The sequence below is a fragment of the Natrialba taiwanensis DSM 12281 genome, from assembly GCF_000337595.1.
GTDB lineage: Archaea > Halobacteriota > Halobacteria > Halobacteriales > Natrialbaceae > Natrialba > Natrialba taiwanensis.
Window position 1 is genome coordinate 169,515 of sequence record NZ_AOIL01000012.1, and the last position, 112,173, is coordinate 281,687.

General features: G+C 63.4%; 112 protein-coding genes and 3 pseudogenes. 62 read left to right on the top strand and 53 right to left on the bottom strand.

Features of this window, described 5'->3' with window-relative positions; genetic code table 11:
* Window positions 1-93 precede the first annotated feature (93 nt).
* Both C484_RS03120 and C484_RS03125 read right to left on the bottom strand, forming a co-directional pair.
* The gene (locus C484_RS03120) at window positions 94-672 is read right to left on the bottom strand and encodes an adenylyltransferase/cytidyltransferase family protein (RefSeq protein ID WP_006824514.1); all 579 of its coding nucleotides are present in this window, start codon (window positions 670-672) and stop codon (window positions 94-96) included.
* A gap of 101 nt (window positions 673-773) precedes the next feature.
* A complete protein-coding gene (locus C484_RS03125) occupies window positions 774-1,268 on the bottom strand; it encodes a Mov34/MPN/PAD-1 family protein (protein ID WP_006824515.1) in 495 nt (164 codons plus the stop codon).
* A 244-nt stretch (window positions 1,269-1,512) separates the two neighbouring features.
* Here C484_RS03125 and C484_RS03130 point away from each other — a divergent pair.
* Window positions 1,513-3,431: pseudogene (locus C484_RS03130) on the top strand (DHH family phosphoesterase).
* Window positions 3,432-3,527: 96 nt separating this feature from the next.
* Here C484_RS03130 and C484_RS24540 read toward each other — a convergent pair.
* The 6 genes from C484_RS24540 to C484_RS03155 all read right to left on the bottom strand — a co-directional run bounded on the left by C484_RS24540 (window position 3,528) and on the right by C484_RS03155 (window position 8,560).
* Complete coding sequence (locus C484_RS24540) at window positions 3,528-3,656, bottom strand: hypothetical protein (RefSeq protein WP_006666354.1); 129 nt, start codon at window positions 3,654-3,656, stop codon at window positions 3,528-3,530.
* Window positions 3,657-3,809: 153 nt separating this feature from the next.
* Window positions 3,810-4,133: a hypothetical protein gene (locus tag C484_RS03135; protein ID WP_006824516.1), complete on the bottom strand. Its 324-nt coding sequence runs from the start codon at window positions 4,131-4,133 to the stop codon at window positions 3,810-3,812.
* Between the two features lie 147 nt (window positions 4,134-4,280).
* A complete protein-coding gene (locus C484_RS03140) occupies window positions 4,281-5,015 on the bottom strand; it encodes a tRNA-dihydrouridine synthase (protein ID WP_006824517.1) in 735 nt (244 codons plus the stop codon).
* Between the two features lie 6 nt (window positions 5,016-5,021).
* The gene (gene cofD, locus C484_RS03145; RefSeq protein ID WP_006824518.1) at window positions 5,022-6,014 is read right to left on the bottom strand and encodes a 2-phospho-L-lactate transferase; all 993 of its coding nucleotides are present in this window, start codon (window positions 6,012-6,014) and stop codon (window positions 5,022-5,024) included.
* A gap of 93 nt (window positions 6,015-6,107) precedes the next feature.
* Window positions 6,108-6,911, bottom strand: a complete 804-nt coding sequence (locus tag C484_RS03150) for an aldo/keto reductase (RefSeq protein ID WP_006824519.1) — start codon at window positions 6,909-6,911, stop codon at window positions 6,108-6,110.
* A gap of 95 nt (window positions 6,912-7,006) precedes the next feature.
* Window positions 7,007-8,560, bottom strand: coding sequence for a hypothetical protein (locus tag C484_RS03155; RefSeq protein WP_006824520.1), 1,554 nt, complete (start codon window positions 8,558-8,560; stop codon window positions 7,007-7,009).
* A 191-nt stretch (window positions 8,561-8,751) separates the two neighbouring features.
* Here C484_RS03155 and ligA point away from each other — a divergent pair, with 191 nt between their 5' ends.
* The 10 genes from ligA (at window position 8,752) to C484_RS03210 (ending at window position 16,672) form a co-directional block, all read left to right on the top strand.
* Window positions 8,752-10,482: an ATP-dependent DNA ligase LigA gene (gene ligA / locus C484_RS03160; RefSeq protein WP_006824521.1), complete on the top strand. Its 1,731-nt coding sequence runs from the start codon at window positions 8,752-8,754 to the stop codon at window positions 10,480-10,482.
* Between the two features lie 185 nt (window positions 10,483-10,667).
* Window positions 10,668-11,807 (top strand): histidinol-phosphate transaminase, encoded by a 1,140-nt coding sequence (gene hisC / locus C484_RS03165; RefSeq protein ID WP_006824522.1) that lies wholly within the window; start codon window positions 10,668-10,670, stop codon window positions 11,805-11,807.
* A complete protein-coding gene (locus C484_RS03170) occupies window positions 11,804-12,337 on the top strand; it encodes an adenylate kinase family protein (RefSeq protein WP_006824523.1) in 534 nt (177 codons plus the stop codon). Before hisC ends, C484_RS03170 begins: the two co-directional genes overlap by 4 nt.
* Complete coding sequence (locus tag C484_RS03175) at window positions 12,334-12,945, top strand: CDP-alcohol phosphatidyltransferase family protein (protein ID WP_006824524.1); 612 nt, start codon at window positions 12,334-12,336, stop codon at window positions 12,943-12,945. The genes C484_RS03170 and C484_RS03175 overlap by 4 nt, the downstream gene beginning before the upstream one ends.
* A gap of 131 nt (window positions 12,946-13,076) precedes the next feature.
* Complete coding sequence (locus C484_RS21970) at window positions 13,077-13,622, top strand: multiprotein bridging factor aMBF1 (RefSeq protein ID WP_083867278.1); 546 nt, start codon at window positions 13,077-13,079, stop codon at window positions 13,620-13,622.
* Between the two features lie 157 nt (window positions 13,623-13,779).
* Window positions 13,780-14,424 (top strand): triose-phosphate isomerase, encoded by a 645-nt coding sequence (gene tpiA, locus C484_RS03190; RefSeq protein ID WP_006824527.1) that lies wholly within the window; start codon window positions 13,780-13,782, stop codon window positions 14,422-14,424.
* A gap of 63 nt (window positions 14,425-14,487) precedes the next feature.
* Window positions 14,488-14,898, top strand: a complete 411-nt coding sequence (locus tag C484_RS03195; RefSeq protein ID WP_006824528.1) for a hypothetical protein — start codon at window positions 14,488-14,490, stop codon at window positions 14,896-14,898.
* Between the two features lie 91 nt (window positions 14,899-14,989).
* Window positions 14,990-15,589, top strand: coding sequence for a toll/interleukin-1 receptor domain-containing protein (locus C484_RS03200; protein WP_006824529.1), 600 nt, complete (start codon window positions 14,990-14,992; stop codon window positions 15,587-15,589).
* Window positions 15,590-15,692: 103 nt separating this feature from the next.
* Window positions 15,693-16,109 carry a DUF3054 domain-containing protein gene (locus tag C484_RS03205; RefSeq protein ID WP_006824530.1) on the top strand — a complete coding sequence of 139 codons (417 nt, stop codon included), beginning with the start codon at window positions 15,693-15,695 and terminating at the stop codon, window positions 16,107-16,109.
* A 347-nt stretch (window positions 16,110-16,456) separates the two neighbouring features.
* The gene (locus C484_RS03210; protein WP_006824531.1) at window positions 16,457-16,672 is read left to right on the top strand and encodes a hypothetical protein; all 216 of its coding nucleotides are present in this window, start codon (window positions 16,457-16,459) and stop codon (window positions 16,670-16,672) included.
* 136 nt (window positions 16,673-16,808) lie between these two features.
* On the opposite strand, the gene C484_RS03215 is transcribed toward C484_RS03210, so the two are convergent.
* Together C484_RS03215 and C484_RS03220 are read right to left on the bottom strand one after the other, a co-directional pair.
* The gene (locus C484_RS03215; protein WP_006824532.1) at window positions 16,809-18,311 is read right to left on the bottom strand and encodes a zinc ribbon domain-containing protein; all 1,503 of its coding nucleotides are present in this window, start codon (window positions 18,309-18,311) and stop codon (window positions 16,809-16,811) included.
* The gene (locus C484_RS03220) at window positions 18,308-19,489 is read right to left on the bottom strand and encodes a thiolase domain-containing protein (RefSeq protein WP_006824533.1); all 1,182 of its coding nucleotides are present in this window, start codon (window positions 19,487-19,489) and stop codon (window positions 18,308-18,310) included. The genes C484_RS03215 and C484_RS03220 overlap by 4 nt, the downstream gene beginning before the upstream one ends.
* 262 nt (window positions 19,490-19,751) lie before the next feature.
* Between C484_RS03220 and C484_RS03225 the strand changes: the two genes are divergently transcribed.
* Window positions 19,752-20,756 carry a DHH family phosphoesterase gene (locus C484_RS03225; protein ID WP_049915009.1) on the top strand — a complete coding sequence of 335 codons (1,005 nt, stop codon included), beginning with the start codon at window positions 19,752-19,754 and terminating at the stop codon, window positions 20,754-20,756.
* A gap of 20 nt (window positions 20,757-20,776) precedes the next feature.
* On the opposite strand, the gene C484_RS03230 is transcribed toward C484_RS03225, so the two are convergent.
* Window positions 20,777-21,259, bottom strand: coding sequence for an Hsp20/alpha crystallin family protein (locus tag C484_RS03230; protein ID WP_006824535.1), 483 nt, complete (start codon window positions 21,257-21,259; stop codon window positions 20,777-20,779).
* A gap of 154 nt (window positions 21,260-21,413) precedes the next feature.
* On the opposite strand from C484_RS03230, the gene C484_RS03235 reads away from it, so the two are divergent.
* From C484_RS03235 to C484_RS03255, 5 genes are all read left to right on the top strand, one after another.
* Window positions 21,414-22,091, top strand: a complete 678-nt coding sequence (locus C484_RS03235) for a type 1 glutamine amidotransferase domain-containing protein (RefSeq protein ID WP_006824536.1) — start codon at window positions 21,414-21,416, stop codon at window positions 22,089-22,091.
* Between the two features lie 115 nt (window positions 22,092-22,206).
* Window positions 22,207-23,097, top strand: coding sequence for a succinylglutamate desuccinylase/aspartoacylase family protein (locus C484_RS03240; protein ID WP_049914993.1), 891 nt, complete (start codon window positions 22,207-22,209; stop codon window positions 23,095-23,097).
* Window positions 23,094-23,492 (top strand): hypothetical protein, encoded by a 399-nt coding sequence (locus tag C484_RS03245; protein ID WP_006824538.1) that lies wholly within the window; start codon window positions 23,094-23,096, stop codon window positions 23,490-23,492. The genes C484_RS03240 and C484_RS03245 overlap by 4 nt, the downstream gene beginning before the upstream one ends.
* Window positions 23,493-23,600: 108 nt before the next feature.
* Complete coding sequence (locus C484_RS03250; protein WP_006824539.1) at window positions 23,601-23,822, top strand: hypothetical protein; 222 nt, start codon at window positions 23,601-23,603, stop codon at window positions 23,820-23,822.
* Window positions 23,823-24,069: 247 nt separating this feature from the next.
* Window positions 24,070-24,522, top strand: coding sequence for an RNA-binding protein (locus C484_RS03255; RefSeq protein ID WP_006824540.1), 453 nt, complete (start codon window positions 24,070-24,072; stop codon window positions 24,520-24,522).
* Window positions 24,523-24,536: 14 nt separating this feature from the next.
* Here the strand turns inward: C484_RS03255 and C484_RS03260 are convergent, their stop codons facing one another.
* A complete protein-coding gene (locus C484_RS03260) occupies window positions 24,537-24,923 on the bottom strand; it encodes a MaoC/PaaZ C-terminal domain-containing protein (protein WP_006824541.1) in 387 nt (128 codons plus the stop codon).
* Between the two features lie 167 nt (window positions 24,924-25,090).
* Here C484_RS03260 and C484_RS03265 point away from each other — a divergent pair, with 167 nt between their 5' ends.
* Together C484_RS03265 and C484_RS03270 are read left to right on the top strand one after the other, a co-directional pair.
* Window positions 25,091-25,921: a hypothetical protein gene (locus C484_RS03265; RefSeq protein ID WP_006824542.1), complete on the top strand. Its 831-nt coding sequence runs from the start codon at window positions 25,091-25,093 to the stop codon at window positions 25,919-25,921.
* Between the two features lie 189 nt (window positions 25,922-26,110).
* The gene (locus tag C484_RS03270; RefSeq protein ID WP_006824543.1) at window positions 26,111-26,740 is read left to right on the top strand and encodes a helix-turn-helix domain-containing protein; all 630 of its coding nucleotides are present in this window, start codon (window positions 26,111-26,113) and stop codon (window positions 26,738-26,740) included.
* Window positions 26,741-27,055: 315 nt separating this feature from the next.
* On the opposite strand, the gene C484_RS03275 is transcribed toward C484_RS03270, so the two are convergent.
* Window positions 27,056-27,325: a hypothetical protein gene (locus tag C484_RS03275; RefSeq protein WP_006824544.1), complete on the bottom strand. Its 270-nt coding sequence runs from the start codon at window positions 27,323-27,325 to the stop codon at window positions 27,056-27,058.
* 599 nt (window positions 27,326-27,924) lie between these two features.
* Between C484_RS03275 and C484_RS03280 the strand changes: the two genes are divergently transcribed.
* On the top strand, window positions 27,925-28,503 hold the full coding sequence (locus tag C484_RS03280; RefSeq protein WP_006824545.1) for an LURP-one-related/scramblase family protein: 579 nt from the start codon (window positions 27,925-27,927) through the stop codon (window positions 28,501-28,503).
* A 377-nt stretch (window positions 28,504-28,880) separates the two neighbouring features.
* Entirely contained in the window at window positions 28,881-30,833 is a 1,953-nt protein-coding gene (gene dnaK, locus C484_RS03285) for a molecular chaperone DnaK (RefSeq protein WP_006824546.1), read from the top strand.
* Window positions 30,834-31,099: 266 nt separating this feature from the next.
* On the opposite strand, the gene C484_RS03290 is transcribed toward dnaK, so the two are convergent.
* A complete protein-coding gene (locus tag C484_RS03290) occupies window positions 31,100-31,885 on the bottom strand; it encodes an SDR family NAD(P)-dependent oxidoreductase (protein WP_006824547.1) in 786 nt (261 codons plus the stop codon).
* A gap of 225 nt (window positions 31,886-32,110) precedes the next feature.
* Here C484_RS03290 and dnaJ point away from each other — a divergent pair, with 225 nt between their 5' ends.
* The 5 genes from dnaJ (at window position 32,111) to C484_RS03315 (ending at window position 35,716) form a co-directional block, all read left to right on the top strand.
* On the top strand, window positions 32,111-33,283 hold the full coding sequence (gene dnaJ, locus C484_RS03295) for a molecular chaperone DnaJ (RefSeq protein ID WP_006824549.1): 1,173 nt from the start codon (window positions 32,111-32,113) through the stop codon (window positions 33,281-33,283).
* 70 nt (window positions 33,284-33,353) lie between these two features.
* Entirely contained in the window at window positions 33,354-34,118 is a 765-nt protein-coding gene (locus tag C484_RS03300; RefSeq protein WP_006824550.1) for a hypothetical protein, read from the top strand.
* 75 nt (window positions 34,119-34,193) lie between these two features.
* Window positions 34,194-34,763 (top strand): NAD(P)/FAD-dependent oxidoreductase, encoded by a 570-nt coding sequence (locus C484_RS03305; protein ID WP_006824551.1) that lies wholly within the window; start codon window positions 34,194-34,196, stop codon window positions 34,761-34,763.
* Window positions 34,764-34,838: 75 nt separating this feature from the next.
* The gene (locus C484_RS03310; protein ID WP_006824552.1) at window positions 34,839-35,348 is read left to right on the top strand and encodes a YciE/YciF ferroxidase family protein; all 510 of its coding nucleotides are present in this window, start codon (window positions 34,839-34,841) and stop codon (window positions 35,346-35,348) included.
* An 86-nt stretch (window positions 35,349-35,434) separates the two neighbouring features.
* Window positions 35,435-35,716 carry a ubiquitin-like small modifier protein 1 gene (locus tag C484_RS03315; RefSeq protein WP_049915010.1) on the top strand — a complete coding sequence of 94 codons (282 nt, stop codon included), beginning with the start codon at window positions 35,435-35,437 and terminating at the stop codon, window positions 35,714-35,716.
* 29 nt (window positions 35,717-35,745) lie between these two features.
* Here C484_RS03315 and C484_RS03320 read toward each other — a convergent pair whose 3' ends face one another.
* On the bottom strand, window positions 35,746-37,428 hold the full coding sequence (locus C484_RS03320) for an aldehyde ferredoxin oxidoreductase C-terminal domain-containing protein (protein WP_006824554.1): 1,683 nt from the start codon (window positions 37,426-37,428) through the stop codon (window positions 35,746-35,748).
* 169 nt (window positions 37,429-37,597) lie between these two features.
* Entirely contained in the window at window positions 37,598-37,945 is a 348-nt protein-coding gene (locus C484_RS22805) for a hypothetical protein (RefSeq protein ID WP_152422651.1), read from the bottom strand.
* Between the two features lie 400 nt (window positions 37,946-38,345).
* Here C484_RS22805 and C484_RS03325 point away from each other — a divergent pair, with 400 nt between their 5' ends.
* Window positions 38,346-39,284: a hypothetical protein gene (locus C484_RS03325; protein WP_006824556.1), complete on the top strand. Its 939-nt coding sequence runs from the start codon at window positions 38,346-38,348 to the stop codon at window positions 39,282-39,284.
* Between the two features lie 36 nt (window positions 39,285-39,320).
* Here C484_RS03325 and C484_RS03330 read toward each other — a convergent pair whose 3' ends face one another.
* From C484_RS03330 to C484_RS03345, 4 genes are all read right to left on the bottom strand, one after another.
* Window positions 39,321-39,632 carry an AzlD family protein gene (locus tag C484_RS03330; protein ID WP_006824557.1) on the bottom strand — a complete coding sequence of 104 codons (312 nt, stop codon included), beginning with the start codon at window positions 39,630-39,632 and terminating at the stop codon, window positions 39,321-39,323.
* On the bottom strand, window positions 39,622-40,356 hold the full coding sequence (locus tag C484_RS03335; protein ID WP_006824558.1) for an AzlC family ABC transporter permease: 735 nt from the start codon (window positions 40,354-40,356) through the stop codon (window positions 39,622-39,624). Before C484_RS03335 ends, C484_RS03330 begins: the two co-directional genes overlap by 11 nt.
* Window positions 40,357-40,472: 116 nt before the next feature.
* On the bottom strand, window positions 40,473-40,823 hold the full coding sequence (locus C484_RS03340) for a DUF7347 domain-containing protein (RefSeq protein ID WP_006824559.1): 351 nt from the start codon (window positions 40,821-40,823) through the stop codon (window positions 40,473-40,475).
* A gap of 76 nt (window positions 40,824-40,899) precedes the next feature.
* Entirely contained in the window at window positions 40,900-42,897 is a 1,998-nt protein-coding gene (locus C484_RS03345; RefSeq protein ID WP_049915011.1) for a S9 family peptidase, read from the bottom strand.
* Between the two features lie 114 nt (window positions 42,898-43,011).
* Between C484_RS03345 and C484_RS03350 the strand changes: the two genes are divergently transcribed.
* Window positions 43,012-43,659 (top strand): GNAT family N-acetyltransferase, encoded by a 648-nt coding sequence (locus C484_RS03350; RefSeq protein ID WP_006824561.1) that lies wholly within the window; start codon window positions 43,012-43,014, stop codon window positions 43,657-43,659.
* Here C484_RS03350 and C484_RS03355 read toward each other — a convergent pair whose 3' ends face one another.
* Window positions 43,660-43,884: a hypothetical protein gene (locus C484_RS03355; RefSeq protein WP_006666396.1), complete on the bottom strand. Its 225-nt coding sequence runs from the start codon at window positions 43,882-43,884 to the stop codon at window positions 43,660-43,662.
* A 218-nt stretch (window positions 43,885-44,102) separates the two neighbouring features.
* On the opposite strand from C484_RS03355, the gene C484_RS03360 reads away from it, so the two are divergent.
* The 5 genes from C484_RS03360 (at window position 44,103) to mce (ending at window position 49,708) form a co-directional block, all read left to right on the top strand.
* Window positions 44,103-44,384, top strand: coding sequence for a hypothetical protein (locus C484_RS03360; protein ID WP_006824562.1), 282 nt, complete (start codon window positions 44,103-44,105; stop codon window positions 44,382-44,384).
* The gene (locus C484_RS03365) at window positions 44,371-44,550 is read left to right on the top strand and encodes a hypothetical protein (protein WP_049914994.1); all 180 of its coding nucleotides are present in this window, start codon (window positions 44,371-44,373) and stop codon (window positions 44,548-44,550) included. Before C484_RS03360 ends, C484_RS03365 begins: the two co-directional genes overlap by 14 nt.
* The gene (locus tag C484_RS03370; RefSeq protein WP_006824563.1) at window positions 44,550-46,232 is read left to right on the top strand and encodes an acyl-CoA mutase large subunit family protein; all 1,683 of its coding nucleotides are present in this window, start codon (window positions 44,550-44,552) and stop codon (window positions 46,230-46,232) included. Before C484_RS03365 ends, C484_RS03370 begins: the two co-directional genes overlap by 1 nt.
* A gap of 170 nt (window positions 46,233-46,402) precedes the next feature.
* Window positions 46,403-48,994, top strand: a complete 2,592-nt coding sequence (locus C484_RS03375; protein ID WP_006824564.1) for a PQQ-dependent sugar dehydrogenase — start codon at window positions 46,403-46,405, stop codon at window positions 48,992-48,994.
* Between the two features lie 330 nt (window positions 48,995-49,324).
* Entirely contained in the window at window positions 49,325-49,708 is a 384-nt protein-coding gene (gene mce, locus C484_RS03380) for a methylmalonyl-CoA epimerase (RefSeq protein ID WP_006824565.1), read from the top strand.
* Window positions 49,709-49,795: 87 nt separating this feature from the next.
* Here mce and C484_RS03385 read toward each other — a convergent pair whose 3' ends face one another.
* Complete coding sequence (locus tag C484_RS03385) at window positions 49,796-49,990, bottom strand: cold-shock protein (protein ID WP_006108691.1); 195 nt, start codon at window positions 49,988-49,990, stop codon at window positions 49,796-49,798.
* A gap of 483 nt (window positions 49,991-50,473) precedes the next feature.
* On the opposite strand from C484_RS03385, the gene C484_RS03390 reads away from it, so the two are divergent.
* Together C484_RS03390 and C484_RS03395 are read left to right on the top strand one after the other, a co-directional pair.
* A complete protein-coding gene (locus tag C484_RS03390) occupies window positions 50,474-52,306 on the top strand; it encodes a PGF-CTERM sorting domain-containing protein (RefSeq protein ID WP_006824566.1) in 1,833 nt (610 codons plus the stop codon).
* Window positions 52,307-52,474: 168 nt separating this feature from the next.
* A complete protein-coding gene (locus C484_RS03395; RefSeq protein WP_049915012.1) occupies window positions 52,475-52,777 on the top strand; it encodes a zinc ribbon domain-containing protein in 303 nt (100 codons plus the stop codon).
* Between the two features lie 20 nt (window positions 52,778-52,797).
* On the opposite strand, the gene C484_RS03400 is transcribed toward C484_RS03395, so the two are convergent.
* Window positions 52,798-53,451: a ferredoxin--NADP reductase gene (locus C484_RS03400; protein WP_006824568.1), complete on the bottom strand. Its 654-nt coding sequence runs from the start codon at window positions 53,449-53,451 to the stop codon at window positions 52,798-52,800.
* Between the two features lie 153 nt (window positions 53,452-53,604).
* Here C484_RS03400 and C484_RS03405 point away from each other — a divergent pair, with 153 nt between their 5' ends.
* From C484_RS03405 to C484_RS03415, 3 genes are all read left to right on the top strand, one after another.
* Window positions 53,605-55,362, top strand: a complete 1,758-nt coding sequence (locus C484_RS03405; RefSeq protein WP_006824569.1) for a 2-oxoacid:acceptor oxidoreductase subunit alpha — start codon at window positions 53,605-53,607, stop codon at window positions 55,360-55,362.
* Window positions 55,359-56,231, top strand: coding sequence for a 2-oxoacid:ferredoxin oxidoreductase subunit beta (locus C484_RS03410; RefSeq protein ID WP_006824570.1), 873 nt, complete (start codon window positions 55,359-55,361; stop codon window positions 56,229-56,231). The genes C484_RS03405 and C484_RS03410 overlap by 4 nt, the downstream gene beginning before the upstream one ends.
* Before the next feature lie 159 nt (window positions 56,232-56,390).
* Window positions 56,391-56,894 carry a GNAT family N-acetyltransferase gene (locus tag C484_RS03415; protein WP_006824571.1) on the top strand — a complete coding sequence of 168 codons (504 nt, stop codon included), beginning with the start codon at window positions 56,391-56,393 and terminating at the stop codon, window positions 56,892-56,894.
* Between the two features lie 21 nt (window positions 56,895-56,915).
* Here the strand turns inward: C484_RS03415 and C484_RS03420 are convergent, their stop codons facing one another.
* Window positions 56,916-57,626, bottom strand: coding sequence for a DUF6517 family protein (locus C484_RS03420; protein WP_006824572.1), 711 nt, complete (start codon window positions 57,624-57,626; stop codon window positions 56,916-56,918).
* A gap of 190 nt (window positions 57,627-57,816) precedes the next feature.
* On the opposite strand from C484_RS03420, the gene C484_RS03425 reads away from it, so the two are divergent.
* Window positions 57,817-58,938 (top strand): pyridoxal phosphate-dependent aminotransferase, encoded by a 1,122-nt coding sequence (locus C484_RS03425; RefSeq protein ID WP_006824573.1) that lies wholly within the window; start codon window positions 57,817-57,819, stop codon window positions 58,936-58,938.
* Window positions 58,939-58,963: 25 nt separating this feature from the next.
* Here the strand turns inward: C484_RS03425 and C484_RS03430 are convergent, their stop codons facing one another.
* Window positions 58,964-59,971 (bottom strand): TIGR04024 family LLM class F420-dependent oxidoreductase, encoded by a 1,008-nt coding sequence (locus C484_RS03430; protein ID WP_006824574.1) that lies wholly within the window; start codon window positions 59,969-59,971, stop codon window positions 58,964-58,966.
* Window positions 59,972-60,204: 233 nt separating this feature from the next.
* Here C484_RS03430 and C484_RS03435 point away from each other — a divergent pair, with 233 nt between their 5' ends.
* Window positions 60,205-61,605 carry an FAD-binding oxidoreductase gene (locus C484_RS03435; protein ID WP_006824575.1) on the top strand — a complete coding sequence of 467 codons (1,401 nt, stop codon included), beginning with the start codon at window positions 60,205-60,207 and terminating at the stop codon, window positions 61,603-61,605.
* A 43-nt stretch (window positions 61,606-61,648) separates the two neighbouring features.
* Here C484_RS03435 and C484_RS03440 read toward each other — a convergent pair whose 3' ends face one another.
* The 3 genes from C484_RS03440 to C484_RS03450 form a co-directional block, all read right to left on the bottom strand.
* The gene (locus C484_RS03440) at window positions 61,649-62,413 is read right to left on the bottom strand and encodes an SDR family NAD(P)-dependent oxidoreductase (protein ID WP_006824576.1); all 765 of its coding nucleotides are present in this window, start codon (window positions 62,411-62,413) and stop codon (window positions 61,649-61,651) included.
* 229 nt (window positions 62,414-62,642) lie between these two features.
* Window positions 62,643-63,617: a DUF7551 domain-containing protein gene (locus C484_RS03445; protein ID WP_006824577.1), complete on the bottom strand. Its 975-nt coding sequence runs from the start codon at window positions 63,615-63,617 to the stop codon at window positions 62,643-62,645.
* 117 nt (window positions 63,618-63,734) lie between these two features.
* Window positions 63,735-64,862, bottom strand: a complete 1,128-nt coding sequence (locus C484_RS03450; RefSeq protein WP_006824578.1) for an ABC transporter substrate-binding protein — start codon at window positions 64,860-64,862, stop codon at window positions 63,735-63,737.
* Window positions 64,863-65,406: 544 nt separating this feature from the next.
* Here C484_RS03450 and C484_RS03455 point away from each other — a divergent pair.
* Together C484_RS03455 and C484_RS23340 are read left to right on the top strand one after the other, a co-directional pair.
* Window positions 65,407-66,822 (top strand): glycoside hydrolase family 32 protein, encoded by a 1,416-nt coding sequence (locus C484_RS03455; protein WP_006824579.1) that lies wholly within the window; start codon window positions 65,407-65,409, stop codon window positions 66,820-66,822.
* A 186-nt stretch (window positions 66,823-67,008) separates the two neighbouring features.
* Complete coding sequence (locus C484_RS23340; RefSeq protein WP_160164217.1) at window positions 67,009-67,164, top strand: hypothetical protein; 156 nt, start codon at window positions 67,009-67,011, stop codon at window positions 67,162-67,164.
* A 101-nt stretch (window positions 67,165-67,265) separates the two neighbouring features.
* On the opposite strand, the gene C484_RS03460 is transcribed toward C484_RS23340, so the two are convergent.
* Window positions 67,266-68,957, bottom strand: coding sequence for a thiamine pyrophosphate-binding protein (locus C484_RS03460; protein WP_006824580.1), 1,692 nt, complete (start codon window positions 68,955-68,957; stop codon window positions 67,266-67,268).
* 164 nt (window positions 68,958-69,121) lie between these two features.
* Between C484_RS03460 and C484_RS03465 the strand changes: the two genes are divergently transcribed.
* Window positions 69,122-69,982 (top strand): UbiA family prenyltransferase, encoded by an 861-nt coding sequence (locus tag C484_RS03465; RefSeq protein ID WP_006824581.1) that lies wholly within the window; start codon window positions 69,122-69,124, stop codon window positions 69,980-69,982.
* 21 nt (window positions 69,983-70,003) lie between these two features.
* Here C484_RS03465 and C484_RS03470 read toward each other — a convergent pair whose 3' ends face one another.
* Complete coding sequence (locus C484_RS03470; RefSeq protein WP_006824582.1) at window positions 70,004-71,185, bottom strand: redox-regulated ATPase YchF; 1,182 nt, start codon at window positions 71,183-71,185, stop codon at window positions 70,004-70,006.
* Between the two features lie 202 nt (window positions 71,186-71,387).
* Here C484_RS03470 and C484_RS03475 point away from each other — a divergent pair, with 202 nt between their 5' ends.
* Complete coding sequence (locus tag C484_RS03475) at window positions 71,388-71,798, top strand: DUF2267 domain-containing protein (protein WP_006824583.1); 411 nt, start codon at window positions 71,388-71,390, stop codon at window positions 71,796-71,798.
* Window positions 71,799-71,975: 177 nt separating this feature from the next.
* Window positions 71,976-72,470: a hypothetical protein gene (locus tag C484_RS03480; protein ID WP_006824584.1), complete on the top strand. Its 495-nt coding sequence runs from the start codon at window positions 71,976-71,978 to the stop codon at window positions 72,468-72,470.
* Between the two features lie 423 nt (window positions 72,471-72,893).
* Here C484_RS03480 and C484_RS03485 read toward each other — a convergent pair whose 3' ends face one another.
* Together C484_RS03485 and C484_RS22810 are read right to left on the bottom strand one after the other, a co-directional pair.
* Window positions 72,894-75,179, bottom strand: a complete 2,286-nt coding sequence (locus C484_RS03485; RefSeq protein ID WP_006824585.1) for a catalase — start codon at window positions 75,177-75,179, stop codon at window positions 72,894-72,896.
* A gap of 128 nt (window positions 75,180-75,307) precedes the next feature.
* Window positions 75,308-75,655, bottom strand: coding sequence for a hypothetical protein (locus tag C484_RS22810; RefSeq protein WP_152422652.1), 348 nt, complete (start codon window positions 75,653-75,655; stop codon window positions 75,308-75,310).
* Between the two features lie 511 nt (window positions 75,656-76,166).
* Here C484_RS22810 and C484_RS03495 point away from each other — a divergent pair.
* The gene (locus tag C484_RS03495) at window positions 76,167-76,523 is read left to right on the top strand and encodes a VOC family protein (protein ID WP_006824586.1); all 357 of its coding nucleotides are present in this window, start codon (window positions 76,167-76,169) and stop codon (window positions 76,521-76,523) included.
* 209 nt (window positions 76,524-76,732) lie between these two features.
* On the opposite strand, the gene C484_RS24870 is transcribed toward C484_RS03495, so the two are convergent.
* From C484_RS24870 to C484_RS22815, 3 genes and pseudogenes are all read right to left on the bottom strand, one after another.
* Window positions 76,733-76,948 (bottom strand): zinc ribbon domain-containing protein, encoded by a 216-nt coding sequence (locus C484_RS24870; RefSeq protein WP_394295295.1) that lies wholly within the window; start codon window positions 76,946-76,948, stop codon window positions 76,733-76,735.
* Window positions 76,848-77,216: pseudogene (locus C484_RS24875) on the bottom strand (helix-turn-helix domain-containing protein); the annotation flags it as partial. The gene C484_RS24870 and the pseudogene C484_RS24875, both read right to left, overlap by 101 nt.
* Before the next feature lie 3 nt (window positions 77,217-77,219).
* Complete coding sequence (locus tag C484_RS22815; protein WP_006824588.1) at window positions 77,220-77,369, bottom strand: DUF2080 family transposase-associated protein; 150 nt, start codon at window positions 77,367-77,369, stop codon at window positions 77,220-77,222.
* Between the two features lie 433 nt (window positions 77,370-77,802).
* Between C484_RS22815 and C484_RS03505 the strand changes: the two are divergent.
* Window positions 77,803-78,339: pseudogene (locus C484_RS03505) on the top strand (YhjD/YihY/BrkB family envelope integrity protein); the annotation flags it as partial.
* Between the two features lie 27 nt (window positions 78,340-78,366).
* Here C484_RS03505 and C484_RS03510 read toward each other — a convergent pair.
* Window positions 78,367-79,020, bottom strand: a complete 654-nt coding sequence (locus C484_RS03510; RefSeq protein WP_006824590.1) for an ERCC4 domain-containing protein — start codon at window positions 79,018-79,020, stop codon at window positions 78,367-78,369.
* Between the two features lie 152 nt (window positions 79,021-79,172).
* Here C484_RS03510 and C484_RS03515 point away from each other — a divergent pair, with 152 nt between their 5' ends.
* The 3 genes from C484_RS03515 to C484_RS03520 all read left to right on the top strand — a co-directional run bounded on the left by C484_RS03515 (window position 79,173) and on the right by C484_RS03520 (window position 83,646).
* A complete protein-coding gene (locus tag C484_RS03515) occupies window positions 79,173-82,421 on the top strand; it encodes a bacterio-opsin activator domain-containing protein (RefSeq protein ID WP_049914997.1) in 3,249 nt (1,082 codons plus the stop codon).
* 106 nt (window positions 82,422-82,527) lie between these two features.
* Complete coding sequence (locus C484_RS22820) at window positions 82,528-82,668, top strand: rubrerythrin-like domain-containing protein (RefSeq protein WP_006666264.1); 141 nt, start codon at window positions 82,528-82,530, stop codon at window positions 82,666-82,668.
* A gap of 309 nt (window positions 82,669-82,977) precedes the next feature.
* Window positions 82,978-83,646: a class I SAM-dependent methyltransferase gene (locus C484_RS03520; protein WP_006824592.1), complete on the top strand. Its 669-nt coding sequence runs from the start codon at window positions 82,978-82,980 to the stop codon at window positions 83,644-83,646.
* A 64-nt stretch (window positions 83,647-83,710) separates the two neighbouring features.
* Here the strand turns inward: C484_RS03520 and C484_RS23540 are convergent, their stop codons facing one another.
* On the bottom strand, window positions 83,711-83,872 hold the full coding sequence (locus C484_RS23540; protein ID WP_006824593.1) for a hypothetical protein: 162 nt from the start codon (window positions 83,870-83,872) through the stop codon (window positions 83,711-83,713).
* Window positions 83,873-84,000: 128 nt separating this feature from the next.
* Here C484_RS23540 and C484_RS03525 point away from each other — a divergent pair, with 128 nt between their 5' ends.
* Window positions 84,001-86,805 (top strand): ATP-dependent helicase, encoded by a 2,805-nt coding sequence (locus C484_RS03525; RefSeq protein WP_006824594.1) that lies wholly within the window; start codon window positions 84,001-84,003, stop codon window positions 86,803-86,805.
* Between the two features lie 439 nt (window positions 86,806-87,244).
* A complete protein-coding gene (locus tag C484_RS03530; protein ID WP_006824595.1) occupies window positions 87,245-88,114 on the top strand; it encodes an amidohydrolase family protein in 870 nt (289 codons plus the stop codon).
* Between the two features lie 276 nt (window positions 88,115-88,390).
* On the opposite strand, the gene C484_RS03535 is transcribed toward C484_RS03530, so the two are convergent.
* Complete coding sequence (locus tag C484_RS03535) at window positions 88,391-89,158, bottom strand: IclR family transcriptional regulator (protein WP_006824596.1); 768 nt, start codon at window positions 89,156-89,158, stop codon at window positions 88,391-88,393.
* A 171-nt stretch (window positions 89,159-89,329) separates the two neighbouring features.
* Window positions 89,330-91,321 (bottom strand): oxidoreductase, encoded by a 1,992-nt coding sequence (locus C484_RS03540; RefSeq protein WP_006824597.1) that lies wholly within the window; start codon window positions 91,319-91,321, stop codon window positions 89,330-89,332.
* Window positions 91,322-91,563: 242 nt separating this feature from the next.
* On the opposite strand from C484_RS03540, the gene C484_RS23345 reads away from it, so the two are divergent.
* Genes C484_RS23345 through C484_RS03545 form a run of 3 tightly spaced genes read left to right on the top strand, consistent with a single transcriptional unit; the run spans window position 91,564 to window position 93,511 of the window.
* Complete coding sequence (locus C484_RS23345) at window positions 91,564-91,725, top strand: hypothetical protein (RefSeq protein ID WP_160164218.1); 162 nt, start codon at window positions 91,564-91,566, stop codon at window positions 91,723-91,725.
* Window positions 91,722-91,889, top strand: coding sequence for a hypothetical protein (locus C484_RS23350; RefSeq protein WP_160164219.1), 168 nt, complete (start codon window positions 91,722-91,724; stop codon window positions 91,887-91,889). The genes C484_RS23345 and C484_RS23350 overlap by 4 nt, the downstream gene beginning before the upstream one ends.
* On the top strand, window positions 91,889-93,511 hold the full coding sequence (locus C484_RS03545; RefSeq protein ID WP_006824598.1) for a sodium:solute symporter family transporter: 1,623 nt from the start codon (window positions 91,889-91,891) through the stop codon (window positions 93,509-93,511). The genes C484_RS23350 and C484_RS03545 overlap by 1 nt, the downstream gene beginning before the upstream one ends.
* Window positions 93,512-93,564: 53 nt before the next feature.
* Here C484_RS03545 and C484_RS03550 read toward each other — a convergent pair whose 3' ends face one another.
* The 3 genes from C484_RS03550 to C484_RS03560 all read right to left on the bottom strand — a co-directional run bounded on the left by C484_RS03550 (window position 93,565) and on the right by C484_RS03560 (window position 95,549).
* On the bottom strand, window positions 93,565-94,152 hold the full coding sequence (locus C484_RS03550; RefSeq protein WP_006824599.1) for an HD domain-containing protein: 588 nt from the start codon (window positions 94,150-94,152) through the stop codon (window positions 93,565-93,567).
* Between the two features lie 3 nt (window positions 94,153-94,155).
* Window positions 94,156-94,947 (bottom strand): EthD domain-containing protein, encoded by a 792-nt coding sequence (locus tag C484_RS03555; protein WP_006824600.1) that lies wholly within the window; start codon window positions 94,945-94,947, stop codon window positions 94,156-94,158.
* A 110-nt stretch (window positions 94,948-95,057) separates the two neighbouring features.
* Window positions 95,058-95,549, bottom strand: a complete 492-nt coding sequence (locus C484_RS03560; RefSeq protein WP_006824601.1) for a VOC family protein — start codon at window positions 95,547-95,549, stop codon at window positions 95,058-95,060.
* Between the two features lie 116 nt (window positions 95,550-95,665).
* Between C484_RS03560 and C484_RS03565 the strand changes: the two genes are divergently transcribed.
* The 4 genes from C484_RS03565 (at window position 95,666) to C484_RS03580 (ending at window position 99,689) form a co-directional block, all read left to right on the top strand.
* Window positions 95,666-95,869, top strand: a complete 204-nt coding sequence (locus C484_RS03565) for a hypothetical protein (protein WP_006824602.1) — start codon at window positions 95,666-95,668, stop codon at window positions 95,867-95,869.
* Window positions 95,866-97,572: a thiamine pyrophosphate-binding protein gene (locus C484_RS03570; RefSeq protein ID WP_006824603.1), complete on the top strand. Its 1,707-nt coding sequence runs from the start codon at window positions 95,866-95,868 to the stop codon at window positions 97,570-97,572. Before C484_RS03565 ends, C484_RS03570 begins: the two co-directional genes overlap by 4 nt.
* Window positions 97,573-97,638: 66 nt before the next feature.
* Window positions 97,639-98,604, top strand: a complete 966-nt coding sequence (locus tag C484_RS03575) for an NAD-dependent epimerase/dehydratase family protein (RefSeq protein ID WP_006824604.1) — start codon at window positions 97,639-97,641, stop codon at window positions 98,602-98,604.
* Between the two features lie 77 nt (window positions 98,605-98,681).
* Window positions 98,682-99,689 carry an LLM class flavin-dependent oxidoreductase gene (locus C484_RS03580; RefSeq protein WP_006824605.1) on the top strand — a complete coding sequence of 336 codons (1,008 nt, stop codon included), beginning with the start codon at window positions 98,682-98,684 and terminating at the stop codon, window positions 99,687-99,689.
* Between the two features lie 18 nt (window positions 99,690-99,707).
* Here C484_RS03580 and C484_RS03585 read toward each other — a convergent pair whose 3' ends face one another.
* From C484_RS03585 to paaA, 7 genes are all read right to left on the bottom strand, one after another.
* Window positions 99,708-100,094, bottom strand: a complete 387-nt coding sequence (locus C484_RS03585) for a PaaI family thioesterase (RefSeq protein WP_006824606.1) — start codon at window positions 100,092-100,094, stop codon at window positions 99,708-99,710.
* Window positions 100,095-100,156: 62 nt separating this feature from the next.
* The gene (gene paaK / locus C484_RS03590; RefSeq protein WP_006824607.1) at window positions 100,157-101,437 is read right to left on the bottom strand and encodes a phenylacetate--CoA ligase PaaK; all 1,281 of its coding nucleotides are present in this window, start codon (window positions 101,435-101,437) and stop codon (window positions 100,157-100,159) included.
* 87 nt (window positions 101,438-101,524) lie between these two features.
* Window positions 101,525-101,692, bottom strand: coding sequence for a 1,2-phenylacetyl-CoA epoxidase subunit PaaE (paaE, locus tag C484_RS23545; RefSeq protein WP_006824608.1), 168 nt, complete (start codon window positions 101,690-101,692; stop codon window positions 101,525-101,527).
* The gene (gene paaD / locus C484_RS03595) at window positions 101,689-102,174 is read right to left on the bottom strand and encodes a 1,2-phenylacetyl-CoA epoxidase subunit PaaD (RefSeq protein WP_006824609.1); all 486 of its coding nucleotides are present in this window, start codon (window positions 102,172-102,174) and stop codon (window positions 101,689-101,691) included. The genes paaE and paaD overlap by 4 nt, the downstream gene beginning before the upstream one ends.
* A gap of 19 nt (window positions 102,175-102,193) precedes the next feature.
* Entirely contained in the window at window positions 102,194-103,111 is a 918-nt protein-coding gene (gene paaC / locus C484_RS03600) for a 1,2-phenylacetyl-CoA epoxidase subunit PaaC (protein WP_006824610.1), read from the bottom strand.
* Entirely contained in the window at window positions 103,111-103,428 is a 318-nt protein-coding gene (gene paaB, locus C484_RS03605) for a 1,2-phenylacetyl-CoA epoxidase subunit PaaB (RefSeq protein WP_006824611.1), read from the bottom strand. The genes paaC and paaB overlap by 1 nt, the downstream gene beginning before the upstream one ends.
* Window positions 103,429-103,430: 2 nt before the next feature.
* Window positions 103,431-104,372, bottom strand: coding sequence for a 1,2-phenylacetyl-CoA epoxidase subunit PaaA (gene paaA, locus C484_RS03610; RefSeq protein WP_006824612.1), 942 nt, complete (start codon window positions 104,370-104,372; stop codon window positions 103,431-103,433).
* Window positions 104,373-104,467: 95 nt separating this feature from the next.
* Here paaA and C484_RS03615 point away from each other — a divergent pair, with 95 nt between their 5' ends.
* Window positions 104,468-105,106 (top strand): helix-turn-helix domain-containing protein, encoded by a 639-nt coding sequence (locus tag C484_RS03615; RefSeq protein WP_006824613.1) that lies wholly within the window; start codon window positions 104,468-104,470, stop codon window positions 105,104-105,106.
* A gap of 50 nt (window positions 105,107-105,156) precedes the next feature.
* Window positions 105,157-105,588: a PaaI family thioesterase gene (locus C484_RS03620; protein WP_006824614.1), complete on the top strand. Its 432-nt coding sequence runs from the start codon at window positions 105,157-105,159 to the stop codon at window positions 105,586-105,588.
* Between the two features lie 57 nt (window positions 105,589-105,645).
* Here C484_RS03620 and C484_RS03625 read toward each other — a convergent pair whose 3' ends face one another.
* The 4 genes from C484_RS03625 to C484_RS03640 form a co-directional block, all read right to left on the bottom strand.
* Window positions 105,646-106,365: an ABC transporter ATP-binding protein gene (locus C484_RS03625; protein ID WP_006824615.1), complete on the bottom strand. Its 720-nt coding sequence runs from the start codon at window positions 106,363-106,365 to the stop codon at window positions 105,646-105,648.
* On the bottom strand, window positions 106,362-107,198 hold the full coding sequence (locus C484_RS03630; RefSeq protein ID WP_006824616.1) for an ABC transporter ATP-binding protein: 837 nt from the start codon (window positions 107,196-107,198) through the stop codon (window positions 106,362-106,364). Before C484_RS03630 ends, C484_RS03625 begins: the two co-directional genes overlap by 4 nt.
* Window positions 107,198-109,204 carry an ABC transporter permease gene (locus tag C484_RS03635; RefSeq protein WP_006824617.1) on the bottom strand — a complete coding sequence of 669 codons (2,007 nt, stop codon included), beginning with the start codon at window positions 109,202-109,204 and terminating at the stop codon, window positions 107,198-107,200. The genes C484_RS03630 and C484_RS03635 overlap by 1 nt, the downstream gene beginning before the upstream one ends.
* A 71-nt stretch (window positions 109,205-109,275) precedes the next feature.
* Window positions 109,276-110,544 (bottom strand): ABC transporter substrate-binding protein, encoded by a 1,269-nt coding sequence (locus tag C484_RS03640; RefSeq protein WP_006824618.1) that lies wholly within the window; start codon window positions 110,542-110,544, stop codon window positions 109,276-109,278.
* 248 nt (window positions 110,545-110,792) lie between these two features.
* Between C484_RS03640 and paaK (C484_RS03645) the strand changes: the two genes are divergently transcribed.
* Window positions 110,793-112,079, top strand: coding sequence for a phenylacetate--CoA ligase PaaK (gene paaK / locus C484_RS03645; RefSeq protein ID WP_049914998.1), 1,287 nt, complete (start codon window positions 110,793-110,795; stop codon window positions 112,077-112,079).
* The last annotated feature ends 94 nt before the right edge of the window (window positions 112,080-112,173 follow it).

The window sequence follows — 112,173 nt, forward strand, 5'->3', positions numbered from 1 at the left end:
CGTTGTGCACTGCCACCGCGGCCGCCTGCTCTCAGCGAGCAGCGATCGGGCGGGTGACTGACTGCTGACTGCTTACGGCTGACTGCTTACCGCTTACCCGCGACGGTCGAGAATTCGCTCGATAATCAGCCGCGTCGAAAGGAGTTCATCCTCGTGGGCGGGGTCGCGCCCGCTCGCACGCTCGACCGTACAGTCGATATTCCGCCGGTCGAGTTCAGCCTGGATCGCCGCCGGGTCGTGGTGTTGGTCGTGGCCGAGGACGATGACGTCCGGGTTGATCCGTTCGATCGGGACGAAGATGTCTTCTTCGTGCCCGAGGAGGGCCTCGTCGACGGGTTCGAGTGCGTCGACGACATCGCGTCGCTGGGCCGCCGAGCAGATCGGCGCTTCCTTGTGATCGACGTTTGCCTTGCGGGCGACGATCACGTACAGTTCCTCGCCCATCGCGGCGGCCTCTTCGAGATAGTGGACGTGACCCGGATGGAGAATATCGAAGGTGCCCTGGGCGATGACCGTTCGAAAACTCGTCTCTGTGTTCGAGCGGCTGTTTCTGTCGGTGTCTCGGTTCGTGTTCGTTCCCCCATCCGTATCCGTACCCCCGTCCGCGTCTGCGTCCGTATCCGATCGTGAATGTGCTCGCCGCTCGTCCGACTGAGATGCTGAGTCTGTCATACGTCCGTAGCTTGCTCGGCTCGTTGCCGTTTGTCGTGCGTGGTCTGTCGCGGTCGTCCGCCGTCGTTTCGTCGGTGCTCGTCGCCTTCAGCCATCGGCTGTCACCGGAGTTCCTCGTCGATATCCGCCTGCGTGAAATCGAAGAAGTCCTCGGTCTCGGGCAAGTCGACGTCGATCACGTTCAGGGTCGTTCGCTTCCCCTGCGAGTCGAACGCCTTCCAGTCGTGTTGGCGGTACGGCGCGCCGATAATGATGTGGACGCTGCCGCGACCGAAGGTCTGTAGATCCGCACTGCTCGGGCTGATAACGCCGTTCGGGTGGGAGTGAACGCTTCCGAGTGACTTCACGTCGTTCGGAATTTGGCTCGTCTTGACCGTCGCGCTCACGCTGTTGGATTCGGTCCCCGGCACCACGAGAACGTCCGTGATGACGAGTCCGTCCTGCTCCAGTCCCAGTCGCTCCGCCTCGGTTCCTCGCAGAAATCCCATATACTCGTTCGGATGGGACGCCTCCGAAGACTCCATGGCGAACTCGAGGGTTTCCTCGGCGATACCGAGGATCTCGTTCGAGCGAAACAGCGCGTCGAGCAGCCCCATATCACCTCCTGCGGCCTTGCGGTTGCTAAACGTTCCGATGCAGCGGCTCCTCCCGATTCCAGTACGATCCGTTCCCACACCACACCCCGAAGACCGTCCGGCAGTCACTCGCCGGCGTTGTTACTACTCGCTACAACCGATAGAACCCGATGAACGTCGTCTTCTGCGGCCCTGCGGGCAGTCCGAGACTGTCGTCGCTGCTTGACAAGGGTTATACGCGGCCATCACTAACCCGACATTCAAGATGACACGTGAGGCCGCCGGGGTCCCCGGCGACGACGACGGGGATTCCGTCGTCTACGATCTCGATGCTGACTGTACCGCAGACGATGTCGAACGAAACCAGCCCTATCTCGCCGAAATTAACGGCATTGTCGACTATGGCGTCTTCGTTGATCTCTCCGAAAGCGTCTCCGGACTCGTCCACGAGTCCGTTCTCGAAGGCACCTACGCCGTCGGCGACGAACTCGTCGTCGAACTCGAAACCGTCCGGGATAACGGCGATATCGCCTTCGAACCCGCCGACATCGATGTCGAGGGTGACGAGTATACCGTCGAAGGTATCTCTCACGACTACACGCTGACCGGAACCAACCGCCTCGAGAGTTCGATCGGCGAACAGATCCACGTCGAGGGCGAGGTCGTGCAGGTCAAACAGACCGGCGGCCCGACCATCTTCCACATCACCGACGAGTTCGGCGTCGTCCCCTGTGCGGCATTCGAAGAGGCCGGCGTTCGCGCCTATCCGCAGGTCGAAGTCGGCGACGTGGTCCGCGTTACGGGGACGCCCGAACACCGCGAGGGATCGGTCCAGATCGAAGTCGACGGGCTCTCGAAACTCGAGGGGGAAATCGCCGAGGAAGCCCGCGAGCGACTCGATACCGCACTCGAAGAGCGCGCCAAGCCACACGATGTCGACTCGCTGATCGACTGGCCCGCGTTCGAAAAGCTGCGACCGAACCTGGAGGAGGTCGCAACGTTGCTTCGCCGGACGGTACTCGAGGGCCGCCCGATCCGCGTGCGCCACCACGCAGACGGCGACGGGATGTGTGCTGCCGTCCCCGTTCAGATCGCACTCGAGCGGTTCATCGCCGACGTTCACGAGGACGAAAACGCGCCCCAGCACCTCATAAAGCGTCTGCCCGCGAAGGCCCCGTTCTACGAGATGGAAGACGCCACGCGGGACTTGAACTTCGCGCTCGAAGACCGCGAAAAACACGGCCAGCAGCTCCGCTGCTCCTGATGCTCGACAACGGCTCGACGGCCGAGGACGTGCCGGCCTACGAGGCGCTGACCCACTACGACATTCCGATCGTCGCGATTGATCACCACCACCCCGATCCCGACGCTGTCGGCGACCTCCTCGACGCCCACGTCAACCCCTACCTCCACGACGAGGACTACCGGATCACGACGGGCATGCTCTGTGTCGAACTCGCCCGGATGATCTACCCGGACATCACGGACGAACTCCGCCACGTCCCCGCCGTCGCCGGTCTCTCGGACCGCTCGAAGGCCGACGCGATGGACGACTACATCGAACTCGCTGCCGACGAAGGCTACGACGAGGATCGGCTGCAGGACGTCAGCGAAGCCCTCGACTACGCCGCCTTCTGGCTGCGCTATAACTCCGGCGACCAACTGATTCAGGACCTGCTCCAGATCGACAGCGACGACGAGGAACGCCACCGCGAACTCATCTCGTTCTTCGCCAACCGCGCCCGCGAAGAAGTCGACGAACAACTCGACGCCGCCATGCCCCACCTCGAACACGAGGACCTGGACAACGGTGCTCACCTCTACCGGATCGACGTCGAAAACTACGCCCACCGCTTTACCTATCCCGCACCGGGCAAGACCACCGGCGAAATTCACGACCGCAAGATCGAGGAAACCGGCGACCCCGTCATCACGGTCGGCTACGGCCCCGACTTTGCCGTCCTGCGCTCCGACGGCGTCCGCCTCGACATCCCGCAGATGGTCTCTGAACTCGAAGACGAAGTACCGGGCGGCGGCGTCTCCGGCGGCGGCCACCTCGTCGTCGGCTCGATCAAGTTCGTCAAAGGCAAACGCGAGGACGTCATCGACGCGCTGGTCGAGAAGATGGAAGAGGCAGAGATCGACGAGGCGCTCTCGAGCGCAGCGCCGATCGACGACGACTAACTCCGGTCATCCGGCGCGCCGATTTGCGCCTGCAGCTTGCCGTTGAAGAACTCGTTCCAGAATAGCGGTCGTAAAACGCGGATTTCTCTCTTTCTCTCAGTCCGATCCGTGACGGGGCGTGAACCCGCAGTCTACACACTCGAAGGAGTCGTAGCTGACCGCGAGTTCACCGGCGCAGGATGGACAGCGGTACGTCGTGTCGGTATCGCGTTGGGTGATTGCCATGGTTGGAGTCGAGGGATCAGCACCAATAAGCGCACCTATTATGGAGACTGAAGTATCCAGTGACATTAAAACACATACGTCATTCGGTATCGAGCGGACTGTCGGACGGTCCCACTGGTGGATCGAGTTCGCAAGCCGGGACGCGCCGAGTCTCTAGAACTGGTACCGTCGCTCGTCGTCCATCGTCGGATACTGGTCCGCGCCGGTCATCTCGTCGAAGGTCATCCCAGAGAGGTACTCGTCGTACGTGACATCGAAGCCCGAACGGAGGTGGAAATCGAGCGATTCGGTCTCGACGCTCGACTGAAAGAGCATGTGGATCGCGCGCCGAACGAGTTCGTCCGTTTCGTCGGGTTCGAGCGCCGTTTCGAGCATCGCGAGTTCGTTTCGGGTTTCGCGGTCGAGCGAGACGGTGAGATCGTCGTCGAACTCGCTGTAGGAGTCTTGCATTGCCGCGGAGAGGTCGTCGAGGCTCATAGCGGGTGGAGGTGTGCCCGCTGGAAAATCTTTTCGTGGTGTCGTCGGCAGCGAGTCGGCAGCGAGTCGGTAAGAGTCAATGGAAGTCGAGATCGGGTTGGAATCCGGAATCGGGGCTGGAATCGCCGTCGGCAGACGAACTCGAGTTCACTCGCCGAGCCGTCGCGTTGCAGCATCGTGAACGCGTTCGAGCACGACAGGGTTGTCGCTCGGCCGGCCGACGCTTACCGCGTCGGCCCCGTACTCGGCGTACTCGCGTACGGTTTCGTCGTCGCGGACGCCGTTGTTGGCGATGACGAACAGGTCCGTCGCGGCGGTGATATCGCCGATGACCGACTCGGTGTCCATCGCGTCGACGTGGACGAACGAGGCCCCTGCACGCTCGAGTTCACGAGCGAGTGCCGGCAGTTCGACGCCGGGAACCTCCGCGCGGACTTTCGTGCCGACGGTGACACCGGTGGCTGCGGCCGCCTCGACGTAGCCGGTGAGTCGCTCGCGGTCGGCCAGTAACGTCTCGCCGCAGCCGACGGCGCAGAGTTCGTCCTGTCTGCAGTGGGCGTTGATCTCCAGGAAGGCGTCGTGGCCGTCACAGATGCGAGCCGCCTCGACGATCGGGTCCGGCGTCGCACTGCGGACGTTGAACGCGGGCTGGATCGGTGCGTCCGCGAGGTCCCCGAGTTCGCGGTCGATGAAGGCGAGCGGATCGTCCGGGATGAACTCGGTGCGGTCGCGGGCGACGAGTTCTCGCGCCGCTGCTCTGGCGTCTGCGTCGAGGGCGATGCCACCGAGGAACGCGGCCCCGGCGTATTCGGAGCCGGCGCGTGCCCAGTCGGCGTTCGATTCGCCGCTGAGGCTGGCGAGTGCGAGCGGAGGCGTGAACATCGTGACTCAACTGACGATGTCGATCGCTTCGGCGACCGCACGGATAACTCGTCTGGCATCCGCTTGGGAGTCGATTCGGATGTCCGTCTGAATCGTCGGGCGGTCGAACTCGGCGTCGTCGTCCGTGTCGATCACGTACGCGTCGGCGAACGGATAGGCGGTCGCGAGTCCCGACGTGCTCGGCTCCGCGTTGACCGCCTGCATCAACTCGCCGGCCGGCCCGGAGAAGGCGTCGTCGCCGAGGAACGGGGAGACGACGACGACCGTCGTCTGGGCGAGTGCCTCCGCAAACCCGGGCAGCGCGAGCATCGGCCCGATACTCGTTACCGGATTCGACGGGCCGATAACGACGGTATCGTCGAGCGCCTCGAGCACGCCCGGCGCTGGCTCTGCCGTGGACGAGCCGCGGAACTCGACGGTATCGACGGACGGCTCGCCCCGACGGCCGACCCAGTACTCCTGGAAGTGCATCATTCCCTCCGGCGTGTGGATAAGACTCGCAACGGGGTCGTTACTCATCGGCAGGAGGTCGACGTCAAGTCCGAACGCGTCGGCGAGTCGCGCGGTCGCCTCGCTCAGCGTCTGCCCTTGATCGAGGAGACTCGTCCGCGTGATGTGGACGGCTCGGTCCCTGTCGCCGATCGTCATGAACTCGGCGACCCCGGAAAAGCGCCGCCAGTTCGCGAGTTCACGGCCGGCGGTCTGTTTTTCCGTCGGAAGATACTGCGGTCCCTCGGGAAGGTCGGCGGCCGAGGCGATGTCCATCAGCGCCGAATTGGTTCGATGCGTGTCGTCGTCGATGCCCCACCATCGCTCCCGATCGAGAATCCCACCGCCCTGAAAGAGCAACGTATCGACGTCCGGCGAGACGAACAGTCCGCCGAGTTCGATGTCGTCGCCCGTGTTGGCGACGATCGTCGTCTCCTCCGGTGAGAACGCGACGCCGGCACCGTCTAACAATTTCGGCGTTCCGGTGCCCCCGGAGAGGAAGGTAACCATATCCCAGACTCTCGCCTGTGAGTACTTAATCACTTGTGGCCACGGCCGTGGTACCATTGCTCACGGACCGTGCCGACGACGCGGCGAAGACGGCTATCGATTCCAGGGCGCTTCGTCGGAATCGACCACCCGCTCACCGCGATCGAGTTCGTTGATCTCGCTGAACTCGTCCTCGCTGAGATCGATCTCGCGCGCCGCGTAGTTCTCGCGGATGTGGTCGCCGGTCGCTTTTGGGATCGGGACGACGCCGTCGCGCTGGCAGTGCCAGGCGAGCGAGATCTGGATCGGATCGGAATCGTGGGCGGCTGCGATCTCCTGGAGCGTCTCGCTCTCGGCGAGTTCGCCGCGGGCGATCGGGCAGTACGCGACCGTCTGTATCTCTCGTTCCCGAGCGATTGAGACGAGTTCGTCCTGCTGGAGCCACGGGTGGAGTTCGATCTGGTGGGCGAGAAGCGGCGACTCGAGGGTGTCGACGGCTTCGCGGAGGAGATCCGGGGTAAAGTTGCTCACGCCGACGTGGCGGGTCAGTCCCTGTGTTCGGGCCTCGTCGAACGCCGGCAGGGTGTCTTCCGGGTCGTAGGCACCGGTCGGCCAGTGAACGTACAGCAGGTCGACGGTATCGACGCCGAGGCGGTCGAGGCTCTCGCGGGTCGTCTCGAGAACGTCGTCGCCGGCCAGGTTCGAGGGGTGGACCTTCGTCGCGAGGAAGAGCTCGTCGCGGTCGACATCGGTTTGCTCGAGGGCGCGACCGACGGCCCGTTCGTTGTCGTACATCTGAGCGGTGTCGACGTGTCTGTAGCCCGTTTCGAGCGCCGTGAGGACGGCGTCGGTACAGCTCTCGCCGTCGTGGCCGGACGTGCCGAACCCCGGCTGTGGAAGTCGTGTGGGTGGTGACATGTTCGACCGTACGCCGAGGTCGTACTCGGGCGTGGGGGAACCGGCAAATGGGAACGGGAACGAGAACGAGAACGGGACGGGAACGAAAACGAGCGTTAGTCGCCGATCCAGTCCGCGAAACTGCCGTCGAGAAGCGTCTCGCGCTGCCGGTCGACGTACCGCCGTTGCATCGTTTCGATCGCCGTCTCGAGATCCGCACCGTCCGCAACCGCCGCGCGAACCTGCTCGCGTTTCCACCGTGCCGGCGTCACCCGCTGACGGACGCGCCGGCGCAGCGGGTAGAGGTACTTCGCCGCCTGCTCGTCGGTCAGTCCACGGGTGGTCAGGCCGTCCTCGGCATGTGCGAGCAGGTCGTCGTAGAGCGCCAGCGTGTCCGTCGTTTCCTTGCCGTCGTTCGTGATCCAGACCAGCTCCGCATCGAGTCCGTCGCGCATCGCGGCGTAGAAGTTCTCGCGGGCGGTCTGCCAGTCGAGTTCGTGGACGGGGTGCTCGAGTTGGACCAGACTCTCGAGCAGGCCGGCGAAGGCGGCCAGGAAAGAAATGGAGTCTCGAACCGTCGGCTGGGCGGGAATCGGCCTGAACTCGATGCGCGCGTTCGCGGCCGAGCGCGTCGGGCCGCCGAAGACGGGGCGCACCCAGCGCCAGTAGGTGCCGTGCTTGCGCCGGAAGTGGGGGAACTGGTCGTCGAAGCGCTCGCCGGCCTCGACGGGCATGGGGACCATCGTGTCGTCGCTGGCAACCCGGTCGATCGCCTCGTCGACCGATTCGAGATCGTGTGGGAATCGAACCTTCCCCTCGCCCGTGTTCGGGTCGTTCAACACGGTCTCGAAGACGCTAATGCGGTGTTCCCTCCAGCCGTCTTCGAGGATGTCCGCGGCGGTCGCCCCGTCGTCGTAGAGATCCGCGGGGAAAAAGGGCGAGTTCACGCCGAGCGCGAGCAGCGGGCCGGCGGTTCGGACGGCGTAGTTGAAGTACGCGGGGAGGTCGGGCGCGTGGGGGACCTGGTAGTGGGGCTGGATCGACGTGATGAGGCTCTCGGGCATGACCGTATCGGCCCGCAGCGAGACGTGCGGCGCGTCGATACGCATGCCGGCCGCGTCGGCTCGATCCGTGTTGGCCATCGCGTGGTAGCGCGCGGAGTCACTCATGTTCGTCGCTGCACGGATCGACTGCGCGTTGCCGTCCACACTATCGACGGTGCGCTCGACGCTGTCGGTGAGGTACGTCGTCGCATCCTCGCCTTCCGGCGGAATCGTCCAGAGGCCGTCGCTGACCAGCCGCATCCGATCGGACTTGGTCACCTTCAGCGCCGTCTGCAAGCGTGCTTTGACCTCGGACTCCTGAGCGGCGAGTCCGTGGACGTTCAACGGCTGTGGACTGGTCGTCATCTCGGCGTTGTGGAGTCCGAGTTCTTTCTCGAAGCCGATGAGTTCGAGCAGGCGACGGGGCACCCGCCGCAGCGCGCAGTCGTCGTCCTTGATCGCGTAGAACTCGTACTCGAGGCCGACGATCGCCTGGGGGTTGTCGAAGACGCCGTCCTCGACTTCCTCCTTGATCACCTCGGCGTCGGCTTCGGCTCGCTCGCGAAAGCCGTCGGCGTCGACCGACAACACGTCCGCGACCCGCGCCGCGAGGTCCGCTGTTGGCATACCTCCCTGTGCGAGCGCGACCGGTTTAAAGGTCGTCCTCGACCCTGCACGCTCGGGTGGCTGTCGTGACCGCTCGGGGGCCGAGACCACGGCGGATACGTTTGAACGCTATCCGCTAGCAAGTCGAGATTGTCACCGGTAGTCGACCGGTCTCAGAACCGTTTTAGGCACCCCGGCGATAGACACCGCCGATGGAGTTCGCCACGTTCGCCGACCGTGTCGCCGCGATCGACGCCGAATCCGCGGACCTCGAAATCGTCGCCCACGTTCGCGATCTGTTTGCAGACGCCGGCGACGACCTCCCCGTCGTCGCTCGATTCGTCCAAGGCCGCGTCTTTCCCGCCTGGGATTCGACCACGCTCGACATCGGTCCGAACACCTGCTACGAGGCCATCGCCCGCGCGGCGGGGACGAACGTCGACGCGGACGACGTGGAGAAGCGCCTCGCAGAGCGCGGCGAAATCGGCGACGTGGCGGCGAGTTACGATTTCGGCGGCCAGCAGGGACTGGGCGCGTTCACCGGCGGCGGTGGCGATAGCACCGGCAGCAGCGGCGGCGACCTCACCGTCCGCGAAGTCGACGACACGCTCACTGAACTCGCGGCCGCCGAGGGCGCGGGCAGCCAGGACCGAAAGGTCGACCTCCTCTTCGGGCTGTTCAACCGTTGTTCGAGTTCAGAAGCGCGCTACCTCGCCCGCCTCGTCCTCTCGGAGATGCGCATCGGCGTCGGCGAGGGAACGGTCCGGGATGCGATCGCCGAAGCCTTCGACGCCCCCGAGGACCGCGTCGAACGCGCCCTGCAGGTTTCGAACGATTACGGACAGGTCGCGCAAGTTGCCTGCGACGAGGGCGTGTCGGGGCTGGACGAGATCGAACTCGAACTCGGCCGGCCGGTTCAGGCGATGCTCGCCCAGGCGGGGACCGTCACGGACGCCCTCGAGGAGTGGGACGAGGCCGGCGTCGAGTGGAAGTACGACGGGGCTCGCATCCAGTTACACCACGATCCGGACGGCCAGACGCGCGTCTTCTCGCGGAACATGGAGGAAGTGACCGACGCGCTGCCGGAGGTCGTCGAGTTCGCCGCGGAAACGCTCGACGAGCCAGTCATCCTGGACGGCGAAGTGGTTGCGATCGACGAGGACGAGAATCCGCTGCCGTTTCAGGAGGTGCTCAAGCGCTTCCGGCGCAAGCACGACGTGGCGAAGGCTCGCGAGGACGTGTCGGTCCGTCCGGTCTTCTTCGATTGTCTCCACGCTGGGGGTACCGACCTGCTCGAAGCGCCGCTGACGAGCAGACACGAGCGTCTCGAGTTGGTGCTCGCCGCTGGGCCGGGTCAGCCTCAGGACCGGGATCAAGACCAGAACCAGGACCAAGATTCCGCCGAGATCGACGGCCTCTCGCTGCTGTGGCTCACCGACGATCCGGACGAGATCGAGGCTATCGACGCCGACGCGCTCACAGCCGGCCACGAGGGGATCATGCTCAAGAACCCCGAGTCGGCGTACTCGCCGGGCCGGCGCGGAAAGAACTGGCGAAAACGCAAGCCCGACGTGGAAACCCTCGACTGCGTCGTCACCGGCGCGGAGTGGGGCGAGGGTCGCCGGGCGACCTTCCTCGGCACGTTCGAACTCTCCGTGCGCGACGGCGACGACCTCGAGACGGTCGGGAAGGTCGCAACCGGAATCACGGACGAGAAACTGGAAGAGCTGACCGAACTACTCGACCCCCACATCGCCGCCGAGGAGGGGCAGAACGTTGAACTCGAACCCGCGGTCGTCTTCGAGGTCGGCTACGAGGAGATCCAGGCGTCGCCGACGTACTCATCGGGCTACGCGCTTCGCTTCCCGCGATTTGTGGGCGTTCGGTACGACAAGGATCCCGAGGGGGCGGACACGCTCGAGCGGCTCCGGAACCTGCAGTAGGCCGTCAGGACACCGTCTCGAGCGGCTTGCGTTCGTCGTTTTCCGCGAGTTCAATTTCCCGAATCGTGTTCTACGACTATCGAATAAGTACGACTGTCGCGTGTGAACGCTAGTCACTACCGTTCCGTGCGAGACCGTCGACACAGGTGAGCACCCTTAAGAGCCACGACGAACAGGATTCGCGTATGCAACCGCGCGACCTGTCCGATCACGTCGCCTACGAGGCGGGTCGAGGCATCGAGGAGGTCGCCCGTGAACTCGGGCGCGACCCCTCGGAGTTCGTCAAACTCGCCTCGAACGAGAACCCGCTCGGGCCCTCGCCGGCGGCCGCCGAGGCCATCCGCGAGGCTGCCTCGAACGTCAGTTCGTACCCGAAGTCCGCCCACACCGACCTTACCGACGCCGTCGCCGACCGCTGGGGCGTCTCCTCCGCCCAGGTCTGGCTGGCAAACGGCGGCGACGGCGCGCTCGATTACCTCTCGCGGGCCATGCTCGAGCCCGGCGACGACGTCCTCGTCCCGACGCCCGGCTTCGCCTACTACGGGATGAGCGCGCGATTCCACCACGGTGACGTCCGCGAGTACGCGCTCGACCGTGAAGACGAGTTCACCCAGACCGCAGACACCGTCCTCGACGAATACGAGGGCGAGCGCATCGTCTACCTCACCAGTCCGCACAACCCGTCGGGGTCGACGATCGAACTCGCGGAGATCGAGCGTCTCGCCGACGAAACCGACGCGGAGACGCTCGTCGTCGTCGACGAAGCCTACGGCGAGTTCGCCGAGACCGACAGCGCCCTCTCGCTCGTCGAGGGGCGGAACGGCTTCGACGCTCGCGACGATATCGCCGTCTTACGGACGTTCTCGAAGGCCTACGGCCTCGCCGGGCTTCGCCTCGGCTACGCCGTCGTTCCCGAGGAATGGGCCGACGCCTACGCCCGCGTGAACACCCCCTTCGCCGCGAGTGAACTCGCCTGTCGGGCTGGCCTTGCCGCCCTCGAAGACGGCGACCACGTCGAGCAAACCGTCGAGACGGTCCGCAAGTCCCGCGCCGCCATGCGCGAGGAAATCGACGCACACGTCTGGGAGAGCGCGGGGAACTTCGTCCTCGTCGACGTGGGTGACGCGACCGCAGTCGCCGACGCGATGCAAGAGCGCGGCGTCATCGTTCGCGATTGTACGAGTTTTGGCCTCCCGGAGTGCATCCGCATCACCTGCGGTACCGAGGCCGAAACCGAGCGCGCGATCGAGACGGTTTCCGACGTCCGTGCCGACTTGGACCTCGAACACGAGTCCGACCGCGAACGAGAGGTGGCCGACACGTGAGAATCGCGATCACCGGCACGCCGGGAACGGGGAAAACGACAGCGACCCAACTGCTCAAATCCCGACTCGGCGAGCCCGTAGAAGCGTTCGAACTCGTCCACCTCAATCAGGTACTCGAGGACGAGGGTCTCTACACCGAGGTCGACGCCAATCGAGAGAGCAAGGTCGCAGACCTCGACGCGCTAGCGGAGTGGCTCGCAGCGCGCGAGGGGAATCGTATCGTCGAATCCCACCTCGCACACCACTTCGACGCCGACCGCGTCGCCGTCCTCCGGTGTGCGCCTACTGAACTCGAGACGCGCCTGCGCGAGCGCGGGGAAACCGACGCCAAGGCTCGCGAGAACGCAGAGAGCGAAGCACTGGACGTGATTCTCTCGGAAGCCGTCGACGAACACGGTCTCGAGTCGGTCTACGAAATCGATACGACCGACCAAGCACCCGAGGCGGTCGCGAACGAACTCGTGGCCGTCGTAACCGGCGACCGGGAGCCAAGTGCCGGAGACGTTGACTTCATGGGGTATCTGACATGACACTCGATAGATTCAGACCGTACGTCTCGCGATTTCTGGACCCGTTCGTCACCGGCTTCGACCGCGTCGGTATGACTCCCAATGGGGTGAGCGTCCTCGCGTTCGGCATGGCCGTCCTGGCCGCTGGCGCGTTCTTCCTCGGCGGGCGGGCGGACCCGGTCTGGTATCTCGTCGCTGCGGTTCTCGTCTTCGTCAACGGCTGGCTCGACATCGTCGACGGCGCACTCGCCCGCGAACAGGAGGTCGCCTCCGCGGGCGGCGACCTGCTTGATCACGTCCTCGACCGCTACGCCGACATCGTCATCATCGGCGGTCTCGCGGCCGGCATCGGTAACTACCTGCTCGGCTTCCTCGCCGTCACGGGCGTCGTCATGACCTCCTACCTCGGGACCCAGGCCCAAGCCGTCGGCCTCGACCGCGTCTACGGCGGCCTCGTCGGCCGCGCCGACCGCCTCGCGATCATCGGCATCGTCGGCGTCCTCGCGTTCCCCGTTTCGGGTGACCTCGGCGGGCTGACGCTGGTCGGCTGGCTGCTGGTCTTCCTCGCCGTCGTCGGCCACCTGACCGCTCTCCAGCGGTTCTTTTACTCCTGGTCTGCGCTGGATTGAGCTCGGTTTCAGGCATCCGGATTTCGGAGACAGGCGTTTCGTGACGGGGAGTTCGGTTCCAACGAGACCGTTCTTCTCTGCGACAGGGCCGCGCCGCATGGTTTATGACTCGCCGGAATATAGGTTCACTCATGGTTCAGTGCGAGATGTGTGGCGCCGAGACGTCGTCTCCGAAGACCATCAAGGTCGAGGGCGCGAAGTTAGACGTGTGCGCGGACTGTACCGACTTCGGAACCGAGGTCAAACAGCCCTCGAGTTCGAACACGTCCACTAAGTACTCGACTGGGTCGTCCTCGAGTTCAGATGGCCAATCCGGTGGGTCGGCCTCGAGTGGGACGAGTTCGTCGTCCTCATCCTCGAGTTCACAGCGCCGGTCGGACATGTTCGACGACATGGATGAACTCGCGCCGGATTATGATGATCTCGTTCGCTCGGCCCGCGAGGAGCAGGGCCTCAGCCAGTCTGATCTGGCGAACGAACTCAACGAGAAGTCGAGTCTCATCCACAAGATCGAGCGGGGTGATACATTGCCGAGCGATCGCGTCCAGTCGAAACTCGAGCGTTTCCTCGAAATCAATCTGAGCGCGGAGGGTGGGTCGAGCGAGGACTCCGAGTGGTCCGGTGGCTCTTCCTCGGGCAGTTACACGCTCGGTGATGTCGTCAAGCGGAAGGATTGAGGACGGATCGCGGATAACAGATAGCGGATGCCGAATCGCAGCGAGAGCAGGACAGTGAGAGACCGAGTCGGTTACAACCCGCCGTCGACCGCGAGTATTGCCGCGAGTCGGTCGTCGACTCGCAAGCTATTTCTTTCGCGGGACGGGCCTCTCTGCTATGTTCGTCCTCGTCAACCTGAAGACGTATCCGTGTGATCCGGTCGCCGTTGCGGAGGCCGTCCGCGACGTAAACGAGACAACTGACGCTCGCCTGGCCGTTGCGCCCCAGGCAGCCCACCTCGAACGCGTCGCCGAGACCGGCGTCGAGACGTGGGCGCAGCACGTCGATCCGATCGACTACGGGAGCAACACGGGACACGCGCTCGCCGAGTCCGTCGCCGAGGCGGGCGCGGTCGGGACGCTGATCAACCACTCCGAGCAGCGCCTGAAACTTGCAGATATCGACGGCTCCGTTCAGGCAGCACGGCGGGCCGACCTGGAAACCGTCGTCTGCGCGAACAACCCGGCCCAGATCGGTGCTGCGGCGGCGCTCGGCCCCGACGCCGTCGCCGTCGAACCCCCCGAACTCATCGGCACCGGCACGCCGGTCAGTCAGGCCGATCCCGACGTCGTCGAGGACGCCGTCAACGCCGCGGCCGGCGTCGATTCCGAGGTATCCGTGCTCTGCGGTGCCGGCATCAGCACCGGCGACGACGTGGTCGCCGCGGGTGAACTCGGTGCCGAAGGCGTCCTGCTCGCAAGCGGCGTCGCGAAGGCAGACGATCCGACGGCGGCGCTCGAAGCGCTCGTCGACCCGCTCTAACGCGACCCGACGCGAAGCCGACCAGCCCGACGACTTTTCTCTCGCCGTGCCGATGACTCGCATATGACCGACCAGCGACCCGTCGGTGTCGCACTCGAGAACCGGCTCATGAGCCACGGCATCTACGTCACCGCGTTCGAAACGGCGGGAAGCGACGGAAACACGACGGCCGAAACGGCGGATGCAGCTATCGACGATGGCACGCGAATCGAACTCGAATACGAGACCGTCTCGGAAGTCCCTGGGATCACGAGCGACGAAGTTGGAGCCGTCCTCCGAACGTTGCTCGCGATCGCCGACGAACGCGAGTGGCAACCCGGTCGACTTGAGGTCACCTCGCTGACGCCCGAGGGCGACCGCCGTGGCACCTGGCACGTCGAGCGCGAGTGGTTCGACCGCCTTTCGACGGACCTCTCGCAGGTCGAGTTCTCCCAGCACGTTCTCGAGACGGTTACCCAGGAGGCCCTCGATTGATTTGAAATCCTGATAGTAATGAATGAGTGAGAGTCAGCCTGAGTAGATACGTTAATAATGATTCACACACCAAGGTACTGACGACCGCTGTATGTCCGGAGAACAGGTATTCGTCTCGCACGCTCCCGATGACCTCGAGCTCGTCCAGGACCTGTTCTCGACGGTCAAGAACTTTCCGTTCGGCGTCCACATCGCCTTAGAAGAGATCGAATCCGGCCGCTCGCGGGCGCGCCTCGAGGGGCGACTCGCCAACAGCGACGTGGTCGTTGCCGTGTTGACCGAGCGGGCGGCGACCAGCCAGTGGATCAATCAAGAGACCGGCTACGCGCTCGCAAAGGGCATTCCCGTCCTCCCGCTGTACGACAGCGAGGAGAATCGCGGCGGCTTCATCACCGACGTCGAGGGCGTCGCGATCGACCGCGAGAATCCGTCGGTGACCATCTTCAACCTGCTCTGTCGGCTCCGCAGTGAACTCGCGCCGCTTAGTGCGCTCTCGGTACCGAACTGGTACGTCCGATTCCCGTGTACGGTTTCGAACTGCGACCACCCGGTGACACTCGAGATCGAACGCAGCCAGACGAAACTCTGGAAACTCCACCAGCACGGCCAAACGCTCTCGACGACCTGTGAAAACTGCGGGTCACAGTATTATTTCGATCCGGGAACGATCGGGTACCTTCGTCGGGAGTGAGCAAACCGAAGGGTTTGCGATGGTCGGCGAGTCCGCTACTCGAAGCGAGTGAAATGGCGGGAGAATCGGGACACCAATAGTGGTTCAGGTCCGATGAGCACGTATGGATACCGCAGTCCGGGTTGATGATCAGGGAGTGACCGTCGACCGCGAGACAATCGCGATTGCAGTTGTCGATGTCATCCTGCTCACGGGACTGATCATGTTTGGGCAGTCTCACCACGGGTCACTCGGCGGCCCACTCGCAACGCTCGAACGCGTCGCACCGTTTTTGATCGGCTGGTTTGCGATGGCGTTGCTGGCAGGTCTCTACACGAGAGTCGCGACTCGATCGCTCGTCGAGACAATTCGGATCACGGCGCTGACGTGGATCGCAGCGGCGAACATCGGGCTTGCGCTTCGTTCCTCGCCCTATTTCGAGGGTGGGTTCCACTGGACGTTCAGCTTCGTAATCACCGGCTTCGGACTGCTCGCACTGGTCAGCTGGCGGTTCGGGTACATCGCCATGCGCCGAAGCTGAGCTTCCCTTTGGCTCGCCTGCGCCGAGTTCTATCTCGTGGATCGAACGATTGCACACAGCGATGGCGATACAGAAGATACGCGAGGTGGTTGTGCATCTGCTTTCAACGGTGACAGCTAGAAACACAGTTTCTGAGAGAGGAATGTGGTGCTCGATATCCACCGCTACGCGATTCTACGCCTAGTTATATCATATATATCCCTATGTATTTAATGAAGGAGATTGGTCCATAAGCAATCCATAAGTTATACAAACCCAATGCGGTGAATATGGATTAGAAATCAGTTCAATATCAAGCGATTATGGGAAACACTTATATACTTATTTCGCGTACTATAGAACAGATTATGACTGGATACTACGACCTTGTTCTTGGCCTCATCCCAGTCGCATTGCTCGGGATCACTGCAGCCCTAACGGCCGTTGGCCTTTCGTTGATCGCTGCCGTTCCTATCGGCGCGTTCGCCGCGATGGCGATCATCGGCCACGCAATGTTCATCAATACGCCTGCCGATGTTTCGGACGAAGCGAGATCCGCAAAGCCGCCGCTCAACGCGGACTAGTCGTCCCTTTCCAGTCACCCTCGTTTTAGCTTAGCCCGAGTTCGTCGTTGTCGGGGCTCTGTCCTCTCAAGTGAAGGTGCACGCTGGGTCGAAAACGATGCACTGCCGAGTGCGCGACGAGTCGTGGCGTTGACCGCTATGGCATTTGCGGTCGGATCTTGAACCCATATCGCGTCACCCCTTCCTGGGTGTAGATACGGCGGATCGTCGTCTCGACGCGATCACCAACAGCGAAGGCATCGGGTGCAGCGTCGGTACCCATTGCAGGAACGCTGACTGTGCGAGGAGTGGCTGTATCCGCGTTCGTGTTTGCGTCTGCGTTTTCGTTTCTGTTGCCGTCTCCGTCTCTGTCGCGGTCGTCCGTCGCTGCGTCGAGTGCAACGATCGCCGCTGCGTAGTCGCCGCTCCGGGATTGGTGTGGGGCGAACTCCGGTGGTGCGCCACCATGCGAAATCGTCGTGACGGCTTCGACGGTCCCCGTTCCGGCGAGTTCAACTGGCTCGGCGGCGTCGAGTGTCCCGCAGCCGTCACAGGCACCCGCTGGTGGGAACGAGAGCGCACCACAGTCGGGACAGCGGCCGGCTTCGAGGCGGTACCGCTGGGGGATCGAACGCTGCCAGGAGGGGACGCTGACGTACGCGCCGCCGCCCGATGGCGGGCCGGTCGTGACGACGCCGCGCTGGCGCAAGTATTCGGCGTACGAGAGGGTGGCGTCACCGTCGAGGTCGATTCGCGCTGGCACGTCCCCGGCGGTCTCGAGCGCGAACGCGTCAGCCCCGGCTCCGCTGCCGTAGGAGACGGCGAGGATCGACTTGGTGCCGGCGGCGAGTGCAGCGGCGAGCGAGGCGGGGACGCTCGCGGCACCGAGATCGCCGAGTTCGTGAACGGTCGCAGCGGCCCGGATAGCGTCGGTGTCGACGCCCGCTGCACCGGCGGCGCGGTAGGGGAGTTTGCCGTCCGGTGCCTGGACCACCGCTACGTCGGGGTCCCGCTCGTGCTCGAGTTCGGCGACGGCACCGCCGATCGTTTGGGTGAACGCCCGGCGGTCGTATTGCGTGACACCGAGCCCCTGCTTCTCGTCGTCGCCGGTGTTTCGGAAGCGCGTTCCGGGATAGGGATGGGCGAACTCGGCGCGGTCGGTGATGTGGGCGGGGCCGTCGGGTTCGAGGACGAGCGCCGCGGCACCCGCGCCGGCGGCGTGGTCGAGTTCGCTGTCCGGGTGGCCAATCGGGGCGTCGGCGGTGACGACGAGGGCGGTCGCCCCGGAACCGGCCTCAATCGCGTCCATGCCGGCCCAGATCGCGCGCGTTCCGGCCCGCGTGCTGCCCGTGAAGACGTGGCGGGTGGCCGACTCGGAGACGGCGAGCATCGCGCCGAGACGGGCGGTCAGGTCCGCCTCGGCGACGGGCGGAGTCGAGGTGGCGAACGCGAGCCAGTCGACATCCGTGCCCTCGAGTTCAACCGCCTCGAGTGCGCGGGTTGCGGCCTCGGAGCCCATCGTCAGGGCGTCCTCGTCGGCGGCGGGGACGGCCTTTTCGGAGATGCCGGCGGCCCGGAAGTGGCCCCAGGCCTCCTCAAAGGCCGCGGCGGAGATCCGGAATCGAGGGGTGTACGCGCCGACGGCGGTGATGGCGGTCATCGGGCGCTCACCTCCTGTTGCCTCTCAAATACGTGAACGACGGCAGCACCGCCGCTGCCGCCGACGTTGTGCGTGAGTCCGCGCGTCGGGGTTTCGACCTGTCGCTCGCCGGCCGTCCCGGAGAGCTGTTTGAACGCCTCGACGACCTGTCCTGCACCGGTCGCGCCGATGGGGTGACCCTTGGACTTGAGGCCGCCGGAGGTGTTGACCGGGAGGTCGCCGCCGAGTTCGGTCGCGCCGGACTCGATGAGGTCGCCGGCCTCGCCGGGTTCGCAAAAGCCGAGATCCTCGTAGGCGAGCAGTTCGGCGATGGCAAAACAGTCGTGGACCTCCGCGAAGTCGAGGTCAGCGGGATCGATGTCGGCCATCTCGTAGGCCGTCTTGGCGGCGCGCCGGCTCGCGGGGACGCCGGTGTAGGTGTCGCGCTGGAACAGTCCCACGCTGTCGCTGCCCGCGCCGACGCCGGCGACGCGGATCGGATCGTCGGTGTAGTCGTCGACGACGTCCTCGCTGACGATCAGAGCGCAAGCCGCGCCGTCGGAGGTCGGACAGCAGTGATAGAGATTGAGTGGGTCCGCGACGACTGGGGCGGACTGGGCGTCCTCAAGCGAGCACTCGAATCCGAGTTGGGCGTGGGGATTCTTCGCGCCGTTTGCGTGGTTCTTGACGGCGATCCGCGAGAGCTGTTCACGGGTGGTGCCGTACTCGTTCATGTGGGCGCTTGCCATCTGGGCGTAGACGCCGGAAAAGGTGGTTCCCGAGAGGCGTTCCCATTCGGTTTCGCCGGAGACGCCGAGCCAGTACTTCGTCGCATCTGAACTCATGTCGGTCATGACCTCGAAGCCGCCCGCGAGGGCGACATCTGCCATGCCGGATTTGACCGCTTGGACGGCCTGGCGGACCGCAAAACCGCTCGCCGCACAGGCGTTTTCAACTCGCGTACAGGGGACGCCGTCGAGACCGACGTGTTCAGTTACGGCGGGCCCCGAGAGCCCGAGTTGCCGCCCGCCGACACCGAGCGTGCCGATGAAGGCCTCGTCGATTTCGTCCGCGTCGAACTCGTCTGGAACGCTGTCTACGGCCGCGTCGAACGCCGTTCGAAACAGTGAGCGGTAGCTCTCCTCGGGAAAGGCCCCGTAGGCCGACTGTCCCGCACCGACGAGATAGGCGTCTCGCATACACGAGAACGGTCGGCCCGGTATGAAATAGATTTCGTCAACTGTTCGCACGCGCTGTACCGAGCCGTTGCTCGTCTCGGCCCCGCACGTAGGCCGGGCGTTCTCGAGTCGGATCTGCCTACTCGAGCGCGGCGTTTTCGTACGGTCTCCGTACCCGCAGGCGACGCCGGTCAACGGCGAGTTTCGACGCGACGGCGTCGGCACGGTCCCCGTTACCGTCACTGGGTTCAAACCACTGTTTCCCGTAGGACGAGTTCAGCCTATGTCCCGTGCGGCTGACCTCGTTTCGGTGCTCGAGTCGACCTCGTCGCTCGCGATCGTCTGTCACGACAATCCGGACCCAGACTGTCTGGCCAGCGCTATCGCACTCGAGGCGATCGCCGAGGAGCACGACGTTGACGAGGTGATCATCGCGTATGGCGGGGAAATTTCACACCAGCAGAACCGGGCGTTCGTCAATATGCTCGCCGTCGACGTGCAACCGATCGAGGAACTCGACAGCGATATTGACGAGTTCACAACCATCGCGTTCGTCGATCACACCGTTCCGGGGAGCAACACGGCGCTCGACCCGGACATCGAACCCGACATCGTCGTCGACCACCACCCCGGAGAGTCGGTCGAAGCACCCTTCGTCGACGTGCGAACCGAATACGGCGCGACGGCCACGATCTTCGTCGAATACCTCGACAGCCTCGATATCGATCTGACCAGTCGCCTCGCCTCGGCGCTGCTCTTTGCGGTCCACCGCGAACGCCTCGACTTCGTCCGCGACCCGACCCGCCGCGAGTACGAGGCCGCACTCACCGTCTATCCCGACGCTGAACTCGACGTGCTCGAACAGCTCTACGGCAGCGCGTTCTCGCCGGGGACGCTCGACGCGATCGGCCGAGCGATTGCGACCCGTGATCGCCGTGGCTCCTCGATGATCGCCAGCGTCGGCAAGACCACCGAGACCGATGCGCTCCCGCAGGCGGCGGACTACCTTCTCAATCTCGAGGGCGTCGACACCGTCCTCGTCTACGGTATCGTCGGCGACGCGATTCGGATCAGCGGCCGGTCGATCGATCCGCGGATCAACATGGGCGAGACGCTCACCGAGGGCTTCGGTGAACTCGGCTCGGTCGGCGGGCATCACGACATGGCCGGCGGCCACATCGGACTCGGTATCTTCGCCGACGAGCAGGGCGACGCGGACGAACTCCTCGCGTTCGTCAGCGGACGGATCGCCCAGCGGTTCTTCGACGCGTTGAACCTGGACGAGTAGTCACCATCGACGTGATCGACTCACTGGATGTCGATCCGGTGTGACTCACTGTCCGGGTCGCGTTTGGGAAGTTCTACCGTCAGGATTCCGTTGTTGACCGTCGCATCGGCGTTCTCGGCGTCGACCGGTTCCGGAAGCGATACCTGTCGACTGAACGACTGGACCTCGCGCTCGCGGCGAATGTAGACATCGCCGCCCTCGTCTCCCTCATCACTCTCCTCGTCTTCCGTCGCCCGCTTTCGCTCTCCTTGAATGGACAGCGTCTCTCCCGAAAGGCGGATGTCGAGGTCATCGGTTTCGTAGCCGGGCACGTCGACGGTGACGACGAAGGCATCACCCTCGTCGGTCATGTCGAGACTCGTCGCTGAGCTCCCCATCGAAAGGTCGAACCGGCTTCGATCCTCCATCCCCGACTCCCACGAGCGTGCGGCCGTCTCGAGTTGGCGATTGAGTCTATCGAGCAGTTCATCGATGCCGTCGAAGGGACTTGGTCTGTCTGCCATAGTCGCATTCAGCTACGTTCTCAGCGGCGAAAAAAGCCACTTCAGGATCGATTGAGGGTTTTATATGCTAACATGTATCATAGTGTCCGTGTCGGTACCGGCAGTATCATTGGCAGGGATGGAGGTTTTGAGTCTTCCGACCCTACCGTGACCGATGACACGCGCACTGTTCGTCGTTAGCGAGGAAGGTTACTGGGGAGAGGAGTGTGTCGAGCCGCTCGAAACGCTCTCGAACGCCGGGATCGAGATTACAGTCGCCACGCCATCCGGCAGTCCGCCGGAAATCGACGACCGCTCGCTCGACCCCGACGAGGTCGGCGAGGAAACCGCCGAACACGTCCGCGATGTCCACGAGAACGACGAACGGCTCAACGACCCGATCCCGACGGCGCAGGCCGACGCCGCCAACTACGACACCGTCGTCTTCCCCGGGGGCCACGGAACCGAATGGGACGTCAACCAGGACAGCGATGCCCGTCGACTGCTCCGAAACACCATCGACGGCGACGGCAAAGCACTCGTCGTCTGCCACGCCCTCGGCCTGCTCGCGTTCGCCCGCGACGGCGACGGCGAGTTCATCGTCGACGGCCGCGACGTGACCGGTTTCCCGAACGAGTGGGAAGCGAACATCGTCGACGAGAACGATCTGATGCCCAGCGGGCGCAAACTCCCCTACTGGGTCGAAGACGAAGTTATCGCCGCCGGTGGCAACTGGGACGCCGAACTCGATCAAGACACGAGCGTCACCGTCGACGGCGACCTGCTCACCGCCCGCGGTCCCGGCTCTTCGAGTGCGGCAGCCGAGACGCTGCTGAGTGAACTCGAACGCTGATTTCGGGTAACTGGGTGGATCTCACGGCCGACTAGTTGGCTCCTTTTGATTGTGGGTTTGACACTGAGATCGCCAATGAGAAGGGGCTTTAGGTAGTATCTATTTCGTCCATACGATGAGGCGTCGGCGCGCTCTGGCCGCCGTCACTGCACTCGCAGGCACAGCGACTGCTGGGCTCGCGAGTTCACAGACGGGAAACGATCGCCTACTCTCCGTGGCGCGCACTCCCGGAGAGGGGGGCGAGGCCAGCACGAGCACGGAACGGCTGCTCCCCGGGACGGTTCACGAAACACCGCTGTATGCGATCGAGAGCCACCGAGACGGGCCGACAGCGATGGTGTTCGGCGGTATCCACGGGGATGAGCGAAGCGGCATTCGAGTCGCCCATGAGGTCGCTGACTGGCACCCCGACGCGGGAACGATCGTCGTCGTCCCCGAAACCAACCGCGTCGCCGTCGAAAACGACACTCGAAGGGGAACCAGTGGCGATCTCAATCGCCAGTTTCCCGGCGACGAGTCGCCGACGACATCACTCGCAGCCGGCATCTGGGATGCCGTCGAACGGTACGACCCGGATGTCGTCCTCGACTTGCACCGCTCGCTGGGTATCTATGGCCTCCATCGAGAGTACGTTGGCCAGGTCGTCTTTCACTCGGCCGCCGCCCGTGGCAAGTCACTCGTCGATGCGCTCAACGACGACGCCGTCCCGTGGTACCTGCCGTTCCACCGGTTTACCGCCCAGGAAAGCACCGCCGGCGGTCCGTTACTCTTCCAGAAGGCCGCCCACGAACTCGACGCCGCCACCTACCTCTTTGAAACCACCGAGTTCCTCCTCGACCAGGAAACCAGAACCCAGCAAGCACGGCTCGTTACAGCACACGTCCTCGCATTACACGGCTTACTCGAGTTCGAGCAGGCTCCAGCGAACTCGACCCCGTCGAACACGCAAGCGAAGACGGCCACGGACTCGACTGAGACGAGTTCGGAAACGAGGGCCGACTCATGACCGCTTCGCCCGACCCGAACGCAGAGCCCGTCCCACACCCACAGGAGAGGGAGCTGCGTACAAGCCCCCTCTTGCTCGTCCGACGAGCCCTTACCAGTCCCGTCACGATCGCGACCTACATCCTGCTCGTCGTCCCGTTCGCCCTCGGCTGGCTCAAGACTGAACTCTTCTCACCGCTTGCGCTGCCGGGCTACGTGCTCTACAGCGTCGGCACTGCAATCGGTAACGCCCTCGCTCCCCGATTCGAGTTCTGGGTGTACTGGATTCCGTTCCTCGGAAGCTGTTACGGCCTCGCAGTCAGTGTCGGAGCCGGATGCGAGTGGCTGCGTGTTCGGTCGGCCAGGTCCGAGACGGAGGGGACGGAGTCAGCGGACGAACAACGCCGCCGGCTGTGAGGACGCTTTCGCGGCGGCCGCCTCGAGATCGCCACCAGATCACTGGCACGACCGAGCTATCGTGACGCGAATCAGTCCCTTTTTACGCGGTGGCGGGGAACTGCGACTATGAGCTTCGAGGAAGACGACAGGGTCGTCCTGAACGACAAGCACAGCGAGTTCGACGGTGACACCGGCACCATCACCCAGACGATGGAGTCGATGTTCGGCGACGTAACCTACACCGTGAGCTTCGAGGACGGCCAGGAGACGGGGATTCCGGAGGACGATCTGGAGGCGGCTGCTGAGGAGGACGCAGACGACGACACAGACGCAGACACCGACAACTAACGCGATACACGGGCAGCATCTGCCTCTCGACGCTCGGCACACGACTGCCTCTCTTGTCGGGTGTAGCCGCTGGCCGTGTGAATACCTCCTTCACGCGCTGTCCCGTTTTGTCACCGACACCGAACCGACGCTGACGGCGATACCGAGACTGCCACTGCGATCGGCACCGACATCGAGATCGAGCTCGACTCTGAGGCCCACACTCACACCGAGACCGACGCCGACACCCGCACCCACACCGACACCGATGCCACAGATCCCGCTTCACTACGTCGACATCCGAACGTTCTGCTACGCCACCGAAGACGAAAAGCGCGTCGAGCAAGCCCTGCGTACCTTCCTCCCCGAGGAGTTCGAAATCGACCGCGCCGAAACCGAGGGCCACTACGGCGACCGCATTCTCGTCCTCTCGGCCCGCGTCGAAAACGCCGACGACGTTCGCCACGTCCTCTCGCAACTCACCGAACTCGAGTCGTTCGACACCCTGCTCGACGAACTCGACGACCGCGTGACCGAAAACACCGAACTCTTCGTGCGCCTGGACAAACAGGCCGCCTTCGAAGGAACCGTCCGCGTCGGCGACGGCATCATGTTCCGGGCGAAGGTCGAAGCCTACCCGGCGAAGAAAGAACAGGCTCTGGAGAACGCACGAGACGTTCTCGAACGACTGCGCAACGAGTCGTCGGAGACCGAGGAATAACGTCCTGTTCGGTGTCAGGCGTCCTTCCAAATAAGCCCCTCAATCGTCGCCCGCAACACGGTCTCACCGCCCTCGTTCTCGCAGTCGACGGCTGACGTGAACTCGTAGCGGTCGTCTCGCTCTCCCACCGTGTCGTACGTCGACCGACACGTGATATGTTCCCCGGTGTAGACCGGCCGGATGAACTCGATCTCCATCGTCCGCGCCAGCACCTCGTTGTCGCCGCCCAACTTCGTCGGCATGGTCGCCGTCAACAACCCCTGGACCATCACCCGACCGTCCTCATTCGCATCGATGTGACGGGGCTGCGCGTCCCCGGAGAGTTCGGCAAACTGCTTGACATCAGCTACCGTGAACGTCCGCTCGAACGTTCGCGTCTCCCCTTCGACTGGTGGGTTCATGCAACCGGACAGTACCGGTTGTGTCGTCGTAACGATAGCGGTCGCTGAACTCGTCGGTCCGCGGCAGTCGTAACGCACTCGTCGGTCGAGTCGTCGGATCGCAACCGCCACTGAGGAACCCAACATGTTGGTGAAGCAGCTAAGCGATCGACGCCCGTCGATTCCGTATGAACGGGAGCGACGACGTGTCTGTTACCACCGGATACGGATCGTCCGTACACAGACTGACAGCGCTACCGCGGGACCTCCGCGGTAGGAATCCGATCCTGTTCTGGACTGCCACCGGGAACGCCGTCCTGGGTCTGTGTTTTCTCGTCGGGCTCGCGGTAGATCCCAGCATCGTCAACGGGGAGTCCGCGTGGCTCAAACCCACGAAGTTTGCCGTCTCGATCTGCCTGTTTACCGCGACCCTCGCCTGGCTTACACCGCACCTGACGGTTTCGCGGCGATTCCGTCGATCGAGTTCATGGGCCATCGCGGGTGCGCTGGGCATCGAAATCGTCGCAATCGCCGGCCAGGCCGCTCGTGGCACCCGGTCGCATTTCAACTACGCGACGACGGTTGACACGGCCATCTACGTGACGATGGGCGCGGTGATCGTCGCGATGACGTTGCTGGTCGCGTGGCTGTTCGTTCGCGCGACGCGAAACGGGTTCGACGTTCATCCGGCGTTCGCGCTGGGGATTACACTCGGCGGCGGGCTGTTCGTCGTCGGCGTATTCGAGGGGCAAGTGATGGGCGTGTTGAATACGAACTCCGTCGGTAGCGGCTACACGTTGCCGGCGGTCGGCTGGACGCTCGTCGGGGACTTTCGGGTGGCACACTTCGCTGGCCTCCACGCGTTGCAGGTGCTTCCGCTAGCAGGCTACGTGTCGGCACGCGCCGAACAACAGGGCCGGATCACCGCACCCCGAAAGGTGGTCTGGCTCGTCGGCAGCCTATATGCGGGCCTCCTGCTCGTGGCGTTCGTGCTCGCGCTCGTACCGCTGGTTGCATGACGGGGTGGCTACCCGATGACTTCGAGGGCCGTCGAACGTGCGGAGGACCGGAAACGGAACCGCAACCGGACACTGATATCGATCGGGCGATACCGATCAGTCACGGCACCGTCCCGGGACGCTCCGCGCACCGCGGGAACAATATCACACGATGACGCAAGACAGACCGGCTCACGGTGGCGACCGTGGATGATTAGCGCGACGTTTCGGATTCGGCTCTCGGAAACCCTCTGGGTAGCCCAACTCTCCAGCGCGTTCCCGCAGGCGACGTTCAGGCTCCTCTCGGGATACCGGACCGAAGAGCGGGCGCTGGAACTCGGCGAAACGATCACCGACCGACCGGCGGCCGTCGTCACGGCGATGGCCGAACATCCCTCGATAGAGATCTCCGAACTGCTGGAATCAGACGCGCGACGCGCGCTCGTCAAATACGAGACGACCGACACCGCCCTGTACGAGTTCGTCGAGCGGTCGTCGCTCACGATCGAGTTCCCGATCACCGTCCAAGACGGCTGGTACGAGTTCGATCTCACGGGGACGCGTCAGGAACTGGACCGCGTGCAGAGGATACTCGAGGGCGGACCCTACGAGTACGAACTCCTCTCGTTGATTCAGTCGCCGGACGCGGACCGCTTGTTGACGACGCGCCAGCGAGAGGTGATCGAAACGGCGATTCGGATGGGGTATTTCGATATTCCGCGGACGTGCACCCTCGCGGCAGTGGCGGATGAACTCGGGATCGACAAGTCGACGGCGAGTACGATTTTGCGGCGGGGTGAGGCGCGGATTATCAAGTCCTTCATCAGCGGTCCAGACTGACGGGACCGGTTGAGGGGGCGCTACAGCACACCGCTCGGCGGGTATTCAGCGGGAGCGTAGCGCCCGTCGATTATCGGGATTCGCCGCGACAGTTTCAGTACCAAGTGCTGGCGGCGGTGAATTTGACTCCGGAGTTCACCCGAGCGTCGCGTTTGCGGGCCGAGTTGTGGCGGTGGTGATGGTGGTTGTGGTGGGTGTCGGTGTGGGTTCGATGACTGCGGTGGTGAGAGTGATGGTGGTCTCGCACACCGGCCGACAACTCGGCTGGCCGCCGCGACCCGAGTGTAGGTAAACTCGGTTGGCGGTGGCCGTGGCTTACTCGCCGTCGGAATTCGAATCGGACCGGTTGGGGTCCGGCGGGGCGACGCGACAGCCGCAGGGGCCGGCGGCGGCTTCGCCGGGGCCGATCATGGTTCGCTGTGCGATCGGCGTCCCACAGCGGGGACAGCGGGGGAGGCTGACGGTCTCCGGCTCGCCCGTCGTCTCGGTGCCGTTGCTAGCCGTGTCGGGTGCAGTGCCGTTGTCACCCACGTCGCTCGCGGTGCCGTCGCTAGCCGCATCGCTCGCGTCCGCGTCGTCGGTCATACCGACCGGCACCCCGATTTGCCCGCCCGGTTGACAGAACGCGTTGCTACTGGTCGACTCCGTCGATGCGTCAATCGTGCGGGATGTTTATATCCCGTGAGAATGTACGCAAACATGGCTGCAAGCTAACCGCTTGGAAGCCACGTCTCGGATGGTGGCTCATCCGGGACATTTTCATGTCCGTTGTGGCTTCCGTCCTAATTGTTGATTGGTAGTGACTTATATCTACCGCTGGGCGGCGGGAAGGAGCGTTCGTCCGCGAGAGAACTCGTGTCGCTCTGGGCCGAAAATCGCCGTTCGTACTAACGGCAGAGGACGCAGGGACGGTGTAGCCGTCTCGTGACCGGGTCCACGGACCGAAGCCGACAGCGAAATCAGTGAACTTCGCGCTTGTCGGGTGCATCGCCGCGCCGGTCGAATCGGTCGCCTGGTTGAAGGCGATCCGATACGTGCGAGTCACTATTGCTCGAAACAGCCGGACGGAATGCGAGTTCAGCAATAGTAGCTACCAGAGGCTGTCGAGGGAGGCGGGACGTGGACGTGAAAACGGAGTTGCAACTGGTGGATTTAAGTCAGTATTAGAGAATGCTTGAAAACCAATGACGCTGCCGAAGGACTACGATATCGCTGGGATCGACCTTGTGGACGATTCCTATACTGTCGAACAGAGCCTCGTCCGGAACAAATACAAAGCCGTTGATGCCGCCGGTAACACCGTTCTCAAAGGCAAACAGAAGATGTTCAAAATGAAAGAGGAGTTCCCCTTCACGGACGGTGACGGAAACGATGTCTTCACCGTGAAGGCTGGCGGTATCATCGACGTTGCCGGTGACTACCTTCTCACGGATGCACAGACGGGTGAGGACCTGGTCGTCCTGGATAACGACTTCTCCATTTTTCAGGACACCTGGACGATCCGCGACGGCGATACCGACTCCAAACTCGCTGAAATCAATTCCCGCGGCGCACTGGTCACGCTGGCCCGCGGCCTCCCCTTCGGTGCACTCATTCCGCACAAGTACGAAATCACCGATGCCAACGGCGATCACGTCGGCTCTATCCACGGTCAGTTCTCATTTCGAGATCGATACGAAATCACGCTCGATGACGTTAGTACCGTTCCGAAAGAGCCGATCATGGCCGCTGCGATGGTTATCGACGCGATCCAGGGCAACTAGCTGTCGTACCGTTTCGGTTGCGGCCGCGTTCCTTCTCTCTCGTGAGAACGTACCCAATCGTGGCTGCAAACCCCATCAGCTTGGAAGCTACGTCTCGGCTGTCTCAACAGCCGGGACACTGTACGCTGGTTTAGCGGCTTCCGTTCTACTTATTGGACGGTAGCAACTCAGATCTACCGCTGAATAACTAGACGGACGACAATTCCACGTCTCACCGATTGATAACACAATATCGGCCACCAGGCTTATCCGCTTCCATTCGTACTCGTCTGCGAAATCGCCCGACTGAACAGTGACAACGGCGTGTCCAGAATTTTATTCGGCTCACGAGTCTGGCTAGTAACGCTTAAAACAAAGTGCGCACAATACCCTCCACAATGGCGAGCAACAAGATTCTCGGAATCGACCTCGGTACGACGAACAGCGCGTTCGCCGTCATGGAAGGCGGCGATCCGGAGATCATCGTCAACGCCGAAGGCGAACGGACGACCCCCTCCGTCGTCGCGTTCACCGACGACGACGAGCGGCTCGTTGGCAAACCCGCGAAGAACCAGGCGATCCAGAACCCCGAAAAGACGATCGCCTCGATCAAGCGCCACATCGGCGACGACGATTACACCGTCGATATCGAGGGCGAAGAGTACACTCCCGAGGAGATTTCGGCCATGATCCTCCAGAAGATCAAACGCGACGCCGAAGAGTACCTCGGCGACGACGTCGAGAAGGCCGTCATCACCGTCCCCGCGTACTTCTCCGACCGCCAGCGCCAGGCGACCAAGGACGCCGGCGAAATCGCCGGCTTCGACGTCGAGCGCATCATCAACGAGCCCACCGCCGCCTCGATGGCCTACGGGCTCGAAGACGACGCCGACCAGACCGTTCTCGTCTACGACCTCGGTGGCGGGACCTTCGACGTTTCCATTCTCGACCTCGGCGGCGGCGTCTACGAAGTCGTCGCAACGAACGGGGACAACGACCTCGGCGGCGACGACTGGGACGAAGCCATCATCGACTACCTCGCCGACGAGTTCGAGGGCGACCACGGCATCGACCTCCGCGAGGACCGCCAGGCCCTCCAGCGGCTCAAGGACGCCGCCGAGGAAGCCAAGATCGAACTCAGCAGTCGGAAAGAGACGGAGATCAACCTGCCCTTTATCACGGCCACCGACGACGGCCCGATCCACCTCGAAGAATCGCTCACGCGCGCGAAGTTCGAATCCCTGACCCAGGACCTCATCGAGCGCACCGTCGAGCCGACCGAGCAGGCGCTCGAAGACGCCGGCTACGAGAAAGACGACATCGACGAAGTCCTCCTCGTCGGCGGCTCCACGCGGATGCCCCAGGTCGCCGAGAAGGTCGAAGAACTCGCCGGCCAGGAACCGCAGAAGAACGTCAACCCCGACGAAGCCGTCGCGCTCGGCGCGGCCATCCAGGGCGGCGTCCTCGGCGGCGAGGTCGACGACATCGTCCTGCTGGACGTGACGCCGCTCTCGCTGGGTATCGAAGTCAAGGGTGGTCTCTTCGAACGCCTCATCGAGAAGAACACGACCATCCCGACCGAGGAGTCGAAGATCTTCACCACCGCCGCGGACAACCAGACCACGGTCCAGGTCCGGGTCTTCCAGGGCGAACGCGAACTCGCGGAGAAGAACGAACTGCTCGGCGAGTTCCACCTGACCGGTATCCCACCGGCACCCGCGGGAACGCCGCAGATCGAGGTCACCTTCAGTATCGACGAAAACGGTATCGTCAACGTCTCTGCCGAGGACAAGGGCAGCGGCGAAACCGAGGAGATCACCATCGAGGGCGGCGCTGGCCTCTCCGACGCCGAAATCGACGAGATGCAGCAGGAAGCCGAAAAGCACGCCGAAGAAGACGAGAAGAAGCGCCAGCGCATCGAGGCGCGGAACACGGCCGAAGCGACGATTCAGCGCGCCGAAACCCTCCTCGAAGAGAACGAGGAGGCGGTCGACGACGGCCTGCGCGGCGACATCGAGGCGGCTATCGAAGAACTCGAGGCGACGATCGACGACGACGAGGCGACGGCCGAGGACATCGAGGCCGCAACCGAAGAACTGAGCACCGAACTGCAGGAGATTGGCAAGCAGATGTATCAGGAAGCCGGCGCAGGTGGAGCCGGTGGCGCTGGCGGCGCTGGCGGTGCCGGCGCAGCGGGCGGTGCTGGTGCAGCTGGTGCCGGCGGCATGGGTGGCATGGGCGGCGGCCCCAACCCAGGCCCGAGTGGCACTGCCGGCGGTGACGACGAAGAGTTCGTCGACGCCGACTTCGAGGACGTTGACTTCGAAGTCGAGGACGAAGACGACGAGTAACGGTCTCTAACTGCGATTGCGAGCGGTTTTCTTCGTTTTACTCTAGCGGCGCGATTGAATCCAACGCGGCTGTCACGGGAGCCGAAATGAACTCTGCTGTTCCCGATCCGCCGACAGCGCCGGCGTTGACAGTGACGTGAACTCGGGATCGGGAGTAACGGACCTTTTTCTCCCTATTTCACCCACTTCCTGCCGCGTTCTCCCGCTTTTGATCGGTAAACGCGCCGCTCGATTCCCGGGATTCGGCGGGGCGGAAGCGGCGGTTTTCAGTTGTCTTTGCAACCCCAGCCGAATGCCGTCCAGCCGCCATCAGCGGTGAGCACTTCGCCGGTCACGAACGTCTCGTCGGAGGCGAGGAACTCAACGCAGTTTGCGACCTCGTCCGGCGTCCCGAACCGGTCGAGCGGCGTCCGATCCCTGATATCCTGTTGGTCGAATCCGGTATCGTCCTGGGCTTGTTCGACCATCTCGGTCATGATATATCCCGGTGCGAGAGCGTTCACGTGGATATCGTGTTCCGCCCATTCGACGGCGAGACACCGGGTGAGGTTGTTCACACCGCCTTTCGTCGTATTGTAGGGCGTTCGATCCTGTTGTCCCATCTGGCCCATCATGCTCGAAATATTGACGATGTGGCCGCCGTCTCCCTGGTCGATCATTTGGGTGCCCGCTGCCTGTGCACAGAAGAAGACGCCCGTGAGATTCACGTCGACGACCCGCTGCCAATCCGCGGCCGACATCTCCTCTGCAGGACCGCGGATGTTGATCCCCGCGTTGTTTACCAGCACGTCGAGACGACCGAACCGGTCGACGGTTTCGTCGATCAGATTTTCGACGGACGACTTCTCGCTCACGTCGACTTCGACCGCGTGAGCCGTGCCGTCGTAGTCGTTCTCCTCGAACTCGTCGACAACCTGTTTACAATCCGCAAGCGACCGCGAGCAGATAACGACGTTATCGCCGGTTTCCGCGAACCGTTCTGCAATTCGCTGTCCGAGTCCTCTCGTCGAACCCGTTACGATCACCGTTCGTGTCTCCGATTGGGGAGCCATACTATCGCTGATGGCCCGACCTATCCACTTACGTATTGTGTCTTGTGATCGTGACTATCCAGACAGGAAAGAGTCAGCGGCGGATCGTCTCCCAGCACGGAGTGTCCCGAGTTCAGCCGCCAGGTGTCCGATCGGGTGACGAGTGTACTGGAGACAAGCCACGGGCGATCGTTTTCGGGGAACGGTCGTTTCAAGTGGCTCAACCGAGTATCGGTGGAACAACGAATGAGCGAGGACTTCTACGACGTACTCGGTGTGAGTCCAGACGCGGACACCGAGGAGATCAAACAGGCGTACCGGAAGAAGGCCACGGAGTACCATCCGGACGTCAGCGACGACCCGGACGCCGAGGAGAAGTTCAAGAAAATCCAGAAGGCAAAGCAGGTCCTGACCGACGAGGAAAAGCGCCAGGCCTACGATCGCATGGGCCACGACCGCTACGAACAGGCCGAGAAACACGGCTTCGATGCCAGCGAGGGCGGCATGGGTGGCGGTATGGGCGGCGGCCCGTTCGGCGGCATGGGCGGTGGCGGCATGGGTGGCGGCGGTCTCGGCGACATCTTCGAGCAGGTCTTCGGGGGCGGCGGCCGCGGCGGCGGTCGGGGTCGCCGTCGGCCCCAGAAGGGCCGCGATCTGCGCACCGAACTCGATATCGAACTCGAGGAGGCCTTCGAGGGCATCGAGAAGCAGTTCTCCGTCGAGCGCCCCGAGGAGTGCGATGACTGCGGCGGGGAGGGCCATCCGCCGGACGCCGAGTCCCGGACTTGCCCGGAATGTCAGGGTCGCGGGCAGGTGACGCAGGTTCAGCAGACGCCGCTCGGCCGCGTCCAGCAGACGACGACCTGCCCGCAGTGTGAGGGCGAGGGGACCCTCTACTCGGAGAGCTGTGACGCCTGTCGCGGCGAGGGCTACGTCCGCAACGAGGCGACGCTCACTGTCGAGGTGCCGGCGGGCATTCAGGAGGGCCAGACGCTCCGGATGGAGGGCGAAGGTGCACCCAGTCCTGACGGCGGCCCACACGGCGACCTGCTGATCGACGTTGCGATCCGCGAGCACGACGAGTTCGAGCGCGACGGGGACGACCTGCGCTACCGGCTGCCGATTTCGTTCCCGCAGGCGACCTTCGGCGACACGATCGAGGTGCCGACGCTCGACGGGGCCGTCGAGTTCGACGTGCCGCGGGGGACCCAGAGCGGGGAGACGTTCCGGATACAGGGCAAGGGGATGCCGCGACTGCGGCGGCGCGGGCAGGGCGATCTCTACGTGAAGGTGCAAGTCGTCACGCCGGACTCGCTCAACGAGGAGCAACGCGAGGCCCTGGAGGCGTTTGCCGAGGCGGGCGGCGACGAAATCGAGGTCAACGAAGGCTTCTTCGAGCGGATCAAGCGCGCGTTCTGAGCGACGACTCGGCGCTCGCTCGGCCGCTCGTTTCGGCGCGCTTTTTTCATCGCGGGACCCAGTGCCGGGTATGACCGAGCGTGTCGCGACAGTCGACGAGTTGTTCGGCAGGGACCGCCGCGGTGACCGAACGGTCCTCGTCGACGGAACGGGCCGCGAGTTCGACGCACACTGGCTGTGTACGACGACCTGGAAGGCCGGCAACTTCCTGCGACACGCGGGCGTTCACGAGGGGACGACCGTCGGCGTCGTCGGCAGCGGCCCGCTCGCCCTACTCGCGTGTTTCGGGACGACGCTGCTCGGCGGCAAGACGCACTTCGAACCGCCGGCCGACCTCGGCGACGCGGACGACCTGCAGGCGCTGGTCGCACCCGTCGACGATATAGAGGCAGGACGCTACGACCTGCCGCGGGGAACCGGCAAACTCGGATACGGCGACGAGCCGACCACACCGGGTGTCAGGCACTTCGATGCCGGCCTTTGGAGCGAGAATCCGTCGTTTCCGCCGCAGATGCTCGATCCAGACACGGCGCTACTGACCGACGGCGAGCAGACGGTGAGCCACGCGAGTGCACTCGAGACTGCGCGGGCGGTCATCGACGAGTTCGAACTCGAGGCCGGCAAGCGCGTCGTCGTCCGCGAGTCGCTCGCCGACCCGCGAGTCGCGGTCGCGGGCGTTCTCGCACCGCTGCTCGCGAAGGCCGTGGTCGTCCTTCCGGCAGACGGGGACCCGCCCGAATTGGCCCCTGCGGACGAGCGTGGGGCGATCGCCGTCTCACGGACGACACGACCGGAACGCATACAAGTCGATCCGGCTACGATATCGCTCTTGTAACGCGTCACACCGCGGCGCGAACGCATAATAATTCGGACAAAATCATTTAACTGCACGTTCGTCTATACGTGACGTATGGCAGATGTTGCTATCGTCGGCGGGGGTCCCGCCGGCCTAAGCGCCGCCCTTTTCACTGCAAAGAACGGTCTCGAGACGGTCGTTTTCGACATTGACGAGACCTGGATGCACAAGGCCCACCTGTTCAACTACCTCGGCGTCCGCAGTCTCAGCGGGGACGAGTTCCTCGAAATCGCCCGCGGACAGGTCGAGGACCGCGGCGGTTCGATCAACGGCGATGAACCGGTCGTCGGCATCGAACGGACGGACGAGAGCTTCCACATCGAAACCGAGGCCGACGAGTACGAGGCGACCTACGTCGTGCTCGCGACCGGAGCCGACCGATCGCTCGCGGAAGAACTCGATCTCGCGTTCGACGACGAGGACACGGTCGACGTGGATCTCGACATGGAAACGAGCGTCGACGACCTGTACGCGACGGGTGCGATGGTACGCGCCGAAGAGTGGCAAGCCGTGATCGCGGCCGGCGACGGTGGCTCGGCGGCGCTCGACATCCTCAGCAAGGAAAAAGGAGAACACTTCCACGACTTCGATACGCCCGCCGACGTGCCGTCGCTCAGCGAGTGAGCGGCCGCTACCGCCACTCCACGGCCTGCACGTTCGGGCCCCGCGACTAATTCCCTGCTCGGTGGACGAACGCACATGGAGTTCACCGACTTCGAGGACGTGTTCGTCCACAAACTCGCCCAGCAGTACTACATCGAACAGGAACTCGTCGGCACGCTCGACGAGATGGCGATCAACACGACCAACGACCGGCTGAGCGACGGGTTCGCCGATCACCGCGACGAAACCCGAACCCAGGTCGGGCGGATCGAAGACGTGTTCGTGGCCCTCGATCGGCCCGCAGAGGCCAGAGACGCACCCGTCCTCGACGCGCTCGAGGAGGAGCGAACCGAACTCGAACAGGCCATCACGGACGACGACCTGCTGAATATGGTCTACCTGAACGCGGGGATGATGACCGAACGCATCGAGATGAGCGCCTACGAAGGGTTGTCGATGATGGCGGATCGACTCGAGTACGACAGGGCGGTCACCGCCCCGCTCGAATCGAACTACGACGAGGAGAAATCGGCCTACCGCGAACTCGACACGATGGCGACGGCCTCGGAACTGAAATCGCTGTGGGATCGGCTGACCCCGTCGTAACCGATCGGATCGAACCGCCGTTTCTCGCCGCAGGCCCCTGCCGGTCGACCCGTCGACTACAAGAGACCGCGCGCCAAACTCCCCGTGTGCAACTCGAGTGCGTCTTCTTCGGCCCGTTCCGCGACGCCGTCGGCACGAAAACCGTCCACTACGAGACGACCGCCGAAACCGTCGGCGACCTCCTTCGCGAACTCGAAGCCGACGTTCCAGAACTCGACGGTGAACTCGTCGCCGCCGACGACTCGGAACTCGCGGGCGATACCGTCGTGACGCTCGACAAGCGAAATGTCATGCATATCGACGGACTGGCGACGCGAGTTCAAGAGGGCGACGTGATCCGACTCGTGCCGTCCGTGTACGGCGGTTGACCGGCAAGCGTCGAGCGGCACGTGGCGAGTCAGTCCGCCGATGGAACGGCCGAACCGGCCGCAACTACGGCTCGGTCCGCAACCGTTCCGTCGTGATTCCAGCCACGAGCGTCGTAATACTCCGTGAGTGCGTTCTCGAAATCCGGAATCTCGTATGGAAGTCGATCGTCGTCGCGGTCGAGACCGCGCCGGTTGTTGAAGTGCCGTTCGCGTTCGACCGTTCGCGCGCCGATGTCGAGAAGCGTCGCGTAGTCGGCGTCGAACAACGCTTCGAGCCGGTCCTCGGTGACGTAGTCGCCCCCGAACGCGCAGATAATTCCCGTATCGCGGAACACGTTGTGATTCTCCAAGGTGACGAGCGTCTCGGCCTTGCCGAGCGTCCCCTCGGGATCGAGTTCACCGCTGTACTCGAGGCCCAGCATGCCGGCGTACATGTGATCCGCGCCGCGGTTGGCGACGGCGTAGGAGAGCCCCTGACCGTGCAGGACGCGCCCGTCGTGGGCGGCGAACTCCATGCCCTTCACGGTGTAATCGTCGACGCCGAGGTCGTCGTGACAGCGGGCGACCCCCTCCGCGAGCAGATCGCCGATGCCCTCCCGGTGGGCGATCCGTTCCGTGATCTCCCGCGCGAGTTCCGCGTTGCCGAACTCATCCTCGCCGGCGAGGTAGGCCGCGACGGTGACGCCCGCGGAGATGGTGTCCATCCCGAGGGTATCACACAGGTCGTTTGCCTGCATCACGTCGACGATGTCGCCCACGCCCTGCAGCGAACCGAACGAATACACGGTCTCGAACTCCGGGCCTTCCGTCTCGACGCCCCGGTCCTCGTCCCGCGTCGGGAGTTTGCAGGCGTAGGCGCAGGCCGAGCACGCGCCCTTCTTGTCCTTCTTTTCCTCGACCGCGTCGCCGCCAATACGGTCTGCGTTCTCGAACTCGTAGTCCTCGAAGTACCGCGTGGGCAGGGAGAAGTTGTCGTTGATGAACTCCGTGCTGCCGGTCGTCCCCTGGCGGCGCATCAGGTCGTCCGATTGGGCGGCCTCGCGGTGGACATCTGTCGTCGGGGAGTTCGGGATGTCAACCTCGACGGTGGCCTTCGCGTCACCCTCGAAGGTGACACACTTGACGTTCTTCGAACCCAGGACGGCACCGAGTCCGCCGCGACCGAAGGCCCGCGAGTCGAAGGTCATCACCGACGCGAAGCGAACGAGGTTCTCGCCCGCGGGGCCGATCGCGATGCAGTGCTCGGGACCGAGACCGTGGTGCTCGTTCATGTAGTCCGAGGTCTCGGGCACCGTCGCGCCCGCGAGTTCAGGTACTGGCTCGAACTCGACGCCCGAATCGGTGACGTGGACGGCGAGCAGCTCGTCGCTCTTCCCGGTGAGTTCGAGGACGCTGATGGCCGTGTCGACGAAGTTCCGCGAGAGGTAGCCACCGGCGTTGGTCGAGACGAGGCCGTCGGTCAGCGGCGAGAGGCCGGTCATGTTCATGCGGCCGGTAAAGGACATCCGGGACTGCTGGAGCGGACCGGTCGAGAGGTAAGCGCGGTTTTCGGGGCCAAACGGGTCCGCATCGAACGGAATGCGTTCGTGGGCGAGGGCGGTCGCCGTCGCCCGCCCGCCGACGGTGTCGGCGAGCAGGTCCTCGATGGACGTCTCGGTGGCCGTTCGCTCGCCGACATCGACGGTGAGCAGCGGGCCGTTCGCGTGGAGCATGGCGAACAATTATCGGTGTACAACCTTAGCTGTAAGCCACCGAATTGGTTCGAGTATCTACCCTGACAGGTTATGGCTGCTACCGGAACGCCAGGATACCGGGAACCCAGCCGCGAATATGTAATAATCCTCCTGTTTGTTGCTTTAAATATGACTGTGCCACAACACATCAAATGGTGTCACAACTGTCTGATACAAAAATCTCAGTGCGATCCGCTTCTCGAATATCAATATGAACCTGACCACAATCAGTATCAATACTGTTCGAAAAGTCAAATTCCTCGAGTGAGGATCCAGAAATACCGTATTCGATTCTATACGCCCCCGGTTCTGAAGGGAGATCCTCTTCTATGACAAAAGAAGGAACAGTAACAGCATCGTCAGAATTTGGCTCTATTCGCATAGATTCGTCATAGACTGTGGATTCACTCTCGAAGATTTGTATCTCAAAGGATACCGCTGAAGATGAGAAGTTTCCAATAGCAACCCTAGCGAGTCTTGCCTCTCGGTTATTCATCACGCATCCCGAAGTAATAGGTATCAGACACAGACTAGCGAGTGCTGTTCGTCGCTTCATCTACTGTACAATCATATGTTTGGATATAAATTATTTACTCGTGTCAAGAGTGGTCAGTGCGACGCTCGGCTATAGTAGCCACTGACAGTCAATGTACACTCAATCGCACGACAGCTTTGTGGTCGGTGTGTGAACAGTTTCAGTGGTTACTATAACCGATTTCGCTACTGTTCGGACAAAGATATCATCAGTCGATATAAAAATCGAATGTCTACAGCGACCATACGATCCAGCGTTCACCCTCTCACGTTTGTCTCCTATCGAGTGCACGAGCGACACAACACACCCCGGCGCAGCTGCCTGCCCCCGCTTTTTGGTCCCCGCGAGTGGAGGTCGCGATATGAACGACGAGCGCTGGACCGCCCTCAGAACTCAGTGTGAAACGCTCGACCCCGGCACTGAACTCGAGACACCGGTCTCGGACCGTCGGTTCAGCGTCGTCCGAACCGCCGGTGATCGGATCGCCGTCCGCTTCGAGGACAGCGGCGAGGAACGCCCGCTCTGGCGCGACCAGCTCGACGTGTTCATCGACCAACTTGCAAACACCCAGGTCGCCGTCGCCGACCTCCAGCCGAGCGTCGAACCCTACGCCGTCATCGTCACGCTCGCCCCCGAGTTCACCGTCGCGGACGACGCGATCGTCTCCGATCCCGAGGACGCCGTCGCCGGCGAGAGCCCGTTTCTGGTCTCCGCGGTCGAGGCGCGAACCCAGCCCGAACGCGTGCACGACGACGCGCTGTTGCTCGCCGCGGTGCTCGATGAACTCGACGATATCGACGACGCGGCCGATCCCTCGTCGCTCGAGACGGACCCACTGACAGACCTGTACGTCCTCTCCTCGGACGTGCAACGAGGCACGGATCGGCTCCGCGGATCGGCGCGGGACGCATTGCTCGACAGACTGGGGCCGGATCAGGAGCTTCACGGCCGGTACGGGACCGTTCGCCGAACAGTTCGCGAGCGCCGGCGGCCGCTGGACGAGGAGACGGTGTTCGATGCCCTCGACGAGTACGAGATCCCGCGCGAGTGGATCCTCGGGATCGATCCGGAGAAACTCGACGTGGTCCTCTCGGTGACCGATCTCACCGCCGAGGAGGTCTACGAGACTCGCGAGAGCGTCTATGTGCAGAAAACGAACGTCGACGAGGACGAAAAGTACTCGCGGCTCCAGGGGCTCATCGATCAGGTCGCCGCACTCGAGGGCGAGGAAGGCGAGTCCATTCGCGAGGAGTTAGACGAGATCGAAACGCGACTCGAGGCCGCGCTCGCGAGCGACTGAGGTGGATCGTAGCGAGCGGCCGGCGGTCGGGGAGGCTCACACGCCGCGGAAGAGAAGGACGGCCGCCACGCCGGAGACGAGTGCGAGAAGCACGTTTTCGGTCCGCCAGGCGACGAGAAGCGCCACCGCGCCAGCACCCCACTCGGGCGGGCCAGCACGGGCCAACTCGGGACCGACGATCGAAACGATGATCGCGCCGGGGAGCACCGCGAGGCCGGCTTCGGCGTACTCCGGTACCTCGATGCGACTAAGCAGCCACAAGCCGCCCGCTTTCGTGATGTAGGTCACGGCGCTCATCCCGAGAATGACCGCGACGACGGATGGCGTGAGGTGCAATTCAGGCAGCAACCCGGACCACCTCCGCGAAACACCCGGCGAGCCCGCCGAGTAGAATGTACCACCGGCCCGGCAGGACGGACGCGGCCCCGATTGCAACGCCGAACGCAGCCACCCAGGGGAGAAGCCGTGATCGTCCATCCCACAACTCGACCGCGATCGCGATGAAAACCGCCGTGAGTGCGAAATCGAGCCCGTATCGGGCGGGGTCGCCGATAGCCGCACCGGAAACCGCACCGACGACCGTCGCGCTGATCCAGAAGATCCAGATCGCCAATCCGCTGCCGAGGAGGAACGCACCCCGCCGACTTCCGGATCTGAACTCTCCCATCGTCAACGCCCAGTTCTCGTCGGCGGTAAAGAACACGCTTCCGTAGGATTGCAGCGGTGACAACCGACTAAACCACGGTTGGAGTGCCGCCCCCATTAAGACGTATCGGAGGTTCACGATGAACGTCGTGGCGACAATGGTGCCGACGGGGATCGGATGCGCCCAGAGTTCGATCGCGATCAGCTGTGCGGCCCCCGCGAGGACAGTCGCACTCATGAACGCGGCCTCCGCGACGGTTACCCCCGCTTGAGCGGCCAACACGCCGAAGGCGATTCCGTATCCGGCGACGCTGAGCGCGATCGGGATACACTCGATAAACCCCTCGCGAACCCCCGTCATCGAGAAGTGCATCGTCCGATCAGCGCGTTCACTTTCAGTTGGCGAGTCGGACGTCTCAGTACTCATCGAACCACATCCACGAACCGTCGGTCCTGTGATACTTGATCGAAGCTGGCATACTCTCGTCCAGCGTCGAAACCCACCTAAAGACTCGGAGAACTCGAGCTCTCCCGGCAGAACGGCTAATCCCGCAGGGCCTGCGCTTCGATGATGTCTCGGATCAGTGTTTCGCCGCGCTGGCTCAGGGAATACGTTCCGTTGTCGCTATAGAGTAACCCGAACCCGTCCAACCGCCGGAGGTGATAGTTAAATTTCCCCTTGTCCTCGATCGATGCCGATTCCCGAAGCGTCGTGTACGAGATCGGCTCCGACCGGTTGTACAACACGGTGAGAATTTCCAGTCGAATCGTGTTTGAGAGGACTGCTAACGCATCGGTGACGGTTTCGAGCTCGTTCGTTTCCAGCGAGCGCTCGGCGATCGGCGGTTCGTGAGCGGCGTGGTTCTCTGAACAGAGCCAGTGCGGAATCGCCATACTCGATCGATCAGGCCCTGTGAGTATAAACCTCATTACGGCTTCCCGAAGGAACACATTGCTTCGTCAGCCGCCGTTACCTCGCTTCGCCGACTCGCCGCTCGAGAAAGTCCGCGAGCAGTTCGAACGTCCGAAGCTGCTGGCGCTGGTCGGTCGAGGCGTGGCCTTCCTCACCGAGTTCGCGATACTCGATGCTGCCGGCGGGGCTGGTCTCGTAACCCAGCGACTCGAGTTCGTCGCGGAACAGTCGGGCCTGCGAGACGGGGACCCGGCTGTCGTTGACGCCGTGGACCATCAGGAGCGGAGCCGCGAGGTTGTCGGCGTGGGTGATCGGCGAGCGCTCCTCGTACAGGTCGGGATTCTCCGCGGGCGTGCCGAGGTACTTCTCCATGAGTTCGGTGCGATAGTGGGGCATCGTCGTCTCGTACTGCTCCTCGAGATCGGTCAGCCCGATCCAGGCGATGGCCGCGTCGTACAGGTCGGGATACTGGACCGCTTGCCAGTACGCCGAGTACCCCCCGTAGGACCCGCCGAAGACGACGACGCGGTCGGGATCGAGCCACTCCCGCGTTTCGAGGACGTGCTCCGCGGCCGTCGCCACGTCGCCCTGTTCGGCCCCGCCCCAGTCGTCGAGCAGGTGCTCGACGAACTCGCGGCCGCGGCCGGTCGAGCCGCGGTAATTGACCTGTAACACCGAAAAGCCCTGTTGGACCAGCACCTGGGTGTAGAGATTAAAGGATTTCTCGTCGCGGGCCCGCGGCCCACCGTGGGGATTGACGACGAGCGGCGACGGTCGCTCCCCGGAGTCGTACAGCAGGGCTCCGATTTCGAGTTCGGTCGTCGGTTCGTGGTCGACTGCCGCGGCGGGTGTCTCGGGGACGCCGTCGGATCGGACCGTGATGTACTCCGCGTCGGCGAACTCGTCGGGAGCGAACGGGCCGTATTCGGCTTCGAGAAGCGTCTCGAACATGTCCGTTTCGAGGTCGTAGGCGAGCAGTTCCGGTCGGCTGGTCGGGCTGGTGTGCTGGAGCAGGAGCCGATTCTCGTCGATGCTCACGCCGCGTCGGCCGGGGTGGCCGACAGTCGTCACGCCCGCGGGCACGTCGAGTTCGCGGCCGTCGCCGCTTGCCACGTCGTAGACGACGGGGACCGTCTGCGCGTCGCGGGTGCGAAGGGCGAGAAATCGGTCGTCGGGGAGAAACGCCACTGCGGACTCCTCGAATTCGCCGTCGCCGTACCAGGTGACTGTGGCGTCGCCGTCGGTATCGATGTCTGTTCCGGCATCGGCACCGACACCGACACCGGCACCGGCACTGGTGTCCTCGAACGTCACAATCCCGGCTCGTCCGAGGTCCGGCGTGTTGTCGATGACGAGCAGGTGAGTCGAGTTCCCGTCCGGGTCTCCGCGTTCGGTTCCGTCCTCGCCGCCGTTACCGTGACCGTCCCCGCCACTGCTCCACGCGACCGGAAACGACTCCGCGCCCACCTCGCCGAGGTCCAGGTTTCGCGGCTCGGAGCCATCGGCGTTTGCGACGTACACGTCAAGATTGTCGAAGTCGTCCGTCTCGTTGGTCGCGTACGCGATTCGGTCGTCACTCGGCGAGAACAACGGATTTCTGGCGGCTCGTTCGTAGTCGGTGAGCTTGCTGAACTCGTCGGCGGGACGGTCGTAGCGGTAGACGTTCATTTGGCCGTCCTTGTTCGTGTTGACCAGGAGCGTCTCGCCGTCAGCACTGACATCTTGCAGCGTCGCCTGGCCGTCGAGTTCAACGACGGACTCGACCGTCCCGTCACGGCTGAGTGCGTAGATATCGTTTTGCTCGTCGCCGCCGTCGTCGCGGTGGAAGAACACGCGGTCACCGTCGGCGTCCCAGCGGAGAAACCAGCGGGCGTTGCGCGGGACGTCGCCGTCTGACCACCGTTCGTATTCGCCGGTTTCGGTGTCGAGGACGTGGAGTTCGTTGCATCCGGTGGTGTCATAGTAGAACGCGACATCGCGGCCGTCCGGGGAGAGGGTCGGGTGGGCGATCGTCGGAAGTGATGCCAGGGCTTCGAGCGGGTCCGTCTCGTCCATGTTCTTCGTGTGCATGTACCGTTCTAGTTGCTTAATTGTTAGCAATCGAACTGGTGATCGAGACGGGGGCAGACCCCACAAACCCTTTTGGCCATCAGTGCCGTACGTCGAATCATGTACGTGCGGGACGCGAAAAACAGGGAAGAGGTCTGGCTGCTCGATCATATCGAGTCGATGGGGCTCGACGACACGGCGTTCCGCTCGCGCGACTACGTTGTCGCCGTGGACGAAGAGTCCGGGGAAAAGGCCGGGTTCGGCCGGATACGAATCCACAAGGATCACAGCGGGACCGATACAGGCGAGAGCGACGACGGTGACGGTAACGAGACTGGGGCGGCCCGAGAGGAGCCTGCCGAAGTCTGCGAACTGACCAGCATCGGCGTGCTCGAGTCCTGGCGCGGGCAGGGCGTCGGCGCTCACGTCATCGAACGACTGATCGAGTACGCCAGCGACGAGGGGTTCGAAACGGTCTACTCGCTGACCGGCGAGAGCGCCTACTTGGCCCAGTTCAGCTTTCGGCGAATCGAAGAGTCGCAACTCCCGGCGGTCCTGCAGGAGCGCCTCTCGGAGAAACGCGACCGAACCGATCCTGATGCCGTCGCACTCGCTATCGATGTCGACCAATTCCGGATGCCGGACCGCCTTCGAGAGGCGTTCAAACGTGCACCAGAAGGCCGGTCGACGGCCTCGGACGACGACTCCGCTGAGGACTTCGGGATCGATCCTGACTCGGCGACCTACAAGTACGATACCGGACGGTAGTCACGGCTGTCGATCGAACCCGTGGCGGAACGCAACCCATGCGATCGCGCTCACGCCGAGAATCGGCGGCAGAATCACGAACCCCCACAGTGGATCGAGTCCCCACCAGATCAGGATGACGAGATAGAAGAGTCCGATCAGGAGAAACGGAAGCACGTACAGCGCCGCTCGACGCCGATTACGCGGTTCATCGGTTGTCGACTGTGGCGGAAGCGACGACCCCATACCGGTGATTCAGTCACGGAAGGCAAAAACGGATGTGGCGATCATATTGAAAGTCACGAATTCAAATAGGGCCGAGAGCGAGGACTCTGAGACGGGCGTAATACGACACCGATCTGAGTGCCACACGGCGGTGGGTGCAGATACTGAAACGGGCACGAAAACGGATATCCGCGCAGAAAGCAATACAAACACAGACGCAGAGATGGACAGGGATACCCATGGATACTGACGATACGACCCGCGTCTGGCTCGTCGAACGCACCTACTCGGACGACGAACTCAACCTCATCATCCTGGTGTACGCCACGACGGACGGACGCCACTACCACCGTCGAGAACGCGCGCTTCCGAGTTTTACGGGACCGGCTCGCGAGACGAAAGCCGGACTCGCAGTGACGGCCGACGAGCTCGGAACGGTCGATGACCACTCAACGCGAGAGCGCTACGCCGCCGAAGCCACACGTGTCGCCGAAGAACACGACCCCGATGACGCTATTTAGGACCGATCTCGTTCGCAACGGCGAGCACTCCGATCCGACTGGCTGTCGAGACGCGCAGTCGAACGAACTCGATCAACGACGGCCGCGCCCGGTCGGCTCGCTATTCGATGGCAAACAAGGCGCGTTCATCAACCTTCAAGCCCTGCCCGGTCGACGGTATTCATAATGTTCGATCCCGACGAACTCGAGGAGATCCGCGCCGGACGGGACGACTGGCAGGAGACGGAGGTCGACCCGATCCTCGACCGATTCGGTGAACGCCAGGAGACGTTCACGACGGATACGGGCGGTCAGGAGGTCGATCGCCTCTATACGCCCGCCGACGTGGCCGACCTCGATTACCAGGACGATCTCGGCTATCCGGGCGAGCCACCCTATACACGCGGCGTCTACTCGACCGGCTATCGTGGCCGACTGTGGACCATGCGCCAGTACGCCGGCTTCTCGACGCCGGCGGACACCAATGAACGCTATCACTACCTGCTCGATCAGGGCCAGACCGGGCTCTCGATGGCCTTCGACCTCCCGACGCAGATGGGCTACGACTCCGACGCGGACATGGCCGCCGGCGAGGTCGGGAAGGCCGGCGTTGCCATCGACTCACTCGCGGACATGGAGACCGTCTTCGACGGCATCCCGCTGGACGAAGTCTCGACCTCGATGACTATCAACGCGCCCGCGTCCGTCCTGCTCGCGATGTACATCGCCGTCGGCGACCAGCAGGGCGTCGACCGCGAGGAGCTTCGGGGCACCATCCAGAACGACCTCCTCAAGGAGTACATCGCCCGCAACACCTACATCTACCCGCCCGAACCCTCGATGCGGATCATCACGGATATCTTCGAGTTCTGCGCCGAGGAAACGCCGAAGTTCAACACCATCTCCATTTCGGGCTACCACATCCGCGAGGCCGGATCGACGGCCGCCCAAGAACTCGCCTTCACCCTGGGGAACGGCATCGAGTACGTCGAGGCGGCGATCGAGGCCGGTCTGGACGTCGACGAGTTCGCGCCGCAGCTCTCTTTCTTCTTCAACGGGCACAACAACATCTTCGAGGAGGTAGCGAAGTTCCGCGCCGCCCGCCGAATGTGGCACGACATCATGGACGAGCGCTTCGACGCGCAGAACCCCAAATCGAAGCAGCTCAAGTTCCACACCCAGACGGCGGGCTCGATGCTGACGGCCCAGCAGATCGAAAACAACGTCGTCCGGGTGGCCTACCAGGCCCTCGCCGCGGTGCTCGGCGGGACCCAGAGTCTGCACACCAACGGCAAGGACGAGGCGCTGGCGCTGCCGACCGAGGAGTCCGTCCGGACCGCGCTACGCACCCAGCAGATCCTCGCCCACGAGTCGGGTGCGGCAGATACCATCGACCCGCTCGCGGGCAGCTACTACGTCGAATCGCTGACCGACGACGTCGAGGAATCGGCCTACGAGATTCTGGACGAAGTCGACAGCCGCGGCGGGATGTTAGATGCCGTTGAACAGCAGTGGGTCCAGCGCCAGATCCAGGACACCGCCTTCGACCGCCAGAAGGAAATCGAGGACAACGAGCGGATCATCGTCGGCGTCAACGAGTTCGAGGTCGACGAAGACCCCGAGATGGACGTCCAGGAGGTCACCGAAGAGGACGAACGACGACAGATCGACAACGTCGAGTCCGTCCGCGAGGATCGGGACGGGGAAACCGTCGACGCGGCGCTCGAATCCCTGCGCGAGGCCGCACGAGACGGAGACAACCTCATGCCGTACATCATCGAGGCGGTGAAGGCGTACGCGACGGTCGGCGAAATCTGTAACGTCCTCCGTGACGAGTTCGGGGAATATCAACCCGGCAGTGCGGTGTAGGCAGAAGCCGCTATTAGGCGGGAGTAATCCCCGTTTAGGTATCGTCGTCTCCCCGCCGCGCTCGAACGTGAGCGCCGCGTTTCGGAGCCAATACGCGATTGACCCGCAAATTCGAAGGAACGGTCGCTGTTGTTTATCCAATCACCAGCCGACGCGGTGGTGAGTGCACAATGAGCAAGCACGAGCACGAACGCGATTCTGAACCGACGGGCGAGGATATCGACGAGTACGAGTACGATTCCGACTATCACCGATCGGACGGCACCGCCTGGTTGCCCACACGACGGCGGATGCTGCAGGCGACCGCCGCCGCAGGCGGTCTCACCGCCGTCAGTTCGCTCGGGCTCGCCCAAGACGGCGAGACGATCGAACTCGGCGGCGAGACGAGCGGCTGGCAGGGCGTCGCTCCCAGCGATATCGAGGGCGAAACGAACCCCACGCTCGAACTCGAGGCGGGAACGACCTACGAACTCACGTGGGAGAATTTGGACGGCCTGGCGCATAACGTCGTCATCGTCGACGGCGACGGCGGTGAACTCGAGCGAACTGAACTCATGAGCGAGGAGGGCGAGACGCAGACACTCGAGTTCGAGGCGACGAGCGAGATGGCGGAGTACTACTGCGAACCCCACGCGGCGACGATGCGCGGGGAGATTTCTGTCGGCGAGGACGGTGGGGCCGACGACGGAACGGAGGAGGAGACGGACGCCGAACCGTTCTTCCAGCCCGGGGCGGAGATCGGCCTGCAGACGATCGGCGAGGGGATGACGGCACCGACGGACTTCGCCGCCGTCGAGGGCGAGGACCGATACTTCGTCGCCGACCAGACGGGTGAACTCTGGGTCATCGACGGCGAGGGAGTGCAGGACGAGCCGTTCATCGACGTGAGCGACCGCCTCGTTGAACTCGGGACGTTCGAGGGGAGTTACGCGGACCCGGATCAGGACTACGACGAGCGGGGACTGCTCGGCGTCGAGTTGCATCCGGAGTTCACCGATAACGGACGATTCTTCCTGCACTACAGCGCGCCGCCGAACGACGAGACGCCCGAGGGCTGGAGCCACGTCGAAGTCGTGGCCGAGTTCCAGGCGAACGACGATCTGACGCAGGGGGAACCGGATTCCGAACGAGTGCTGATGGAGTTCCAGAAGCCCCAGTACAACCACGACGCCGGGCCGATGGCGTTCGGGCCGGACGGTTGCCTGTACGTGCCGATGGGCGACGGCGGCGGGGCGAACGACGATATGGAGGGCCACGTCGAGGACTGGTACGACGAGAACGCCGGCGGGAACGGACAGGACGTGAGTGAGAACCTCCTCGGCGGGATACATCGGATCGACGTCAATAGCGGAGCGATGGAGACCGGTGATACCGGTGCCGATACCGATAGCGAGGAAGGCGTCGGTACCGACGACGAGATGGCCGCCGACACCGAGTCGGACTCCGAGGTCGGCAACGAAACCGATACCGAGACGAGCAACGCCGAAGCTGAGAACGAGACAGAAGCAAAGACCGAGACAGATACGGACACTGACGCAGGAACGGAGACCGAGGAGACGGAAACCGAGACCGAGACTGATACCGATACCGACACCGACCCCGGAACCGGCGACAAACCGTACGGCATTCCGGAGGACAACCCCCTCGTCGACGAGGAAGAGGGCCTCGACGAGTACTACGCGTGGGGCTTCCGAAACCCGTTCGGCATCTCGTTCGACAGCGAGGGGCGACTGTTCGCCTCCGACGCCGGACAGGACCTCTACGAGGAGGCAAACATCGTCGAATCCGGCGGCAACTACGGCTGGAACGTCAAGGAGGGAACACACTGTTTCAGCACGGACACGCCGAGCGATCCGCCGGAGGACTGTCCCGACACGGCCACCGACGAAGCGCCGTACAACGGGCAGGAACTCCAGGACCCGATCGTCGAGTATCCCCACGTCTACGACGGCGAGATGGTCGGGATCACGATCATCGGCGGCCACGTCTACGAGAGCAGCCAGATCGAGGATCTCCAGGGCAAGTACATCTTCGGCGACTGGACCGCCGACCCGTCGCGCCAGGAACCCGCCGGTCGACTGCTCGCGGCGACCGATCCCGACGGCACGACGGGCGGCGACGATGAGACCGGTGATGAGACGACCGACGACGACACGACCGACACCGGCACCGAATCCGCAGACGACACCACGGACACGACGGACACTGCGGACAATACGACCGAATCGGCCGACACGACCGGCAACGAAACCGCCGACAACACCACCGCAGAGAACGGAACCGACGAGATGGCCGACTCCAACGAGACGGCCACTGACGATACTGAGAACGGAACGACTGACGACACCGCTGACAACGGGGCCGCTGACGACGGGACCACCGACAACGGGACCACCGATGACCAGGCAGTTCCGCGCGACGAACTCTGGGAGATGGAAGAACTCCAGGTCTCGGGCACCGACGACGGCTCGTTCCCCTACTTCGTCCGCCAATTCGGCCAGGACTCCGACGGCAACGTCTACGTCCTCGCGAACCGGGAGGGCGTCCCAGAAGGCGACACCGGCGTCGTCATGGAGTTCGTCGCACCCGACGAGGGCGAAGAACTCTCGATGCCGGATACCGAGGACGCGGAGGAACAGGAAACGGACGAAGAAGCGACCGAAGACACGCAGGATGAACCCGTCGAAGAGGGCGAAAACGGCAACGAAACCACCGAGAACGAGTCCACCGAAACCGACGGCAACGAAACGATCGAGGAGTAACGCAAGTCGGAACCGCTAGCCGCTCGCGAATCGAACACCTTCAAAAGAAAGTTTTTGACCGCGCGACAGGTTGTAGGCCGCTCCGCGTTCGAAGTCCCGCTGAACGATTCGCTCCCAGAAAACTCGAATTGACGCGGCTGTAGGCGGTCGCTAGAGTGCAATCGTCCCGGTAACTGTCAGGGCGTTTCACGTCCACCTCGGAAGCGATCCCCTACAGACGTGCAACCGAGCGACGATCGGCCGCGGTGCGATCTAACGGCCATCGCAATCCCCCTCGTGAGACCTGCAGCAACCCTTCGATATTTGCCGTTGCCCGAACACACCTCTGCCATGCACTTCGACCACGCCGGCATCGCCACCGAGAACGCAACTGAACTCGCCGACCGCTACGCCGCTCTGTTCGGCCTCGAAATCGCGCACGAGGAGACGTTCGACGGCATGCACGTCGTCTTTCTCGATTGTGGAAACGGCTACCTTGAACTCCTCGAACCGACCGACGAGGGCACTATCGCCCAATACATCGAATCGAACGGTGCCGGCATCCACCACCTCGCCCTCGCAACCGACGACATCGACGACGCACTCGACACCGTCCGCACCCACGACGTCACTCTCGTCGACGAGGAGCCGCGCCCCGGTGCCTGGGGCCACACCGTCGCGTTCTTGCACCCGGCGGATACCGGCGGGATTCTGATTGAACTCGTCGAGCACTGAACGACGTAGCCACCGCTCAGCCTCAGCGTTGGCACTCCCTACTCCGTAGCGTTCCGCGTAAAATACGAAATTGACTCGTCGGCCGCGTTACAGTCGGGTGACGTTCGTCGCCCGCGGGCCCTTGTCTGCCTGTTCGATGTCGAACTCGAGTTCTGTACCTTCTTCGAGGTCTGGACCGCCAACGTCCTCCATGTGGAAGAATACGTCGTCGTCCGCGTCCTCAGTTTCGATGAAGCCGTAGCCGCCAGTGTCGTTGAAGAAATCGACAGTTCCTTTCGCCATTGCTTTTCAAGAGAGGAGAGTCACACAGATAAGGGTTCCGTAAGGGCCCGCCTACAGGAGTGATACCCGATCGCGGCTGACCGTGGCTGAACTCGTCGTAGACACCATCACCAGCCGTTACCCGTCTGCTGAACGTATGTTTACACCGAGAATGAGATCTGGTACCGCTGCCCGTGATACGCGAAATCCCGCCGGCCCTGAGGAATCCGTCGCTGACTGATCCGGTCGGCTGTAACGATTCCCTCCGCGACCGCGAACCGTCCTGCGGTTGCGCCGCAAATGACTTCCAGCAGTCCGTATGAACCGACCGGCTCGTCGAGTTCAGCCCGCGGTTACGGACCGGGAGTGACAGGTGTGGCACTCACCTTCTTCGCATGTCAATAGTATCCCGAAAGTCACATATAGGGTAGAGATTAAATTACTAAGACGATGGGTAGGAAACTCACTAGCGGTCAGTCTTTTCGAAGTATCGTGGCAGTCGTCATGGCTGTCGTACTGATTACGTCTGGGTGTGTCGGTACCGCTCTGGCGGATACGGGCGGTGACGAGGCCGATCCGGCCGACGAGGTGTTCATCAACGACGACGGTGACGCCGTGCTCGTCTACAACGAAACGACCGACGAGGACGAAGCCACCGGCGAGTACGGACTCGACGTGAGTGAGTCGGTCGCGTACGCGCTCATCACCGATGACATGGAGGAGGACATCTCCGGGGCGTTCTCGATGGCGCTCGACGACGGCGGCGTCGATTCGTCCGGCTCGCTCACCACCGATCGCCCGGCCGCCATCGACGACTTCTCGATGGATGTCACCGGCGAGCAGACCGCCGAAACCAACGAGTTCGACGCGACACTCGATCTGGCACTCGACACCACCGAAGCCCCGATGGCCAGCGTCGTTCAGTCGGCCTCCTCGTCCGGAGAGGTCGTCTCGAGCGCCGACGAGTTCGCCACCCGCGGCGACTTCGATGTCGAACACGGCATGCCCATGACCGGTCCCGAAACCGGACTCGACCTCGAGATTACGGACAGCGACGACGGCTACACGATCGCGGTGAACCAGCAGCAGAACGTCCCCGCGTTCGAAACAGACGAGATGCGAACGAAAGAGAACGCCGCAGCATCGCTTCAGTCCCAGTTTGACGAGGTCACGCAAGATACCGGCGGCGACGCAACGGTCACCATCGACGAACACGAGTTCACCGAAAACGACGATGGAAGCGGCCACCTCGATATGGCATACACCGTCGAACTCGAGAACGTAACGGACGGGCTCGAACAGACCATCGCAGACGAACTCGCGAGCGATTCCGAACTCGATCTCGACCAGAGCGATGCCGAACAGGTAGCATCGGATCTCCTCGCCGCTGAACTCGATACGTTCACGCTCTCGTACACCAACGGAGCGGACGGGATCGAGGGCGACTGGAACGTCGCGTTCAGCGGGTTCGAGTCGGCCGTCCCCGCCCTGCTCGATCTCGCCAATTCTGTCGAGGGAATGGACCAGGAGACCCCCGACTACGAAGCGATGTACGAGGCCCAGCAGGAAGCTGATCTGACCCAGACAGCAGAATGGGACGTAAGCTACACCTCGGCGGATGCCGAGCAGGCGACGCTCACCGCCAAGTTCACCTCCGAGACGGACAACTGGGAGGCCTATACGACGGCTCTCGCCGAGCGCGATATCGAGAACCCCGAGTTCTCGCTCGATGCAAGCGCCGAGACCGTCGATGACGAAATCGAGATGGAGATGAGCCTCGATGTCTCACAGGAGGACTTCCTCGAGACCGCGATGACCGGCTTGCTGCAGGACTTCGAGAACGATCCGACCGTCGACGAGAACGCCACCGAGTTCGTCTCGGCGTTCGACGAGGCCGACCTTGAACTCGCGAAGTTCGACCTCGAGATGGACGACGGGACGGTCACCATGGAAGCGGGTGCGACGTTCGACGATCTCGCCGCCTTCGAAGACCAACTCACCGATGCGTATGACGGCCTCTCGGTCACGCACGTCTACGGCGACACCGACGAGGAGGCGACGTACGTCTACGCGTCCGGCATGGTCGACGGTGAGGCGAGCGAAGACGATGTCCGTGCGGAGTCGATCGTCAACGACGAGACCACCGTTCACATGCCCGGCGAGTGGGATGAAGATCACCCGCGACTCGACATGCAGCAGGTCACTGACTATCTCGGCATGGAGTCGACCAAGGCCGATACCGAGGAGGGTGACGACGACGGGATGCCAGGATTCGGCGCTGTCGCCGCTCTCGCTGCGCTCCTCTCGACGATGGCGGTAGCTCGGTACCGTAACTAACGACGGCGCTTTTTCTAGCGATTACCGGTTTGGCCCCGCTCGTCTGACGGTTCGGTAGGTGCCGATCTTCCCGCGCTCACGAACGGAGTCGGCCGCCACGACGGCATCGTGTGGCATCGATCCCAACGGTCACAAATACTTATGCGGATCGTCCAACACACTCAACGCATGAGTTTGTTCGAGCGTCTCGGAGAAAAAGTCGAATCCTTCAAGCAGGAAGCCGAGGCGGCACGGGACGAGGCGGCACCGTATCGGTGTCGTGAGTGCGGGGAACGATTCTACAGCGAGCAGGAGACGTGTCCGGCCTGTGGCAGTACGGAACTCGCTGTTCGTGCGGACGACCGTGAGTCCGACTCGGAATCCGAAATCGAGTCCGAAACCGAATCCAGTCCCAAGTCCAAGTCCACGTCCGAAGCCGAATCCGGATCCGAATCTACGGTTGAACAGCAACACGAAGAAACCGACCAGTAACGGCGGTCAGTTGCGAGTGACTAGCCGAAATTTTCGATGTGGGCCTCGTCGGCATCGCCGCCGGCGTCGTCGATCGTGTCGGCGACGAGCGTGACGAACTCGGCGAAGCCGAAGGCGTACACCTCCCCCTCGTCGAGGTGGGCTTCGATCGCGTCGGCGAGTTCAGCGTCGGCGTCGTTGTCGACGACCGTGACGGTTGTGTTCGCCTCCCCGTCGTCCTCGAGTTCGTCGAGCCGGTCGACGTGGGCGGGATCGTCGTCCTGATAGAGCACGACAGCGTCGTGGCCGGCGTTGTGAGCGGCTTCGGCGATCGAGATGGCTGGGCCGATTCCAGGTCCGCCGGCGATGGCGACGACATCGTGTGTTCCCTCGTAGGCGATATTGCCGAACGGTCCCTCGATGTGGATGGTCTCGCCGGGATCGAGCGCGGCGAGCCAGGGTGAGAGATCGCCGTCGGGGTCGACACCGACTGTGATTTCGAAGGTGTCCGTGACGGACGACGAAGAGAGCGTGTAGTGGCGCGCAATCGGCTCGTCCGCTTCGTCGGGGCGGGCCCGAACGAGGACGAATTGGCCGGGCAGCGCGTCGAACGTGTCGGGGGTCTCGAGTTCGAGAGCGACGGTCTCGGGGCCGACGTCACGTACCGATTCGACGGTGACTTGTGTGCCTTCCATACCGGGACGTTCGGTCGGCGCTCGAAAAGGCGTTCCGTTCCCTGGTTCCCCCGCCGAAACCCCGACCAAACGTACAGATTCCTCGGTTTCCCAAGCGGCTTGAATGTGCTTTCAGAAGCCTTTTTATTGGCAGGGAGCAAGGTTCGCCTTAACATGGCTGAGGACCTCAACTGGGCGGTCGGGGGCGAGGCTGGCGACGGTATCGACTCCACTGGGAAGATTTTTGCCCAGGCGCTTTCCCGAGCCGGACGGCACGTATTCACGTCGAAAGACTTCGCATCGCGAATCCGTGGCGGGTACACGGCCTACAAGATCCGCACGTCGGTCGACCAAGTCCAGAGCGTCGTCGACCGCCTCGACATTCTCGTCGCGCTCACCCAGCGCACCATCGACGAGAATCTCGATGAACTCCACGAGGGGAGTGCAATTATCTACGACGGCGAGCGCTCCTGGGAGGCGGACATCCCCGAGGACGCAGCCGCTGTCGACGTTCCGCTGAAATCCCTCGCCGAGGACGCCGGTGGGGCGATCATGCGCAACATCGTCGCGCTCGGTGCCGCGTGTGAGATCACCGGCTTCGATGTCGAGTACCTGGACGAAGCACTTGAAAAACGCTTCGGCGGCAAGGGCTCGAAAATCGTCGAGAACAACAAGGAAGCCGCCCGCCTCGGCCAGGAATACGTTCAAGAGAACTACGACCTGGATCTCGGCTACGACCTCGAGACGACCGACAACGACTACGTGTTGCTCAACGGGAACGAGGCGATCGGGATGGGCGCACTCGCCGCCGGCTGTCGGTTCTACGCCGGGTATCCGATCACGCCTGCGACCTCCATCATGGAGTATCTCACCGGTCGCATCGAGGACTACGGCGGCCACGTCGTCCAGGCCGAGGACGAACTCTCGGCGATCAACATGGCCCTCGGTGCCGCACGGTCCGGCGCGCGATCGATGACGGCGACATCGGGTGCGGGGATCGACCTCATGACCGAGACGTTCGGGCTGGTTGCGACCAGCGAGACGCCGCTGGTCATCACCGACGTCCAGCGCTCCGGCCCCTCAACCGGGATGCCGACGAAGCAGGAACAGGGCGATCTCAACATGGCGCTGTACGGCGGCCACGGCGAAGTGCCACGGTTCATCGTCGCGCCGACAACAATCACGGAGTGTTTCTGGAAGACGATCGAGGCGTTCAACCTCGCCGAGAAGTACCAGACGCCGGTGTTCCTCGTCTCCGATCTGGCCATGTCTGTGACCGAACAAACGTTCTCGCCGGAGGCCTTCGACATGGATGCAGTCGAGATCGACCGCGGCAAACTCATCGAAGGTGACGACGAGGTCGACGAATGGCTCGATTCCCAGGGTCGCTTCCGCGCCCACGCCGTCACCGATGACGGTGTCAGTCCGCGCGCGATCCCAGGCACGACCGATGGTGCGCACATGTCTACCGGCCTCGAACACGACGAACTCGGTCGCCGGACCGAGGACCAGGACGAGCGTGTTCGGCAGGTCGATAAGCGATCTCGCAAGGTCGAGACGGCCAAGGAACGAGAGGAGTGGGACTACCGCGAGTTCGGCGACGCCGACGCCGACAATCTCATTATCTCCTGGGGGTCGAACGAGGGTGCCCTGATCGAAGCTCTCGAGTATCTCGAGGACGACGGGATAGATGTGCGCATCATCTCGGTCCCCTACATCTTCCCACGACCGGATCTGTCCGACGAGATCGATGCTGCAGAAGAGACGATCGTCGTCGAGTGTAACGCGACCGGCCAGTTCGCCGATGTGATCGAACACGACGTGCTTACCCGCGTCAAGCGCATCAACAAGTATACCGGCGTCCGCTTCAAGGCGGACGAACTCGCCGAAGAAATTATCGACAAACTCTCCCAGGAGGTGCCAGCACAATGAGCTCCCAATCCGACGTCCGATTCACCGACTTCAAATCCGACAAACAGCCCACGTGGTGTCCCGGCTGCGGCGACTTCGGGACGATGAACGGCATGATGAAAGGCCTCGCTGAGACCGGCAACGACCCCGACAACACGTTCGTTGTTGCCGGGATCGGCTGTTCCGGCAAGATCGGGACCTACATGCACAGCTACGCCTTACACGGGGTCCACGGTCGCGCGCTCCCTGTCGGCACGGGCGTCAAGATGGCCCGACCCGACATCGAGGTCATGGTCGCCGGCGGCGACGGTGACGGCTACTCGATCGGGTCCGGCCACTTCGTCCACGCCGTTCGCCGGAACGTCGACATGTCCTACGTCGTCATGGACAACCGCATCTACGGGCTGACCAAGGGGCAGGCCTCGCCGACCTCGCGCTCTGACTTCGAGACCTCGACGACGCCCGAAGGGCCGAAGCAGCCGCCGGTCAACCCGCTCGCGCTCGCGCTCGCCTCGGGCGCGACCTTCATCGCCCAATCGTTCGCTTCCGACGCACTGCGCCACCAGGAGATCATCGAAGAAGCCATCGAACACGATGGCTTCGGCTTCGTCAACGTCTTCAGCCCCTGCGTCACGTTCAACGACGTCGACACCTACGACTACTTCCGCGACTCGCTGGTCGACCTGCAGGAAGACGAGGACCACGACGCGACGAACTACGACGACGCGAAGAAAGTCATCCTCGACGCCGATAAGGAGTACCAAGGCATCATGTACCAGGACGAGAACTCGGTGCCGTACCACGAACAACACGGCGTCACCGAAGATATGTCCGAGATTCCGGACGGCGCACCCGAGGACGCGATGGACCTCGTTCGCGAGTTCTACTAGCTGACCGTTCGCCGCTCGAGTTCGTTTTCTCGCCGGGTTTCGTGGTCTGTGGTCCGTGTTTGCGATTTCGAGTGGTCGTCAATCGTCGCCAGTTAGTTGAATATCACTTGTTCACACACCGTCGATTGATTTTTCGGTGCCGCCGCCGCAAGCCGATACATGGAGGTTCGGGAGGCCGTTCCGGACGACGCCGATGCGATTCGAACCACCCACGCGGCGTCGATCACCGAACTCAGCACTGAGAGCTACTCGCAGGAACAAGTCGACGCCTGGGCGGCGGGGTGTGAATCCGCGGACTACACCGCCGCCATCGAGTCTCCGGACCACTATCTCGTCGTCGCCGTCGTCGACGGATCGATTCGCGGGTTCGGGTCGCTCGTCGTCGCCGCTCCGGAGGCAGACGAGGCGACCGCCGAAGTAACCGCCGTGTACGTCCACCCGAGCGTCGCTCGCAAGGGTGTCGGGTCCCGGATCTACGAGTCGCTGGAACGGCGTGCCAGAGAACGGGACGCTACAGCACTCGAACTCACGGCCTCGCAAAATGCCGTCGCGTTCTACCGGTCCCACGGCTACGAACGCATCAGCGCGACCCGACACGAGTTCTCCGGCCGCGAGTCGACCGGCGTCTACGGGACGGTCGTCGAGATGCGGAAAGAACTGTAGCCCGCTCGTCCAACTTGTGGCTCAGACCGGGTGTTCGGCCGACTCGAGCAATACCTCGACGTTCGCGGATTCCTCCGCGAGCACCTCCGGATGGGTTCCGAGCAGGACGAGTAAGTCGTCCTCGTGCACGAACGAGGTCAGGGTGAGTTCGACGTCGATCTCCTCGCCGTCGTACGTCGACTGCCCGATAAACGTGTCCACGTCCCGTCCGTCGCCGAGAATGTCGAGACCGAACGACTCCTCGTGTTCGATCCCCTCGATCTGTCCAGCCTCGCTGTCGACCTCGCCGAGCAATCGCTCGACGAGTTCACCGTTGCTCAGATCCTCGAGCGGGTTGAACGACCGGCCGGCGACTTCGACCGCCGGAATCGAGAGCGTCGTGAACAGCGCCGCCTCCCGTTCGCCGCCCAGAATCGAGACGTCCTTGACGTACGTTGACTGCCAGATTCCCGCCTTGAACTCGCGCTCGATTCCCAGTCCGATCTCGGCCGATTCCTCGATCGATCGTTCTTCGACGGACTCTTCGGTATACCCCGTCTCCTCGAGTGCACCATCGCTCGGCGCGACGCGATCGCCGCTGAACTCGAGCGGTCCGTTTCCGAGCGCAAAATCGAGACAGCCGGCTGTCAGCGCGAGCGTCCCCGTCGCGCCTGCAGCGAGCAGCGACCGGCGCGATCGAGTCGGAAGACGATTACTATCGTGACTGTCACGACGGTTTGAACTGGAAGCCATTACCACAGTGTTCGAAACGAGCACTATAGTCGTTATGGCATAATCAGGGCGTACAGGCGTCAGGTCAACTGAATAACTCGTTTCGAGGACGGACCGTGTTCGAGCGGTGGACCGCGATCCTGCCTCGGTTTCGGTGGTGACAAGGGTCGACACATCAAGAGTTATCGGGGTTGCCCGCGCCTATGTAGCCATGACGGAGTTTGCAACTCGGGTCGAGAACGTGTCGATCAGTGGTATTCGGGAAGTGTTCGAAGCTGCAGGCGATGACGCGATCAACCTGGGGCTCGGACAGCCGGACTTTCCGACGCCCGCACACGCTCGCCGGGCGGCAGTCGAAGCGATCGAGTCGGGGCAAACGGACGCCTATACGTCGAACAAGGGGACGCCACAACTCCGGGAGGCGATTGCGGCGAAGTACGACCGCGATTACGGCATCGAGGTCGATCCCGCGAACGCGATCGCCACGTCGGGCGGCAGCGAGGCGTTGCATCTCGCACTCGAGGCCCACGTCGATCCGAATCAGGAGGTCATCTTTCCCGATCCCGGCTTCGTCTCCTACGACGCGCTGACGCGGATCGCCGGCGGAACGCCGAAGCCGGTGTCGCTACGGGACGATCTCACGCTCGATCCGGCGGCCGTCGAGGACGCAATCACCGAGGAGACGGCGGTCTTTATCGTCAACAGCCCGGCCAACCCGACGGGGGCCGTCCAGAGCGAGGCGGACATGCGCGAGTTCGCGCGCATCGCGGACGAACACGACGTGCTCTGCATTTCCGACGAGGTCTACGAACACATCGTCTTCGAGGGTGAACACCACTCGCCGCTGAAATTCGCCGAGACGGACAACGTGGTCGTCGTCAGCGCCTGCTCGAAGACGTACTCGATGACCGGCTGGCGGCTGGGCTGGCTCGTCGGCTCCGGCGACCGGATCGAACGGATGCTGCGCGTCCACCAGTACGCCCAGGCGTGTGCCTCCGCGCCGGCGCAGTTCGCGGCCGAGGCGGCGCTGACGGGGCCACAGGAGCCGGTCGCGGAGATGGTCGGGGCCTTCGAGGAGCGCCGCGATGTCGTCGTCGACGGCCTCGAAGACGCCGGGCTCGAAGTGCCGACGCCGTCAGGTGCGTTCTACGCCATGCCGAAGGTGCCCGAGGGCTGGTGCGACGAGGTGCTCGACCGCGGCGTCGTCGCGGTTCCGGGCGAGGCTTTCGGCTCGAACGGCGAGGGCTACGCGCGCCTCTCGTATGCGACCGGGATGGAAGAACTGAAAGCGGCGCTCGAGATCATCGATAGCGCGACGGCGGCGGTTCGCTAAGGGCGCTCGAGAACGCAAGTACCCCTTAGACGAGTTCAGTGACGGCTTCCATCGTCGCGTTCTTATCCGCGTCGGACATGCCGGTAGCGAAGCCGATTCGAACCGCGTCGACGCCGTCGATCGCGGCGTACTCTTGAATCCATTCGCGGACCTCCGCGGGCGTGCCTGCGGGCGCGAGTTCGTCGAGCACGTGGTCGGGGAGGGCGGCAGCCATCGCGTCGGTGTCGCGGTCTTCCCAGGCGGTCCGAATGTCGTCGACGACGTCCGCGTAGCCCTGGTCGGCGACCGAGTCGCCGTAGTACGGCCCATAAGCGCCGAGCATGAACGCGGTCGTGCTACGGGCGAGTTCGCGCGCCCGGTCGCGGTCCTCCGATGCGACGGCGCGGACGATCGGTGCGACGCGCAGGTCTGTGAGGGTCTTCTCGCCGAGTTCAGCGCCGCGTTCGAGATCGGAGAGCCGATCGCGGAGTCCGTCCGGGGTGAACAACTGCGGCGTCCAGCCGTCGCCGAAGCGCCCGGCTAGCTCGGTGGCTTTCGGACCGAGGGTGGCGAGATCGATCGGCGGCGGGGTTTCGGGGATCTCGTTTTCGTAGTCCAGCCCCGCGATATCGAAGATATCGCCCTCGTAGGCGGGCGTGCCGTTCTCGTAGACGGCGCGGATGATTTCGATCGTCTCGCGCGTGCGCCGGAGCGGACGGTCGAAGGTCGCGCCGTGCCAGCGCTCGGTAATCGCGGGTGAACTCGGGCCGAGACCGAGACGGAATCGGCCGTCGGTAGTGTCCTGCAGCGTGAGCGCCGTCTGGGCGAGCAGGGCGGGCGAGCGACCGTAGGGGGAGACCACGTCGTTCGAGATGCCGAGTTCGTCGGTGCGGTCGGCGGCGAGGGTCAGCGGCGGGACGACGTTCCAGCCGGTCGTCTCGCCGGTCGTGATGCGGTCGAAGCCGAGGCGTTCGGCCTGGACGGCGCGCTCGGCGACGCCTTGCGGGCGGTCGTAGTCGCCGAGTCGGACGAGGAGGTCGAGGTCGGCGTTCACGGGTCGTCCCTCCGGATCGATCGCTGCGAGTTCGGATCGGCGTGTGGCGAGTGCATCACCAATTACCGCGGTACCAATTCACATAAAATTCAGCGTTTCTGACGGGGTGGGTCCGGGAGCGTTTGTTCCGGTACTCCTGTGACCGGCCGTGAACGAGGGGAACAGTATCACCCACGAGTACCGCCGTGGATAGGGGTGGAAACGTTGATACGCTGCGTCGAGAATGACAGCATATGACACACGATTGTTCGTTTCTCGAGGAACTCGATCTCGGCGACGAGCAGGTCTCGTTCGCGACCGGACGACGAGAGACCCACGCCGCGGACTGGGGCGCACAGCAACTCGAGGAAGGCGTGATGCCGGACGCGGTCGTCTGGCCCGAGTCGACGGACGACGTTGCCGCCGTCCTGACTGGGGCGACCGAGCGCGGCGTTCCGGTAACGCCCTACGCGGCGGGCACCGGCCTGGAGGGCAACGCCGTCCCGGCCCGCGGTGGGATCAGTCTCGATCTGACGCGGATGGACGACGTGATCGACTACCGGCCCGACGACTTCCAGATCGACGTCGGCCCGGGAATCATCGGCACCGAAGTCGACGAGTTCGTCGCGAGCGACGGGCTCTACTTCCCGCCGCTGCCCTCCTCGGGGGACATCTCGACGATCGGCGGCATGATCGCGACCGACGCGAGCGGCATGCAGACCGTCAAGTACGGCGAGGTCGCCGACTGGGTGCTGGCCCTCGAGGCCGTCCTCGCGGACGGCACTGTGATCCGGACCGGCTCGCGCGCGAGCAAGACCTCGAGCGGCTACAACCTAACCGACCTGCTCGTCGGCAGCGAGGGCACCCTCGCCGTCGTCACCGAGGCCACGCTCGAACTCGCCGGGCGACCCCAGCAGATCCGCGGCGGGCGCGCCATTTTCGAGACGCTCGACGACGCGGCGGCGGCGATCGCCGACGCCATCCGGACGGATGTCGACGTGGCGCGGATCGAACTCGTCGACGAGTTGAGCGCCCACATGGCAAACGAGTATCTCGGCTCCGACCTCCCCGACGCGCCGATGGTCTTCCTCGAGTTCCACGCGAACCACGGCATCGAGGCCGAGATCGACCTCTGTCGGACCATCTTCGAGGACCACGACGTGGCCCGCTTCGAGATGAGTTCTGACAACGCCGAGATGGAGTCGCTATGGGAGACCCGCCGAGAACTGGCCTACGCCGAAGCGAGCTACGACCCCGACCTCACGCCGATCCACCCCGGCGACGTGACCGTCCCGATCAGCTCCTATCCCGAACTCGTTCGCGAAGCGAAACGGATCGCCGCCGAGACGGACCTCCTCATCCCCTGCTTCGGTCACGCTGGCGACGGCAATCTTCACTACACCGTCCTCGTCGACATCGACGATCCCGACTTCGTCGAACACGGGGAACGAGCCTATCGTGAACTCGTTGAGTTGGCCCTCGAGATGGGCGGGACGGCGACGGGCGAACACGGCATCGGCCAGGGCAAGCAGGCGTATCTCGAACCCGAGCACGGCGCTGGCGCGGTTGACGCCATGAAACGGGTCAAGCGGGCGCTCGACCCGACGGGGACGCTCAATCCGGGGAAGATCTTTCCCGAGGACGACGCGGAGTGAGGGCGGCCGTACTCGCGGCTCCGTTCAACCGGCGTTCCGGCTGTTATTGACTGAGATACCCGCCGTCGACGCCGAGCGCTTCCCCGGTGACGAACGAGGCGTCGTCGTCGCACAACCAGGCGACAGCGTTTGCGATCTCTTCTGGCGTTCCGAGTCGATTCATCGCGTGGCGGCTCTCGATCTGCTCTCGTGCCTCCGAGCCGCTCGACATTCCGCCTTCCGCGAGAAGCGGGGTGTCGATGAACCCGGGACAGACGGCGTTAATGCGGACGCCCGTCTCGCCGTTCTCCAGGGCGGCAGATTTCGTCAGGCCGAGAACACCGTGCTTCGCGGCGGAATACCCGGAGGATGTCGCGAACCCGACCTTTCCGAGGACCGACGAGTTGTTCACGATGACGCCGCCTTCCTCCTGTTCTTGCATCCGACCGAGTTCGGATCGCATGCAGTTGAACACGCCGACGAGATTCACGTCGATGACGGCCTGCCACTCGTCGGGATCGTACTGGTCGACCGTCGTCTGCGCCCCGCCGATGCCGGCGTTGTTGAACGCGTAGTCGAGCCGGCCGAACTCGTCGACGGCAGTTTCGACCATCGAATCCGTCGCCTCCGGGTCCGTGACGTCGGTCTCGACGAAGGCGGCGTCCCCTCCGTCGTCCTCGATCTGCGCGACGGTTTCTTCGCCGCCCTCGGTATCGACATCTGCAATGACAACGCTCGCACCGCGATTAGCGAACTCGAGCGCGGCCGCGCGTCCGATACCCGATCCGGCTCCCGTGACGAGCGCAACTGCATCACTGAACGAAACCATACGTGTGAGTTCGGACACGAGCGAGAAAGTACTACGGCTACCGGCAGGCTGGTACGTCCCTGTAGTGGGGATTCAGCCCGTCATTCGGCCAGATAGTATCCAGTTCGTGACCGTCTCGAATCGCGAGTTCGGATCCGCGAGATGCGGCCGCCGCGGGCCGGCACCTCTCGCCGGAGTTGGTCGCAACATCGAGAAAGCGGAGAAAAAAGAGCGACGGAGAGCCGATCGCTCATCGGCCGGTGGCCCGAACGCAGGCGAGCCCGTGCCCGTGGGACCGTTCCTCCGCCCCCGTCCGGATCGTTAGCCGCCAGGCCGCCGGCGCGGAGGACGATTCGGCTGCGGAAAGTCGTTCCACGTCCGTGATCGTGAGCGACCGCGTCGCGAGCCGTCCGAAGAGTTCGACGATGATCGGGAGGGTGACGATTCGCTCGGGATGATCGCCGTCCGCGCCGTCGCCGCCGAGCGCGTAGCCGTCGATCCGGATCGTCCACGAGCGGGATTCCGACTCGGCATCGACCGACCGCTGCTCGACGCGGTAGGACTCGAGCATATCGACGGCCTGGAACTCCGAGAGCACCGCGTCGAGCGGTTTCGCTTCGGCCGCGTCCGTCTGCGCATCGATCGGGAGGTTGGCGGCGGCCGTCGAGAGCAACGAGAGTTGTTCCTCAGGATCGAGTCGCTTCTCGAGTTCGGTTGCGGTGCTCGTGAGCAACTGGAGACAGAGCTCGTCAGGATGCTCGATCGTTTCGGCGATGTCGAGATACGTGTCCATGATCGCGTTTTCGAGGCCGTCGTGGGGCGACTCCGCGATCGATTCGAAGACGACGCCGGCGACCGTGTGACAGATGTCGATTACCGACTGCGTGTCGCCGGATGCTGGTGGCGAGTTCGGCGCTTCGGCGGGCTGGTCCGGGTCAGCAGTCGCGGCGGGGGAGGCAGTGGAGGCTCGGGACGGCGTCTCGGGGTCGCACTCACAAACGATCACGTCGTAGTACGGCACCTGGGGATCGTACCGTCGTAACACGGTGCGGTACTGTTCTGTCGCCTGCGCCGCTGCTCGGGCGGCCGAGCGGCTCTCGAAGTAGAGGTCTGCTGCGGGGACCGGCCGGTGGTGCGTTCGTCCGCAAATGAGGTAGTACCGTCCGGATTCGGAGGCGAGCGAGGCGATATGGCTCCGAATTTCGTGAAGCATTGTCCCGATCATGCGTCGGATTCACCCCCGCCAAGCCGCGGCAAGCGAGACGCTCTTCCTGCAAACGCGTCTATTTCACCCGGCACGGCGACCGCGAAACTCGCTCTACCGGTCGTTTCCGCGCTCATCTCAGAACTCACCGGTGACGATATCGGCGACCGCCTGTCGATCGAACAACTGTTCGTCACCGAACTCGTCCGGGTACAGGTCTTGGACGGCCATTTCCAGTTGGAAGAGGTAAATAATCGGTCCCTGGTAGAACTCTCCGCCGTAGATAACTCGGTCGTTTTGGACCGCTCGAAGGTTGCTCGCGGTGTCGTGCTCGCGCATCGGCTCGACGATGTCCCGTTCGAACGAGTCCGCTGTGACGCCCGATTCCTTCCAGATGACGATGACGTCCGGATCGATCTCCAGCAGCGTCTCGTAGTCGATCGTCCCGCCCGTTTCGTTGAATCCGCCGATACCGCTGCGTTCGATGGCGTCGCGAGCACCGAGGTCTTGCCACTGTTTGGTCTGCGTTCCACCATCGATCGTGTATCCGTAGAACGCCTCCGGTGCAGTGGATTCCGGCGCGAGGATGGCTACTTCTGGCGGCTCGTCGGGCAGTCTAGCCTGAACGTCCGAAAGGACCTCATCGTGAAGTTGCGCAAACGCATCGAACCGGTCTCGTTCCTGGAACACCGCCGCGACGCGTTCGAAAGCCTCGTACATCGAATAGTACGTGTAATCGTGCCAGCCGTAGCTCCGGGAGTAGATCGTGTTGCCGACGAACGGTGCGACGGTATTTTCGATTTCCGCAACGTCATCCTCGCTCCACTGGACCTGGTTGATCATGAAGTTCGGATCGATGAGGTGGACGTCCGCACCGAGTTCGTAGAACAGTTCTTTGTCGGTTCTGCCCTGCCAGAGCTCGACGAGGTCTGCCGTTTCGACCGAAACCCCCGGTAGTTCGTCGTAGTAGCGTGTTCCGAATCGGTCAGTCAATCCGATCGCCAACAGTCCATCACTCTGGCCCAGCGCAACACCCATATCGGCGTAATCCCCGGTGTAGGAAACCCACGTCTCCGGGACAGAATTGAACTCGACCGTTCCGGCCGGTTCCACCGTCACCGAATACGATCCGCCACCGGATCCGTCCGGTTCGCCCGCTTCGGAGTCGACACAACCCGCCAGCAATCCGCCGCCCATCGCTGTGCCGCCGTATGCGACGTACTCCCTGCGCGTCAGTCCCGTCCGACCCGTTTCGCTGTGTGGCATACCATTTAGGCCAACCTAAAACATAATAACTACTTCGCTATTAGGTTGGCCTAAAGCGATCGTATCAATCGATATCGCCACAGCGAAGGCGGGGATTTCGTCGCAACGATTCCCGGCGACCACTGGCCGAACGCACCCTGCCGCGGCGTCTACGACACGCAGTTGCTGGCGAGACAGAATTGCCGGCGAAACGGAGTCGCTACCGCACAACGAGGCTGCGGTCGGCGAGTTCGTCTTTGGCCGCCACCTCCACTCGTGCGAACCGACGGTTACGCCGACAGCGTTGTCACGGAGAAGAGCACGGCGGGCGACGTATTCGGATCGTGTGAATTGAGTCGCAGTTCTAGTAGAAATAAACATGAACGATCTCTTTTAGTTATTACGTATACACAGCGCCGCTATGGTTCGAAAGATCGATCCGCGGAGAGAGGGAGACACATCCGGCGAGCCGCCGAATCGGAATCGGCGAACGGTACTGCAGTCGGTAGGAACGGGGTTCGTTGCAGCAACAATATTTCCTACCGCGAAGGCCGATGTATCGACGATGGATGCGAACCCCGAATCGGACCCATGGCGGCCCGAGTACCATTTCGCACCGTCAACCGGCTGGATGAACGACCCGAACGGCTTGATCTACCACGACGGGGTGTATCACCTATTTTATCAGGCGGGCGAACGCCGCCGACGGTGGGATCACGCGACGAGTTCGGATCTCGTCACCTGGACCGAACGCGGGACGAAAATTCCGGACACCGACTCGATCCAGGCGTTCTCCGGCGGAGCCGTCGTCGACTCGCGGAATACTGCCGGGTTCGGGACCGACGCGATCGTCGCCCTGTACACCGGGCACCACGACGACGGAACCGAGGATCAACGGCTCGCCTACAGCACCGACGACGGCGAAACGTTCCAAAAGTACGAGAACAATCCGGTGATCGAGAGCAACACCGGCGAGTTCAGAGATCCAAACCCGTTCTGGTACGAGCCGGATGAGAGCTGGCGACTGGTCGTCAGCCGCGTCGAAGCGACAGACGATCGGCCGGCAGGAATCGAGATCTACCGCTCGCCGAACCTACTCGACTGGACCTACGAAAGCACATACGTGGACGAAGCCGGTGCCGGCTGGGAGTGTCCGAGCCTCTTCGAACGGCCAGTGGAGGGGGCCGACGAGGCGAGGTGGGTCCTTCCCGTCTCACCCATCGAACACCGGTCCGTCGAGTACCACATCGGTCGCTTCGACGGAACGGCGTTCGTTGACGAGGAAGTACACAGCGCGGACCACGGGTACGATTTCTACGCGACCCAACAGTGGGGGAACGAACCGGCCGATCGCGACCTGCTGCTCACGTGGATGAACAATTGGGAATATGCGATGGAAGGGCCAGATCCCGGCTGGCGGGGAGTGATGACGGTTCCACGGACGCTCACCCTGGAAGCGGACGACAACGGCCTCGCGGTGATCCAACGGCCCGCGGAAGAACTCGTCTGCGCCCGTCGGGACCCCGTCGCCGAACTACACTCGGAACCGATTACACCGGGGCGGGACCCGTTGGACGGAACTGAACTCGCGGGCCGGACGCTCGAGATCGAGACGACCATCACTCCCCAGAGTGCGTCCACAATCGGACTCGCGGTTCGAACCGGGCCGGAGCAAGAGAGCGTAATCAGCTACGATCCAACCGACGGGACGCTCCGATTCGATCGGTCGAACGCGGGCGAGTTCTTCGGATCGAACGGCACGGAAAGGGAGACGACGGCGGTCGAACTCCCACCCACCGACGCGCTCGATCTCCGCGTGCTTATCGATCGGTGCTCGGTGGAAATCTTCGCTGCCAACGGTCGTCACACGATGACGAATCTCGTCTACCCGGACCGGGAAAGCACCGGTGTCTCCCTCTTTGCCGAAGACGGTGTCGCTCGGGTCGAAGAACTCGTCGCCTACACGCTCTCGGCGGAGTAGCGGGCTCGCGAATGGCTGCGTTGAGCGCACGGAACCACCCTCGTCTCGATCTTGGACCCGATCATCGCTCGCGCTCCGTTCGAACGTCGATGCGCGGCCGATCGACTGAACTCGTCGCCCTCGAACGAATGTTGCCCGTGATACACTTATGGACCCTCGCGTGGTCGGGATCACGCGGTGAGACCCATGAGCACCAGCAACCTACCCGATCCGGAGAACGTACAGGTTGACGAGCTACAGACCCTGATCGAGAATTTACCGGAGGAGAAACGACAGCAATTGCTCTCCCAACTCGACCTCGGAAACGTCGGCGATGTCGGCGGCGGCGATCTCGGACTGTAGACGGCCCAATCTCCGAGGTGAGTCAGGAAAATCGATCCGACACTATCTCCCAATCGCCCTGTTTATTCGGCCGACGGCCGTCTGGCCCTTCCCTTCTCCCATCAGTCGTGCACTAACACGTCAAGAACATCCGTCCCTTCCCGTTCGACCGCCGCCGCGACGGCGTCTTCGATCTCCGCCGGCCGCTCGACGAGTTCAGCACGCGCCCCGTGGCTCTCGGCGTTTTGGACGATGTCGACCGGCGGTTCGAAGTCCATGCCGACGAACTCGTGGTCCGCCTCGTCGCCACCGAGCAAGTCGAGCGTGTTGTCCTTGAGGATACGGTAGTTGCGGTTGTCGGGGATGACGACGGTGAGGTCGAGGTCGTACCTGGCGGCGCTGTAGATCGAGTGGGGGTAGTACAGGTACGAGCCGTCGCCGATGAAGCCGATCACGTTCCTGGGGTCCTCGCGTTGGCTTTCGGCGACGGCAGCGCCGACGCTCGCGGGCAGGCCGTAGCCGAGGCCGCCGCCCTTGTTCGAGACGTACTGCTCGGGCGTAAAGTCCCAGCGCGCGAGCATGGCGTACTTCGAGGTGACGCCCTCGTCGACGATGGAGGCGTCCCCGGCCGCGCGCTCCATCGCGTCGACGAGTTCGGCTTTCGACGCGCGGGGATCGTCTTCGGCGTCGCCCGTTCCCATTTCGGCCATCTTGGCGTCGACCATCTCCGTGACTGCACTGACAGCCTCCAGTCGCTCGTCGACGGCGGCCTCTGAGAGTTTCGGTCGGACGCGTTCGATGAGGTCCTGCATGACGAGTCCCGGATCGCCGATGACGGCAGCGTCGGCGTGCTGGTTCTTGCCGAGTTCCCAGGCGTCGTCGCCGACGTGGATACAGGTCGTCTCGGGATCGACCAGCGCCTCCTCGTGGCGCGTCAGCGTCGTGTTCGTCGAACAGCCGACGAACGCGATGGTGTCGGTATCCAGCAGCATCGAGGCGAGGTCCTCGTCCGGCGGAACGTAGGACACCCACTGGTCGTGATCGGTCGGGAAGTCCACCTCGCTGGCGAGGATTTCGCCGTGGACGCGCGCTCCGGTCGACTCCGCGAGTTCGACCGCCGCGGCGACGGCATCAGCGCCCGAGCGCGCGACGTGGTCCCCGACGACGAGCACCGGGTTCTCGGCCTCGGCCAGCAGGTCGGCGGCGCGTTCGAGCTGGGCCGGATCGCCGCTGCCCGCGTTCGGAATCGGGCCGAGGCGTTCGGGCTCGGCGTCGAGTTCGGCGAGCATCACGTCGAGCGGGAGGCCGAGGAAGACGGGTCCCGTCGGCGGCGTCATCGCGACGCGGGCGGCCCGCCGGAGCATCGTCGGCAGCGCCGTCACGTCGAGCACCTCGTCGGACCACTTGCAGAACTGATCGGCCATCTCGGCTACGTCGCCGGACAGGATCGGTTCCTCGTGGCGGAAGTCCGTACTGTGATTGCCCGCGGTGACGACCAGCGGAGCACCGGTAACCGACGCAGCGTACAGGTTGCCGAGGCCGTGGGCCAGCCCGGGCGCGATGTGGAGGTTCGCCACGCCCAGCGGCGTGATCGAGTCGTCGTGGTGGGCGTGATAGCGCCGCGTCTGGGCGTAGCCCGACGCCATCCCGACCGCGATGTCCTCGTGCAGTCCCAGCACGTACTCGAGGTCGCTGCGACCGATCGCGTCCATCACCGGCAGTTCCGTCGTCCCCGGGTTGCCGAAGACGAACTCGACGCCGTAGGATTCGAGGGCATCGACGAAGAAATCGGCTCCAGTGTACGCATCCGTCATACTCGCTCGTGGCACGGGACAGCACATCAAACTGTGTGTTCCGGGCGCTGTGGTTACTCGTAGCCCGTCGGTTGCCACTCGGACATCCGATCAAGGGCAGCTTCCGATCCCAGCCGATGTGACGCCGGCCGTGGTATTATAGGCTCGTTCGTGGTCCGTCGCGTATGGCCCTCGCGAGACGCGGCTCCGGTCTCGAGGCGACCATCCGGGCGTTCCTGTCGCAGGTCCACCCCGTGTTCATGTTGCCCCCGCTCGCCGCGTCGCTGTTCGGTGCTCTCCTCGCCGGCACCGTCGATCCCACACGCGCAGTCGTCCACGTCGTCGCGATGTTCGCCGCGGTCTACACCGCCCACGTCAAGGACGGTTACGTCGACTTTCATATCCGCGGCGAGGACGACGACCACCCGCTGACCGAGCGCGGCTGCCGACTCGCGCTCGCCCTCTCGACGGCCCTGTTCGCCGGCTGTTGCCTCCTCCTGTACACACTCGTCGGCTGGCTCCCCCTCGCGCTGACGCTCCCGACGTGGGTCATCGCCTACCACCACGCCCCGCAACTCGATATGAACCCCGTGACGGCGACGACCGGCTACCCCCTCGGCATCGCCCTCTCGCTTCTCGGCGGTTTCGCGACACAGACCGCCGCGATCGCGGCCGTCCCGCTCGGCTTCGCGCTCGTCTTCCTCGTCCTCCTCTCCGGCATCAAGGTCATCGACGACGCCCAAGACTACGACTACGACCGGTCGATTCAGAAACGCACCGTCGCCGTCCTCGTCGGCCCCGCCCGCGCGTACACTCTTGCCTACGGCCTCATGGCGACGGCCCTACTCGTCGTCGTCGCCCTCGCACTCGTCCAGGTCTTTCCGCCGACGGCAGTGCTCGCCGCACTCGCCTTCGCCGCAGTCGCACTCGTCGCTCGGCGGGCCACGCCTGAACTCGCGACGATGTTACTCATTCGGGGCTCGTACGTCTTTCTCGCCGTGCTGGTCGCTGCAGTCTGGTTCGAACCGCTCACCGGCGTTTTGTGATTGCTTCCCGTCTTGCTGTGCCTACGATGCTGTCGAGACAATTTTGACCACGTCTCCTTCCTCGAGTTCATAATCCTCGCCGACATCGCGGCCGGATTTGGCGTCGACGGCGTGGAGGTAGCCGTCGCCGATGTCGGAGTGGACGGCGTAGGCGAGGTCGACGGGGGTCGAGCCGTCGGGGAGGAGGAAGGCGTCGGGGAGGATGTTACCGCTGCCGTCGGACCATTTCGAGGCGTCTTCGACCGGGTAGGCGGTAAGGTGATCGAGCAGGTCGTAGACGGCGAAGTTCAGGGCGGTCTGCACCCCAGTGCCGTCCCAGTCGACCATCGTTTCTGCGAGCCCCTCGAGGGCTTCCCGTTGGGCGTCGCTTACGTCATCGCCGATCGCGATGGTCTCGTCGCCGGGATCGTACTCGACGAGGCCGTTGTCCGCAGCTCGTCGGAGCGCGAGTTCACCTTCTGCCGTGGTTGGAATCACGGGTTTGTCGAGTTCGAGCAGGTGCTCGACGTTTTCCTCGGGGGCGATGTCGATTTTGTTTGCGGCGACGACGATCGGTTTCGTGCGCTCGCGAACCAGTCGCGCAAGTTCCTCGCGGTGGTCGTCCTCCCACTGGATGGGGTCCTCGGGGTAGTCCAGTTCCCGCAGGACGGTCGCGATCTGTTTCGGCGACGCGCCAAAGCCTGAAAGCATGTCCGCCAGCGCGTCGTCGATGTCGAAGTCGGGCGAGCGGGATTTGCGCTCGATGGATTCCCAGTTGCGGTCGACGATACTGGCCAGCCAGAGGTCCATCTCCTCCTCGATGAAGTCGATGTCCTCCAGGGGATCGTGCTCGCCGATATCGACGGGTTCGCCCTTCTCGTTGGTCCCGCCGGAGGCGTCGACGACGTTGATGATCACGTCCGCGTTCGTGAGTTCGTCGAGGAACTGGTTGCCGAGCCCTTTGCCTTCGTGGGCACCGGGCACTAGTCCGGCCACGTCGAGCAGTTCGATCGGGACGTAGCGCTTGCCGTCTTCGCAGTTGTCGGCGTTACAGCGCTCGTCGCGCTCGAGACAGGGGCAGTCGGTGCGGACGTAGCTCACGCCTCGATTGGCGTCGATAGTTGTGAACGGGTAGTTGGCGACATCCACATCGGCCATCGTCGCCGCCGTGTAGAACGTGGACTTGCCGGCGTTTGGCTTCCCGGCAAGCGCGATCGAAAGCATAGTCTGGCGTAGCCCCGTCCGCTCAAATTGTCTTTCGGTTCCTGTACGGATGAGAGCCGGTACATTCGCTGTGAGACGGTACAGCGTCGAGAGTCGGCGGGACGCTACCGATCGACGACCGGTCGGGACGAGTTCAGTGCTGGGAGACCTGCCTTCAGGTGAAGGGGGTAGCCTCACCAAACGCGTCGGAGAAGGAGTGATCATGCAGTACAATGACTTCATCGGTGCGGTCCAGAACCGAGCACAACTCGATTCACGAGAGGCGGCACTGGGCATCTCCCGGGCGACGCTGACGACGCTCTCCGAGCGCGTTCAGCCGGGAGAAGCCGAGAACCTCGCCGCCCAGTTACCCGAAGAACTCGGACGCTTCCTCGAGGAAGTCGACGAGGTCGAACGCTTCGACTTCGACGAGTTCGTTTCGCGTGTCGACGACCAGTCGGATGTCGGCGACGACGATCCGGCAGCGGCCGCGTTTCACGCACAAGTCGTTATCGACGTCGTCGCGGAGGCGGTAACGGCGGGTGCGCTCGACGACATCCGAGACCAGTTACCGAGTGACGAGGGGTACAACGATCTCTTCGAACTCGTGGATCAAGAGGAAGGTCCGGCGTAGGGGACCAGTAGTGACCGGCTGGTCTTTCTTCAGTTTCGATTCGCCGACTCGTTCACAGCGGTCGAGGCCTTAATACGGCAACCTGTACAGCCGGAACGTCTTGGGCGGGTATCGCAAGGAGTGTAGTGGTGGGATGACTGGACGGTTGACCGATCGGCGAGTGGCCGCGTCTCGGGGATGGAGGTGGCACTCGACCGGCCGATGAGTGGGATTGAGATCGGACCGGATTTCGTGTCCGCTGGGGTCGCACTCGTGGTGACGGTTGGGCTGGGGCTCGTCGCACACGAGTGGACGCACGCACTCGTCCTGTGGAGTGGCCGGATCGAGTTCACGATCTCGTATCTCCCGGGACGAGCGAGTGGAATCGCGGGTGTTCTCGCGAGTTGTCCGTGGGCAGTTGTCCGCCCGCGACCGAACGGAACGGAGCCGCCCTGGGTCTTGCGGGTTGCAGCACTCGCCCCGCTGTCGCTTGCGCTCCCGATCTTCGTGTTCGGTTTCGGCGTTGCACCTGCCCCTGTTGCGCTTGTCGACTCTCCCGTCGGGACGGCAATCGCAATTGGCTGGCTTGCGTGTGCGATACCGAGTCCACAGGATTTCTCGGTCGCGTTCTACGCACACCGGGTTCTCGAGACGAAGGCGGCCACGGCGGAGTCAGTGTCCCGTGTGAAGTGACGGTCGCCGGGTTCGCTGTGGCTCCGTCTCGCTATCTCTTTGTGAGGACAATCGAGGGGCTAAAAAGTATGTCTGGTGTGTAGGACGGCGGGCACACAGCCACGAATGCCCGCCGCCATCGATTGAGCAGAGTGTTCCACCGGCACTCGCAGTATTCGGTAGCCAATGCGTCGCGGGGTCGGCTTCAACGCCGACAATTGGAGTAACGGTCTGTACACTAATTAATCTAATTGTTGCGTCTAATATCCTGCTTTGCCGGATATAAGCAAACAATCGTACGGGATATAACCCTATTGTGGATCGGATACTGGATATTGGCATAACAGAATCCGATTCAGTGACGATTCGTAGACAACGATCGGCGTTCGGTACGAATTCCACGTCGAATACGGCGCGAAAGACCGCTCCCCGAAGCGGGCGTTCCTACGCCGGTACCGTTTCCAGATCTCGGTCCCAGTGGCGATGCGCTGCAACTGCATCGACAACCGCCGTGATGAACTCGTCGAGGTCGTCGTTACGACACGTCACGACACCAGCGTCAGAGACGAGTTCACCGTCGGCCGCGAGTTCGATATTCGGCAGGTCGACCGACTCGAAGAGATCCGTTCCGTCGCCCAGAGCGGCGATCGGTTTGTGGTGTTTGAACGCTTCCTCGATGAACTGTTTCGGTTCGCCCTGTTGGGCCAGCGCGTCGACGCTGTCGCTGCCGCCGGGAACGACGATCGCATCGAAGACGACGGAGGTCGCCGTCACGTGATTCTGATCGGCATCGACGGAGTCTCCATCCGTTCCCGCCTTCTCTCCGACGACCTTCGAGATGATCTTGGTCCGTGCCCCCGCATCGTCCAGTGCCGACTGAAGCCGTTTGACGTGCTCGTCCTCGAAGCCATCATCAAGGAGGATCGCAACCGTTCGTGTCTCGATCGAATCCGCCGTCCGGTTTTCCATGCTCAGTGACGGGTCCTCCTCGTCGTGCTCCGAGAGTTCGTCTCCCGGTGATTCGGGCGGTTCGACGCCGATGCCCTTCGCGACTCGGTTTGCGAACTCGTGATCGACGTTATTGAAGAGGTCGTAGACGACGCGCTCGCGGATCTCCATGCGGTCGACCTTGTTGAGTTCGAAGTGAGCGGCCTTGACGATGTGTCGTTTCTCGGGCTCGGTCATGCTGTTCCAGAACAGTCGCGCCTGGTCGAAGTGTTCCTGAAAGCTCTCGCTGCGATTTCGGATCTTCTTCCCGTCGATCCGTTCGGCGTGGTGTTCGTAGCCGCCCTCCTCCTCCGTGGCCTCCTGCGGATCGTCGTCGTCGATCGAGTTCGGCTTGTAGGTGGCCTCGCCCTCGTTGATCTCCTGGCGCATGAAGCCGGCGCGCTGGTTGTTGTGTCGTTCCGCGATGGGACGGTTGATCGGGATCTCGTCCCAGTTGGCGCTGTTGAATCGATTGAGCTGCGTGTCCTGGTAGGAGAACAATCGACCCTGGAGAAGCGGATCGTTCGTGAAGTCGATCCCCGGAACGACGTTGCCCGGGTGGAACGCCACTTGCTCGACTTCGGCGAAGAAGTTGTCCGGCCGTTCGTTCAGCACCATCTTCCCGATCGGCCTGACTGGAACCTCCGTCTCGGGGATGATCTTCGTCGGGTCGAGCAGGTCGAAGTCGAACTGATCCGCATCGTCCTCCTCGACAATCTGGACGCCGAGTTCCCACTCGGGCTCGTATCCCTCGTCGATGATGTCGTAGAGCCCTTCGCGGTTGAAGTCGGGGTTCTTGCCGGCGATCTTCTGGGTTTCGTCCCAGACGAGCTGGTTCGTCCCGAGCTTTGGCGTCCAGTGGAACTTGACGAACCGCGACTCGCCCTCGTCGTTGACGAATCGGAACGTGTGGACGCCAAAGCCCTGCATCATCCAGTAGGCACGGGGCAACGCCCGCCCGGAGAGCAGCCACATGAGCATGTGCGTGATCTCCGGTTTGAGCGAGGCGAAGTCCCAGAACGTGTCGTGAGCGGAGGCAGCCTGTGGAACCGCGTCGTCGGGTTCGGGCTTGATGGCGTGCACTAGGTCCGGAAACTCCATCGCATCCTGAATGAAGAATACCGGGATGTTGTTCCCGACCAAGTCCCAGTTCCCGTCCTCGGTGTAGAATTTGGTGGCAAAGCCCCGCACGTCGCGGACCGTATCCGCGGAACCGCGCGAACCGACGACCGTCGAGAACCGGGTGAACACCGGCGTCTTCTGGCCGGGGTCCTGCAGGAAGGACGCCTTCGTAATCTCCGAAATGTCGTCGTACTCGCCCAGATCGGGATCGTCGTAGGGCTGGAAGTAGCCGTGCGCGCCCGTCCCGCGGGCGTGGACGACTCTCTCCGGGATCGACTCGTGGTCGAACTGGGTCATCTTCTCCCGGAAGTGGAAGTCGTCCATGATCGTCGGCCCGCGCTCGCTCGCCTTCAGCGAGTTGTCGGTATCGGTCACCCGTACGCCGTGGTCCGTCGTCAGGTACTCACCATCCGCATCCTCCCGGACCTCGTCGAGTTGGTCCTGCTTGCTCTCCTCGTCAAGGTCGTCTCCCCGACCGTCGCTCGTCCCGGTCGAATCGTCCGAACCCGATCCGTCCGTCCGAATCGGCTCTGGATCACTCCGCTGGTCGTCCGGTCGCGTCGCTGTCTCGAACGCGTCCGGATCAGTTGCGTTCTCGTGCGATGAGTCGTCGTCAGCCATGGCCAGTACCGCTTCAACGAACGGGCCCCTAATGCTCGTCCAGTCATTTGCTTGCAGCGAGCACGGTGAGCTCGAGACGGCTATTCGAAAACGAGTGCCGGTCGGAGGCGGCCCCAGTCACTCTCACCTCAGAGAGACCGTTGATAGCCACACTCTGGACAGCGGAGTTCACCGTCGATGAGGAGCACTCGACTGCGCTCACAGTAGGCGCACGGCCCCCCGATCGAGATATCCGCAACCTGTGCCACTGCAACGAGCGTTCGTTGTACCTGTACGAGTTGCTGCTCGATCTCCGCCAGCCGCTCGGCGGTTGCTCTTTCAGGATGTTCCTCACCTTGACGCCGCCCTGAACTCGACTCACCGCTTCCGTCGGTTTCCGGCTCGGTTGGCGATTCAGACTCAGGCTCGGACGTAGACTCAGACCCGGACTCAGATTCCCTCACTGACTCCGAATCGAACGAACGGTGGACTGTCATCACATCTTCTAGGCGTCCACCAGCTAAAACCCGTCTATCTCTCACCCGCACAGTCACTCCCGAAATCGTATCGTTCACCCCACGGCCACGATAGTATGGCAAGGCAACACTTGCCAACAGATAATGTATTATACCCATCCGTTTCGAAGGCTGATCCGGTCTCGTAGCCGATCCACTCCCCCTACTGCGAGGCTAGCATTCCAACACGTCTGCAACACGTGCATTTCGTCTGTCAGGGATGACCACCCTGACATCTTCGCACGACTGTTCTATCTAGCTGAGTCGCACTCGTAACTGTCTCCATGACGACTCACTACTCGGAGTGAAATCACCTTTCACCTGCAGAGAGCACTCTATATCGTCTCAGAGCACCNCTGAGTCGCACTCGTAACTGTCTCCATGACGACTCACTACTCGGAGTGAAATCACCTTTCACCTGCAGAGAGCACTCTATATCGTCTCAGAGCACCACCTCTCTAGCGAGGCAACCCCTCTCTACGGAAGCCACAATATGACCCACGCACTCAGCTGGTTCGAAATCCCCAGTACCGACTTCGACAGAGCTGTCGAGTTCTATTCGACCGTTCTCGATCGTGATATCGACCTGTATTCCCCCGAAGAGGATGACGCGGAAGCCCCCAGTGGTCGAGCCGGAATGTTCGACAGCGACGAAGGGGAAGTCGGCGGTATGATCATCGAAACCGACGAGTTCACGACCGACAACGGCGCGACGATTACGTACACGCCGACAGATACTGGGCTTGTCGTCTATCTGCACGTTAACGGCGACCTAGACGGCGCAATCGACCGCGTTGAATCCGGCGGTGGAGACGTTGTGAACTACCCCACCCTACTCGCTCACGGCTGACACCGTTCGCTCCTTGAGGGTAGCGTGAGACCGAAGGTCTCACGGACCATGCGAACGGGCGCTTCGCGCCCGTGAGCAGATGGGGCTTCCTGTTTCCACGACGTTGTCAGACTGTGTCTGACAGCCCGCCAGACAGAGTCTGGCGAACGCGCTTTGCAGGAACCGAAGTGGTTCCCGTAGGGAGCGCAGTCTCCACAGGCGTTCGAAAATCACAGTGCGATTTTNGTGAACCCGCATGAGGGGCACGAGTGCTCGCGAACCCACAGTGGTTTGTCCGTCTCGACGCCACAGGCCGCACACTCTTTGGTCGTTCCGGCCGGATCGACGGCCACTCGTGTTGTTGAGTTCGAAGCCGGTTTGACTGTACGTGATCGAGCGATATTCCTTCGGAGCCTTCCACTTGAGTTCGCCGACGCGGTAGCCATTGTCCTTCCGGCCCTTCAGTGTTGAGAGGGTGTCGTACAGCTGCTGTACGACTTTCTGCAGCACTTTCGAGTGGACTTGTTTGAGGTCGGTCTACCAGTTCTTGAGGTCGGGAAGGACTGACTGCTCGGAGTATGCCGAGGTTCCGTTCTCTCGGTTGAGTCGGTGCAGAAAGTGGTTGGAGACCTGTCTGCAGGTATCGACAGTCCACGCTAACTGTTCGTGGAGTTCGTCGGTCGGGTTGAGCCGATACCTGTAGTTGTAGCGCATGGCCTACTCGTCTTCGCCGTTTGGATCGGTGACGCGGACGACTTTGACAGTGGTACCTCGCCACCGCTTGGGAACGAGCACGTGAGCGCCGTTTCCGGTTGGTTTGACGTCGGCTTCGTGGACTTCGTGCCCTTCGACCTCGTATCGATCCATTACCAATGTTTACACTACGTAGAAACATAANCCGGTTGGTTTGACGTCGGCTTCGTGGACTTCGTGCCCTTCGACCTCGTATCGATCCATTACCAATGTTTACACTACGTAGAAACATAAAGCCACCGATAGCGTTGGTCTGCGGGCCTGCTGTAGAACAATGCAAGAAACACGAGCGGCGTTGACGAGATGCTCCGTGTCTCGTTCGCACACCAGAAATCTTCGATTTCTGGGGACGCTGTGTCCCCTCCCTGCTCGCGCCTTCGGGCGTCGTCAGAAATCGTTGATTTCTGACTGCCAATCAGAACGTGTCGCGTTCTGATGACGCTCGCTGAGGAAGGGGCAGTANAATCGTTGATTTCTGACTGCCAATCAGAACGTGTCGCGTTCTGATGACGCTCGCTGAGGAAGGGGCAGTAGCGCCTCGATTTAGGTAAACAGTGCGTTTGCCGAGATCTACGGCGCACGAAAAACCCAGTCGTCCGTCGCCAACGCGGCGACGGTAACCCTCGTGACAGCCGTCAACGCCGCACTGCTCACGGCGACGGTTGCTCTCGGCGTCACGCTGGTTAGCGTCGTCGGTGTGAGTCTCTCCGTTTTCGTCGGTGGCGCGGTAGCAACGGCCGCAAGCAGCGTTCTCCTCGCGTCCCTCCTGCTCGTCGTGTTCTTCCCGATGTACTACCTCTTCCCGCCGGCCGGCGTCTCCGCGCGCGAAGTCCTCCCCGGCGCGCTATTTGCGGCCCTCGTCTGGACCGTCCTGTCGCTCGGCTTTCGCATCTACGTCTCGACCACCGAGAGCGTCGCACTGTTCGGTATCGCCGGGGCTGTCCTGCTGGTTCTCACCTGGGTCTACTTCGGCGGACTCTGTCTGCTTCTCGGTGCTGCCCTCAACGCCGTCCTCGCCGGCCGCGTCGATCCGGATGATGGCTGGGAGCCGATGCGCGACATCGCCCCGACCGAGATTTCGTGACCGGACACGCCGTCTTGCGGGACGCGATCACTCACGAACTGCCGCAGCGATCGTTCGCGCTCGTGTTTCGCCGATACCATCGATCCGAGTCAGATCCTCGACGCTCGCTTGGAGCAGGGATTCGACAGTTGGATACCGTTCGTAGAGCACGGTCGCGAGTTCAGGACCGATGCCGTCGATACAGCCGTACATTCGTTTGGTCGTCGGTTCGCGTCGGCTTGGAACAGCACCCGAAGAGAGCGGCCGTGTCGAGGCTGCGTCGGTGTGTTTGTGGGCGAGTCGAACGGAGAAGTCGACCAGTTGCGACTGGTCGGTACAGGGGATTATCGGGACCGAGTGACGGGCCGTGATCGACGCCATCGACCCGCGGATTGCAGTCGGAGAGACGTTCGTTCGCAGCGACTCGAAATCCGAGAAGTCACCCTCGAGCAGCACGTACGCGTGTGTGACGGCGTCGTCGAGTCGTTCGACCTGATCGTACAGATCCGGTCCGGACCGTCCCATGGCGCTCGAGACGTAGTCGCGCGGCGTCTTGCGCTCGATGCCGACCGGCCCGATCGTGATGTCGCCGGCCGACAGTCGATCGACCGTGACGCCCGTTACGTCGGGGTGGTCGCGGACGGCCGAGACGAGCGCGGGCGGCTCCCTGTCGTCGACCGCGGCGGTAACGGCAGTGGACATACGTCCCCGTTCGGTCTCGAACCGTGAACGAGTATCGGTTCCCGTATCGAGTTCGTTTGGAGACGGCAGTCTGTCCTGATGCGCGTGGTCCTGCGAGGGCGTGACTGGTGGAACCGGTACCTTCTCTAGACCCTGTTACGTATTCCCAGTGAATGGGTTCCGTACGGATGGACGATAGCGACCCGACGCGGCTCCTCGTCGTCGGACTCGACGGCGAAGCCGAGTTCAACGATGAGAACGAGGACGATGGTACTGATGAGGCCGCTCTCGTGCCGGCCGAGGTGGACGACTGTTGGAGCATCTCGACGATGGCTGGTGCGCGTTCCGAACTCGAATCGGACAGCGTCGCTGTCGACTGTCTGGTGACGGCGGGCGAGTTGCCGGACGGAACCGGTCTCGAACTGCTCGAGTCGATCCGTCATCGCGAGCAGCAGACGGACGCGGATACCGAACTGCCGGTCGTTCTCTCGCCGGCGGACGGTAGCGAAGCGCTCGCGAGCGAGGCTATTGCTGCGGGTGTGACGGAGTACGTTCCGCGCTCGGGTTCCGAGACCGGGGCCGAAACCGAGGCCGAAACCGGTACTGGGACCGAAACGGATACCGATACGGATACTGCTACCGGCTCCGAGTCCGCCGGTTCGCGGTCGACCGACGCGGAGACGACCCGCGAGAAAGTGACGACGGCTATCGAGCGGGCGATCGCACACGGTCGAACCCGGGAGCGACGGCGGGCAAAGGCGCGGCAGTTCGAGGCGGTTTTCGACGATCAGGAGACCTACGCCTGGGTTCTCGCTCCCGATGGCACCGTTCGCCGGGCGAACAGTACGTCGATCGCCGACCGTGACGCGTCCGCGGGCGTGGATCCGAACTCGACGGCGGATGCGAGTCGCGGGCGTTCGTTCTGGTCGCTCCCGCTCTGGGAGTCTGTCGATGGAGACCGGGAGGCGATTCGACGTGCGACCGAGACGGCGGCGACCGGACGGCTCGTCCGGCGGGAGGTGATGATCGAGCGCGAGCGAGCGACGGATCGCGAGACGCAGACGCTCGAGCTGACGGTCCGCCCCGTCACCGACGAGTCGGGGACCGTCGCGTCCCTGTTCGTCCGGGCGACGGACGTCACCGAACGTGCCGCGCTCGAACGCGAGCGGCGCGAGTCGGAGGAACTCCACCGAGTCACGTTGAACAACATGACCGACACCGTCCTCATCACCGACGACGAGGGCGAGTTCACCTATGTCTGTCCGAACGTCCACTTCATCTTCGGCTACACGGACGAGGAGATCTACGAGTTCGGTTCGATCGACGACCTGCTCGGCCCCGATCTGTTCGACCGCGCTGAACTCGCCGCGGAGGGTGTCCTGACAAACATCGAGTGTACGGCGACGGACAAGGCGGGTCGCGAGCACACGCTGCTGGTCAACGTCCGCGAGGTGTCGATTCAGGGCGGGACGATCCTCTACAGCTGTCGCGACGTAACGATGCGAAAGCGCCGCGAGGAGGCGTTGACGGCGCTTCATCGAACCGCCCGCGAGCTGTTGTACGCCGAGACGGGCCGGGAGATCGCGGATATCGTGGTCGACGACGCGACGGACATCCTCGATCTGGAGGCGAGCGCGGTGTACCTGTTCGATACCGACGAGAACGTCTTCCGTCCCGCCGCCCGGTCGGCGTCGATGCGAACGTTACACGGCCCGCTGTCGTCCCAGCAGGTCGGCGACAGCATCGCGGGCGAGGTCTTCGTCGACGGCGAGAGCCGGTTCCTGGCGGACGTTCACGAGTCGCCGCTGCTCGCCGATCCGACGACGGAGATCCGAAGCGCCGCGTTCGTTCCGCTCGGCGACCACGGCGTCTTCGTCGCGGGATCGGACGAGGTCGGCGTTTTCGACGATATCCGTCGCGAACTGACCGACCTGCTGGCGGCGACGGCCGAAGCCGCGTTCGACCGTGTCGACCGGGAGCGCACGCTCCGCGAACGCGACCGCGAGCTCAAACGGCGAAACCAACAGCTCTCGCGACTCAACAGACTCAACGAACTTATCCGGGAGATTGACCACGAACTCGTCCGGGCCGAGACCCGCGAGGAGATCGAACGCGGCGTCTGCGACCGGCTGACGGCCGCCGATCGGTTCTCGTTCGCCTGGATCGGAGCGACGAGTTCGGCCGGCGACCGACTCGAGTCGCGCGCCCACGGCGGGACGGACCGCGGGCGGGACTACCTCGATAGCGTGTCGTTATCGTTGCCCGCTCTCGAATCCGATGGGACCGATGCGGCCGACGTAGCCGACACGGCCGATGTGACCAACGCAACCGACGCGAACGAGCCGTCCGAGACGGGCGTCACGGACGACCGACGGAATCTCCGCCACTGCGAACCGGCCGTCAGAACAGCCGTCACGCGCGATGAAACGGTCGTTTCGAACGTCGTCGACGACCTGCGCGACCAGGCGTGGCGGACCGACGCGCTCGAACGCGAGTACCAGTCGGTGCTCGCCGTGCCGCTCTCCTACGACGAGTTCACCTACGGCGTCGTCACCGTCTACGCGAATCAGCCGGACGCGTTCGACGACGTGACGCGGACGGTGCTCGCCGAACTCGGGGAGACGATCGCCTCGGCAATCGCGGCCGTGGAGCGAAAGCACGCGCTGCTGTCGAACACGACGACGCGCCTCGAGTTCGCGGTCGCTGACGAGAACTTCGTCTTTACGCGCCTCGCACGCCGGGCGGATTGTACGATCTCGTTCGACGGCGGCGTCCGCCAGCACGAGAACGGGGCGACGGTGTTTGCCACCATCGAGGGAGCGCCGGCGGCGGCCGTCGTGACGGCGGCGAGTGAACTCGTCGCGGTGGCGGATGCGCAGATCGTCAGCGAGCGCCGTGCGAGTACTGATTCCGACGGCGACGGCGACGGCGGCGATACCGGGGCGGACGGCGACGAGCGCGAGGGGACCGTCCGCCTCGAACTCTCGCGACCGTTCGCCGCCGTCCAGCTCGCGGATCACGGCCTCGTCCTCAGGAGCGTCACTGCGACGCCCGAGTTCACCCGCGTCGTCGTCGACGCTCCCGATAGCGTCGATGGCGGCGGGAGCGTCGATATCGTGACGACGGCGTTCTCGTCGGTCGAACTCCGGTCGAAACGCCAGCTCGATCGGACGACGCCGCAGGACCTCCGTTCCGAACTGCTCGATCGACTGACCGACAGACAGCTCGAAGTCGTCCAGTTCGCCTACTACAGCGGGTACTTCGAGTCGCCGCGAGAGCGCTCCGGCGAGGAGATCGCGACGATGCTCTCGATCTCCCCCGCCGCGTTCTACCGGCACACCCGAACCGTCCAGCGAAAACTACTCACCATTCTGTTCGACGAACTCGGTGTTCCGGCAAGTACTGCACCACCCGTTGAATAGTGAACCCCTGTCACTACGGAGGGCTAGATAGTGAACAGACACGCTCATCCTAATATAACTAATATTCCTTAGTGGACAGTCGTTGCCCACAGCACTACTCAGTACGATGAAAGATATCGAACGCAACCCCGACGAGGAATCGGTGTACGAGTGTTTCAACTGCGGAACCATCGTTACCGCCACAGCGGCGGGCTCGTGTCCGGACTGCGGTGCCGATATGCGAAACCGACAGACACCGATCGAATAAGCGTTACGCGGTGCTGGCGGGTCCTGATACCGCCAGGTCGCAACCGGAACTCGCTTGCCGAACGCCTCCCGTCGCGCCCGTCGAACCCGTCGGGCCGACCGCACGGGATGACACTTCAGCGACCGCTTTCGACCGTTTTCGAGGCGGGCCGCCGCCGAACTCGATGGCTCGATCCTCGACAAGAGCGCCGAACTCGTGACGGCCGAGTTCAGCCCGGGAGTGGCGACAGACGTGATCGATCTGATGCCGAGCGCGGTCCGCTGACGGGGACAATTGGTATGAGGCGTCCCGTGGTCGCTCACGCACGCCATGGCATCACCGACGAACGATTCGACGGCCGACCCGGACGCATCGAACGACATCTCGAGTCCGCTGTTCGCCGCAGTGTACGACTACGTCGTCCCGGACCGGCTCCTGTTCGCACCGCACCGTCGGTATCTGACCGCCGATCTCGATGGTCGTGTTCTCGATGTCGGCGCTGGGACGGGGACGAACTTCCCGTACGTCGCAGCTACCGACGAGTCGGTCGAGTTCCACGCGATCGAACCGGACCCGCACATGCGCCGACAGGCCGAGACTCGAGCGGCCGAAACCGAGTGCGCCGTCGACCTGCGGGACGCCCGGGCGGAGTCGATGCCTTACCCCGACGACGCGTTCGACGCGGTCCTCGCCAGTCTCGTCTTCTGTACGATTCACGACCCCGACGTTGCGCTGGAGGAAGTCGCACGCGTTCTGAGCCCCGGCGGCGAGTTCAGGTTCGTCGAGCACGTCCGCGCCGACGGGTGGCGAGCGACGGGGCAGAACGTGTTGAACCCGCTGTGGGAGCGACTCGCGGGCGGGTGTCAACTCAACCGGGACACCGTCGAGCGGTTCGTCTCCCACGATGCGTTCGCGGTCGAGACGATCGAGCGCCTCGACACCGGTCTCTTTCCGGCGACGCCGATGGTTCGCGGGACGATGCGACGACGACGCTGCTGAAACGGGGAACTGATTGCAGGACGAATTACCGTGGTGACGACGCTATAACGCGGTGACGACGCTACTACTCGGCGGATGCGGACGCATCGTCGGACCGAACGCGATCGAGCAGTCGGTTCGATCGCGCTCCCAGGCCGAGTCCGGCCGCGAACGAGAGCAGACTCGGGAGCAGAATCCACACGAGATTCGGATGGGTAGCGCCGGTGTGCAACGGAACGTCGAGCATGTCCGTGCGCTGTCGCCCGGGTCCAATCAATCTGCCGATCCCGGCACGCAGTGTGTCCGTCGTCGCGCAACTCCACTTTCGCTCCGATGCCCAAACCCTCTTACACGCCGCTCCCCCAGACGACGGTGATGGATGGGACCGCGCGCCGCGAGTTGCCGATCGCCGACGACGCTCTGCCGTTCGATCCCGACACCACCGCGATCGAAGACCGCGAGGTGTTCGAGCTCCTCGAACCCGCCGTCCAAGAGTGGTGGCTCGAGGAGTTCGGCGAGTTCGTCCCGGAGAACGGGGGCTTCTTTACGCCGCCACAGCGGGGCGCGATTCCGAACGTCCACAAGGGGACGAACACGTTGATCTGCGCGCCGACGGGGTCGGGAAAGACCATGTCGTCGTTCCTCTCGATACTGAACTCGCTGTACAAACGAGACCGAGAGACGGCGGACGGTCTCGAGAACTCTGTTTACTGCCTCTACGTCTCGCCGCTCAAGTCCCTCGCGAACGACATCCACCGCAATCTCGAGGTCCCTCTCGACGGCATCGAATCGATCGTCGCCGATCGGGACGGCGAGTCGATGGGCGAGATCCGCCACGCCATCCGCCACGGCGACACCGACTCGGCCGAGCGCCAGCGGATGCTCGAGGAGACGCCTCACATCCTCAACACGACGCCCGAAACACTTGCCATCCTGCTGAACTCGCCGAAGTTCCGCGAGAAGCTTCGGACGGTGGAGTACGTCATCGTCGACGAGATCCACTCGCTCGCGGCCGGCAAGCGGGGGACGCACCTGTCGGTCAGCCTCGAACGACTCGCGGCGATGACCGACCACGAACTGACCAGAATCGGCTGCTCCGCGACCATCGACCCGCTCTCGGATGTCGCGGAGTTTCTGGTCGGCCGTGAGGAACCACACATGCCGGACGCCCCCCCGGGAGACGAGGTACCGGACAGCGACCCCCGTAACTACGAACTCGTCGACGCCCGCTTCGCCCGCGAGTTCGACATCGAACTCGAATGTCCCACCGACGATCTGATCAACACCTCCCGCGAGGTCGTTCAAGAGCGCTTCTATCGGATGCTTCACGAACACGTTCAGGAGCACACGAACACGCTCGTCTTCACGAACACCAGATCCGGCGCGGAGCGCGTGTTACACAACCTGCGCGAGACCTTCGACGCCTACGACGAGACGAACTCGGGCTGTCACCACGGCAGCCTCTCGAAGGACGTTCGCCAGGACATCGAGAGGCGACTCAAGAGCGGTGAACTCGACGTGGTCACCTCCTCGACGAGCCTCGAACTGGGGATCGACATGCCCCACGTCGACCTCGTCGTGCAGGTCGGTTCGCCCAAATCGGTCGCCTCGCTGCTTCAGCGCGTCGGGCGCGCGGGCCACCGCGTCGGCCAGACCGTTACGGGCCGCGTCATCGCGCTCGACCGCGACGAACTCCTCGAGTGTGCGGTCATGCTGAAGAAGGCGGAGGAGGGATTCGTCGACTCTGTGTCGATCCCCGAGAACGCCCAGGACGTGGCGGCCCAGCACGTCTACGGGATGGCGATCGCCGAGATCCGACCGGAAGCCGAAATCACCGAGATCCTCCGGCGAGCCTACCCCTATCGGAACTACTCCGACGCCGAGTTCGAGTCGCTCATGCGCTACCTGACCGCCGAGTACGCGGGCATGGAGGACAGAAACGTCTACGCGAAGGTCTGGCGCGACGAAAACGACCCGCCCGACGGCGAGCACCACTACGAGGAGTTCCCCGTCGGCACGCCACTGATCGGCAAGCGGGGTCGCCTGGCACGGGTGATCTACATGACCAACATCGGGACGATTCCGGATTCGTTCACCTGCGACGTCTTTACCCGCGCCGGCGACGAGTGGGTCGGCCAACTCGACGAGAACTACCTCGATACCCTGGAGAAGGGCGACGTCTTCGTCCTCGGCGGCGACCACTTCGAGTTCAGCTACCGGCGCGGCTCGAAGGTGTATGTCGATCGGACCAGCGCCCGGCCGACGGTGCCCTCATGGTACTCCGAACGATTGCCGCTCTCGTACGATCTCGGCTGTGAAATCCTCGCGTTCCAGGCCGATCTGCTCAGCCACTACGAGGAGGGTGGTCCGCCGCGCGTCCGGGCGTGGCTCCGCGAGTTCCCGCTGGACGACGACAGCGTGCGGGCCGTCGCGCGGCTGTTCGATCACCAGTTCCGGTACGCGGGGGCCGACACGGTGAGTACGCCCGACCGCCTCGCCATCGAGGTCGAACGCGACCGCGAGGAGTACGAGCGTCATTACTACGTGCATTCGAACTACGGTCGCCGGTTCAACGACGGCTTCTCGCGGCTGCTCGCGTACCACTGTGCACAGGAGGCGACGGCGAACGTCCGCGTCGCGGTCGCGGACAACGGCTTCGTCCTCTCGATGCCACTCAATCGAAAAGTCGACGTGGAGGGCATCATCGACGACCTCGAATCCGACCAGGTTCGGGAGAATCTGCGCGCGGCGGTCGACGGCACCGACCTCCTCCAGCGGTACTTCCGAATCAACGCGACCCGGGCCCTGATGATCCTTAAACGCTACAAGGGCTACGAGAAATCCGCCAGCGAACAGCAGGTCTCGAGCGAGATGCTCCTCGGGTTCGCCGCGGATCTCGAGGAGTTCGCCGTCATCGAAGAGACCTACCGCGAGATCACGGAAGACAAACTCAACGTCGCCGAACTCGAAGCGTTCGTCGCCGAACTCGAGGCGGGCGAGATCGCCGTCGAGCGCACGCTGCTCGACTCGCCGACGCCGCGGGCGTTCGGGCTGGCGACGCTTTCGGCGAGCGATGTCGTCCTCGCCGAAGACGAAAGCGCCGCGCTCCAGGCGTTTCACGAACACGTTCTCGACGAGATCGGTGACGAGTCGCTTCGCGAACTCTCGTCGGGGAGCTAAGAGAAATACCAATTTGAGAAGTATGAATGAATACAGTCACATTCTGTTCGGGTCAGAGACGAGACTATTTCGAACAGTGATTGCGATATCGCTCTCTATGGACATATTTCGCCGGATACCGCCCGATAACGCCGAACGAATCGGACCGAGTATCGAAGACGAGGGATTTTACTTCTTCCCACCGAGACGGGAGACGAAATAGTCGATACTCGGCGTTCAAATCACGCAAGCGCTCTTTTATCCCGGTTTCAACCTTTCATTCGCTTTCAGTGAACTCGATCCGACGAATCTACACTACAGATATCTATTTGGCTACCATTCAAAGTTTACCCCAAGAATCTTACTATGCTCACGATCGAAACCGACGCCCAATCGCGCTGCTATCGCTCGGCGGTCACCCGTGGGAACGTACATATACGAGCGTGCCATCGACACCCGTATGGACGGACCGACGGTACTCGACGAACCGCGCGCAATCGATATGCACGCTCACCAGCCAACCAGCGAGTTCCTCCACGACGCCGGCGGCCAGATGATGCGAGATGCCGCCGACCGGTTCGGTGCGGATCTCGAGACGGACACCTACGAGAATATGCGCGCCGAGTACCGCGAAGCCGGCGTGGACAGGGCGGTCCTGCTCGGCTGGGACGCAGAGACGAACACCGGCAACCCGCCCGTTCCGAACGACTACGTCGCCGACGTTCGCGACGAGTTCAGCGATTTCTTCGTCGGCTTCGGCTCGGTCGACCCGCTGAAGGACGACTGCGTCGAGGAGGCGATCCGCTGCGTCGAAGATCTCGATCTGTCGGGCTTCAAGTTCCAGCAGATCGCCCAGGGATTCGATCCCTCCGACCCCGAACACGACGACCTCTGGTCGACGATCGAGGATCTTGGCGCGCCGGTCGTCTTCCACGGCGGGAACTCGACGCTCGGCGCGTGTTCGCCGGGCGGTCGCGGACTGAAGATCAAATACGGGAACCCGATGCTGATCGACGACGTGGCGGCCGAACACCCCGACTTGCAGATTCTCATCGCCCATCCGGCCTACCCCTGGGAGAAAGAACAGCTCGCCATCTGCCAGCAGAAGGGCAACGTCTACATGGATCTCTCGGGGTGGATGCCCCGCTACATCGACGATCAGGTGCTTCACTACGCGAAGACGCTCCTCTCGGACAAGGTCATGTTCGGAACCGATTATCCGATGCTTGAACCGAAACCGTGGCTCGAGCAGTTCGCGGAACTCGACTTCGACGAGGAGCTACAGCGAAAGCTCCTCTGGAAGAACGCCGAGTCGTTCCTCGGTCTCTGATACGGTCTGCTGTAACGATTTACCGGCGCAACCGCGTCCGTCCTGCGGTTGCGCCGGAAATGACTTACAGCAGTCCGTATGAGTCCCGCTCTACCACTCGATACCGTGTCGGCCCGGTGTTCGAATAACGGAAACTGAACTCGTCAGCGGCCGGATTATCGAAACGCGACTGATCGGCTGCTCTGCAACCGGTCGTTCTCCCACCGCATGATTACAAGTGTACTACTGTAATCAGTCCCGCGGAGCTGTTCGAACTACTCGAACGGGAGGGCTAGACTACGAGTGTGCCAGATTGATCTCGATTTCGTTCGTCGCGCCAAGCAAGAGCGTGGGGAGGTCGTCGGTGAGCAACTCCCCGCTGAGTCGGTTCGCCGGCCCGGCGATGCTGATCGCACCGATGGCGTCGCCGGATTCGTCTTTCACAGGTGCGCCGACGGCGTGAACGCCGGCGACAGATTCCTCGTAATTGAGCGCGTATCCCCGCTCGCGGATTGTTTCGAGCTGGCTACAGAGTTCGTCGCGATCGGTGATCGTCTGTGCGGTCTGTGCGGCGAGGTCGTACTCGTCGAGGATCCGTTCGGTTCGGTCCGCAGGAAGGTGGGCGAGGATCGCCTTTCCGGCCGCAAACTGGTGTAGCGCCGTTCGCTTTCCGATCCGCGCGTGTGTCCTGACCGAGTGACGGCCTTCGGCTCCGTAGATGTGGACGCCGACACCCCCTTCCTCGATGACGCACCAGACCTTCTCGTCGGTTTCCGCCGCGAGTTCATCGACTTTCGGCGTGGCGACGTCGAACAGCGGGTGCTGGTTTCGGACGTGGATGCCGTAGTCGAGAAACCACGTGCTGATGCGGTAGGTGTCGCCGTTTCGGACGACGAGGCCGCGGGATTCGAGTGTTTTCGTGTGGCGGTAGACGGTGCTCTTTGCGAGGTCGAGTTCGTCGGCGAGTTCGGTGATGCCGGCGCTGGTGGTGTGTCTGAGAACGTCGAGAATGTCGAACGCCGTCTCGACGGTTTCGACCGGTCGATGGTCCGGGTGGCGTGCCATAGTAGCTACTCAGATGGAAGCGTCAAAAGGTTTGTTCCCGCTATTCGAACGCGCGCCGTCGTCGTCGGCCGGCTGGACAGGGGGAGCGTTCATACGGACTGCTGTAAGTCATTTCCGGCGCAACCGCAGGACGGGCGCGGTTGCACCGGTAAATCGTTACAGCAGACCGTATCAGAGTTCACGAGCGAGTTCGTGGCCGGCGTAGACGGCGTCGGCGATCCGTCTGGGCGCGACGCAGTCGCCGACCGCGTGAATCGATTCGATTTCGGTCGACGAGCGGAGCGATTCGGCGTCGGCTTTGAGCGATCGATAGAGGTCGTCGTTCGATTCGCGCATCGTCGTGAACACGACGGTATCGGCCTCATAGCTGCGCCGGTCCCCGGAATAGACGTTCGACGCGACGACCTCGTCGTCCCGAACCTCCTCGAGTGTGTGGTTGGCGACGAACTCGACGCCGAGGTCGTACAGCGCGGTGAAAATCGTCCGCCGTTCGAACGTGTGAAGCGTTTCCTGAAACGCGCTCGCCCGCGGCGTGACGAATATCACGCGATTGTCGGTGGCGAGCGATTGGGCGACGCCGGCGCTGACGTTGTATCCCTCTTCGTCGAAGATGACGATCGTTTGCCCCGAGAGGTCGGTCGCGATCGCGTCGGTGGGAGTGAGAACGTGATCGCGTTCCCACCCCGGGACCGGCTGGTGTGAACTCGACGTGGTTCCGGTTTCGTCCCACTCCGCGCCGGTGGCGATGACGACGAGTTCAGCGCCGTAGGTTCGCACGTCGTCGTAACTTATCTCGGCTCTGGAGCCGGTGTGGACCGAGACGGTCTCGAGGCGGTCGAGTTCCGCCGCCCGCCAGTCGCGAACGCGGTTCCACTCCCCCAACTCCGGCAATCCGGCTTCGAAGGTGACGCGGCCGCCGAGTCGGTCGTCGCGTTCCTTGAGGTGGACCAGGTGCCCGCGTTCGCCCATGACGCGTGCGAACTCCATGCCGGCCGGCCCGCCGCCGACGACGAGGACGCCCTTCGGGTCGGTGGCTTCCTCGTACGTTTCGGGCGCCCAGTCGCCCTCGCGGCCGACGGTCGGATTCTGCGTGCACACTAACGGAATGCCCTGTCGCGATTGGGAGACACAGATATTGCAGCCGATACACTCTCGAATTCGATCGACATCGCCCGCTTTGACCTTTCGCGGCCAGTGAGGGTCGGAAATAGACTGACGGGCCATCCCGATCATGTCGACGTAGTTCTCTTCGAGGAGCGCCGCGGCGTCGTCCGGGTCGGTGATTCGGCCGGCACCGCCGACCGGCACGTCGAGTTCTCGAGTTGCCGCTTTCAGATAGTCCATCTGGTAATTCTTCTCGTGGCGGCGGCTCGGGCCGATCATGTCGTCGATCGACTGCTTAATGCCGATATCCACGTCCCAGAAGTCGAGGTCGTCGGACAGTCGACGCATCACCTCGATGCCGTCGCCGTCGGCGGTGAGCCCGCCGTCGACGCGCTCGTCGATCGTGTAGCGAGCGCCGACGGCCATGTCGGCGCTGACGTTGTCGCGAACTCGTTCGATGGCGTCCTCGAAAAACCGCATTCGGTTCTCGAGGGAGCCGCCGAACTCGTCGTCTCGGTCGTTGTAGAACGGCGAGAGGAACTGCGAGAGCAGGTAGCCGTGTGCCGCGTGGAGTTCGATTCCGTCGTAACCCGCTCGTCGCGCTCGATCCGCGGCGTCGCCGAACGCGTCGAGAACGGTTCGAATGTCCTCGTGTTCCATCGCCTTCGGCGTGTAGTTTCGCCCGGTCGGTTGTTGTGACGACGTAAGCGGCGGCTGGCGGCTGCCGTAGTTGCCGGCAGTCGCACCGCCGTGCCACAACTCGACGAAGAGTTTGCTGCCGTGGGCGTGGACGGCGTCGACCATCCGTTTTTGCGGCGGGATCGTCTCGTCGTCGTGGAGGTAACCGGAATCGACCGGCGTGACGTCGGTCGTCTCGTCGATCTGGCTGTACTCCTGGACGATCAAGCCGAATCCACCCTTCGCCTTCTCGGCGCGAAAGTCGGTTTGCTGTTGGCCGAGGCCGTACGCGTTGCCGTGTGGCGGCTGGAAGATGCGGTTCGGAACGGTCACCGGACCGAGTTCGATCGGCTCGAAGAGCCGACTATAGGTCGTCGACATACGGTAGTGACTGTCGTGGTATTACTTAACAGTACTCTTATGACAACCGTTCTGTGCTTCGATAATCACTGTTTGAACGATCGGGTCTCCAAGGCGATTCCTGGTCGTCGGCGTTTCGCCTTTTAGCCGCGCTCCGAGCGGAGTGTCAGTACGCTATCGAGTCATCATCCGCGTTCTGTCACGCATCGTCGATCGTGGAACATTGAGGTATGTTTATTATGAAAAACCATGTGTGTTGTTGTATGGCACACGATCGACAGTGCGTCCAGCCACCAGTCCGTCAGTTGACGACCAGCGACCAGCCGGTTGAACTCGGGGGGAAGTCGTTTGAGCACGCGAGTGCGGGTGAGAGTGCAAGTGAGGATAGTAGCGAAAGCGAGAGCCAAGACGGGGTGACGCGATGAGTTACCTGCTCGGCTTTCCGACGCCGATCGTCGAGGTGTTTCTCACGCTCATCGTGCTCTTCCTCATCGTCTCCGTGTACCTGGGGATGCGGATGGAGGGGACGACGGCCGTTCGAGACGCCGACGAGTTCACCCAGAGCGACGTTGGGGAGGTGAGCGATTGATGGGATCGACCGCGTTCGTGTGGCCGCTCCAGACGTGGGGCGGCGACCTCGGCGTGGAGTACTACTCCCGAACGGCGGTCGTCTTTTTCGTCCTGTTCGCGGGGCTGATGATCGGGATCGGAATCCTGGCCGGGCGATACCAGACGAACGAGGAGGAGTACTTCGTCGCCGGTCGTCGGTCGGGCATCCTCGTCGTCGCCCTGGCCGTGTTCGCCTCCATTCAGAGCGGGTGGGGCATGATCGGCGTGACCGGCACCGGCTACCTCGTCGGCCTCGAGTACTTCATCCTCGTCGGGGGGCTCATCATCTTCGGCTTCACGGGCTCGTACTGGCTGCTCGGCCGAAAGATGCGCGTGCTCGGCGACGTTCGAAACGCGATCACCGCCCCGGACGCGATGTACTACCGCTTTCAGGACGAGCGAGTGCGGCTCTTGGGCGCGGCGGCGGTCCTGCTCGGCTGTATGGGCTATCTCGCCGCCCAGTACGCGGCGCTCGGCATCGTCGGCGCGCTCATCCTGCCGATCAGTTTCTTCGAAGCGCTGGTCATCGGCCTGCTGATCGTCGGCTTTTACACGATCATCGGCGGCATGCTCGCGGCAATCTGGTCGGATGCGGTCCAGGGGTCGATCATGATCGTCGGCGGTATCCTGACGGCCTACTACGTGATCACGAACTCGACGCTCGGCTGGAGCGGAATGACGAGCGCGATTCAAAGCGGAAACCCGCAGTACTTCGAGTTCACGTTGCTCGGCGGCGACGGGCTGATGGCGATCGGACTGATCGTCTCCGTGATCGTGATTCAGGCGACCGTCGCGGGTCAGCCCCACGCGATCACGAAGTTCTACATGGTTCGGAACGTGTCGGTGCTGAAGTGGGGCGCGCTCATCACCGGCGCGGCGTACCTGGCGACGACCCTCTACTGGGTCGCAGCGCCGTTCGTGCAGGCGGCCGTCCTCGAGGGAACGGTCGCCGATCCGGGCAATCCCGACGCGACGTTGCCGCTCGCGCTGATCGAGTGGGCACCCGACGTCGTCGTCGCGTTCGTCCTCACCGCCGTCGTGGCCGCGATCATGTCCACGAGCAACGCCTTCCTCAACATGGGCGCGTCCGCCGTCGTCCACGACTACATCATCGAGTACCGGGGGACCGAGCTCACGCAGGCCGAAGAGGTACGCTGGGGTCGCGTCACGACCGGCGTCTTGCTCGTAGCCGCGGGCGTCATCGCCGGCACGTTCCCGGGGCTCATCTTCGTGCTCGGGGCTGCCGGCTGGGCGATCTTCGCCGCCGTCATCTTTCCCTGCGTCGCGATCGCGTACAACTGGCGCGGTGCGACGGCCGAGGGGGCGCTCGCCGGCGGCGGATCGGGACTCGTCCTCACGATTCTCCTGGCCTACGGCGTCGAATACCTGGGACTGTCGCTGCCCTACGGCTTCCTCGGCGGACAGGTTGCCACGATCGTCGCCGTCGCGGTGTTCGTCGGCGTCTCGCTCGTGACGACGACGAGCGAGTACGCTGAACTCGACGACGACATCCGGATGATACTGGATCTCGGACGGATCACCGGGAGTCCGGAGCAGCCGACGGAAACCATCGCGGACGGGGGTTCGGACACCGAACAGTAACACGCTATTAGCCGACCGTCGATTGTCCGATCGAATCCGTCACCGGCCGGCGCTCAGGATGTCTGGGAGTACTCCTCGACCCACTCCTGGAGGGTGAGGGCCATCGCGGCCTGCGTGATCGCGTTCGAGGACGCCGAGTTGGCGCTCTTGACGAGTTCAGCTTCGAGCGTCCGGGTCGGTACTTCGCCGAGGAAGTGGGGGATGGCGCGTTGGACCGACAGGGGGCAGCCGACCTCGTGGGCGAGGGCGTACCCCGAAATCGAGTGCGGAATCTCGTCGCTGACGTAGCGGGGGGACGGGTCATCGAGCAACTCGTCGTCGACGAACGGAGGGTACTCGTAGCACTTGCCCACGTCGTGTAAGAGGGCGGCCGCGACGATTGTGTCGAGATCGGGATCGGCGTCGTGGAACTCGCGTTGCTGGCTCGCCGCGTCGACTGCAATGCGTGCGACGCCGCGGACGTGCTCGACATTGGTTACCTCGTGGATGTTCCAGGCGTAGGGGATGTCCGTCACGTCCCGCCAGCCGCCGCGGTCGAGACCGAGGACCCATGCCTCGACGATGCGCTCGCGGAGGTCGTCGCTCTCGACGTGCTCGAGTTCGGGGAGGGCGTCGCGGACCTGGGTATCGAAGTCGGGCATCGCTCACCTCCGGCCGCCGCTGTTTCCGACGCGTTCGCCGTCGGCTTTGACGAGTCGTTCTCGGCCGATAAATCGCGGTCGCTCTTCGACGGCGAGGAAGTTGTTCACGTCCTCGCGGGCCTCCTTTGCCTTCCCGCGGGCGGGGTCGTAGTCGCGCGAGCCCTCGCTGCCGAGGGCGTCGTAGAGCTTCTCGAGGTCCTCGAAGTAGAGTTCGGCGACGCCGTCGAACTCGGCGTGCTCGGGATCGGTCGGGATCACGGTGTTGTACTTCACGACGCCCTCGATCTCGCGGGCGATCGGCGTGTGATTGGTCTGCCAGTAGTCGACGAACTCGTCGTGGGTCATGCCCTCCTTGCGAACCAGGAACGCCGAGTGTTTGTACAGTCCGTCGGTGTCACCGGACTTCGTCCGGTTGCTCGTGGAGCTACGCTCCACGCTGTCGCCGCCGACTTCGTCTTTCTGGACGATCTCTTCGCCGATGAACCGCGGTCGCTCTTCGACGGCGAGGAAGTTGTTCACGTCCTCGCGGGCCTCCTTGGCTTTGCCCTGGTCCGGGTCGTAGTCGCGTGAGCCCTCGCTGCCGAGGGCGTCGTAGAGCTTCTCGAGGTCCTCGAAGTAGAGTTCAGCCAGGCCGTCGAACTCGGCGTTTTCGGGGTCGGTCGGGAGGACCTGCTGGTACCGGACGACGCCCTCGATCTCGCGGGCGATCGGCGTGTGGGTGGTCTGCCAGTGGTCGACGAACTCCTCGTGAGACAGTCCCTCCTGTCGAACCAGCAGGGCGACGTGCTTGTACATCACGAGCTTGTTTTTCGTACAGTACAATAAATCATGGCACCAGTTCTCGTGCAACGTCGCCGAGGACGATGACGGCAGGCCACGGGCGGCCAAAGGCGGCCGAGGCGGCGTTACCGCGCCGAATCCCGCCCGTCCGGTACCGGCGCACCGTGAACGAACAATCGATCCCCGGCCGCGCGGTCGTCGGCGTACCCTTCCCGGTACTCCATCAACTGGAACAGGACGCCCGTCGGATTCTGCGGCGTCACGAACGTCTCGTGCCAGTGCTCGAACGTCTGCCGGTCGACGACCGACACGCCGGCCGCATCGAGCGCCTCGACCGCCGCCTCGAGATCGGCAACCTCGAGCGTAACGTGGTGCAGTCCCGGCCCGTTCCGTTCGAGGAAGTCCGTCAGAAACGAGTTCGTCCCGTCGTCCGGCGCGATCAGTTCGAGCCGAGACGCGTCGCCGAGGACGTACGTCGCCCAGGTGAACTCGCCGTACTCGCTTCGTTCCTCGTGGATCTTCTCGCAGCCGAGCGCGAAGAGCACCCCTTCGGCGTCGGGAACGGAATCAACGGCGATCCCGACGTGATCGACGCGTATCGCTGGCATCGTCGACATATACACGACATGCGCGGCCGATCACATAACGATTTGGAACGGTACCACACCCCGATAGCTACGTGAACATACCGCACCGGTAGAACAAAGTCACCGGCGCTCGACTGAGCGCATGCATGCCAACACTCGCCGAGTTTCTCGTCCGCGCGGACGAGTTCGTCCCGCCTGGCAACACGCTGGAGAATCCGATCGCACGGGAGCAGGGTCGGTCCGTGAGCCGCCTTCGAGACGACAGTACGGCCGTTCGTGCGACTCCTGGCCAAGCCGCAGAGATGGCAGAGACAGCAGAGACGGCATTTCCAACCCCCACAAACACATGACGACGACAGCAGCCGAACTCGTCGACACGCTCGATTCGCTCGGCGTCGAGTACGTCTTCGGCTATCCGGGCGGGCGCGTCATCGAACTGCTCGATCATATCCCGGACGCCGACGGCGTTGAACTCGTGCGGCCGCGCGACGAGCGCGAGGCGAGCGTGATGGCCGAGATGTACGGGCGTCTCACGGGCCGTCCCGGCGTCCTGACGGGGCAGGGGCCGTGGATCGGGAGCCTTGGAATGATCGGCCAGATGGAGGCGCGGCTGGCCTCCTCGCCGATGGTCGTCCTCACGGAGGCCTCCGAGCGCGGCGAGTACTCGACGCTCGCGCCCTACCAGCAGGCCAGAGGCGATTACGGCGGATTCAGCCTCCCGGACATCCTCGACGGCGTGAGCAAGGAATGGTGGTTCCCGCGGACGCCGACCGAGACCGTTCGCTCGACGCAACTCGCGTTCAAACACGCCGTCGCCGGCCGGCCCGGCCCGACGGCGGTGATCCTCGACGGCGACGCGATCACGGACGAGGTCCCGACCGATCCGACGCCGGCGACGTGGGACGCGCGAACGCAGACGCGAACCTGGGACGCCGCACCGACTGCGACGGACGTGGCCGCGGCCGTCGCGGCCCTGGAAGCGGCCGAGCGGCCGGTCATCATCGCGGGCAACGGCGTCCACGCCGCGCAGGCGTACGACGAACTCGCGGCGGTCGCCGACGCCTACGACTGTGCCGTCGTGACGTCCTATCTCGGGAAGTCGACGTACCCGGAGACGGACGACCGCGCCGCCGGGGTCATCGGTTCGTTCGGCCACGAGGGCGCGAATCGCGTTGTCAGCGAGGCAGACACCCTGTTTGTCGTGGGCTGTCGACTGAATCCGATGGACACCAACTGGCAGGCCCCGTCGTTCATCCGCCCCGACGAGCAGACGATCGTTCACGCCGACGTCGACACGCGAAACGCGGGGTGGGTCTACCCCGCGGACGTCGGACTCATCGGCGACGCGAGCGAGAGCCTGGCGGCGGTCGCCGAAGCCGGCGGCGCGTCGAACGACTGGGCGATCGAACGCGCCACGGCGGCCCGCGAGTGGTTCGAATCCCCCGCGTGCACCGACGACTCGGTGCCGATCGCGCCCCAGCGTGCCGTCACGGCGATTCAGTCGGTCGTCGACGAGGAGACGGTCGTCACCGCCGACTCCGGAAACAACCGGTTCTGGCTGCTGAACTACCTGCAGACCCCGGCCGTCCGCACCTACTTCGGCAGCGGCGGCGTCGGCGGCATGGGCTGGGCGACCCCTGCAGCCGTCTCGGCAGCGCTGACGACGGACGAGGACACGGACGTTATCGCCGTCGCGGGCGACGGCGGCTTCTCGATGACGATGAACAGCGTCGAGACGGCCGTTGAATACGGCGTCGCGCCGACGGTCGTCATCCTGAACGACACCAGCCTCGGGATGGTCCGCCAGATGCAAGGCGAGGACGGTGACATCGCCGGCGTCGAGTTCAATGACACGGACTTTCCGAAAATCGCCGAGGCATTCGGTGCAGTCGGCCGGCGCGTGACCGAGCCCGCAGCTCTGGAGGGCGTCCTCGAGGAAGCGAAGACGGCCGACGTACCCCACGTCATCGACGTGCGCATCGACCGCGAGGCGGAGATGGCCGCGACCCTGTCCTCCTCGTTCTACGACTCGGTCGGCGGACTCCACGAATAGCCATCACATCGGTCAGTACCCGACGAATCACCAAGCTATACGTACCCATCCAACATACCACGATACATGACAGACGACATGACCGTACTGGTAACCGGCGGAACCGGCTTCATCGGGTCCTACGTCGCGCGGGACCTGCTCGAACACGGCCACGACGTCGTGGCTTACGACCTCTCGACGGAGACGACGATCCTCGAACAACTCGGCGTCGCGGACGACGTGACGGTGCGACGCGGCGACGTCTCCGACCCCACGGACGTCGTGCGGGCGGTCAAGCAGACGGGTGCGACGCACATCGTCCACCTCGCGGCGCTGCTGACGACTACCGCGCGCGAAAATCCGCGGGCGGCCGGCGAGGTCAACGTTTTGGGAACGAACAACGTCTTCGAGGCTGCTCGCACGCTCGACGACCAGGTCGAACGCGTCGCGTGGGCCTCCTCGGCGGCCGCCTACGCGCCCCCGGACAACTACGACGCCGAGTGGATCGACGAAACCGAACTCGTCTATCCCGACACGCTCTACGGCGCGACCAAGGAGTACAACGAACACCAGGCGCGGGTCTACCACGAGGACTACGGCCTCGACCACGTCGCGCTCCGGCCGACCGTCGCCTACGGCCCCTACCGCGAAACCGGCGGCTCCGCATTCCTGGCGAACATCATCGAAAAGCCCGCGCTCGGCGAATCCTACAGCGTCGAGTACGGCGATCAGTACGTCGACTGGCAACACGTCGAAGACATCGCACAGGCGTTTCGCAAGGCCGTGTTCACGCCCGCGGACGAACTCTCCCAGCGCGTCTACAACGTCCGCGGCGTCCTCGCCACCGTCCGAGAGGCCGCCGAAGCGGTCGAGTCGGTAATGCCCGACGCCGACATCGATGTCTCGGACGACGGGGAACTCCCCTGGACCCAGAACTTGGACATGAGCAAGGCTCAGGCTGATCTCGGCTACGACCCCGAGTACGACCTCGAATCCGGCTTCCGGAAGTACATCAACGTCCTGCGCGAGGAGCACGGCCTCGAACCGGTCTGAGCCTCGCGTCTCAGTCGTCAGGCCGACGAATCGCCGCCTCAACTACTATTAAGACGGCTGACCTGTATACCGATAGTATGGAACTCGGAACCGGACTGTTTACCGGCCAGCAGCGGCCGGACGACGAGCGAACCGCAAGCGAGCGCTACGACGAGATCCTCACGCTGACCCGCGAGATCGAGGCCGCCGGACTCGACAGCGCCTGGGTCTCCGAACACCACTTCGCCGCGGACGACTACCTCTCCGGGACGATGCCGACGCTCGGCGCGATGGCCGCCGAAACCGACCGGCTCGAGATCGGTAGCTGCGTCGCACTCGGCCCGCTGTACGAGCCGATCCGGCTGGCCGAAGACGCGGCCACGGTCGACCTGCTCGCCGACGACCGGCTCACCCTCGGCCTCGCGATCGGCTCGAACCCGCACGAGTTCGATATCTTCGGCGTCCCGCGCGAGGAGCGCGGCGAGCGACTCGCCGACCTCGTCCCCTTCCTCCGCGGTGCCTGGAGCGCGGGCGAACTCGGCTACGAGTCGGGCTTTCACGACGTGCCGGCCGGCGTCTCGATCACGCCGAAACCCGTCGACGAAACGGTCCCGATTATGCTCGGCGGGGCGGCCAAACCCGCCGTTCGCCGGGCCGCCCGCACCGCCGACGGCTGGTGTGCGCCCTCGTCGCTCTCGGTTGAGGGCGTCCGCAAGCGCGTTCAGGACATCCGCCGCGTTCGCGACGAGGAAGACATCGACGGCGAGTTCACGATCTACGCGCTCCAGCACGGCTGGGTTGGTGACTCGCGCGAGGAGGCCTGGGAGGCGATGCGGGAGGGCTACCTCTACCTGCAGCGGCGCTACGCGGAAATCTTCTCCGGCGAACAGGTTGATGAACTCGAGGAGGAGCGCAAGCGGGAGCTGAAAGAACAGGCGATATTCGGCACGCCCGAGCAGGTCGTCGCTGAACTCGAGACCTACCGGGATGCGCTCGGGGACGATAGCCACTTCATCCTCCGGACGTACTACCCGGGCGTCGACACCGACGCGATGATCGACTGCGTCCGCCGCCTCGGCGACGAGGTCGCGCCGGCGCTTCGGTGAGTGAAAAACTCCATTCCGCTATCCCGTCTTGTACACGCCGCGTGCGTCTGCGATGTGCGTGTCGTCGTCCGTCGCGTAGATGTCGACATCGACGACACCGACGTCGCTGCCGCAGCGAACGACATCCGCCTCGGCGTAGAGGTCGCCCGTCCCGGCCGAGAGGTAGTCGATCCGCATGTCGATCGTCGGCACCGGCTGGTCGACGAGCGAGACCAGCGCCGCGCCGCCGACGGTGTCCGCGAGCGTGAACGTGACGCCGCCGTGGGCCATCAAGCGATCCTCGTTCCAGGAGAGTTCGTCGGTCATCTCGAGTTCGCCTTCGGCGTAGCCGTCGGCACAGTCGGTGACGTCGATGCCGAGCAGGGAGGCGAAGGGCATCCCCTCGAAGAAGGCTTTGGTGTCCATGCACCACACTGTCACGTGAACCGTAATAAAGGTGCCAGTCCGCGGTGGGTTCCACGCCGCTCTCAGCGGTGGTCGTAGACGCGCGTGACCTTCCCGACCTCTGTGCGTTCGATCGAGCCGTACTTGACGAGTTCGAGTTCGTCCGGCGTGAACGAGAGGGTGTTGTGCAACCGTTCGCGGATCTCCTCGCGGAGCGCCTCGCGGTCGCCGTCGTACTCCGACTCGAGTTCGACGGTCAACGCGAGCGTGTCGAGGCCGCCCTCGCGGTCGAGGTCGATCCGGTAGTAGGGCGCGACGGCGTCGAACTCGAGGATCACGGCTTCGATCTGACTCGGGTAGAGATTGACGCCGCGGACGATGAGGAGGTCGTCGGCGCGGCCGGTGACGCCGTCCATGCGTGCCATCGTCCGGCCGCAGGCACACTCTTCGTCGGTGAGACTGGTCAGATCGCCGGTTCGGTAGCGCAATACGGGAAGGGCTTCCTTCGAGAGGGTGGTCAGCACGAGTTCACCGTCCTCGCCGTCGGGCAGCACCTCGCCGGTCGCGGGATCGATAATTTCGGGATAGAAGTGGTCTTCCCAGATGTGCATGCCGTTCTGGGCCTCGCGGCACTCGGCAGCGACGCCGGGGCCGATGATCTCCGAGAGGCCGTAGTTCTCGATGGCGATGACGCCGAGCCGGTCCTCGATTTCCTCTCGCATCGGCTCCGTGCAGGGTTCGGCCCCGTAGAGCACCGTCGAGAGCGGCAGATTCGTCGGATCGATCCCCATCGCTTCGGCCGTTTCGGCGACGTAGAGGGCGTAGGAGGGCGTACAGCAGAGCGCGTCGCTCTCCAGGTCGCGCGCGAGTTCGACCTGCTGTCGGGTATTGCCGCTGCTCGTCGGAATCACCGCCGCGTCGAGTTCCTCGGCCCCGCCGTGGAAGCCGAGGCCGCCGGTGAACAGACCGTAGCCGTAGGCGTTCTGGACGGTGGCGGTGTCGTCGAGCCCGGCCGCCGCCAGCGAACGGGCCATCACCTCGTGCCAGAGATCGAGATCCCGCTCGGTGTAGCCGACGATCTTGGGTTTGCCGGTCGTCCCGGAGGAAGCGTGAATGCGTCGGATCTCGGCAGTATCGACGGCGAACAGGCCGTCGGGATACTCGGCGCGAAAATCTTCCTTCGTCGTAAACGGCAGGTTCTCGAGAGCCTCAAGCGAGTCGATATCGGACGGCGAGACGTCGGCGTCGTCGAATTTTCGCCGATAGAACGGGACGTTCTCGGCGGCGTACGCGACGGTTTCGCGGAGTCGTTGCCGTTGTTTTGCGCGCAGGTCCTCGCGAGCGAGCGTTTCGGTGGTCACCATGGCTTAGACAGAGGTACGATAACAAGTGCCAAAATAGTTGAGCCAACGGAACTCGTGACGGGTTGGCGGATTGCTATCTGTATCCGCTTACTCGAACTTCTCGAACGGCTGTTCGCACTCGTTGCAGTAGTGCATCGACCGGCACAGCGACGGACCCTTGGGGTGTTCGCGGATGGTGTCCGTCGACTCGCAGTAAGGACACTCCGCACCCGCCGCGTCCCCGCTCGTCGTGACGCTCGGATCCAGCCGTCTCATACGCTCAACCCGAACTCCCGCAGGTCGTCTTTGCCCCGTTCCGTGACGAACTCGACGGTCCACTCCGGGCTCCAGACGAGACGCAACGTCGCCTCCTCCACGCCGTCGACGGCCACCACCACCTCTTCGACCTCCTCTGTCAACATGTCTCGGGCCGGACAGCCGGAGTACGTCAGCGTCATGTCGACGGTTGCGACGCCGTCCTCGTCGTCGACTGACACCCCGTAGATCAGCCCGAGATCGACGATACTGATCGGCATCTCCGGGTCCTCGATTTCGTAGAGGGCGTCCCACACGGCGGACTCCAGTCCGGTCGCCTCCGCGCCGGTCGCCGGCAGGTCGTCGGCGGCCTTGCCGGCCCGGTAGTCGGTGTACGCACAGGGCGTCGCGCCAGTTTCGGCGTCGGGGTCGAGGTCCGCGTCTGGGTCTGGATCTGGATCTATATCTAGATCTGAATCTTGGTCTTGAATATCGCTACTCATTGGATTCTCGTCCTCGTTCTCATTCGGGGGCGTCCATGATCGCGGTCGGTTCGTCTCGACCGAGTTCGCGATAGGTGCGGGTGAACTCGTCGTAGAGTTCAGCCCACGCGTCGGTGTGGGTGCCGTCGCGGCCGCGCTCGTCGGGCAGTGCAGCTGCTGTCACTTCGAAGCCGTCGTCACCGTCGCCGTCGATCGGAACTGCGAGATCGAGCGACTCCAGGTACGGAACGACGATCGAGAGCCACTCCTCGCCGAGTTCCTCGAGCGTCGCGGTGCGGAGACCGAGGTCGACGATATCGGCTTCGACCCCGGGGTCGACTGCTCGCGGCTTGTCGCCGCTCGCCTCGTTCGCGCCGCGTGGCGGCGCGCACGGCTCGAAGAGCGTGAGTGCGTGTGCAAATAGCTCGTCGAGCGTCGTCTGCAGTCGTTCGCGGCTCTCCTCGTCGTCGGCGAGGCGTTCGAGCCAGTTCTGGGCGTGTTCGCGGTGGTAGCTTTCTTCGCTCTGAATCTTCTCGACGCGGTCGGCGATTTTCGGGTACGAGGAGTCCGCAAGCGCCTCGAGTCGCAGTTCCTCGGCGACGTCGTAGAGGTACGACCGGAGGACTGGATCGGCCCAGTTGCCGTCCTCGAAGGGGCGTTCGACGAGCGTACTGTGCCGGAAGTCGTCGGGGTCGCGCTCGTAGACCAGCTCCCGCTCCCCGAAGCCGAGGTCGCCGAGCACGTCGTACCAGAGGCGCGCGTGACCCAATTCGTCCTGCGCGTTGTTCGCGAGCGCGAGGTCCGACTCGAGCGTGGGAGCCCGGACCTGCCACTCGGTGTAGCGCTCGGCGAGGACGAACTCGTCGTCCGCGAGACGCTTGCAGAGCGTTTCGAGCGCCGTCCGCTCGCGCTCGTCGAGGTCGTCCGGCTCGCTGAACTCGTCTGGCGAGGAAGCCATCAGTCGTCACCCCGCTGTTTCTCGGCGGTCGCCTGTTCGTCCTCGGACTCGGCGACCTCCCGAGCGTCGGCTCCGGTGGTGTTGTAGGCCGTCGCCCAGCGGTAGCTCTTGTCGGTGGTGCCGCCGAAGGTCACGTCCTCGCCGTCGATCTCGCCGACTTCCTCCCGGGGAACGACCCAGAGGCTGTTCGTCGGTTTGCGCCGGCCGTGCTGGACGGCGGCGAACTGCTTTGCCATCTCCCGATCCGGCGCGTGGACGTTGCCACAGTGGGTGTGATATCCACCCGTCTTCTCCTGGCGAAAGACTTCCCAGATCATGGTTAGTCGGCCGCCTGCGGCGCGTGGCCGCCGGCGGCGGAGGCGTCGTTTTCGATCGTTTCGCGGACCCAGTCGACCGCTTCCTGTGCGGTCTTTCGCCCGTTAATTTGGCCGAGTCCGGGTTCGAACTCGTTCTTCGCAATCGTGAAGAACTCGTCCCAGTTCAGGTCGTCCTCCTCGACCACATAGGTTCCGTCGTCGCGCTCGCGAATCCGGGGTTCGTCGGGGATCTCGAGCCCGTACTTGCGCGCCTTCGGGATGTACTGATCGAGGAAGGCGTTGCGCAGGTCGTCGTTGGACTGCTGTTTTAGCCCCACCGAGGCGGCGAAATCGTGGTGGGTGCTCTTGTCGTCGGTCGGCCCGAAGAACTGGATGATGCGGGGCCACCACTCCTCGAAGGCCTCCTGGGTCATGTGCTGTTCTTTCTTCGATCCGGACATGAGTTCACTGAGGATGTCCTCGCCGTGTTTGACGTGAAAGCCCTCCTCGAAACACACCTTGTCCATCGCGTGGGCGTACGGCTCCCAGCTCGTTCGCCGGAGCGTCGCCTGTCGGCGCATCGCCGCGCCGTCGACGAAAAAGGCGATCATCGGCGTCTCGACCCAGCTCTCCATCGGATAGTGGAAACAGTTCAAGAACTTGCCGTCGCCGTTGGCCAGATCATCGAGCATCTCCTCGCGCGTCTTCACGCCGAGGGATTCCGCGGCGCGGTAGAGCAACTGTCCGTGACCGATCTCGTCTTGCACCTTCGCGGAAAAGGCCAGTTTCCGGTCGATACTCGGCGCTTGCCGGATGAACGGCCGTTCCAGGTACGCCCCCATGATCTCGCTGTTGGCGTGGAACTCGATCATCCGGGTCGCCGCCTCCCGGTACTCCCTCGGGAGTTCATCCGCCGGGCTGAACTCCCGTGGCCCCGCGCGTTCTTTGACCGTGTCGATGTTCATCGTATCACACTAGACGCGGGTTATATCCTTAGCAATTGACCACCACATACGGGGGTTTTAAATATATTCCCAATAATAGATCATGTGTACTGGGGATGATTGACGAGTGTCTCGCGGTCGAGTTCCGCGTGCAAAACGACGACTGTCCGCTCGCGGCGGCGACGCGAGCGACCGGAATCGAGGTCGACGCCCAACCGCCACAGCGTCGCAACGACGGGTACGATCTGCTACAGTTCACGGCGGTACAGTCGGAGGAACTGGTCGAGACGCTGGACGCCGACGACCGACTCCTGTACCTGCACGTCTCTCGAACGGACGGCCGATACCGGTATCGCTGCCTGTCGAAGCATCCGTGCGTCGTCCACGAACTGATCGACGGCGGCCTCATCATCGAAACGCTCCGATACCGCGACGGCGCGGCGACGATCACCGGTGCGGTCGTCGGCCGCGACGTTCTCAAGGGCGTCATGGCGGCGGCCGGCGAAACCGTCGGCGTCCGCCTCGAACGGGTCTACCCGCTGGAAGCAGAAGCCAGAGAATCGCCCGGCCACCGGTGGGATCTCACGCCGGCCCAGGAAGAGTGCATCCGAACCGCGGTCGCGATGGGCTACTTCGCGATTCCGCGCGAAACGTCCTCGGAGGCCGTCGCCGACGAACTCGACATTAGCAAGTCGGCGTTTCTGGAACGACTCCGTCGCGGCGAGGCGGCCCTTTTCGGTCAACTCTTCGGGTGATCAGTGCTCCGCCGGTAGATACTTCCGTTTCCGGATCGCTGTGCCAGCGTATGGCACCGCGAGACGCAGAGACGGACGCGGACGCGAACGCGAACGTGATCAGACGACAGATCGAAAGCGACCCCTACTGTGCGACCCTCGGCATCGAACTCGCCGAACTCGGGGCGGGCACCGCGCGAACGCGACTCGAGATCACCGACGACCTGACGAACTTCCACGGCACGCCACACGGCGGCGCGATTTACTCGCTCGCCGATGCGGCGTTCGCCGCGGCGTCGAACGCCGACGGCGAGACCGCAGTCGCGCTCGAGACGAACGTCTCGTACCTGGAGGCCGTCGAGGTCGGAACCGTTCTCACCGCAACGGCCCGGGAGACCCACGACGGTGGCCGCACCGCCGAGTACGAGGTCGTCGTCACCGACGCGGCCGAGGAAACTGACGATCGCGTTGCAACGTTCCGCGGGCGTGTGTACAAACCGTGATGTCGGTCGCGGTCTGGTATCCGATGATCGATGAATCAACCGATGAATAGGGGTGGATCAGGCGGTCACGCCGAGATACCGGTCGAGAACGTCCTCGTTGGCCTCGAGTTCAGCGGCCGTGCCCTCGTAGACGATTTGCCCCTGGTCGACGAGGTAGTTGCGGTCGGCGAGTTTGAGACAGACCTGGACGTTCTGCTCGACGAGCAGGACGGTGATCCCCCGCTCATTGAGGGCCGCGACGATATCCATCACGTCCTGAACGATGTAGGGGGCGAGTCCTTCGGTCGGTTCGTCGAGTAAGACGAGATCCGCGCCGCTGACGAGCGCACGGGCGATTGCGAGCATCTGTTGTTCGCCGCCGGAGAGCGACGATCCGGCGTTCCCAGCACGTTCTCGCAGGTTCTCGAACATTTCGAGGGCTTCGGTGACGGAGAGCGAGTCGTCCGCCGTGCCGCCGTGGGCCGCCAGTTCGAGGTTTTCGGTGACGGTCAGGTCGGGAAAGATCCGGCGTTCCTCCGGGACGAGTGCGAGTCCCTGCTGAGCGGTTTCCGTTGCGTCGAGTGCGGAAATATCGGCACCGTTGTACGTAACGTGCCCGCTCGTCGGCTGGAGAATCCCCATAATCGTTCGGAGCGTCGTCGTCTTCCCGGCACCGTTGCGGCCGACGAGCGAGACGATTTCGCCCGCCTCGATCGAAAACGAGAGATCGCGCAGCACCTGCGTGTCACCGTACCCGGCATCGATCGAGTCAACCGAAAGGAGCGGGTCGGCACTCATTCGGTCATCCCCCCGAGGTAGGCGTTTTGCACGTCCTGGTTTGCGGCGATCTCCGCGGGCGTTCCCTCCGCGAGTATCTGTCCACCGTTCAACACGGTGATGCGGTCTGAGAGTTCCATGACGAGTTCGATATCGTGTTCGATGAGCAACAGCGTCTGGTCGACGAGGACCGCTTCGAGCAGGTCGATTGTTTCCTGGGTCTCTTCGACGCTCATGCCGGCGGTCGGTTCGTCGAACAGCACGAGTTCGGGATCGGTTGCGAGGACGACGCCGATTTCGAGCCGTCGCTTGTCGCCGTAGGCGAGCGCGTTCGCCTGTTCGGCGGCGACGTGAGCGAGGCCGATGCGCTCGAGGATCGCCTCGGTCCGGTCGTTCAGTTCGTCGTAGCGGTCGGTCGGTTTGAACAGCGATTCGACGGCGGTATACTCGTCGCGAGCGACCGACTGGATTGCCAGCCTGACGTTCTCGCGGACGGTGAGCCCGCCGAAGACGTTCGAGATTTGGAACGAGCGGCCGACGCCGCGGCGGACCCGCGCCGACGGCGACAGCGTCGTGATGTCCACGCCGTCGAAGTAGATCGCGCCTGCGGTGACGGGTAACGCGCCGGTGATGAGGTTAAACAGGGTCGTTTTGCCCGCCCCGTTCGGCCCGATGACGCTTCTGAACTCGCCGCGTTCGATCGTCAGGTCGACGCGGTCCGTCGCGGTGAACTGGCCGAATCGCTTGACCAGATTCTCGGTCTGAAGCAGCGGGGTGTCCGTGCGTTGCTGGGTCGTTTCGATCGGGTCGCTCGGCTCGGTTGGATCGGTCGATTCGCTCGGTTCGAGTGCCATCAATCGTCACCCCTGGTGTGTGCGTCGTCGACGTCCGTCGCTGGTTCCGGGTCCGGGTTCGATTCCGGTTCCGGCTCCGGGTTCGGTCCTCGACCCGGCGTCACGGGCAGGGCGGGCGCGAGCCGGCTTGGGAGCGAGACGAGGCCGCCCGGGAGGAGGATAACGAACAGGACGAAGATCGTCCCGAGGACCAGTCGCCACCGGTCCGTAAAGCCGGTGAGCAACTCTTCGAGGCCGAAGAAGATGCCAGAGCCGATAATCGGTCCGTAGAGGGTCCCCATCCCGCCGAGAATGACCATGACGATGACTTCGCCGGAGTTGAGCCAATCCACGAGCGACGGCGTCGCATAGCCCGCGTTAAGCGTGAAGAGTCCGCCGGCGAGCCCGGCCAGCGCGCCGCTGACGACGAACGCCCGCCGTTTGTAGACGGTCGTCTCGTAGCCGATGAACGTCGCTCGCTGTTCGTTCTCGCGGATGGACTTCAAAACCGCGCCGAAGGGCGAGTTCAGCATCCGTCGGGTGAGGAGGAACGAGGCGACGAGCGCCGAAAGCGCGATGTAGTAAAACAGCGACTGGCCGGTGATCGCGACCGGGCCGAGGAAGACGGCGATTTCGTCGAGTTCGACGCCGACGCCGGCGAGACCGTAGTAGGTGGAGAGGCCGAACAGGCCGTCGGAGCCGCCGGTGATATCGAGCTGACCGAGCATGTTGTAGAATAATTCGGCGAATCCGAGCGTGATCATCGCGAAGTAGACGCCTGAGACGCGGATCGAGAGGAAGCCGATACCCCAGGCGATCACCGCCGAGAGGACGATGGCGAGCGCGAGTACGACGAACGCGGATTGGCTGACGTGGGCCAGCCCGAGTGCGACCGTGTAGGCACCGAGCCCGTAGAATAGGGCGTGGCCGAGCGATACCAGGCCAGTATAGCCCATCACGAAGTCGAGGCTAAGGGCGAACAGTCCCCAGATGATGATTTCGATTACGAGTGTGACGGCGTAGGTGGAGTAGAGGGTTCCCGCGCCGAGGGGGACCAGTGCCAGCAGGCCGACCATGGCCAGTCCGAGCCGTGTGCGGGTCTGTGGATCGAGAAAGCCGCCGCGCGGCCCCGAGAGTAGATTGCCGGTGTGTTCATCGGCGGCGTCGGTACCGAAGAGGCCGTGCGGCCGAACGAGGAGCACGCCGATCATGAGCACGAAGATGCCCGTCCCCTCGAAGATCGGCGCGTACGTCCGGAGCGCAGTCTGGACGAGGCCGACGAAGAGCCCCCCGACGACGGCACCTCTGAAACTCCCGAGACCACCGAGGACGACGATGACGAACGCCGGGATGATGACGGACATCCCCATCGCCGGATTGACCGTCTGATACCCGCCGAGGATGATGCCGGCGAACGCAGCCAGGGCTGCCCCCATCCCGAACACGAGCGAGTAGTACCGGTCGATATCGATCCCGAGATTTCGGACCATCTGCCGATCCTGGGCACCGGCGCGGACGATCAGCCCGTACTTCGTGAACTCGAACAGCGCCCAGACCGCAATCGCCATCAGCGCGCCGAAGACGATGATGAACAGGTTGTACACACTGGCAGTGACGCCGAGCGCGGCGATCGACCCCGAGAGCAGTTCCGGAAGCGGAAGGGTGACGCTTCCGGGCTCCCAGATCAAGTAAATCAGGTCGTTGATAACCAGCACGAGGCCGAACGTCAACAGAATGTGATACAACGGGTTCCGCCCGTACAACGGCCGCACGGTAAAGCGCTCAATCCCGACGCCGATGATCCCGACGAGAAGCGGTGCAACGAACAGTGCGAGGAAAAACGCCGAGCCGCCGAACGGCGCGATGAGCGCCAACGCGAAGTACGCACCCAGCGCGAACAACTCCCCGTGAGCGAAGTTGATGACGTTCATCACGCCGAAGATGACTGACAACCCCGCGGCCAACAGCACGTACACGACGCCGATCGTCAACCCGTCGACCAGCAGTTGCAGGAGTTCACTAGCCATTGGTTATCGAGTTCACCCGTGACTGTGGCGTTGGATCTGGCCTCACAGTCGATGGACCGTGCCGGTCCATACTACAGGTCACACCCCGTCTCCGCACAGTCGGGCGCTGCGTCCGCTCCGGAGAGTTCCTCGAGGAGGTCAACCGTAGCGAGGTCGCCCGACTCCGGTTCGACGCACTCGCCCATCCAGACCGGATTCGACGCCTGCTGGTCGCACTCGCGGAACTCGTTCGGCCCGAAGATGGTTTCGTGTTCCATGCCGGGTAACGTCTCCGCGACCGTCGTCGGATTGCGGGAGCCGGCTTCGCGGATGCCGTTTGCGACCATCCGAACCGACTCGTAACCCACGCGCGAGAAGTTGTCCGGTACGTCGCCGTCGTACTCGCTCTCGTAGGCCTCGACGAATTCCTGGTTGTCCCCCGTCTCGAGTTCGGGCACGTATCGCACGCCGCTGTAGATATCGTAGGCCCCGTCACCCGCCCCCGTTCGGATCGACCGGAACGAGCCGGTCGTCGTGACGATCGGGATCTCGTTCTGGAGGCCGCGAGACCGCGCCTGCGAGAGGAAGATGGCCAGGTCGGACCCTGTCATCCCGACGACGAGCGCGTCCGCCTCGTCGCTTTCGTTCGAAATCTGGCTGATGAACGCCTCGAAGTCGTTCGACCCCTGATCCGACCGGGTCACGCCGACGCGTTCGTAGGAGTCGCTGGTCGACTCCATCCGCGTTTCGACCTCCTCCAGTACGGACTCGCCGTACGCGTAGTCCGCGATGTGGTAGACGATCCGATCGCCGAGTTCGTCGGCGGTCCACTGAGACATCACTTCGGCGATCTGTGCCGTACTCGTCTCGAACCGGAACACGTACTGATTGCACTCCTCGCCCGTGATCGACACGTCCGCCGCGCCCGGCGTGTAGACGATCTCGTTCTCGCGCGCAAAGTCGTTGATCGCGAGCGCCGACGAACTCGAGATGCAGCCGGTGAGAAACTGCGCCCCGTCGGATTGGACCGCCTGATCGGCCCGCTGGGTCGCCGTCGCCGGGTCGAGTTGCGTGTCGTAGTCGTCGTACTCGATCGTAAAGTCGTACTCGTCGCTCTCGTTTATCTGCGTGATCGCGAGTTCGGTTCCCTGGTGTCGTTCTTCGGCGAGATCAGTGAACGCGCCGGTGAACGGCTCGAGGACGCCGAACTGCACGGTATCGAAGTTTTCGTCGTCGCCGTTGCCGACCTCGTCGGGACTGCCGATACAGCCGGCGAGTCCGGTCACGCCGACGACGCTCCCGGCCGTGAGTGCTCGGAGAACGTCGCGCCTGCCACCCTGTGATATGTCACCCTGAGACATACCACCAATTGATTTCACCACCCTATAAAAATCGACCCCCGCTTGTGGCGGTTTTATAAGGTCCTGACGGTGATACGCACCCGATTCGTGCTCGCTGACCCGGGTCGTCCTCGTTAGTCCCGCGAGCGAGCCGCTGTCTGCTTCCCTCGCCAACTTTGCTCCCCGCACTATGATCGTTACCACAATCCACAATCCGTGTGTGCATACCACATGGTTTTTATCGAGGGACTCTAGAGTGGCGAATGAGGATGAGTTATACGCAGACAGAGACGGCCCCCCGTTCGGAGATTCGAGCGCTGCAGAACGAACGGCTTCGAGAGACGGTCCGCCACGCCTACGACAACGTCGCGTTCTACCGCGACGAACTCGACGCCGCCGGCGTTTCCCCCGACGATATCCAGACGGTCGACGACATCCGGCAACTACCGTTCACGACCAAGGAAGACTTTCGGGCGGAGTACCCCGACGGCCTGTTCGCCGTCGACGACGCGGACGTGTGCCGGATTCACGCTTCCTCGGGGACGACCGGGAAGCCGAAAATCGTCTCCTACACCGACGAGGACGTGGCCGTCTGGAGCGAGGTCGTCGCCCGATCGCTCGCCGCAGCGGGGGTCGAACCGGGAGATACCGTCCAGAACGGCTACGGCTACGGACTCTTTACGGGCGGCCTCGGACTCCACTACGGCATCGAAGAACTCGGGGCGACGGTCATTCCGATCGGCGGGGGACAAACCCAGCGACAGGTCGAACTCCTGCAAGACTTAGAGAGCGACGCGCTCAGTTGCACGCCGTCGTACTCGCTGTACCTCGCGGAGACGGCCGCCGAAATGGGGATCGACGTCGCCGACCTGCCGGTCTCGACTGTTATCTTCGGTGCCGAACCCTGTACCAACCCCATGCGTGAGGAAATCGAGGACCGGCTCGGCGTCACCGGCATCGACATCTACGGCCTCTCGGAGATCATCGGCCCCGGCGTCTCCGTCGAGTGCCACGACGCCCAGGACGGCCTCCACATCTGGGAAGATCACTTCTACCCCGAAGTCGTCGACCCCACCACCGGCGAGCCACTGCCCGAGGGCGAGGAAGGTGAACTCGTGCTGACCACCCTCTCGAAGGAGGCGCTTCCGGTACTGCGATATCGGACCGGCGATCTGACGACGCTCACCACCGAGAAGTGTGCCTGCGGGCGAACGATGGTTCGCATGGATAACGTCACCGGTCGTGCGGACGATCTCATCATCGTCCGCGGCGTCAACCTCTATCCCAGTGAGATCGAGGATGTGGTCCTCGAGTTCGATTCCGTCGCCCCCTACTACCGGATCGACCTCTATCGAGAGGACAACCTCGACCGCCTGGAGCTCACGATCGAGCACGAAACCGATTCGGAGGCCGACCGAAACGAGTTGCGCGATCGGATACTCACGCGGCTCGAAAACGTGCTCTCGTTCACGCCGGACGAACTCGAACTCGTCGACCCCGGAAGCATCGAACGGACGGAGGTCGGCAAGGTCAAACGGGTCTACGACCACCGGTAATCGAGCGAGCGTCACTGCGTGGCGATGACAGCGCGGAGACGGAAGCGGAGCGGCGACGGCGGAGAGGTCCGGGATCAATCTAGCGCCGCGTCAC

Bases quoted from the DNA above. Each gene is read 5' to 3' on its own strand.
- C484_RS03390 (WP_006824566.1), top strand. From the start codon at position 50,474: ATGGCTGTCGTACTGATTACGTCTGGGTGTGTCGGTACCGCTCTGGCG.
- C484_RS03305 (WP_006824551.1), top strand. From the start codon at position 34,194: ATGGCAGATGTTGCTATCGTCGGCGGGGGTCCCGCCGGCCTAAGCGCC.
- C484_RS03375 (WP_006824564.1), top strand. From the start codon at position 46,403: ATGAGCAAGCACGAGCACGAACGCGATTCTGAACCGACGGGCGAGGAT.
- C484_RS03580 (WP_006824605.1), top strand. From the start codon at position 98,682: ATGGAACTCGGAACCGGACTGTTTACCGGCCAGCAGCGGCCGGACGAC.
- C484_RS03210 (WP_006824531.1), top strand. From the start codon at position 16,457: ATGACTGGATACTACGACCTTGTTCTTGGCCTCATCCCAGTCGCATTG.
- C484_RS03565 (WP_006824602.1), top strand. From the start codon at position 95,666: ATGCCAACACTCGCCGAGTTTCTCGTCCGCGCGGACGAGTTCGTCCCG.
- C484_RS03420 (WP_006824572.1), bottom strand. From the start codon at position 57,626: ATGGCTTCCAGTTCAAACCGTCGTGACAGTCACGATAGTAATCGTCTT.
- C484_RS03475 (WP_006824583.1), top strand. From the start codon at position 71,388: ATGCAGTACAATGACTTCATCGGTGCGGTCCAGAACCGAGCACAACTC.
- C484_RS03235 (WP_006824536.1), top strand. From the start codon at position 21,414: ATGACACGCGCACTGTTCGTCGTTAGCGAGGAAGGTTACTGGGGAGAG.
- C484_RS03340 (WP_006824559.1), bottom strand. From the start codon at position 40,823: ATGGCGATTCCGCACTGGCTCTGTTCAGAGAACCACGCCGCTCACGAA.
- ligA (WP_006824521.1), top strand. From the start codon at position 8,752: ATGGAGTTCGCCACGTTCGCCGACCGTGTCGCCGCGATCGACGCCGAA.
- C484_RS03460 (WP_006824580.1), bottom strand. From the start codon at position 68,957: ATGACGGATGCGTACACTGGAGCCGATTTCTTCGTCGATGCCCTCGAA.
- C484_RS03300 (WP_006824550.1), top strand. From the start codon at position 33,354: ATGACCGAGCGTGTCGCGACAGTCGACGAGTTGTTCGGCAGGGACCGC.
- paaK (WP_049914998.1), top strand. From the start codon at position 110,793: ATGAGTTATACGCAGACAGAGACGGCCCCCCGTTCGGAGATTCGAGCG.
- C484_RS03240 (WP_049914993.1), top strand. From the start codon at position 22,207: ATGAGGCGTCGGCGCGCTCTGGCCGCCGTCACTGCACTCGCAGGCACA.
- paaC (WP_006824610.1), bottom strand. From the start codon at position 103,111: ATGGCTTCCTCGCCAGACGAGTTCAGCGAGCCGGACGACCTCGACGAG.
- C484_RS03515 (WP_049914997.1), top strand. From the start codon at position 79,173: ATGGGTTCCGTACGGATGGACGATAGCGACCCGACGCGGCTCCTCGTC.
- C484_RS03405 (WP_006824569.1), top strand. From the start codon at position 53,605: ATGGCTGAGGACCTCAACTGGGCGGTCGGGGGCGAGGCTGGCGACGGT.
- C484_RS23540 (WP_006824593.1), bottom strand. From the start codon at position 83,872: ATGCTCGACGTTCCGTTGCACACCGGCGCTACCCATCCGAATCTCGTG.
- C484_RS03355 (WP_006666396.1), bottom strand. From the start codon at position 43,884: ATGGGGTCGTCGCTTCCGCCACAGTCGACAACCGATGAACCGCGTAAT.
- tpiA (WP_006824527.1), top strand. From the start codon at position 13,780: ATGTTCGTCCTCGTCAACCTGAAGACGTATCCGTGTGATCCGGTCGCC.
- C484_RS03275 (WP_006824544.1), bottom strand. From the start codon at position 27,325: ATGACCGACGACGCGGACGCGAGCGATGCGGCTAGCGACGGCACCGCG.
- C484_RS03575 (WP_006824604.1), top strand. From the start codon at position 97,639: ATGACAGACGACATGACCGTACTGGTAACCGGCGGAACCGGCTTCATC.
- C484_RS03150 (WP_006824519.1), bottom strand. From the start codon at position 6,911: ATGTCACCACCCACACGACTTCCACAGCCGGGGTTCGGCACGTCCGGC.
- C484_RS03440 (WP_006824576.1), bottom strand. From the start codon at position 62,413: ATGGTTTCGTTCAGTGATGCAGTTGCGCTCGTCACGGGAGCCGGATCG.
- C484_RS03250 (WP_006824539.1), top strand. From the start codon at position 23,601: ATGAGCTTCGAGGAAGACGACAGGGTCGTCCTGAACGACAAGCACAGC.
- C484_RS03205 (WP_006824530.1), top strand. From the start codon at position 15,693: ATGGATACCGCAGTCCGGGTTGATGATCAGGGAGTGACCGTCGACCGC.
- C484_RS03255 (WP_006824540.1), top strand. From the start codon at position 24,070: ATGCCACAGATCCCGCTTCACTACGTCGACATCCGAACGTTCTGCTAC.
- C484_RS03520 (WP_006824592.1), top strand. From the start codon at position 82,978: ATGGCATCACCGACGAACGATTCGACGGCCGACCCGGACGCATCGAAC.
- C484_RS22810 (WP_152422652.1), bottom strand. From the start codon at position 75,655: ATGACAGTCCACCGTTCGTTCGATTCGGAGTCAGTGAGGGAATCTGAG.
- C484_RS03560 (WP_006824601.1), bottom strand. From the start codon at position 95,549: ATGTCGACGATGCCAGCGATACGCGTCGATCACGTCGGGATCGCCGTT.
- C484_RS03345 (WP_049915011.1), bottom strand. From the start codon at position 42,897: ATGGACGAGACGGACCCGCTCGAAGCCCTGGCATCACTTCCGACGATC.
- C484_RS03625 (WP_006824615.1), bottom strand. From the start codon at position 106,365: ATGAGTGCCGACCCGCTCCTTTCGGTTGACTCGATCGATGCCGGGTAC.
- C484_RS03525 (WP_006824594.1), top strand. From the start codon at position 84,001: ATGGATGGGACCGCGCGCCGCGAGTTGCCGATCGCCGACGACGCTCTG.
- C484_RS03365 (WP_049914994.1), top strand. From the start codon at position 44,371: ATGACGCTATTTAGGACCGATCTCGTTCGCAACGGCGAGCACTCCGAT.
- C484_RS03195 (WP_006824528.1), top strand. From the start codon at position 14,488: ATGACCGACCAGCGACCCGTCGGTGTCGCACTCGAGAACCGGCTCATG.
- C484_RS03135 (WP_006824516.1), bottom strand. From the start codon at position 4,133: ATGAGCCTCGACGACCTCTCCGCGGCAATGCAAGACTCCTACAGCGAG.
- C484_RS22805 (WP_152422651.1), bottom strand. From the start codon at position 37,945: ATGAATAACCGAGAGGCAAGACTCGCTAGGGTTGCTATTGGAAACTTC.
- C484_RS03245 (WP_006824538.1), top strand. From the start codon at position 23,094: ATGACCGCTTCGCCCGACCCGAACGCAGAGCCCGTCCCACACCCACAG.
- C484_RS03545 (WP_006824598.1), top strand. From the start codon at position 91,889: ATGGGATCGACCGCGTTCGTGTGGCCGCTCCAGACGTGGGGCGGCGAC.
- C484_RS03530 (WP_006824595.1), top strand. From the start codon at position 87,245: ATGGACGGACCGACGGTACTCGACGAACCGCGCGCAATCGATATGCAC.
- C484_RS03140 (WP_006824517.1), bottom strand. From the start codon at position 5,015: ATGTTCACGCCTCCGCTCGCACTCGCCAGCCTCAGCGGCGAATCGAAC.
- C484_RS03395 (WP_049915012.1), top strand. From the start codon at position 52,475: ATGAGTTTGTTCGAGCGTCTCGGAGAAAAAGTCGAATCCTTCAAGCAG.
- C484_RS03620 (WP_006824614.1), top strand. From the start codon at position 105,157: ATGGCACCGCGAGACGCAGAGACGGACGCGGACGCGAACGCGAACGTG.
- mce (WP_006824565.1), top strand. From the start codon at position 49,325: ATGCACTTCGACCACGCCGGCATCGCCACCGAGAACGCAACTGAACTC.
- C484_RS03550 (WP_006824599.1), bottom strand. From the start codon at position 94,152: ATGCCCGACTTCGATACCCAGGTCCGCGACGCCCTCCCCGAACTCGAG.
- C484_RS03510 (WP_006824590.1), bottom strand. From the start codon at position 79,020: ATGTCCACTGCCGTTACCGCCGCGGTCGACGACAGGGAGCCGCCCGCG.
- C484_RS03120 (WP_006824514.1), bottom strand. From the start codon at position 672: ATGACAGACTCAGCATCTCAGTCGGACGAGCGGCGAGCACATTCACGA.
- C484_RS03415 (WP_006824571.1), top strand. From the start codon at position 56,391: ATGGAGGTTCGGGAGGCCGTTCCGGACGACGCCGATGCGATTCGAACC.
- C484_RS03225 (WP_049915009.1), top strand. From the start codon at position 19,752: ATGTCCCGTGCGGCTGACCTCGTTTCGGTGCTCGAGTCGACCTCGTCG.
- C484_RS03175 (WP_006824524.1), top strand. From the start codon at position 12,334: ATGACACTCGATAGATTCAGACCGTACGTCTCGCGATTTCTGGACCCG.
- C484_RS03215 (WP_006824532.1), bottom strand. From the start codon at position 18,311: ATGACCGCCATCACCGCCGTCGGCGCGTACACCCCTCGATTCCGGATC.
- C484_RS03125 (WP_006824515.1), bottom strand. From the start codon at position 1,268: ATGGGGCTGCTCGACGCGCTGTTTCGCTCGAACGAGATCCTCGGTATC.
- C484_RS03265 (WP_006824542.1), top strand. From the start codon at position 25,091: ATGAACGGGAGCGACGACGTGTCTGTTACCACCGGATACGGATCGTCC.
- C484_RS03630 (WP_006824616.1), bottom strand. From the start codon at position 107,198: ATGGCACTCGAACCGAGCGAATCGACCGATCCAACCGAGCCGAGCGAC.
- C484_RS03555 (WP_006824600.1), bottom strand. From the start codon at position 94,947: ATGTACAAGCACGTCGCCCTGCTGGTTCGACAGGAGGGACTGTCTCAC.
- C484_RS03570 (WP_006824603.1), top strand. From the start codon at position 95,866: ATGACGACGACAGCAGCCGAACTCGTCGACACGCTCGATTCGCTCGGC.
- C484_RS03350 (WP_006824561.1), top strand. From the start codon at position 43,012: ATGTACGTGCGGGACGCGAAAAACAGGGAAGAGGTCTGGCTGCTCGAT.
- hisC (WP_006824522.1), top strand. From the start codon at position 10,668: ATGCAACCGCGCGACCTGTCCGATCACGTCGCCTACGAGGCGGGTCGA.
- C484_RS23340 (WP_160164217.1), top strand. From the start codon at position 67,009: ATGAGCACCAGCAACCTACCCGATCCGGAGAACGTACAGGTTGACGAG.
- C484_RS03400 (WP_006824568.1), bottom strand. From the start codon at position 53,451: ATGGAAGGCACACAAGTCACCGTCGAATCGGTACGTGACGTCGGCCCC.
- C484_RS03540 (WP_006824597.1), bottom strand. From the start codon at position 91,321: ATGTCGACGACCTATAGTCGGCTCTTCGAGCCGATCGAACTCGGTCCG.
- C484_RS23350 (WP_160164219.1), top strand. From the start codon at position 91,722: ATGAGTTACCTGCTCGGCTTTCCGACGCCGATCGTCGAGGTGTTTCTC.
- C484_RS23345 (WP_160164218.1), top strand. From the start codon at position 91,564: ATGGCACACGATCGACAGTGCGTCCAGCCACCAGTCCGTCAGTTGACG.
- C484_RS03310 (WP_006824552.1), top strand. From the start codon at position 34,839: ATGGAGTTCACCGACTTCGAGGACGTGTTCGTCCACAAACTCGCCCAG.
- C484_RS03615 (WP_006824613.1), top strand. From the start codon at position 104,468: ATGATTGACGAGTGTCTCGCGGTCGAGTTCCGCGTGCAAAACGACGAC.
- C484_RS03535 (WP_006824596.1), bottom strand. From the start codon at position 89,158: ATGGCACGCCACCCGGACCATCGACCGGTCGAAACCGTCGAGACGGCG.
- C484_RS03320 (WP_006824554.1), bottom strand. From the start codon at position 37,428: ATGCTCCACGCGAACGGCCCGCTGCTCACCGTCGATGTCGGCGAGCGA.
- C484_RS03155 (WP_006824520.1), bottom strand. From the start codon at position 8,560: ATGCCAACAGCGGACCTCGCGGCGCGGGTCGCGGACGTGTTGTCGGTC.
- C484_RS03435 (WP_006824575.1), top strand. From the start codon at position 60,205: ATGACACACGATTGTTCGTTTCTCGAGGAACTCGATCTCGGCGACGAG.
- paaK (WP_006824607.1), bottom strand. From the start codon at position 101,437: ATGGTGACCACCGAAACGCTCGCTCGCGAGGACCTGCGCGCAAAACAA.
- paaE (WP_006824608.1), bottom strand. From the start codon at position 101,692: ATGAGACGGCTGGATCCGAGCGTCACGACGAGCGGGGACGCGGCGGGT.
- C484_RS03585 (WP_006824606.1), bottom strand. From the start codon at position 100,094: ATGGACACCAAAGCCTTCTTCGAGGGGATGCCCTTCGCCTCCCTGCTC.
- C484_RS22820 (WP_006666264.1), top strand. From the start codon at position 82,528: ATGAAAGATATCGAACGCAACCCCGACGAGGAATCGGTGTACGAGTGT.
- C484_RS03325 (WP_006824556.1), top strand. From the start codon at position 38,346: ATGAACGACGAGCGCTGGACCGCCCTCAGAACTCAGTGTGAAACGCTC.
- C484_RS03480 (WP_006824584.1), top strand. From the start codon at position 71,976: ATGGAGGTGGCACTCGACCGGCCGATGAGTGGGATTGAGATCGGACCG.
- cofD (WP_006824518.1), bottom strand. From the start codon at position 6,014: ATGGTTACCTTCCTCTCCGGGGGCACCGGAACGCCGAAATTGTTAGAC.
- C484_RS03455 (WP_006824579.1), top strand. From the start codon at position 65,407: ATGGATGCGAACCCCGAATCGGACCCATGGCGGCCCGAGTACCATTTC.
- dnaK (WP_006824546.1), top strand. From the start codon at position 28,881: ATGGCGAGCAACAAGATTCTCGGAATCGACCTCGGTACGACGAACAGC.
- C484_RS03485 (WP_006824585.1), bottom strand. From the start codon at position 75,179: ATGGCTGACGACGACTCATCGCACGAGAACGCAACTGATCCGGACGCG.
- C484_RS03465 (WP_006824581.1), top strand. From the start codon at position 69,122: ATGGCCCTCGCGAGACGCGGCTCCGGTCTCGAGGCGACCATCCGGGCG.
- C484_RS03270 (WP_006824543.1), top strand. From the start codon at position 26,111: ATGATTAGCGCGACGTTTCGGATTCGGCTCTCGGAAACCCTCTGGGTA.
- C484_RS03370 (WP_006824563.1), top strand. From the start codon at position 44,550: ATGTTCGATCCCGACGAACTCGAGGAGATCCGCGCCGGACGGGACGAC.
- C484_RS03635 (WP_006824617.1), bottom strand. From the start codon at position 109,204: ATGGCTAGTGAACTCCTGCAACTGCTGGTCGACGGGTTGACGATCGGC.
- C484_RS03260 (WP_006824541.1), bottom strand. From the start codon at position 24,923: ATGAACCCACCAGTCGAAGGGGAGACGCGAACGTTCGAGCGGACGTTC.
- C484_RS03495 (WP_006824586.1), top strand. From the start codon at position 76,167: ATGACCCACGCACTCAGCTGGTTCGAAATCCCCAGTACCGACTTCGAC.
- paaB (WP_006824611.1), bottom strand. From the start codon at position 103,428: ATGATCTGGGAAGTCTTTCGCCAGGAGAAGACGGGTGGATATCACACC.
- C484_RS03640 (WP_006824618.1), bottom strand. From the start codon at position 110,544: ATGTCTCAGGGTGACATATCACAGGGTGGCAGGCGCGACGTTCTCCGA.
- paaA (WP_006824612.1), bottom strand. From the start codon at position 104,372: ATGAACATCGACACGGTCAAAGAACGCGCGGGGCCACGGGAGTTCAGC.
- C484_RS03410 (WP_006824570.1), top strand. From the start codon at position 55,359: ATGAGCTCCCAATCCGACGTCCGATTCACCGACTTCAAATCCGACAAA.
- C484_RS03385 (WP_006108691.1), bottom strand. From the start codon at position 49,990: ATGGCGAAAGGAACTGTCGATTTCTTCAACGACACTGGCGGCTACGGC.
- C484_RS03230 (WP_006824535.1), bottom strand. From the start codon at position 21,259: ATGGCAGACAGACCAAGTCCCTTCGACGGCATCGATGAACTGCTCGAT.
- paaD (WP_006824609.1), bottom strand. From the start codon at position 102,174: ATGAGTAGCGATATTCAAGACCAAGATTCAGATCTAGATATAGATCCA.
- C484_RS03425 (WP_006824573.1), top strand. From the start codon at position 57,817: ATGACGGAGTTTGCAACTCGGGTCGAGAACGTGTCGATCAGTGGTATT.
- C484_RS03220 (WP_006824533.1), bottom strand. From the start codon at position 19,489: ATGCGAGACGCCTATCTCGTCGGTGCGGGACAGTCGGCCTACGGGGCC.
- C484_RS03470 (WP_006824582.1), bottom strand. From the start codon at position 71,185: ATGCTTTCGATCGCGCTTGCCGGGAAGCCAAACGCCGGCAAGTCCACG.
- C484_RS03450 (WP_006824578.1), bottom strand. From the start codon at position 64,862: ATGCCACACAGCGAAACGGGTCGGACGGGACTGACGCGCAGGGAGTAC.
- C484_RS03445 (WP_006824577.1), bottom strand. From the start codon at position 63,617: ATGATCGGGACAATGCTTCACGAAATTCGGAGCCATATCGCCTCGCTC.
- C484_RS24540 (WP_006666354.1), bottom strand. From the start codon at position 3,656: ATGGCAATCACCCAACGCGATACCGACACGACGTACCGCTGTCCATCC.
- C484_RS22815 (WP_006824588.1), bottom strand. From the start codon at position 77,369: ATGGATCGATACGAGGTCGAAGGGCACGAAGTCCACGAAGCCGACGTC.
- C484_RS03280 (WP_006824545.1), top strand. From the start codon at position 27,925: ATGACGCTGCCGAAGGACTACGATATCGCTGGGATCGACCTTGTGGAC.
- dnaJ (WP_006824549.1), top strand. From the start codon at position 32,111: ATGAGCGAGGACTTCTACGACGTACTCGGTGTGAGTCCAGACGCGGAC.
- C484_RS03360 (WP_006824562.1), top strand. From the start codon at position 44,103: ATGGATACTGACGATACGACCCGCGTCTGGCTCGTCGAACGCACCTAC.
- C484_RS03200 (WP_006824529.1), top strand. From the start codon at position 14,990: ATGTCCGGAGAACAGGTATTCGTCTCGCACGCTCCCGATGACCTCGAG.
- C484_RS21970 (WP_083867278.1), top strand. From the start codon at position 13,077: ATGGTTCAGTGCGAGATGTGTGGCGCCGAGACGTCGTCTCCGAAGACC.
- C484_RS03290 (WP_006824547.1), bottom strand. From the start codon at position 31,885: ATGGCTCCCCAATCGGAGACACGAACGGTGATCGTAACGGGTTCGACG.
- C484_RS03335 (WP_006824558.1), bottom strand. From the start codon at position 40,356: ATGAGTACTGAGACGTCCGACTCGCCAACTGAAAGTGAACGCGCTGAT.